Source organism: Actinorugispora endophytica, from assembly GCF_004363075.1.
GTDB lineage: Bacteria > Actinomycetota > Actinomycetes > Streptosporangiales > Streptosporangiaceae > Actinorugispora > Actinorugispora endophytica.
Genome location: NZ_SNYN01000005.1, coordinates 1 through 112,232, shown reverse-complemented (window position 1 = coordinate 112,232; position 112,232 = coordinate 1). Strand labels below are relative to the sequence as shown.

The following is a 112,232-nucleotide window of genomic DNA, read 5'->3' as shown; positions in this document are numbered from 1 at the left end:
GCGACCGCCCCGCTTCCTGCCAGACCCCCGCTTCCTGCACCCGCTCGAACCGCACCCCGTCACCGGGCGCTGGCCCACCCGCGACGACTTCCCCGCCCCCCGCGACGTCGTGGACTCCATCGCCCGCCTGCGCGCCATCGCCGCCGGAACCCACCGGCACGGCCAGTACTGGCCCCGCCACCCCAACGACCGGTTCCTCGCCCGCAAACGCCGACCCACCCGAATCCAGCGCTCCATCCGCGCCATCCGCGCCGTCCGCACGACCCACCGGAATCTCCTGGGCGCAGGCGCGCTGCTCGGCACCGCCATCATGGCCACCAGCCTCGCCGCCACCCTCCTGACAGCATGAGAGAACCAGTCCCGACCCGTAACGGGTCGGGACCAGCGCTCACCGCCCAGCGGACTACTCGTCCAAGACCTCGACCGTCTCGTCCCCCGACGGCTCAGCCGCTCGCGTGGTGTGATCACGGGAAAAGGAGCGGTCGCTCCGCGAAGCACCGCCGGAGGAAGGTCTGTGGTGTCTCCCGGGTGGGCGGCTCGAACCGCTCACAAACTGCTGCGTGACGTGGGAACACGCTGGCCGCACGTCAGACGCGCCGGGGAGCGGGCCCGGTCGGTCGCTTCCACGGTGCCGGAAGAGGACCAAGACCTTCTCGTCGCGGCGGGGAAGCGGGGACCGGGAACCTCCGGCGCGGGGGGCTCTGCGTCCACAGGAGGGGCCTGCCCGATGATCTTGGGCTTTCTGCCCGTTTCGGGGCCTGAAACGGGCAGAAAGCCCAAGATCGTCACGAGCGAGGGCAGGACCATTCCCCGAACCGCCGCGTCACAGACGCCCTGCGGGGACGCGCGGGCCTCCAGCCCCGCCCGCCGCAACAAGCCCCGAACGGACCCCGCCCCGACAGGGCCCCAACCACCCCCGCACCGGAGCTTCCCCGGCCGGTGATCTGGCCCTGTTCCCGCGTGAGGAGTCCTCGGTCGCCGACGCGCTGTGGTACGCCGATCTGACCAGCTCACCGACGGGCGATCAGGTCGATCCGTCCGATCGGCTCGACGTCCGTTCCGGATAACAGGCCGGGATCAACCCAGGTACGGATAGTCACCGGACAGGTAGTCGCCGATCTGCTGGCGCATGCTGGGGTGGATGTCGAACCGCTCCAGGTCCTCCGGGCGCACGATCTACGAAAACCGGTGGGTCTGTCTCGGCAAGGCCGATATCACCACGCCATCGGGGAGCCGGTTCGAACACCATACGGTCACGCTGCCGTCGGCGGCGATGATCGCGGTTCTGGACCACGGGGACGAGAACGTGCTCATGAGCTACCGACACCGCTTCGTTCCCGACGTGTGGGGGTGGGAGCTGCCGGGTGGTTTGCTGGAAACGGGCGAGGCCCCAGAGGACACAGCGGTGCGCGAAGCCGAGGAGGAGACCGGTTACCGAGTCGGTTCCGTGGAGCATGTCGTGACCTTCGAACCGATGATCGGCACTGTACGCAGCCCGCACCACGTGTTCGTCGGCCGAACTCCCGAACGTGTTGGTGATCCCAGCGAATTCGACGAGGGCCGCTTTGAGTGGGTCCCCATGGCCAAGGTCCCCGAACTCATCGCGGTCGGTCAGATCCAGAGTTCGGGCACGCTGATCGCGTTGCTGCACGTACTCACGAACCGATCCTCCTCACCCGCCGGGTAACTTGGCGATCCTCACGCGCTGCCGCACCGACCCGGTGGTTCTGGCCAGGTCAGCGGCGCGTTGGGCATGTCTTCGCGCCTCGGTTGTGTCTCCTCGTGCGGTCAGCGCGAACGCCAAGTCAACGTACATCAGGTACGAGCACCACATCACCCGCGCCAACGTCATCGCCGGGGAGCAGGTGAGGTAGCTGCCCTGCCGCCGGACGACCGGCATCGCGTTCCCCGGCAACGACTTCTGGCTCTTCGACGACCGGCTCGTCCGCGTCAACCACTTCAGCGGAGACGGAGTCCTGCTGGACCAGGAGGTGACCGACGACCCCTCCGTGGCCCGGGTCCTGGGGGAGGACGTCGCCTCCCTGTGGCCCCTGCTCAAGCCGGGCACCGGGAACGGTCCGGCTGTCCGTGAGGAGCTGGTGGCGGTCTACGCCCGGCGCGCGGCCGTGTGACAGGGCTCTTCACCGCCCACTCGGCGAGTTTCGACGCGGTGTGGGAGAGCGCCGACCCGATCCGGGAGTGACCACCGTGGCCCGTACCGAGTACTACGACGACCCCGCCGCGCCCGTGCCCAACAGCACGGTCGTGGCCGCCAGCGCGGCCGTGTTCGACACCCGGGGGCGGCTGCTGATGCAGCGGCGCGCCGACAGCGGCCTGTGGGCCCTGCCCGGCGGCGCCATGGAACCGACCGAGAGCCTGCCCGAGACCGCCGTGCGCGAGACCCGTGAGGAGACCGGGATCGACATCGAGATCACCGGCCTGGTGGGCACCTACACCGACCCCCGGCACGTCATCGCCTACACCGACGGCGAGGTCCGCCGCCAGTTCAACGTCTGCTTCCGGGGCCGCCCGCTCGGCGGCGCCCTGGCCGTCAGCGGCGAGTCCACCCTCGTGCGCTGGATCCCGCGCGGCGAACTCGACGCCCTGCCCATGCACCACACCCAGCGCCTCCGCGTCGGGCACGCCCTCGTCCCCGACCGGCTCCCCCACCTCGGCTGAGAGACCGGGTCCACGGCCCCCGGGACAGCCACCGGCAAGGGGCGTTCCGACGCGGCCAAGACGTCCGCGACCGTCCCTCAACGCGGTTCGGGGCTGACGGATCCGGTCACGGCGCCCCGCTTCCCCGGCCTTCCCGGTCGGCTCGTCCAACCAGCGCGAGCAGGCCGGGGAGGTTCGCCTCGGTGAACTCGGCGAGCCGGGGCGGGAGGAGGCGGACCGCCGAGAGGGCGTCGCGTGTGGCGGGAACACTGACCACCTCGTAGGAGCCGCGTCCGGGTTCGGTGAACTCGGCTCCCGTCCGGTCGGCCGGGTCCATGGAGGTCAACCGGGCGGCGAAGACGTGCTGGAGACCCAGGCCGCCGGGAAACCCGGAAGCCCTGATTCCCGGGGACGTCCGACCGTTCGGGCTTTTCGGGCGGCCTCCGGACCAGGGGCCTCCCGGCCGCGCCGGTCACGGGGGCGGCGGCTTCCGCAGGCCGGCGAGCGCCGCGAGCGCGTCCTCGGCGCGGTCCTCGGGGACGAGCAGGTGGTCGTGGTGGAAGCCCGCGAGCACGTTGCAGCTGATGCCCGCCCCGGCCAGCGCGGCGCTGAAGGCCGCCGTGAGTCCGACCGCCTCCAGCGCGGAGCGCACGTCGAGCGTGAGCCAGGCGGCGACGAAGTCGTAGGGCAGGCCCTCGGCGTCGGCGGCCTCGGCGGGGAGCACGAGTGTGGCGCCCTCGTCCTCGACGACGGACGCGGCGGCCTTCCCGCGCAGTCCGGCCGCCCGCTCCTCGTCCACGGTGACGAACACGTACCGTCCGGGCCGCCTCGTCACCGTGAGCGTGCGCAGCATGAGCGCCAGATCGGTCTCACCGGCCATGCCGTCAACACCCCGTCCGTCGTCGTGGTCAGCGCCGCCGACAGGCTAACCCGGTGCCGGCCCTGCCGGTCACCGCGCCCGGGCAGGGCACCGCACCGGTCGGGGCACCGCACCGGTCGGGGCGGGAACGGCGGCGAAGCGCCTGAACCGTTCAGGGCCTCCGAGGGACGGGGCTCCTCGCGGACGTGGGTGCCGTGCTCCCGGGTGCGCCCCGGCCTCCCGCCCCCGGCCGGACCGGAGCACGATTGGCCCCGGAGCAGAAAGGAGAACGCCATGACCGACGAACAGACCACCGCCGTCGCCGACCTCCACACCGACTGGGTGTTCGGATGGGACGTGGAGGAGGACGGTCCGCCGTTCGTCTTCCGCGAGCGGGCCGGGCGCTTCTACGACTGGGAGACCGACGACGCGGCGCTCTACGACGACTTCGACCCCGGGCACCGGATCGCCCGCGGTCCGGCCGAGTACGGCGACATCTGGCAGCCGGCCTTCCGGCGTATGCGGTCCGCCCGCCACGGCGTCGCGGACGGGCCGCGCGTGGTCGTGGACGGTTCCCTCGCCGCCTCGACACTCGTGTTCGTCGCCCGGCTGGAGATGCTCGACGGCACGGTGACGGGCGTCCGCACGAACAGCTCGCTGGTGTGGCGCCGACGCCCGGACGGGTGGCGGATCGTACGGGAGCACAACTCCTCGGTCGTGCTCGGAGCCGACGAGATCGAACCCGCCATGGCGGCGGCCCGACCGGGTCGCTGACGCGGGACCCGATCCGGCGGAACGCGGCGGCCTGACGGAACGCGACGGCCCGGCGGACCTGACAGAGGCGTCCTCTACGGTCTCCCCATGGAAACCACCGACTCCATGAAGACCGACACCCCGCCCTCCCCGTTCAAGAGGTTGTCGGAACGAGAACGGGCCCTGCTGGAGAGGGCCGGGGCCGAACTCGCCCCCGGGGCGTACGCGGTCCTGGCGGCCGTGGCCGAGGACGCTGCCGACCGGCTGCCGGGCCTGATCGCCGCGCTGTCGGAGAAGGAGCGGCGCTCCTGCGCGCGCTTCCTCAAGGCGTGGTCGGAGTGCGCGCGCCCCTGGACGCCGCGCAGGAAGGCGCTGCTGGTCGCGGGCGCGGGCTGCCACACGGGCGCGGCCGACGTCGCGCGGTGGATCACCGGCCGGAGCATGGCGGACGTCTTCGACACCGACAGCGGCGTCCGCGTCCTCCGGCTCCTGGCCGGGCGCCCCGGGGACTGGCTCGCCGACGTCGCGCACCGCGTCCTGGCCCGCTCGGGCAGGAGACCGGAGCACCACCACTTCAGCCTGGTCCGGTACCTGCTCCTGCTCTCCGGGGCTCCCACACCCGATGACGAGCGGTTCGTCCGGGGGTGGATGAGCGAGCGCTGGGACTGGGACGCCGACCGCTGGCCCCTCGTCGTCGACGGCTCCCTCGCCGACCGGCCCCAGGACGGGGGGAGGCCCCCGCTCGTCGAGCAGCTGCGGGCCGACCCCGGCCTGGACGAGATCCTGCCGCGCGTGTTCGAGACGGACGGCACCGGCCACCTGCTGGAGGCCGGCGACCCCCTGGCGACCGACTCCGGCAGGGACGTCTGGTACGACGCGCTGACCGCGCTGTGCCGGGAGGGCCGCCTCGACCGGGAGGCGCTTCTGGACGGCGCGCTGGCGCGGCTGCTGCGCCCGGGCCGCCCGGGCGACCTGCGCGGCTTCCGGAAGCTGCTCGACGCGCTGGAGCCCACCGAGGACGAGTACGCGGCGCGTACCGCCACGCTGCTGCGGCTGCTGCCCGACACGCCCTCTCCCGTGGCGGGCCACGCCCAGAAGGTCCTGGCCCGCTTGGACGAGGCGGGCCGCCTGGAGGACGAGCACCTCGTGGACGCGTCGGCGTCGGTGCTGTTCCGCACCGAGGCGACCCTCGTGCGCGCCCAGTTGTCGTGGCTGGACCGGGCGGCGCGCCGCGACCGGTCCCGGGCGGGGCTGGCGGCGCTGGCCGCCGCCGACGCGTTCGGCCATGGCGACCTGGCCGTGCAGGAGCGCGCGTTGAACCTGGTGGCCCGCCACCTGCCCGCCGCCGGGGACGCGGTGCGGCCCGGCCTGGTCGCGGCGGCGGCCGCGCTGACCCCGGCCCTGCGCGGCCGCGCCGCCGAGGTCCTGGGCGGGGCGGTCGCCGACGACCGTCCCGAGCCCGACGTCCTGCCCGCCGTCTCCGGCCCCCGGCCGATGGAGGCGCCGCCGGCCACCGCCGTCGAGGTCGCCGAGGAGGTCAACGCGATCACCTCCGCCATGCGGAGGAGGGACTGGGGCGGCGCCTCCGATGTCTCCTCCGACGTCCCCGCGTTCGAGCGGATCCTGGACGGGCTGGTGCGCCACGCCCACCGGGACCGGGACGGCCTCGTCCACGCCCTCCAGGCGGTCGCCCGCACCCACCCGTGGACGGGCCTCCACCCGTACTACGCCGGTTGGGACACGGGCGACGTCCGCTGCGTGGTGGCCGAGATCCTGGGCGAGACCACCGGAAGCCCCCTTTGGGAGACCGAGTACTGGGTCACGAAGCCCTCCGGCAACCGCCGGTCCAACACGTCGCCGTTGAACGCGGTGCTGCGGGAGCGGTTGCGGGAGGTCGCGCGCATGGTCGTCGGCGGGGCGCCGCCGTTCCTGCTGGCCACGCCCACGCTCACCGACGGCCGGATCGACCCGGCCGCGCTCGTGGAGCGGATCGCCGAGTACGAGCGGGTGGGCGCGGTCCCCGGGGAGGTCGACCTGTCCCAGGCGCTGCTGCGGGTGGACGCCGCCGCGTGCGGCGGGGACGTCCTGGCCCGTGCCCGGGGACTGGCCTCCGACGCGGGCCGCAGGCTCACCGCCTGGCTGGAGGCCGGGGGACTCCCCGAACCGGAACCGGAGCGGCTGGGGGACGTCTGCCGGTGCGGGAAGCGCGAGGCCGAGCACCTGCTGTTCGCCTGCGAGCGGGTGGACGCGCCGACGCCGCTGGCCGAGGTCTTCGGTCCCGTGCTGGAGGCCGGGTCCGAACCCCCGCCCGTCTTCTCCGACGACATCGGCCACTGGCCGTCCGTGGTCCCGGTCCGGCGCGAGCTGGTCGCCCTCCACCTGCAACCGACGTTCGCCGAGGCCGTCTACGAGGCGCCCGGAAGCCGGATGCTGCTGCTGCCCGCGCTGGCCGAGGGCTCCGGCGCGGCCGGGCCCGCCCTGCACCTGGGCCTGGCCTGCGGCCTGGGCGCGCGCAACACCGGGATCCGGACCGCCGCGGTGGACGCGCTGCTGGCCCTGGCCGCGCGCGGCGGCCTCGACCCCGCGCTCCTGGGCCGCGAACTGGCCGAGGCGACGCGCTACGGACACGTCGGCTCGGAGCCGCTGGCGGAGTCGGTCCGGGAGGCGGCCCGCTCCGGCGCCTCCGGCGCGGTGTGGACGGCGCTGTCCGCCGCGCTGCCCGCCCTGCTCGACCGCGACACCGAGAAGGCGCTGCGGTCCACCAAGGGCCTCTACGGGGAGGAGAGGGCGGAGGCCATGGAGGCGCGGAACCTGGCCCACCTCCTGGAGGCGGCCACCGAGATCGCCCACCACCACGCCTTTAGGGGCGCGGTTCCGCAGGTGAGCGCCTTGGCCGCCCACAAGGGCTCCACCCGCCTGCTCAAGGCGGCCCGCCACCTCCGCGACGCACTCTCGGACTGACCTCCCGGCGGGTGAGGGCCGGGGCCGGGGCCGGGGCCGCGCCCGCCATGGCCGTCGCGTGAGGGATTCCGTTGACGGTCGTGGGCTTTCCGCCCTTCCCGGCCCCGAAACGGGCGGAAAGCCCAAGATCATTCCGGGTGGGGGCGGAATCGGCCCTCTAATGTCCGGTGATCTTGCTGTTTTCCCCCGAAGTCAAGGTTCTCGAGGGGAAATAGCAAGATCATCAACGGAAACCACGCGAAACGGACGTCGTGGGCGCGGCCCCGACCGACACCCTCCGTCGCCGCCCGCCGTGACCCCGCGATCCGCGTGGCGTGAGGCCGAACGACCCACCCGAAGCACCGGCACGCGAATCACCCCCACCCCGGGGACTCCCTAGAACCCCCGGTCCGGGCCCGGGGCGGACTTCTCCGCCGGTCCTCCGCCGGCCCGCGCGGAGTCGGTCGCCGTCCTCAGGGGCGTGGGGTCGGACCAGGTCACGGCCTTCTGCCCGGTGACCGCGCCGATGAGCTCCTCCAGGCCCCGCTCGGGCAGCGCGCCCATCTGGGTGTGCACGACGGCGCCGTCGCGGATCACCATCAGGGTGGGGATGCCGGTGACCTGGAAGGCGTCCGCGAGCTCGGGCTGGGCGTCGATGTCGACCTTGCCGAAGACGACGTCCCCGTTCCGGTGCTTCTCCGCGACCCGCTCGAAGACCGGGGCGAACGCGCGGCACGGTCCGCACCAGTCGGCCCAGAAGTCGACGAGCAGCACCTTCGAGCCGGCCGCGGTCCTCTGGAAGTTGCTTCGGGTCAGTTCGGTGCTCGCCATCCGGATCTCCCTGTCTCTCCTGGACACTCCCTGCGGACCGCAGGCAACAGTGCGGCCCCTCAAGGACGGTGACGCGCATTCTCCCGGACGGTGGTGACCGTCCGCTCCCCCGCCGCCACCGCGCGGATGACCGGGTGTCCGGGTCCCGGCCGATTTCGTCATGATCATCGGGCGGCTATGGTGGACGAAGATGATCAACGCCGCGGTTTCGTCCGCCGTCCACCAGGGGTGTCGATGAACAGGCCCGATCGATGGGACACCGTCGACCCGTTGCTCTTCGAGGGGCGCGTCATCCAGGCCGCTCTCGCGGTCAAGGCCCAGTGCGACGCCACCCTGCCCGAGACGATCGCCCTGCTGGGGGAACGCGTCGAGGAGCTGCGCAAGGTCTCCCCGGAGAAGTTCACCGTGAGCCTCGACGACTACTGGCGGGGCATCCACACGTAGTGTCCCGAGCCCGTCCTCCTCGGCGATCGTGACCTTTCCGGGGTCACGGTCGGCGAGGAGAACGGGTCAGCCCGCGCAGGCGTCGGCCTGCTCGTCGGCCGCGGCGGTCATGGCGTTCATCTCGTCCACGACGGACGCCTCCCCGGTACCGGCGCCGTCGGAGTCCTCGCCCCCGGCCTGCCCACCGCTCTCCTCCTCGTCGCCGCCTGCCGTCGCTTCCGCCTCCTCCTCGGGCAGGACCTCGCCCTCGGCGATGGCGGCGAACAGCCGGTTCGCGGGCTCCTCGACCAGGACGACCTTGTCGGTGTCCGCCGGGTAGTCCGCCAGGGGCGGGGTCACGAAGGAGACCCGCTCCAGGTCCACGTCGCGCATCGTGACCGCCAGGTCGGCCATCGCGTCGACGGTCAGCCCGTCGTCGGTCGTCAGAGAGCCGGTGACCGCGTCCAGGAACGCGTACACGGCGGTGGGGCTGGACAGGATCTCGCCGCTGGTCACCTTGCGCGCGATGGCGCCCATCATCCGCTGCTGGTTCTCGATCCGGCCCAGGTCGCTGCCGAACTCGGTGCTGTCGCGGCTGCGCGCCAGGCCCAGCGCCTGCTCGCCGTCGAGGACCTGCTCGCCCGCTTCGAGCCGGAGTCTGGCCTTGGGATCGTCGACGGCCTGGGGGACGCACATCGGCACGCCGCCGACGGCGTCCACGATGTCCTTGAACCCGGCGAAGTCCATCATGGCGAAGTGGTCCAGGCGCACGCCGGTGATCTCCTCCACGGTCTTCCACTGGCATTCCACTCCGCCGTACGCCATCGCGTGGTTGAGCTGGTCGAAGACGCCCGGCGTCCCGGGGAACCCCTCTCCGGCCGGGTCGCACGGGGGGATGTCGGTCATCAGGTCCCGGGGCAGGTTCATCAGGGTCACCGCCCCCTTGTCCGCGTCGACGCTCGCGACGATCATCACGTCGGGCCGGATGCCCTCGGTCGAGCCGTACTCGGCGTTCTCGCCCGTGCGCACGTCCGAGCCCATCACCAGGATGTTGTGGACCCCCTCGACACGCTCGGGCCGCTCCTCCCACGAACCGGTGTCCACGTGGGCGGTCGCGATGTTGCCCGAGACGCCGTAGTACCCGGCGTAGGCGGTCAGGCTCGCCGTGATGACCAGGCCGGTCGCCGCGCACGCGACCCAACCGCCGACGGACAGCCTCCACACCGCGCGGAGCAGTCCGGGGGAACGCCTGACCGCGGCGCGGCCTCCGCCGGCGCGTCTTCTTCTGGACAAGGGAAGCCCTCGATTCGGGTAAGGGGAAGTCGGATCGTCCGGACGCGTCGCACGGCTCCGGTGACGCGCCCTCGGCCGCGTTCCGGGCGCCCCTGGGGAAGCGGGGCGCCCGGAACGGAGCCGGTCTCTCGGGAGAAGGGTCAGGAGCCCGTCTCCCAGGCCTCGACGGGAACCACCGGTTCCCCGGCCTCGGGGACGGGGCCCATCTCCTCGTAGGCGGTCCACGTCATGGGGTCGGCCTCGGGGACGCCCTCCTCGTCGGTCAGGTGGACCTCCCGCGCGAGCAGGACGCCCGTCCCGTCCTCGATGATCCAGCGCCGGAGCAGGGGGACGTCGGCGGACGGGGCGACCTCGAGCGCGATCCCCTTCCTCCCGAGCGGGTCGGCCGTCTCCCCGGCCATCCGGATGTCCGGGATCCCGGCCAGGACCTCGTAGAAGGCGGCGCGGGTGTCGGCCCTGACCGGGCTCTCGAAGAAGTCGAGCGCGACGTCCAGGACGAAGGCGTCGAACGGCTGCTCGCCGGGAGCGGTCTCCCAGACCGAGCGCAGCTCCCGCTCCAGCGCGCCGCGGGTGCCCGGCAGGGCGAACAGCTCCTGCGCGGTCAGGCCCAGCACGCCGTAGCGCTGGTCCCCGCCGTAGTACTCGGTGGACACGGGTTCCGCGTACGACAGCTCGGGCGAGCCCTCGCGCTCCCACAGCTTCCGGTCGGCCTCGGAGGCGAACACGACCTCGCTGTCCGTCTGCAGGTTGTTCAGGATGCGGTGGTCGCCGCCGATCCTGGTCCACCGTTCGCTGGTGAACTCCACGGTGACGTCCAGTCCGGCCAGTTCGGGGGCGTCCGCCCCCGGCTCCCTCAGGTACGCCTGCGCGCCCAGGACACCGGTCGGCCGGTGCTCGCGCGTCTTGACGTGCCAGTACCCGCCCTCCTCCGGATCGGCCACCGCCATCGCGTCCGCGTTGGCGAGCAGGAACTCGCTCGCGTCGGCGTAGGGCGGCGGGGCCTCGCCCCCGGCCTGGCCGGACTGCGGACCGGCCGGGAGCCCGATCGGGCCGGCGACCGCGGCGTAGACCGCTCCGCCCGCGAGGACCGCCGCCGCGGTGACACCGGCGATCAGCGTGAACGGGCGCGGAAGAGCGCGCCGGACCGCCCGCGCGGCGGCGGGCCGACCGGACATCGCGCGACTCAGCACCGCCTCGCGGCCGGCCCGGTGCAGCCGCTCGGCCTCGGCGCGCGCCGCCGCGGGTTCGAGGTCGGCGATGATCCGCACGGGATCGGACTCGGGGGTCATCGTGCCTCCTGGGTGGCGGGAGCGGGCTGGGGGCGGCGCCCGGACGCGCGCACGAGGCCGTCCCGGGCCGCGTGTCCGTGCTCCTGGCGGAGAAGACGGCGCAGCGCGCGGCGCGCGCGGTGCAGCCGCACGGTGAAGGCCGGGGTCGAGCAGCCGACGGTCCTGGCGGCCTCCGCCGCGCTCAGCCCGTTCCAGGTGACCAGCGTCAGCGCCTCGGCGTAGCGCTCGGGGAGCGCGCCGAGGGCCTCCAGCGCGCTCTGCCGTCCGACGACGTGCTCGGCGACGTCCCACTCGAGCACGTCGTCCTCGCTGCTGAGCGCCGTCACGCGTTCGACCAGCAGGCGCTGCCGCCGCTGCGCGTCGTAGTGCTTGTGCAGCAGGTTGCGCGCCACGCCCAGGAGCCAGGGCAGGGGCGAGCGCGGCACGGTGTCCAGCCGCTGCCAGGCGACCACGAACGTCTCGCTCGCGACCTCCTCGGCCACCTCGGGCTCGGCGCGCAGAAGGGCGTAGCCGAGCACTCTCCGGTGGAACTGGTCGTACAGCGCTGTCAGTCGATCGGCCGGGGATTCCACGGCATCCGTCCTCACAGTCGCGGGGGTGTCACCAGTAGTCCCGCCCAGGACGCCGCTTATTACACCCGGGAGGCGTGATCCTCCGGTCTCTCCGGTTCCGCCCCGGTACCTCCCGGACCGTCCGGCGGACGTCTGCGGACAGAACACCAGATCACGGCGGAGGGCCTGCGAAGTAATTCATTTGCCCCCTTCCCGTAACAAAGTCTGTGAAATACGGTCAAGGCGAGCATTACTCCGTTGGTGTACTCCCCCGGGAAACCCCCACCGCGCCGCAGAGGAGACCTATGCATCCCCCGAAGCACGAGACCCGCGCGCTCGGACGAACACTGCTCCTGGGCGCCGCCGTGTGGCTGGCGGGCTCCGCCGGTCTCGTGGCCCTGGCGGTCTCCATGGACGGCTCCTGGCCGTCGTATCTCTTCGGCCCCCTCTGCCTGGCCGCTCTGTTCGCGGTCCTGCCCTACCCCGACCGCCCCGGCCCCCGCCGCGTCTTCGCGTCGAGCGAGGACGAGCAGTAGGGAAGCCCCGGCGCGGGGACTCCATAGCGACCGTCCCCCCTTTCCGGGCACACCGGGAAAACCATTGGCCACCGGACGCGCTTCCCCCCTACCGTCGTGCTCGCACTGTCGTCCGGTCGAGGGAGGCCCGTACTCATGGCTCTGGTGAAGAAGGGGTCGCGGTTGATCACCGTGGACGGAACGGCCTACCGCTGGCGCACCCGCGGCCGTCCGACGTACGACCAGGCGCGCTTCGAGGCGCCGGCGACCTTCGCCGTCGAACTGGCCGAGGCCCCCGGAAGCGTCCTCGTCGTCACCACGCCGCACCCGCACACGCGCGGCGCCACCGGCCCGGTCGTGCCGATCACCCCGGCGGCGGTCGCCTCCGGGGTGCGCTCGGGCCTCGCGGACGGCTGGCGCCCCGAGAAGCCGGGCACGCCGCACCTTCTCCGCGTCGGGGACGCCGAGGCCGTCCCGTCCTGATCCGGTGGAATCGGGAGGGCCGGCCGGCCCTCCCGACCACCGAGGACCACCCGACCGGGCCGCATGACGCCGGGGCCCCGCTTCGCGACGACCGCGAGGCGGGGCCCCGGCGTCAGCGTGTTCCCGGTCCGGGCTGTCCGGCACCTCACATCCGCGGGAGCCGTTTTTTGCATGACTGCACGCTTGCACACGCGTAAGATTGCAGTCGTGCAATATTTCGACCACGGAAGGCCGCCCCCGTGACGAGCGGAACCGGCGAGACCCTTCGGACGCGCAAGCAGCGGCAGACCCGGGAGGCCATCCACCACGCGGCGCTGCGGCGCGTCCTCGACGAGGGGATCGACAACGTGACCGTCGCCGAGATCAGCGCCGAGGCCAACGTCTCCACCAGGACGTTCTTCAACTACTTCCCGACGAAGGAGGACGCGGTCCTCGGCCTCCCCGAGGAGATCGCCGACGACGACGCGATCGAGGCGTTCATCGACCGGGAGTGCTCCAGCGGGGACCTCGTGACCGACGTTTCGCACCTGGTCCGCTCGGTCTTCGCGGTGACGCCGAACGGCGAGACGTTCGAGCGGATCCGGGAGGCCATGACCCGCCACCCGCAGCTCAGGCGCCGCCAGCTCCAACGGGTCACCGCCATCGAGCAGCGGCTCTCGCGGACCGTCGCCGGACACCTGCGGACCGACCACCGGTTCTCCGACGGGGACGTCGACGTCGACGACGCCGCGCGCGTGATCGTCATGGTCTGCTCCAGCGCGATGCGCCTCGCCATCCAGAACGCCACCCGGAACGACGCGGAAGCGGGCTCCGCCGAGACGGCCGAGCACGCGTTCGACCAGGCAGTGGAACTACTGCGGAAGGTAATACGGAAGCTTCAATGACCACCACCGCCGTCCCCGAGGCATCGGGAAAGCAGTCGACGGACTCCCGCAGGGGGATCGTCCTCATCTTCGTCGCGCTCATGCTGGCGATGCTCCTGGCGTCGCTGAGCCAGACGGTCCTGAGCGCGGCCCTGCCCACCATGGTCGGCGAGCTCAACGGCGTCGACCAGATGCTGTGGGTGATGACCGCCTTCATCCTCGCGTCGACCATCACCATGCCGGTCTACGGCAAGCTCGGCGACCTCATCGGCCGCAAGGGCCTGTTCCTGGCCGCCATCGGGCTCTTCACCGCGGGCTCCGTCCTCGGCGGCCTCGCCCCCGACATGAACTGGCTGATCGTCGCGCGGGTCGTCCAGGGCCTCGGCGGCGGCGGCCTCATGATCCTGTCCCAGGCCATCATCGCCGACGTCATCCCCGCCCGCGAGCGCGGCAGGTACATGGGGATCATGGGCGGCGTGTTCGCCGTCTCCTCCGTCGCCGGGCCGCTGCTGGGCGGCTGGTTCACCGAGGGCATCGGATGGCGGTGGGCCTTCTGGATCAACATCCCCCTCGGCGTCCTCGCGTTCCTCGCCGTCCTCTTCCTGCTGCGCCTGCCCAAGGGCGTCTCGCGGCCGCGCCTCGACATCGCGGGCATGGCGCTGATGGCCGTCGCGACCACCAGCCTCATCCTGACCTCCAGCTGGGGCGGTTCGCAGTACGACTGGGACTCCCCGGTGATCCTCGGCCTCATCGCCACGACCGTCGTCACCGCGGTCCTGTTCGTCCTCGTCGAGCGCCGCGCGGCCGAACCGGTCATCCCGCTGCACCTGTTCCGCGACCGCAACTTCAACCTGACCACCGTCGCGGGCCTGTTCACCGGTGTGGCGATGTTCGGCACCCTCGGCTACATGCCCACCTACCTGCAGATGGTCACCGGCGCCAGCGCCACCAGGGCCGGGCTCCTCATGATCCCCATGATGGCCGCGCTCCTGGTCACCTCGACCGTCTCGGGTCAGATGGTGAGCAGGTCCGGCCGCTACAAGTGGCTGCCCGTCGCCGGGTCCGTGGTCCTCGCGGGCGGCCTCGCCCTGCTGTCCACCCTGGCCGTCTCCACCCCGGTGTGGCTGACCTGCGTCTACCTCGGCGTCATGGGCGTCGGCCTGGGGACGAGCATGCAGATCCTGGTGCTCATCGTGCAGAACTCCTTCCCGGTCAGCCAGGTGGGCACGGCGACCGCCGCCAACAACTTCTTCCGCCAGATCGGCGCGTCGCTGGGGTCCGCGGTCGTGGGCAGCCTGTTCACCGCCCGCCTCATCGACCAGCTGACCAGGAGCCTGCCCGCCGGAGCCGAGATGCCCGGCGGGGGCGGGACGCGCTCGCTCACCCCCGAGCTGGTCAACGGCCTGCCCGACGCCATCCGGGAGCCGATCGTCACCGCCTACAACGACGCGCTCGTCCCGCTCTTCCTGGCCATGACCCCGCTGGCGCTCGCGGCGGCCGTCCTGCTGCTCTTCGTGGTCGAGAAGCCGCTGGCCACCACTATCGAGCGCGAACCCGCGCCGGAGCCCGCCGCCGTGTGACCCCGGCGGTACGCGGACGAGCCCGCCCCGTCGCCCCGGGGCGGGCTCGTCCGCGTTCCGGGGTCAGCCCTCCCAGCCCCTGCGGACCACGCGCTCGGACCGGTTCGGGTGCTGGTCGCGGGTGCGGTACACCACGTAGGGGCGGAACGGGTACTGCACCGGGGCGCTGAACGCGTGCACCAGGCGGGTGAACGGGAAGAGCATGAACAGCGTCAGCCCCACCATCACGTGCAGCTTGAACGCGAAGGTCGAGGCGGCCATCGCCGCGACGTCGGGCCGCAGGATCCAGATGCTGCGGAACCACACCGAGACGGTCTCCCGGTAGTCGTGCCCGTGCCCGCCGGTCAGGTCCGCGCCCGCCGACAGCAGCGTCGTGGCCAGGCCCGCCAGGATCGCCATCACCAGGACGAGGTACATGACCTTGTCGTTGACGGTGGTCGCGCTGAACACCGGCCCGTTGGTGCGCCGCCGCCAGATCAGCAGGACGATCCCGCCGAGCGTGCACACCCCCGCGACGGTGCCCAGGGACAGCGCCATGAAGTGGTACATGTCCTCGGTGACGCCCATCGCCTCGGTCCAGCTCTTGGGGATCAGCAGGCCCGCGACGTGGCCGATGATCACCACCAGCAGGCCGAAGTGGAACATCGGGCTGGCGATGCGCAGCAGCCGCGACTCGTACAGCTGCGAGGACCGGGTGGTCCAGCCGAACTTGTCGTAGCGGTAGCGCCAGACGAGGCCGCCGACCAGCACCGCCAGGACCACGTAGGGGAACACCCCCCACAGGATGTGGTCGAGCGCGGTCGGGGCGACCGCGTCCACCGCGTGCCCCGCGTCCGTCGGGGTCATCGGGATCATCTCCGTCCTCCCGCTGTCGCGGCGGGCGCGCCCACTCCGGGCATGCCCAGGTCGACCGGCTTTCCGTACGCGTCGAGTCCCACGTCCTCGGCGGGCGGCCCCAGCTCGGCCAGGCGCAGCGCGGCCTCCCGCTCCTCCTTGCCGGGCGGCGGCAGCGTGTCGCCGATCGCGTCGAGCACGTCCGCGTACGGGGTGCCGGTCTCGTGCAGCCCGGCCCGCAGGAGCTCCAGCCCCGGCTGGAACCGGACCAGCAGCGCCTCGCCCCACTCGGCGTCGCCGATGGCCGCGAACTCCAGGACCACCGCGAGGTGGTCGGGGAGCTCGCCCGGGTCGAGCTCCCAGCCGCACCCGGCGTAGATCTCCTTGACCCGGGCGAGCGCGTGGCCGCGCCGCCGGGTGTCGCCGTCGGTGTAGTAGGTCATGTGCAGCGCCCGGCGGCGGCGCGTGTCGAACGTGTGGACGTAGTGCGCGCCGAGGTCGAGGGCGGGCTCGGCCTCCGCGTGCGCGCAGAAGGCGAGCAGCGCGTCGCGGGGCCCGCTTTCGGGCAGGTCGGCCAGCGCCTGCCGGACGATCGGCAGGTGCTCGTAGAACCGGGCGTCCGGGTAGCCGATCAGCAGCGAGGCCGCGCGGCGCAGGACGGCCCGCGTGCGCGGGTCCGGCCCGCTGTCCTCGGCGCGGGACGCGCGTCTGCGGAGTCTCACGGCTTCTCCTTCTCGTCGGGGGCGGCCCCGTTGTCGGACGGAGGGAACAGACCGTCGGGCTTCCCGTTCCCGTCCCAGTTCAGGAGGTTGACCCTGCCCTTCAGGTCGCTGCGCCCGTCGCTGGTCTGCCGCGTCTTGAGGGCGTGGAAGGTCTCCACGCTCGCGGCGTCGGGGCGGCCGGACGCCTCGCCGAACGGCACCGGGCCGCCCATCCCGCCCATGCCCGGGCCGCCCTCGAAGTCGAGGCTGCACCCGATCTCCTCGATCACGCCGCGATCGGCGTCGTCCACCCCGTAGGCGGTGGGGATGACGTAGCGCTCGTCGTACTTGGCGATCGCCAGGAGCCGGTACATGTCCTCGATGTCGGTCCCGCTCATCCCCACGGCCTCGGCCAGGGACTCGTCGCGCTCCTCGCCGAGGTTGATCCGGCGCATGTACGAGCGCATCGCCGCCAGCTTCCTGAGCACGGAGTCCACCGGCGCGGTGTCCCCGGCCGTGAACAGCTCGGCCAGGTACTCGACGGGGATGCGCAGCGCGTCGATCGCGCCGAACAGGTTCCCCGCGTCCTCGCCGTCGTGCCCCGTCTTGGTGAGGGTGTCCACCACCGGGGACAGCGGCGGGATGTACCAGACCATCGGCATCGTGCGGTATTCGGGGTGCAGCGGCAGCGCGACCTTGTACTTCTTGGCCAGGGCGTAGACCGGGGAGCGCTTGGCCGAGTCGATCCAGCGGTCCGGGATGCCGTCGCGCCGGGCCGCCTCCTGCACCTCGGGGTCGTTCGGGTCGAGGAACACGTCCAGCTGCGCGGGGTACAGGTCGTGCTCGTCCTCCACGGTGGCGGCCTCGCCCACCCGGTCCACGTCGTACAGGATGACGCCGAGGTAGCGCAGCCTGCCCACGCAGGTCTCCGAGCACACCGTCGGCATGCCGACCTCGATGCGCGGGTAGCACAGCGTGCACTTCTCGGCCTTGCCGGTCTTGTGGTTGAAGTAGACCTTCTTGTACGGGCAGCCGGTGACGCACATGCGCCAGCCCCGGCACTTGTCCTGGTCGACCAGCACGATGCCGTCCTCGGCGCGCTTGTACATCGCGCCGCTGGGGCAGCTCGCCACGCACGAGGGGTTGAGGCAGTGCTCGCAGATCCTCGGCAGGTAGAACATGAAGGTCTCCTCGAAGGAGAACCTCACCTGCTCGCCGAGCTTCTGCACGATCGGGTCCTGCCTGCCCAGCTCCTCGCCGCCGCCGAGGTCGTCGTCCCAGTTCGCGCTCCACGTGACGTTCATCGGCTCGCCGCTGATCAGCGACCGGGGCCGGGCGACCGGCATGTCGTCGCTCAGCGGCGCCTTGATCAGGTTCTCGTAGTCGTAGGTCCAGGGCTCGTAGTAGTCCTGGATGGCGGGCATCTTGGGGTTGGCGAAGATCGTGGCGAGCTTCTTGAGCCGCCCGCCCGCCTTCAGCTTCAACTTCCCGCCGGGGGTGCGGACCCAGCCGCCCTCCCACTTCTCCTGGTCCTCGTAGCGGCGCGGGTAGCCCTGGCCGGGACGGGTCTCCACGTTGTTGAACCAGACGTACTCCATGCCGCTGCGGTTGGTCCACGCCTGCTTGCAGGTCACCGAGCAGGTGTGGCACCCGATGCACTTGTCGAGGTTCATCACCATGGCGACCTGGGCCATGACCTTGCCGATGCGCCGCCCGGACGCCGATGGGGTCGCCATCAGTACGTCACCTCCGCCTGTCGCTTGCGCACGACCGTGACCTCGTCGCGCTGGTTGCCCGTGGGGCCGATGTAGTTGAACGCGTAGGCGAACTGGGCGTAGCCGCCGATCAGGTGCGTCGGCTTGACCAGCACGCGGGTCAGCGAGTTGTGGATGCCGCCGCGCTTGCCCGTCGTCTCCGTCTTGGGGACGGCGATCACGCGCTCCTGGGCGTGGTACATGTACACCGTCCCGGCGGGCATCCGGTGGGAGACGATGAGGCGCGCCGCGACCACGCCGTTGCGGTTGACCGCCTCGACCCAGTCGTTGTCGCGCGCCCCGATCACCTCGGCGTCGCTCGGGCTCATCCAGATCGCGGGGCCGCCCCGCGAGAGGGTGAGCATCAGCAGGTTGTCCTGGTACTCGGAGTGGATGGACCACTTGGAGTGCGGGGTGAGGTAGCGCACCGTCACCTCCCGCTCGCCCGTCGGGCCGAACGCGGGCTCGCCGAACAGCTTCTGGATGTTCAGCGGCGGCCGGTACACCGGCAGCGACTCCCCGAACTCGTGCATCCAGTCGTGGTCGAGGTAGAAGTGCTGGCGGCCGGTGAGCGTGTGCCAGGGCTTGTCGTGCTCCAGGTTGATGGTGAACGGGGAGTAGCGCCGTTCGGGCGCCTCCTTGCCGGACCACTCGGGGCTCGCGCCGACGGGGGTGGGCCGGGTCTGGGTGTCCTTGAACACCACGCGCCGCTCGTGCCCGCCGTGGATGAGCTCGTCCATGTCGGTGCCGGTCCGCTCGGCCAGCAGCTCGAAGCCCTGCGCGGCCAGCCGCCCGTTGCTGGTGCCCGACAGCGCGAGGATCATCTCGCACGCCTTGATGTCGGTGTCGATCAGGGGGCGGCCGTCGGCGACGCCGCCGCGCGCGGTGCCGTTGCGCCGGGCCAGCCACTCCATCTCCTCGTCGGGGGTGAACGTGACCCCCTTGACCGGCAGCTTCTTCTCCACCGCGAGCGGGCCGACCGCCCTCATCTGCTCGGCGACGGCCGCGTAGTCGCGCTCGACCTCGATCAGGTTGGGCATGGTCACGCCCGGGACCGGGACCTCGCCCAGGGCCTTCCAGTCGGGGACGCCGCCGCCCGGCTGGGCGAGCTCGCCCGGCGTGTCGTGCTGGTGCGGCGCGGCGACCAGGTCGGTGACCGTGCCCAGGTGCGTGGCCGCCAGTTCGCTGAACCGCCGCGCGAGGGCGTGGAAGGCGTCGAAGTCGCTGCGCGCCTGCCACGGCGGGTCGATGGCCGGGGTGAAGGCGTGCACGAACGGGTGCATGTCGGTGGTCGACAGGTCGTGCTTCTCGTACCAGGTGGCGGCCGGGAACACGATGTCGGACAGCAGCGTGGTGCTGGTCATCCGGAAGTCGATCGACAGCAGCAGGTCGAGCTTGCCCTCGGGGGCCTCCTCGCGCCACACGACCTCGGTGGGCCGGTGCTCGGGCGCGGCCTGCTCCCCCTGCACGCCGGACTGGGCGCCCAGCAGGTGGCGGTGGAAGTACTCGCTGCCCTTGGCCGAGGAGCCGAACAGGTTGGACCGCCACACGGTGAGCACGCGCGGCCAGTTGCGGGGGTCGTCGGGGTCCTCGGCGGCGAAGCGGATCTCCCCCGACGCGAGCCGCTCGGCGACGTAGTCGGCGGTCTTCTGCCCGGCGGCCCTCGCCTCCTCGACGAGGTCGAGCGGGTTGCGGTCGAAGGTCGGGTACGACGGCATCCAGCCCATGCGCGCCGAGGCCGCCACCATGTCGGCGGTGTGCTTGCCCGCGAGGCGGCCGGGGCCGGTCGGCGCGGTGAGCGCGTCGGCGTCGTAGGTGTCGTAGCGCCACTGGTCGGTGTGCAGGTACCAGTAGGGGGTCCCCGCCATGAAGCGCGGCGGGCGGCACCAGTCCATGGCCGAGGCGAACGTCGCCCAGCCCGTCTGGGTGCGGCACTTCTCCTGGCCGACGTAGTGCGCCCAGCCGCCGCCGTTCACGCCCTGGCAGCCGGTGAGCAGCAGCATCGTGAAGAACGCGCGGTACATCGTGTCGCCGTGGAACCACTGGTTGACGCCGGCGCCCAGGATGATCATGGAGCGGCCGCCGGTCTTGTCCGCGGTGTCGGCGAACTCGCGGGCGATACGGATCGCCCGCTCGGCCGGGACCGAGGTGACGGCCTCCTGCCAGGCCGGCGTGTAGGGCTCGTCCGCGTCGTCGTAGCCGGTGGGCCAGGTGCCGGGGAGGCCGGGGCGGCCCACCCCGTACTGGGCGAGCAGCAGGTCGTAGACGGTGGTGACGAGCCTGCCGCCCACCCGCCGCACCGGCACGCCGCGCACCAGGGACTCGCCCGCCCCCGCAGGGGAGTCGAAGCGGGCCAGCTCGACCTCGACCGTCTCCGCGTCGTCGCCGTACAGGCTCAGCCGCGGCTCGACGCCCTCCAGGTCGAGGTTCCACCTCCCCTTGCCCGCCTCGCCCCAGCGGTGGCCGAGGGTGCCGTTGGGGGTGACGATCCCGTCGGTCCGCCCGTCGACGACGACCGGCTTCCAGTTCCCGTTCTCCACGGGGGCGCCGTCCCCTGCTCCGGGCAGGTCGTCGGCCATGAGGAACTTGCCGGGGGTGTAGCGGCCGCCGCGCTCGTCCAGGCTGATCAGGAAGGGGAGGTCGGTGTACTTCTTGACGTACCGGTCGAAGTTCTCGGTGCGCCCGTCGACGAAGTACTCCTTGAGCATCACGTGCCCCATGGCCATGGCCAGCGCCCCGTCGGTGCCGGGGTGCGGGGCGAGCCACTCGTCGGCGAACTTGGTCGCGTCGCTGTAGTCGGGGGACACCACGACGACCTTCTGGCCCCGGTAACGGGCCTCGGTCATCCAGTGGGCGTCGGGCGTGCGGGTGACCGGGACGTTGGAGCCCCACAGCACCAGGTAGGCGGCGTCCCACCAGTCCCCGGACTCGGGCACGTCGGTCTGGTCGCCGAACACCTGCGGGGAGGCGACGGGGAGGTCGGCGTACCAGTCGTAGAACGACAGCATCGAGCCGCCGACCAGGTTCACGAACCGCGCCCCGACGCCGTGCGACACCTGCGACATCGCGGGGATCGGCGAGAACCCGGCGACGCGGTCGGGGCCGTACTCCTTGATGGTGTGCACGTGCGCGGCCGCGGCGATCTCCACGGCCTCCTCCCACGTGATCCGCACCAGGCCGCCCTTGCCGCGCGCCGACTGGTAGGTGCGGCGCTTGACCGGGTCGGTGGTGATCTCGGCCCACGCCGCGACCGGGTCGCCCAGGCGGGCCTTGGCCTCGCGGTACATCTCGATCAGCACCCCGCGCCCGTAGGGGTAGCGGACCCGGGTGGGCGAGTAGGTGTACCAGGAGAACGCCGCGCCGCGCGGGCAGCCGCGCGGCTCGTACTCGGGGCGGTCGGGGCCGACCGAGGGGTAGTCCGTGGCCTGGGTCTCCCAGGTGATTATGCCGTCTTTCACATAGACGTTCCAAGAGCACGAACCGGTGCAGTTAACACCGTGAGTCGACCTTACGACTTTGTCGTGGCTCCATCGGTCCCGATAAAACACGTCCCCTTCGCGACCTCCGTCCTTAAAGACGGTACGAAGGTCCCTTGACGCTTTCGAACGCGTCAGATAAACACCCGCCCGCAGCAGAAGATCAGCGGAATTGCCCTTCTGAGCTGCGGTTTCACCGCCTTTAGTCATGATCAGCCAACCCTCTGTTTACTGTCTGTGCTGTCGGGTAGAGCACAGCGCGGACTTTTCCGGGACCGAAATCCCACCCAATCACAAATTACCCCTCCAGCAGACTCACGCAACACCGGGGTTTAATTTGGTTCGCCGTTGGCCTGTCTTATGGTGAGCTCGTCGGAAGGTGGGAAAAATGGACGGTGGCACGGGCGCGACGAACGCGCCGGCGGTCCGCGGAGGGACCGCAGGAGGAAATCTCTTTCTCGGGACGGCCGCGTTCGTCCTGACGTTCTGGGCGTGGAACCTCATCGGCCCCCTGGCCAGGACGTACACCGAGGCGCTGGGCCTGTCCCCGACGCAGACGTCGCTCCTGGTGGCCTTCCCCGTGATGGTCGGCTCCCTGGGCCGGATCCCGGTGGGAGCCCTGACCGACCGCTACGGCGGACGGGTGATGATGGCGGCCGTCTGCTTCGTCTCGATCATCCCGGTCGCGCTGGTGGGCCTGTCGAGCGACTCGTTCGCGATGCTGCTGCTGTGGGGCTTCTTCCTCGGGGTGGCGGGCACGTCGTTCGCGGTCGGCATCCCGTTCGTGAGCGCCTGGCACGAGCCCCGGCGGCGCGGCTTCGCCACCGGCGTGTTCGGCGCCGGGATGGGCGGCACCGCGCTGTCGGCGTTCCTGACCCCGCGGCTGGTCGAGGCGCTCGGCCTGCTCAACACGCACCTGGTGATGTGCGCCGCCCTGGCCGCGATGGGCGTGGTCATGCTCCTGTTCAGCCGCGACGCGCCCGGGTGGAAGCCGAACACCGCCCCGGTCGCCCCCCGGTTGAAGGACGCGCTCAGGCTCAAGGCGACGTGGCAGAACATGCTGCTCTACGCGGTCGCGTTCGGCGGGTTCGTGGCGTTCTCCACCTACCTGCCGACCCTGTTGCAGACCGCCTACGACTTCGCGCAGACCGAGGCCGGGATGCGCACCGCCGGGTTCTCCCTCGCCGCGGTCGCCGCCCGCCCCGTCGGCGGAATCCTGGCCGACCGGATCGGCCCGGTGAAGGTCTGCCTGGCCTCCTTCGTCGGCACCACCGCCATGGCCGTCGTCCTGGCCTTCCACCCCCCGGCCGAGCTGCCCGCCGGCGTGTCCTTCGTCCTCATGGCGGTCGTGCTGGGGTTCGGCACCGGCGGCGTCTTCGCGCTGGTCGCCACGGTGGTCGAACCCGCCCGGGTGGGCACCGCCACCGGCCTGGTCGGCGCCGCCGGCGGCCTCGGCGGCTACTTCCCGCCGCTGGTGATGGGCGCCGTCTACCAGGCCACCGGCGCGTACACCATCGGGTTCGCGCTGCTGGCCGCGGTGGCCCTGGCCGTCGCGGTCTACACGGCCCTGGCCTTCCGCGGCGTCGGCACCGCGTCCCCGGCGGCCCGGAGCTGACCCGGACCGGGTCCCGCCGCCGGTACTCCGGCGGCGGGACCCTGCGGGTTTCCGCCTCCTCCGGGCGGGGCAGCAGAGGCTCGACGCCGCCGCCCGGGGGACCCGGCACTCCCGCGCTCCGGACGGACGGCGGGACACGTCGGATGGAGGAGCGGAGGTCCGTGATGACCGCCTCCCGTCGGATGGCGCGGTACCGCGCGTGGGCGGCGCTGGCGCTGCTGGGCGTCGTACTGCTCGGCTCGTGGCTGGCCGACGCCCACGAGGCCAACACCGCGCTGAGCGCCCTGATGGCCCTGACCTGGGTCATGCTGGTCTTCCGGGAAAAGGGGCAGGACCCGCCCCCCGCCGCGCCGCGGCCACCGGACCCGTCGCCGGAGGGGCCGCCCGGCGAAGGCCCCTGAGCGGACCCGCTGCCCGACCGGCCCTCCGGCGGCGGGTGTGGCGAGGACGGATCGAGGCCGCGCCCACATCACCGGGCAAGTGGCCTGTGGGGTCCGCGCGTGCCCGCCGGATGTCCGTGACGCGGCGGTTCGAGGGCCGGTCCCGCTCTCACCCGGAATGATCACGGGCTTTCCGCCCTTCCCGGCCCCGAAACGGGCAGAAAGCCCAAGGCCGTCAACGGAACCCTCACGCAACGGACATCACGGGCGCGGCCCCGGCCCCCGCCCGCCGTGGCCCCGCGATCCGCACGGCAGGAGGCCGAAAGACCCCCCGAAGCACCGGCACGCGAACCACCCCCGCGCCGGAGGCTCCCCGGAAGCCGATCCGAAGTTTTTCCGAAGAGGGCCCTGGAAGAGTCTCCGACGTGCGCCGCACCGGGCGGTGCCGCGAGAACGCTCGGGGACAGTCGTGAAGATCCTGAAGAAGGCGGCCGCCGCCGCCCTGGTTGCCGGGACCGTCGTGGCCGGAGGCGTGGCCACCGCCGCTCCCGCGTCCGCCGCCACCTACGGCGGCGAGTGCGGCTCCGGCTACAGCGTCGTCAACTCCAAGAGCATCGGCTCCTCCGGAACGGTGTTCCTGACCTACAACAGCTCCAACGGCTACAACTGCGCCGTCGCCAAGCGCAACACCGCCGGGTCGGCGATCCTGATCGAGGTCGGCCTCTCCATCAGCCCCAAGGGCAACCACTGGGACGCCTACGAGGGCGACTACTTCACCAGCTACGCCGGCCCGGTGTACCTGTCCGCCGCGGGCAGCTGCGTCGACTGGGCGGGCCGCTTCAACGGCGGCACCTGGTACGGCAAGGACGGCACCAACTGCGGGTGACGCGCGGAGACGGGCGCCGCCCGCGGAACCGGGGCTCCGCGGGCGGCGCCCGTCCTCCTCCGGACGCTAGGGCCTGCGGCCGGGATCGTTCGACCGCGTCGTGTCGGCCATCTGGCGGCCCGACTCGCGCGCCTGCTCCGAGACCTGGCGGGCCTGGTCCTGCGCGCTCTCGCGCGTGGCCTGCCCCGCTTCGGCCGCGGTCTCCCTGACCTGGCCCACGGCCCGCTGCGCGGAGTCCTGCGCGCCCTCCCTGAGGTGCTGCGCCGACTCGGTGAAGGACTGCTTGACGGGTTCGACCGCGTCGCCGAACTCGTCCTTGAGCCGCCGGGCCGCCTGGCGCTCGGCCTGGCTCTCGGAGATCACGGACGCCGCCAGCAGGCCGGCGCCGAACGCGATGAGCCCGGCCGCCAGGGGGTTGCCCTGGGTCCGCTCCGCCGCCTGCCCCGGAACCGACCGCACCGTCCGGCCCGCCTGGGACGCGGTGTCCCTGACGTTGTCCTTGACCATGTGCGCGGTGTCCTGGGCCCGGTGGCCCGCGTCGCGGAAGGTGCTCTTGTCGGGAGCCGCACCCATAACCCGCTCCTTCCAGTGGTGGGCCCTGCCGCGAACCTGGTCGCCGCGGCGCCGGGCCATGTGGCGGACCTGGTCGGTGCGACGCCGGGCGATCCGCCTCGGGCTCGTCCGATCGGCGATCCGGTCGACGTCGTCCCGCAGGTCGGCCCGCGTCACCTCGATCTCGTTCCTTATCTCGTCGGGTGTCTGGCCCATTGCGCGTCCTCCTTCAGGGTCTCGATGGTCTGCTCGGGCTTGGGGTCCACCTCTCGCATGCGGTTGCGTCCGAGCACGAACAGCACCGCGCCCGCGACCGCCCACAGCGCGGCCACGATCAGCGCCGCCCATCCGGCGTCCATCACGTTCGCCAGTGCGTACACCAGGGCGAAGCTGGCCAGGACGATGACCATGAGACCCGCCAGGGCGGCCGCGCCGAGCATCGCGGCGGCCTTGCCCGCCTTGGCGCCCTCCTCGCGGAGCTCGGCCTTGGCGAGGCTCACCTCCTGCCGGAACAGCTTCTGCAGGTCGCTCGTCGCCTCGCTGATGAGCTCGCCGAGCGACTCCCGGTCATGCCCCCGTTCCTGCTCCAGTTCCCTCCCCCTCGCCGTTCCCGGCTCGACGCTGGGCAGGGGGACCTGCGGTGTGGACATCTGGGTCAGCTCCCCTCCTGGTAACGGGGCCGGTCGTACGGGGAGTCGTGCGGCGGCACGCCGTACCGGGGGGCCTCCCCCGCCTCGGGCGAGAGCGGCACGCCCGGAACGGCCGTGCCCTCCTCCCGCGGCCGGGGGGTGCCCGCCGCCAGCGGCTCCCCGCCGGACGGGGCCGCGAGCGCGTCCGGCTCCCGCCTGGACTCCTGCGTCACCGCCTTGGCCAGGCGCCCGACGGCGAACCCGGCCAGGGCCGCGCCCGCGAGGAACATCCCGGGGCGCCGCCGCGCGAACGCGCGCACCTCCTCCGCCATGCCCTCGACACCGCGCTCGTCCAGGAAGTCGGCCGCTCCCCGCCCGCTCTGGGCGACCCGGCTCACCACTCCGCGCACCGGGGAGTCGGTCTCCGCCCGGTCCGCCATCGAGGCCAGGTCGTCCGACCAGTGCCGCAGCGCCTCCGAGGCCCGCTGGGTCTGGGTGCGCGTCTCCGCGCCGAGCCGTTCGCGCATCTCCGCGGTGACGTTCTGGAGCTGCGCGCGCGACTCGTCGACGACGCCCCGCGCCTGCTCCTTCGCGGTCGTGGCGACCTCGCCCGCGGACTCCCGCGCCTTCCCCATCGTCTCGGAGGCCCGTTCCCTGGCCTCCTGCCCGGTTCGCCCCGATCCGGGGGTTGCGGTCTCGTACCCCATTACCGCCACCTCTTCATCCTGGGTCTCGTCCTGGATCCGTCCTGGCTTGGTATCGGTTCCGTGCGGTTGGTGAGACTCGCAGCTACCCACGGCTTCTCCCGGTATTCCTCACCCCTCCCCGGACTTCGCCCGAACGGCCGCTCAGCGCGCGGTCCGGCGCCTGAAGAGGACGACCGCCAGGGTCTGCGCGAGGACCAGGAGCCCGCCGAACCAGGCCACCGCCGGCACCGCGTCGCCGCCGGCCGGGCCTCCCCCCACCAGCAGGGCGCGGACGGTCTCGATGACCGGGGTGACGGGCTGGTTCTCGGCGAACCAGCGCAGCCACCCGGGCATCGTGTCGGTCGGGACGAAGGCGCTGCTCGCGTAGGGCAGGAAGAGGACGAAGAAGGGGAAGGCCCCGGCGCTCTCGGGGGTCTTGGCCACCAGGCCGAAGACGGCCGCGAGGGCGGAGACCGCCAGCATGAACAGCACCAGGACGCCGGCCGCCCCCAGCCACTCGAGCGGTCCCGCGGTGGGGCGGAAGCCCATGAGCAGCGCGACGCCGATGACGATGACCATGGACACGACGTTGCGCACCGTGCTGGCCACGACATGGCCGGTGAGCATCGCCGAGCTGAGGATCGGCATGGAGCGGAAGCGGTCCACGATCCCCTCGGCCAGGTCGGTGGCGACGGCGACCGAGGTGGACGCCGCCCCGTACCCGGCGCACACCAGGATGATGCCGGGGACCACGTAGTCGAGGTATCCGGTGCCGGGGTCGATCGCGCCGCCGAACACGTAGACGAACATCAGCAGCAGTACGACCGGCAGGATCACGCCGAGCAGCAGCGAGTCGACGTCGCGGACCATGTGCCGCAGGCTCCGCTCGACCATGGTGAGCGAGTCGGCGGCCGCGTGCCGGAGCCGAGTGCGCGTCTTCACCCGTTCTCCCCTTCGTTCCTGGTGGAGTGCCCGGTCAGGGCCAGGAAGACATCGTCCAGAGTGGGCTTGCGCAGGAGCAGCTGGCCGACGGCCGCGCCCGCCGCGTCCATCCGGTCCAGGAGCTCCTTGACCTGGGCGGGGGCGCCGTCGCCGGGTATCCGCACGGTCAGGTCCGCGATGTCGCTGTCCGCGGGGCGGTCAAGGGCGTCCACGGCGCGGCGGAAGTCCTCCTCCCCGGCGAACCGCAGCTCCACGCTCGCCCCGGGGACGCTCGCCTTGAGCTCCTCGACGGTTCCCTCGGCGATCACGGAGCCGCCGTCGATCACGGCGACGCGGTCCGCCAGCCGGTCGGCCTCCTCCAGGTACTGGGTGGTGAGGAAGACCGTCACCCCCTCCTTCGAGAGCTCCTGGACCGCCTCCCACATCGTCTGGCGGCTGCGCGGGTCCAGCCCGGTGGTCGGCTCGTCCAGGAAGAGCAGCGGCGGCCGGGAGATCAGGCCGACCGCCAGGTCGAGCCGGCGGCGCATCCCGCCGGAGTAGGTCTTGACCAGCCGGCCGCGGGCGTCGGCGAGGTCGAACCGCTCCAGTAGCTCCGCGCCGCGGCGGCGGGCGGCGGCCCGGCCCAGATGGTGGAGTCTGCCCATCATCACCATGTTCTCCTCGCCGGTGAGCCGCTCGTCGACCCCCGCGTACTGCCCGGTGAGGCTGATCACGCCGCGGACCCGGTCCGCCTGGCGCACGACGTCGAACCCGGCGACCACCACCCGCCCGGCGTCCGGCCTGACGAGCGTGGAGAGGATCCGGACCGTGGTCGTCTTGCCCGCGCCGTTCGGCCCGAGCAGGCCGAACACGGTGCCGGTCGGGACGCTGAGGTCGATCCCGTCGAGGACCCGCGTGCGTCCGAACGACTTCTCGAGGCCGCTGACCTGGATGGCCGCGTGGTCGCTCATACCCACCCCCTTTTTAACTGTGTATGCAATATACTCATGTTTACGTTATACACAGAGGTAGGATTTCGCGTCAAGGCACCGAGACGAACGCAGGGTGGCGATGGGCGAGGACAGCGAGACCGGCCTGCCGCGGTCCCTGGAGCGGCTGTGGGGCGTGGGCGAGACGGCCAGGAAGGGCCCCCGGCCCAGCCTGTCCCTGGAGGCGATCATCCGCGCGGCCATCGAAGTCGCCGACACCGAAGGGCTCGGCGCGGTGTCCATGAGCCGCGTCGCCAAGCAGGTGGGTTTCACCACCATGGCCCTGTACCGGCACGTCGGCGGCAAGGACGAGCTGCTGATGCTCATGGCGGACACCGCCGGCGGCTCCCCGCCCGAGCCCGCGGGGACCGGAGCCGAGTGGCGCGCCGGACTCGAACACTGGGCGCGCGAGCACATGAGGACCACGCTCCTGCACCCCTGGGTCCTGGACGTCCCCATCACCGGGCCGCCGGTCGGCCCGGTGACGCTCGCCTGGCTGGACAGCGGGTTGCGGTCCCTCGCCGGAACCGGCCTGGCCGAGGACGAGAAGGTCGCCGTGATCCTGCTCCTCACCAACTACGTGCGCGGTGAGGCGCTGCTGGCCCGGGGCCTGCCCCGGGAGGCCCCGGACGGCGGCGCCGGGGGCCCCGCCGCCGGGGCGTACGAGCGGATCGTGAGCGGCCTGGTCGACGCCGGGAAGTACCCGGCGCTGCGGACCGCCATCGAGGCGGGTGTGTTCGGGGACTCCGCCGAGTCCACCGACGCCGACTTCTCGTTCGGCCTGCGCTGCGTGCTCGACGGGGTCGAGAGCCTCGTCGCCCGCCGCGCGGCGGAGGGACAGGGCTAGGGAGGCTCCGGCGCGGGGGTGATTCGGCGTGCCGGTGCTTCGGGTGGGTCTTTCGACCTCCTGTCACGCGGATCGCGGGGTCACGGCGGGCGGCGACGGCGGGTGGGGGTCGGGGCCGCGCCCACGGTGTCCGTTGCGTGAGGGTTCCGTTGACGGCCTTGGGCTTTCCGCCCTTCCCGGCCCCGAAACGGGTGGAAAGCCCGTGATCATTCCGAGCGAGGGCGGAACCCGAAAAGGTCAAGACCAGCGGGAAAGGGTCACCCCAGCGGCGGGACCCGCTCGTCCTGCGGGGGCGGGCCGGGCGGGGTGCCGTCGCCGAAGGGGCTGCCGCCCAGCGCCTCGCGGCCGTGCGGGGCGGTCCAGCCCGACAGGTCCGGACCGGCCGGGACGATCCCCGACGGGTTGACCTCGGCGTGGACCACGTAGTAGTGCCGCTTGACGTGGTCGAAGTCGACGGTGTCGCCGAATCCCGGCGTCTGGAACAGGTCCCGGGCGTAGGCCCACAGCACCGGCATCTCGGTGAGCTTGCTCCTGTTGCACTTGAAGTGGCCGTGGTAGACGGCGTCGAAGCGCACCAGGGTGACGAACAGGGCGATGTCCGCGACCGTGACGCTGTCGCCGACCAGGTACCGCCGGGTCGCGAGGCGCTCCGAGAGCGCGTCGAGCCGGTCGAACAGCGCGGTGAAGGCCCGGTCGTACGTCGCCTGCCTGCGGGCGAACCCGCACATGTACACCCCGTTGTTGACGTCGCGGAAGACCGCGTCCGAGACCTCCTCGATCTCCGCGCGCAGCGGCGCGGGGTACAGGTCGGGCGCGCCCTCGCGGTGCAGGCCCGCCCACTCGGTGGCCAGCTCCGCCGGGAGGCGCAGGTAGTCGTTGGTGACCAGCTTCCCGCTGGGCACGTCCACGACGGCGGGGACGCTCACCCCGCCCGTGTACCCGGGCTCGCGCGCCGCGTACGCCTCGGCCAGGTAGCGGATGCCCAGCACCGGGTCGCGCCCGTCCGGATCGAGGGTGAACCGCCAGCTCCTCTCGTCCTGGATCGGGTCGGCCACGGCCAGCGACAGCGCGGACTCCAGCCCCAGCAGGCGGCGCGCGATCATCGACCGGTTGGCCCACGGGCAGGCCCGGCTCACCACGAGCCGGTACCGGCCCGGTTCGACCGGCCACCCCCCGCTCCCGTCTGCGGTGATCCGGTCGCCGAAGTGGCTGGGCGACCGCTCGAACTCGGTCTTGTCGGTCTTCTCGGCGCTCATTCGCGCACCTCCTGGTGTCCGGTTCCCGTGATCCTACGCACCCCGGCCCTACCCGGGACCGCGCCTCGGCCCCCTCCGGCGGTCCGCCCAGACAGCCCCCGGCCGCACGGTATTCCGCGCGCGGCCGGGGTAGGGGCCGGGACATCGGGGGTAATCATGAAGCTCAACCAGAACCGGCCGGTGGACCACCGGCTCAGCAACGTCTACCGCTACAGCGCCGGACTCATCGGCGCCGGACTCGTCGTCTTCGGCCTGGTCGGCGTGATCGCCCTGGAGGGCGGGCCGGCCCTCTTCACCACCGAGGGCCGGGTGATCGCGGGGCTGTCCACGAACGCGGCGCTCGGCTTCCTCTCGGTGGCGTTCGGGTCACTCCTGATCGGCGGCGCGATCCTCGGCGGGGCCTTCGCCTCCACGCTCAACATCGTGATCGGGGTGGGCTTCCTCCTCAGCGGCCTGGTGAACCTCGCCCTGCTGGACACCGCGTACAACCTGCTCGCCTTCCGGATGTCGAACGTGATCTTCAGCTTCGTCGTGGGCGTGCTGCTGATGACCTTCGGCATGTACGGGCGCTTCAGCGGCGGCCTGCCGCACGACAACCCGTACTGGCTGGCCCGCCACCCGGAGGGCGAGCGCGCGGAGAGGCCGGACGAGGACCTCGCGGGCGAGGAGGTCCACACCTCCGGAGCCGCTCCGCGGCGGCGCTGACCCGTGCGGGTGCTCGTCACGGGGGCGACCGGCTACATCGGCGGCCGGCTCGTCCCCGAACTCCTGCGCTCGGGGCACCGGGTCCGCTGCCTGGCCCGCTCCCCCGAGAAGCTCCGCGACCACCCGTGGCGCGCCGACGTGGAGGCCGTCCGGGGCGACGTGCTCGACCGGGCGAGCCTGGACGCGGCGCTGGAGGGCGTGGAGACGGCCTACTACCTGGTGCACGCGATGGGCGGCGGCGCGCGCTTCGCCGGCCGGGACCAGGAGGGCGCGCGGAACTTCGCGGACGCCGCGCGCGCCGCCGGGGTGGGACGCGTCGTGTACCTGGGCGGGCTCTCCCCCGAGGGGGAGCGCCTGTCGCCGCACCTGCGCTCGCGCGCCGAGGTCGGCGGGATCTTCCTCGACTCGCCGGTCCCGGCGATTGTCCTGCGCGCCGCGATCATCCTCGGCTCGGGCTCGGCGTCGTTCGAGATGCTGCGCCACCTCACCGAGCGCCTTCCGGCGATGACCACCCCGCGCTGGGTGTCCAACCGGGTCCAGCCCATCGCGGTGCGCGACGTGCTGCGGCTGCTGGTCGGGTGCGCGCGGCTGCCCGCCGACGTCGACCGGGCCTTCGACATCGGCGGTGACGAGGTCCTCACCTACGCCGAGATGATCCAGCGCTTCGCCCGCGTGGCGGGAATCCGCAGACGGCTGATCATCCCGGTGCCGGTGCTGTCCCCGGGGCTGTCGAGCCTGTGGGTGGGCGTCGTCACCCCCGTCCCCGCCGCCATCGCCCGCCCGCTGGTGGAGTCGCTGCGGCACGAGGTGGTCTGCCACGAGGACGACCTCGCCGACCTGCTCGACGACCACGAGCGCCTGGGGTTCGACCAGGCCGTGCGCCTGGCGCTGTGCCGCGTCAGGGAGGCGCGGGTGGACACGCGCTGGTCGTCGGCGTCCTGGCCGGCCGCGCCGTCGGAGCCGCTGCCCACCGACCCGGACTGGGCGGGCGGGTCCCTGTACGTGGACGAGCGCTCCCTCCCGGCGAGGGCCCCGCGCGAGGCCCTGTGGCGGGTCATCGAGGGGATCGGCGGCGACCGGGGCTGGTACTCGTGGCCGCTGGCGTGGGCCGCGCGGGGATGGCTGGACCGGATGAGCGGCGGGGTCGGTTTACGCAGGGGGCGGCGCGACCCCGAGCGGCTGCGGGTCGGCGACTCCCTCGACTTCTGGCGGGTCGAGGAGGTCGAGCGCGGCTCGCTGCTGCGGCTGCGCGCCGAGATGCGCCTGCCCGGCCTGGCCTGGCTGGAGCTGCGCGCGGACACCGGGAACGGGGCCGCCGTGTACCGGCAGCGGGCGCTGTTCCACCCGCGCGGCCTCGGCGGACACCTGTACTGGCACGGTGTCAGCGCCTTCCACGGGATCGTCTTCGGATCGATGGCCGGGAACATCGTCGCCGCCGCCGAACGCGAGGCCGCGCGCGACCGGACGTGACCCCGCCACGGGGCGGGGCAGGCCCCGGCGGCCCGCGCCTCGCCGGACCGCCGGAATCCCGTGAGAAGAGAACGAGCCCGACGAGCCACCGGAGAGGAACCCCTGTGAGCGAGACCGAGACCAGGCCCCCGGCGGGCGGCGCCGAGGGCACCGGCGAGGCGGAGAGCACCGGGACCGTGCTGCGCCGCCACCGCCTGTGGGGCCGCGTGGCGTCGGGCGTGGGCGCGCGCCCGCGCGCCTACTGGCTGGTGACGGCGGCGCTCCTGCTCGTCCTCACCACGGTGGTGTCGTCCGGAGCCGCCCTCGGCGCGGGCGCGCTCGTCTTCGACCCCCTGCTGTTCCTGTTCCAGCTGGCGTTTCTGGTCGCGTTCGGAGTGCTGCTGGACGCGCTGATCGTCCGCTCCCTCCTGGTCCCCGCCCTCAGCCTCGACGTGGGCCGCGCCATGTGGTGGCCCAGCCACCTGAGCCGCGCCGGAAAGCCCTGAGGAAGGACCGGCTGTTCACGGCCGCGCCGGTGCGGGGATCAGAGGGCGTCGCCCTTGGCGGCGGTGAGAAAGGCCCGCCACTCGGCGGAGTCGAAGAGAAGCGCGCCGAGGTGGCGGTTCTGCGTATCGCGCACGGCGGACACCCGAGGGGTGTCGGCGACCTCGACGCAGTTCTGCTGCGCGCTGCTGTAGCTGCTCTTGCGGAACTTCAGCTCATTCACGGTCATCACTCTCTAGACCAGCCATGATGTCTCTGATGTAGACGGGCGACTCTGCGGCTGACAGGGCATGCCCCTGCAACCTTCCAAAAATCAGGCTATACCGCTCGATCTCATCCGGTTTTTCAAGAAAACGGACATCGCTTGCCGTGTCCACGTAAACGATGGACTGGTCCAGCGGGTCCTGGAACTCCAGGAGAGTGAAATCTCCCGAGAGAGCAGGGTGCGAGCCGCTGGAGAAGGGCAGGACCTGAAGATCCACGTTGTGATGCCCCGCCATGTTGACCAGATGCTGTAGCTGGTCACGCATGACTTCCCGACCGCCGATCACCCGACGGAGAGCCGCCTCGTCGATGACCGCCCAAAGGTGTGGAGCAGGCGGCCGGAAGAGGATGTGCTGCCGCTCCATCCGGGCTTGGACGAGACGTCGGATGGACACTGCGTCGTCGGTGAGGCCAGCTCCTTTGAAGACGGCTTCCGCGTACTCGGGAGTCTGGAGGAGACCGGGAACGACAAGTGCCTCATAGGTCCGGATGGCCGAAGCCTCGGTCTCAAAATCAGGCAAGGCACGAGAGCCGAAAGCGTCACGGTAGTTCGCCCACCAACCCTGGACAGTTGCTTCTTTGGCAAGCCTGTGCAGGGCCTCACGCTCTCCCCGTTCTTCAACTCCGTAGAGGTTGAGGAGTTTGTCCAGGTCGTCGGCTGAGAGCCGACGCGATTCCCCGTTTTCGATCTTACTTACCTTCGGAGACCTCCAACCAAGCCTGCCAGCGGTCTCAGAGACAGACCATCCGTTTGCCTCACGGTGCCTACGGAGCTCTGCTGCCAGCCGTCGCAGACGCACGGTCGGACTATGAAGGCGTGATCGCATGCTTCGCACTCTAGACCCTCTCTCTACTAGAAATTTCTTGCAGAACAGTTGACTGCTAGAAATTTCTAGCTGATCATGTCTTCACGGGGAGTTTCCAGTCCTTCATCTCTGAGCCAGAGACTTCTTGAGGTAGACGCTACGCACCCGAAACTTTCCCTGTCTGGAAAATCGCTGGCCACAGAGGCTCCGGCTGCTGTCGGGGCTCTTTTCATCCTTGGGGGTATCTGTGTCATCCGTGGTGTCATCGGGGGCGTTTTCGCCGGTGCGGTGGGAGCCGCGCATCTACGAGGGGTCGCTGAAGCAAGCCGCTGTCGTGCGTTCGCACGTGCGCAAGGACCTGGGCGGGTTCGCTCCGGGGCTGGTGGACGACGTGGAGTTGTGCGTCTCGGAGCTGTTCGCCAACGCGGTGGAGTACACCGCCTCCGGAGGCGAGGGCGGGGAGGTGGTACGGCGACTCTCCCTGCCCGAGGCGGGGCTGCTGCGGGTGGAGGTCGCCGACGGCGGCTTCACCGACACCCGGCCCACCATCCCGGAACTGGCCGGCGACGACTGGTTCACCTCCGAACGCCACCGGGGCCTGCTCATGGTGTCGGCGCTCGCCAAAGGCTGGGGCTTCTACCCGGTGTACGCCCACCCCACCCTGAACCTGGGCCTGGTCGTGTGGGCCGGCCTGCCCGTGGACCCCGCACAGGTCCCCGCCGGCCTCCCCCGGTTCGTGCACACCGCCTGACCACCGTCCCCTCCTCGGTGATCTTGACCTTTCCGGGGTCTCAACCGCGTCCGAGACCCCGAAAAGGTCAAGATCACCGGGAAAACCAGAACCACGGAAAGGACCCCGACACCCATGACCAGCACCGCCACGCACGGCGACATCCTCGCCACCCTCGGCACTCCCGGCGCCGAACGGCAGGACGCGCAGCTCGCCGCGCTCATCCGCCGACTCGCCGACCTCCGCCCCGAGATCGCCATCGGGTGGACACCCCCGTGCTCCGCCACCGCGCCGCGACCGCCCCGGTTCCTGCCCGCCCCCCGCTTCCTGCACCCGCTCGAACCCCACCCCGTCACCGGGCGGTGGCCCACCCGCGACGACTTCCCCGCCGACCGCGACGTCGTGGACTCCATCGCCCGCCTGCGCGCCGAAGCCGCAGGCGGCCGCGCCCCCCGCAAGCCCCGCCGGTACTGGCCCGTACACGCCCGCACCCGCGTCCCCCTGTGGCGGCGCGCGCTCCGCCTGTTCACCGGCGCGCGGTGAAGGCGGCGCGGGGATCAGGCCGGGGCCGGGGCGGTCCGCTCGGCGGCGCGGGTGGTCTCCAGGACGACGGAGGCGACCAGCTCCGGGCGGTCCGCCATCGGCACGTGACCGCAGTCCATCAGGGTGACCAGGCGGGCGCGGCCGACGTGCTCGGCCGCGCGCCGGGCGGCGCGCGGCGGCAGGATCCGGTCCCGGTTGCCCCAGCCGATGGTGACCGGGCAGGTCGGAGCACTCGTCCCGAAGGAGTAGGCCGCGACCTCGGGGGCCAGGCGGGCGAAGGGCGAGCCCGCCGAGATCACCGTGGCGTCGAAGCGCAGGTCCCGGCTGCCCTGCCCCTTCGGGTCCCCGCGCAGCACCCGCCGCGCCACGGCCCGCGCGGGCGGGCTGGACGCCATCGCCACCCGGACGTGCTCGGGGACCCGCGCGGCCGCGCCCATCCCGAGGGTGAGCAGCCGGTTGCCCAGGTTCTCGCGCGCGGTGGTGAAGCCGATCGGTGAGAAGGCCGCGACCGAGGCCGCGAACCCGCGCGCGGCCAGCTCCAGGGCGATCGCCCCGCCGAGCGAGTTGCCCGCCAGGTGCGGGCGCTCCAGGCCGAGCCGCTCGCAGAACAGCGCCACCGTGTCGACCAGCCAGGCGATGTCGTACCGCTCCCGCGCCCCGGGCGCGGCGGACCCGCCGAACCCCGGCAGGTCCGGCGCCACCACGTCGTGCTCGGCGGCCAGCGCCCCCAGCACCGGCCGCCACGCCTGCCTGCGGTGCCCCAGCCCGTGCAGCAGCACCAGAGGGCTCCCGCTCCCCCGACGGTCATAAACGATGCGCGACATCCCCATGAACCACAGGTGTACCCGACGCGGGGAGCATCGGGGACACGTCATAACCCGGGGCTCCGGGAATCCGACATGCGACTGGGTACGTTTTCCACTAGCTTCTCACCCCGAACCCGTCACACACCGATACCAGGGGTGAGCCGAACGTGTCGACCCAGTTGAAGGAGCCGACGTTGTTCGCTGAGCCGCTGCCCGACTGGTTCTTCCCGCCTCCCGGGGGCTGGACCGCCGACGACCTCGACCGTCTTCCCCCCGAGGCTCCACAGCACATCGAACTGATCGACGGAGCGCTCATTGTGACGTCCCCCCAGCGGTCCTTCCACGCCAGAGTCATGCTGCGGCTGGGCAGCGCCCTGGACCTCGCCGCGCCGGAAGGAATCGGCGTCGAGATCGAGATGACGGTCAAACTCGGCGAGCGGCAGCGGCCCGAACCCGACATCCTGGCCTTCCACCAGTCCGAACCGGACAACGACAGGACCTGCTACCTGCCGGAGGAGGTCCTGCTCGTCGTCGAGATCGTGTCCGAGGAGTCCGAGGTCCGCGATCGGGAGACGAAACCCCTGAAATACGCCAAGGCCGGAATCCGGCACTTCTGGCGTGTCGAAGAGGAGAAGGGGCTTCCCGTCGTCTACGTCTACGAACTCGACCCGGCGACGGAGACGTACGTTCCGACGGCGATCGCACGCGACCGCCCCAAGGTGAGCGCGCCCTTCGACATCGACGTGGACCTCAGGCAGCTCGTCGGTTGACCGGGCGCCGCGCGGGCCCGCTCACCGGATCCGCCTCGCCAGGTGCTCGTAGTCGATGACCAGGCCGTCCCTGTCGACGGTCAGGTCGAAGGCCCCGAACCCGGGGTCGCGGTACTCGTACCGGTCCAGGCCCCCGGAGGGGGTCAGGCGGGTGTACCGCTGCTTCATCCGCCGCACCTTCAGAGCGGGCACGTCCACCCACGCGACGTGGATGTCCCGGTACTGCCCCGGCGCCAGGCCCAGGCGGCGGATCGGGAGGGTGTTGGTGAGCGGCGCCGCCGCCACGTCCACGTCCACGCAGCCCTCCAGTTCGGGCGCGCGCTCGCCGTTGACCGTCCACTGCCCGGCCGCGCGCACCAGTTCCAGGACGCGCGTCCCTCCCGCGTCGATCGTGTCCACCCGCGCCCTGCGCGTCGCCCACGCCAGGTCGGTGTCCACGGTGAAGCGGCAGGAGTAGCGCTCCCGCTCGTCCACCACGACCTCCCCGGCCTCCAGCCGGAACCCCGAGGGCCCGGTGGCGAGCGCGCCGACGCAGAGCCCTTCGGAGACGTCGAGCCGGGACCAGGCGACGGGAAGCTCATTGCTGGGGCTCATGCCGACCGTTCTACCGGTTCGCCCCGTTACCGCGCCACACCCGGTGACCGGTCCGCTGCGCGGCGGACGGGGCGGTCCGACCGGCCGGACCGCCCCTCCGCCCCGGTGGCGCCCGTCAGGCACTCGCCCTGACCTCGTCGTCGACCTTCCGGAAGTCGGCCGCCATCTGCTCGCTGGGCTTCGGGCCGAGCGGGTTGAGCGCGAAGACCGCGGCCACGGAGGCGGCGACGGCCGGGACCATCGCGTACAGGCCGATCGGGTCGACGTTGGGCCAGACCAGCGCGACCGCGCCGCCCGCGACCATTCCCGCCAGGGCGCCCACCCAGTTCATCCCGCGCCAGTACAGCGCCAGCACGATGACCGGGCCGAAGGCCGCGCCGAACCCGGCCCAGGCGTAGCCGACCAGCTCCAGGACGCCGTCCTCGCTGGTCAGCGCGAGCACCCCGGCCGCGACCGCGACCCCGACCACGGCGAAGCGGCTGACCCACACGAGCACGCGGGGCGAGGCGTCGCGCCGGACGAACGCGCGGTAGCCGTCCTCGGTCAGCGCGGCGGCGGCCACCAGGAGCTGCGAGTCGGCGGTGCTCATCACCGCGGCCAGGACCGCGGCGAGCAGGAGTCCGGCGACCCAGGGGTTCATGATCGCCTGGATCAGGGACAGGAAGACGCTCTCGGGGTTGGCCAGCGGCTCGTCGAAGTAGGCGATGCCGACGAAGCCGACCATGATGGCCAGCGCCATCGCGCTGACCGCCCACGCCACGCTGACCACGCGGGCCTTCGCGATGTGCGCCACAGAGCGGATGCCCATGAAGCGGGCCAGGATGTGCGGCTGGCCGAGGTAGCCGATGCCCCAGGCCAGGCCGGAGACGATCACGACCGCGCCGAGGGCCTCGGTGGGCCGCCAGGCCCCGTCGGACAGGGCGACCCCGCCCATGACCGACAGCAGGTTCTCGCCGCGCCCGTTGACGCCGTCCGCCAGGCCGCCGAGTCCGCCGACCGCGACGATCCCGACCACCGGGACGACCAGCACCGCCAGCCACATCATGACCGCCTGGACGACGTCGGTGTAGCTGACCGCGAGGAAGCCGCCGAGGAAGGTGTAGAGCACGATGATCGAGGCGCCCAGGGCGACCGCCGCGGCGGCGGGCATGTCGAAGACCTGGTCGAACAGCACGCCCATGGCCACCAGGCCCGAGGCCACGTAGAACAGGTAGAACACCAGGATCAGGACCGCGGAGACCCCGCGCAGCAGCCCCCGGTGCTCGCCGAACCGGTTCTCCAGGAAGGACGAGATGGTCAGGGAGTCCGCCTCCCCGCCGACCCGGGCGTCGGCGGCCCGCTCGGTGTACACGCGCAGCCGGGGCGCGACGACGCGCCAGCTCGCGTAGAAGCCGACCGCCAGGCCCACCGCGATCCACGCCTCGCCCAGACCGGAGAGGTAGATCGCGCCGGGCAGCCCCAGCAGCAGCCAGCCGCTGAAGTCGCTGGCGTTGGCGCTGAGCCCGGACACCCAGCTGTTGAGCTGGCGGCCGCCGAGGACGAAGTCCGACAGGGACGTCGTCCGCTTGTACACCCAGAGGCCGATCGCCACCATCACCACGAAGTAGACGGCGAAGGTGGTTATCGACGCGATGACGGAATCGGTCATGGAGGCTCCCCACTGTCGGTGATCGAACGGGTACGACCCTCGACGCATCCTGGCTTCCCCGGCCTCCCCGATCAATGGCCGATACCGATCTGCCCACCGAGTCGAGACCGCGCCGTCTCCCGCGCCGGACCCCCTTGTCCCGCGCGACCAGCGCGCCGGACCGGCGTTGTCCGATCGGCCATTGCCCCGGGCCCCACACACGACGGCGGCCCGGACCGCGCACCAGCCGGTCCGGGCCGTCCCTCACGTGTGATCGAAGAGTCGCCCGGACAGGGCCTCGGTGGTGCCGACGCAGATGAAGTGGGCGTCGGCGAGTGCGGCGGCCCCACCGTAGTCGGTGGTGAAGCGCAGCCGCCCCGCTTCGATGTTGCGGGCCAGGAGGTCGTCCAGGCCGGGTTCGTGGAACGGGGAGCGGCCGACTGACAGGGTGTCGATCTTGCCCTGGTCGACATCAATGCCGATCACCTCGAAGCCGGTTTCGGCCAGGCAGGAGGCATGGACGGCTCCGAGGTGGCCACAACCGATGACACTGATACGCATGTGTTTCCTTTCCGGGGCCGCCGCCCCGGAAAAGAGCACGGTCAGGGACGGTCGGCCAGGTAGCGGTGGATGGCGGTACGGATGAAGGGCGGGATCAGCAGGGTGTCGAGAAGGTCGGGGGTGACCCAGCCGAGACTGGTTCCCTCGCTCAGCGGCAGGGCGGCGGCCTCTCCTTCCCAGGACCCGGCGTAGACGGTGATGAGTTGGCCGGAGCCGTGGACGTCGGGGACCTCGAACAGTTCGGCCAGGTCGTCGGCGGCCAGGCCGGCCTCCTCTTCCAGTTCGCGCACGATCGCCTGGCGTGGGCTCTCACCCGGGTCACACCCGCCGCCCAGCACCGACCAATGGCCTGGCCAGGCGATATGGGGGACGTCGTCGCGCAGGTGCAACAGGAGGTCGCCGCGGGCATTGGCGATGATGGCCACCGCGCCACGGGGCTGGTCGTCAACTCGCATGCGGCCACAGTAGGCGCCTCCTGGTGCTGGTAAGTCCTGTCGGGTTCAGGCGGCGTGGCGCTGGGGTCCGGCGACCCAGAAGGCGGTGAGCAGGGCTTGGGCGCGGGTGCGATCGAAGCGACCGGTCGGTCTGAGCCCGGCCCGCAACAGCGGAAGCAGGGCCGGCGGAGCGGTGGGGAGGGCTGCGTGAATCCGCTCCTCGCACCAGGGGGACAGCAGGCCCGGGTCGTTCAGCCAGGCGGGGACCGGGGAGGCGAAGCCGCGCTTGTCGGTGGACGCCCACACCTCCTCGGCCACACCCAGTTCTCGGGCGGCGTCCCGCTCTCGCTCGGAATGATCACGGGCTTTCCGCCCTTCCAGGCCCCGAAACGGGCAGAAAGCCCAAGACCGTCAACGTAACCCGCACGCAACGCACACGGTGGGCGCGACCTCGCCCCGCACACGACGGCGGCCCGGACCGCGCACCAGCCGGTCCGGGCCGTCCCTCACGTGTGATCGAAGATCAGTCCCAGTCCAGGCCGCCACCCGTCTGGTACTCGATCACCCGGGTCTCGAAGAAGTTCTTCTCCTTCTTCAGGTCCATCATCTCCGACATCCACGGGAAGGGGTTCTCGGCCTGGCCGAAGATCGGGGCCAGGCCGATCTGCTCGGCGCGGCGGTCGGTGATGAAGCGCATGTACTGCTCGCACAGCTCGGAGTTGAGCCCGAGGATGCCCCGTGGCATGGTCTCCCTGCCGTAGGCGACCTCGAGCGCGCACGCGTCGGTGAGCATGGCGCGCACCTCGTCCTGGAACTCCTGGGTCCACAGGTGCGGGTTCTCGATCTTGATCTGGTTGATCACGTCGATGCCGAAGTTCAGGTGGATGCTCTCGTCCCGCAGGATGTACTGGTACTGCTCGGCGATGCCCACCATCTTGTTGCGGCGGCCGAGCGAGAGGATCTGCGCGAAGCCGGTGTAGAACCACATGCCCTCGAACACCACGTAGAACGCGACGAGGTCGCGCAGGAACGCCTGGTCCGCCTCCGGCGTTCCGGTGGCGAAGTCCGGGTCCTCCAGGTTCCGGGTGTACTCGAGCGCCCACGCGTCCTTCTCGGTGATCGAGGGGACCTCGCGGTACATGTTGAACAGCTCGCCCTCGTCCAGGCCGAGGCTCTCGCAGATGTACTGGAAGGTGTGCGTGTGCACGGCCTCCTCGAACGCCTGGCGCAGCAGGTACTGGCGGCACTCGGGGTTGGTGAGGTGCCGGTAGACGGCGAGCACCACGTTGTTGGCCACCAGGGACTCCGCCGTGGCGAAGAAGCCGAGGTTGCGCTTGAGCATGAGCCGCTCGTCCTCGGTGAGGCCGTCGCGGGACTTCCACAGCGCGATGTCGGCCTGCATGGCGACCTCGGTGGGCATCCAGTGGTTGTTGCACCCGGCCAGGTACTTCTCCCACGCCCAGCGGTACTTGAGCGGCAGCAGCTGGTTGACGTCGGCGCGGGAGTTGATCATCCGCTTGTCCGCGACGTCGACGCGCGCGGCGCCGCTCTGGATCGCACCGAGACCGGTGGAGTCGGCGGTCGTGGTCATGGTCTCCTCGTTCCTTCGTCGCGTCCGGGGATCACTGGCAGGCTTCGCAGTCGGGGTCGTCCAGCGAGCAGAACGCGGCGGCGTCCGGGTCGATGTCCGGGACGGAGGCCGCCTCCGGGGCGACCGGGGCGACCGGGGTCGCCGGGGACGGCGACGGGCTCGGCGCGGGGGCGGGGACGGCGGCCGGGGCGGGCGCCGGGGCGGCGGCCGGGACCGCCGAGACGGCGTTGAGCTTGCCGTCGGTGCCCTTGAGCGTGCTCTTCTCCACGTGCGTGGCGCTCTGCGAGCGCAGGTAGTACGTGGTCTTGAGGCCCTTACGCCAGGCGCGCCGGTACAGCTCGTCGAGCTTGCGGCCGCTGGGGGCGGCCATGTACAGGTTCAGCGACTGCGCCTGGTCGATCCACTTCTGCCGCCGGGACCCGGCGTCCACCAGCCAGGACGGGTCGATCTCGAAGGCGGTGGCGTACAGCTCGCGCAGGTCGGCCGGGACCCGGTCGATCCCGCCGAGGCTGCCGTCGTGGTACTTCAGCGCCGACACCATCTCCTCGTCCCACAGGCCGCGCTCCTTGAGGTCGCGGACCAGGGAGGGGTTGACGACGGTGAAGTCGCCGGACATGTTCGACTTGACGTACAGGTTGCGGTAGATCGGCTCGATGGACTGGCCGACGCCGGTGATGTTGGCGATGGTCGCGGTCGGCGCGATCGCCATCACGTTGGAGTTGCGCATCCCCACGGCGCGCACCCGCTCGCGCAGCGCGTCCCAGTCCAGGCGCTGCGTGGCGTCCACCTCCAGGTCGCCGCGGCGCGCGTCGTCCAGCAGGCGCAGCGAGTCGACGGGCAGGACCCCCTTGCTCCACAGCGAGCCGTCGAAGGAGGCGTAGGCGCCGCGCTCGGCGGCCAGGTCCGCCGAGGCCGCGATCGCGTGGTAGCTGATCAGCTCCATGCTCTCGTCGGCGAACTCCACGGCCGCGTCCGAGGCCATGGGCAGGCGCAGCTCGAACAGCGCGTCCTGGAAGCCCATCAGGCCCAGGCCCACCGGGCGGTGCCGCGTGTTGGCGCGCTCGGCCTCGGGGATCGTGTAGAAGTTCACGTCGATCACGTTGTCGAGCATGCGCACGGCGGTGCGCACGGTCCCGCGCAGCCGCTCGGCGTCCAGGCCGTCCGGGCCGACGTGGTTGGCCAGGTTCACCGAGCCCAGGTTGCACACGGCGACCTCGTCGGCGCTGGTGTTCAGGGTGATCTCGGTGCACAGGTTGGAGGAGTGCACGACACCGGTGTGCTGCTGCGGGGAGCGCAGGTTGCACGGGTCCTTGAAGGTGATCCACGGGTGGCCGGTCTCGAACAGCATGGTCAGCATGCGCCGCCACAGGTCCACCGCGCGCACCCGGCGGAACACCGTGACCTCGCCGCGGTCGGCGGCCCGCTCGTAGGCGGCGTAGCGCCGGGCGAACGCCTCGCCGTAGAGGTCGTGCAGGTCGGGGACCTCGTCGGGGGAGAACAGCGTCCACTGGGCGTCGCTCTCGACCCGTTGCAGGAACAGGTCCGGCACCCAGTTCGCGGTGTTCATGTCGTGGGTGCGGCGGCGCTCGTCACCGGTGTTCTTGCGCAGGTCGAGGAACTCCTCGACGTCGATGTGCCACGTCTCCAGGTACGCGCACACCGCGCCCTTCCGCTTCCCGCCGTTGTGCGCGAGCCCGGCCGTCGTCATGTACGACTCGTCCGTCTCGACCTTGAGGTCGAACACGGTGGGAACAGCTTCGGTGGGAGCCACGTCACGGATCCGGGTGAAGACCATTCCGCCGTACTCGAACCAGTTCCGCTTGGTGAGCGGCCTGCATCCGAGGAGTTCGGCGATGCCGGAGACCGCCGGGACCCGGATGTCGAACGCCTTCACCGTGCCGGAGAAGGCGGTCTCGGTTCCATCGGACCGGCGCCCGGTGTGCGACTGCTCCCGCTCCCGGTACTGGCCGGCGGCGGGAACGCCGAGTCGCAGCAACTGGTAGCGGATCCCCGTCGCGAGCGGTCGGGACGTGGTCGTGAAGTAGATCTCGACGCCTCGGGACACTCCGCCGTCGGTCTCCAGCAGTCCCTGGAGCATCGCGCGCGTCTGCGCGTGGGGAAGGTGGCTGAACCTGCGCGCGACGCGCTTGTTCTTCTGCCCGTCGTAGAGGTCGTCGCGGGTGAAGGGAAGAGTCGGCTCGCCCGCGCCGGTGATGCGGCCGGTCGCGGGGTCGCGGAGGACTCCCAACCCCGAGGCCCAGCGGATCTGCCGGTACGTGTCACCCTGCCCGGCCTCCCAGAAGTGGATGCCGCGTTCGGTGAGGTAGTCCCGCACGAAGTCGAGGTGGGTGTCCAGTTCGGGATTCCCCGACACACCCCACTCCATGCCGTCCTTCGCGAGGTGTCCGTCACCCAGCAGGATCCCGTAGAGCCGGGCGTCCTCCTCGGTGAGCCCAGGGACCGGAACGATCTCCTTCGGCACGACCTGGCCGACGTAGTCGCCCTTGGACAGCTGCCCGGCCTCCACCCACTCGGCCCGGACCTTGTCGTTCTCCAGCCACTTCAGGGTCCTGCTGTTGGACTGCTCCAGCGGGACTCCCTGGATCGCGTAGAAGGGGTGCCCCGCGGTGACCCTCAGCTTCTCGACCGAGTGCTTGACGTCGATCTCGACCATCGGATCGGTCTGGTCGTAGAGCATGACATCGGTGACCTCGCGGTATATGCCGCTCTGCCCCAGTACCAGATCGCCGATCCGGATCTCGGAGATCGCCTTGGCGCCGTCGGCGGTGTAGACGGGGGTGTCGGGCGCGAAGCACTGGTTCACCGCCACCGCCGTGTCGTTGGCGATCTTGAGGAACGGGACGACGCCCTGGCTCTCGCCGTTGGTGCCCTTGATGTGCGCGCCCATGCCGCGCACCGGCGTCCAGTCGTTGCCCAGGCCGCCGGAGTACTTGGAGAGCAGGGCGTTGTTGCTGATGCCGTGGAAGATCTCGCCCAGGTCGTCGCCGACGGTGGTGAGGAAGCAGGAGGACAGCTGCGCGCGCCGGGTCCCGGAGTTGAACAGGGTGGGGGTGGAGCACATGAAGTCGAACGAGGACAGCAGCCCGTAGAACTCGATGGCGCGGGCCTCGCGGTCGTCCTCCTTCAACGCCAGGCCCATGGCCACGCGCATGAAGAACGCCTGCGGCAGCTCGTAGCGGGTGCCCCCGCTGTGCAGGAAGTACCGGTCGTACAGGGTCTGCAGGCCGAGGAAGGTGAAGTCGAGGTCGCGCTCGGGGCGCAGCGCCGCGCCGAGGCGGTCCAGGTCGAAGGCGGCCAGTTCCGGGTCGAGCTGCTCCAGTTCGACGCCGCGCGCGACGTACGCCTTCAGGTAGTCGGCGTAGCGGCCGGTCATGGCGGCCTGGGTGGCCTCGTCGAAGCCTCCGGCGAGGAAGGTCAGCGCCTCGCGGCGGAGCTTGTCCAGCAGCAGCCGGGCGCTGACGTAGGAGTAGTCCGGGTCGGCCTCGACGTAGGTGCGCGCGGCCATGACCAGCGCGAGCTCGACCTCGGCGGCGGTGATCCCCGGGTACAGGCCGCGCCGGGCCTCCGCGACGACCGTCTCCGCCGAGGCGCCCGCGAGGCCCGCGCACGCCTCGGCGACCACCACGCGGATCCGCTCCATGGGGTCCGCGGAGGCGGCCGCTGCGGGCTCGACGTCCGTGTCGATGGTCAAGGTTGGCTCCAACCAGGTAGACGAAACCGGTCGGGGTCCCGAGGGGAGAAGCGCACGCGGACGGGGCATGCGGCGCACCACCGCAGACCTGGATCCCCCGACTACGCGGCGGCTCCCCCTCGGAGCCCCGTTCTCAGCGCTCTGGGCGCACGCCGGTGGACAGGTCTGTCGGCTTCGCGGGCACGGGGGGCTCTCCGCCGCCCCTCTCCTACCGGCCGCCGCTTCCCGGACCTTCCCGGCCCGGTACCTGATGACGGCTTTCGTTCCCGCTCACCGCTGGGGCGACCCCGGAATCCCACCGGGTCCCCTCGCGCTTCGCCTTGGCCGCAGGGCCTCGGCGAACCACCAGCGGGTCAAGACTCTACATCCACGGCGGAGGAGAAGCCACATCATCTGGGGGTCACCGGAGGGACGGCCACAACATGATGGTGTGTCGGCCCCTGGCCTCCACGGAACGAACGATTCCCCGGGACGGGGTCCGCTCCTCCCGGTGATCTTGACCTTTTCGGGGTCTCAACCGCCTCCGAGACCCCGAAAAGGTCAAGATCACCGGAGAGAGCGCCAAGAACGCGCCGCCCGGCTTGATCCCCGTGGGGAGGTCCACTCCCGCAACCCGTCGACCAACGTGTGGCGGCTCGTGGCCGGGGTCCGCCGGACGGACTGACCAGAACCACGGCATGGGGCCGCGTGTCCGTTTCCTTCAAGACCCGGGCGGGGACCGGCGCCTACGGTGGCGGCATGGCTATCACCTTCAACGCGATCGGCATCGCGGTCTCGGACATGGCGCGCTCACTGGCCTTCTACCGGCGGCTCGGGCTCGACATCCCCGCCGGGGCCGACTCCGAGCCGCACGTCGAGGTCCGGCTCGACGGCGGGACGCGGCTCCTCTTCGACACCGACGACGTCATCCGCTCCTTCGACCCCGGCCACGACCCCGAGGCGCTCACCCCGGGCGGTGGACGGCTCGGGCTGGCCTTCGCCTGCGACACCCCGGCGGCCGTGGACTCCGCCTACGCGGACCTGGTCGCCTCGGGCTGCAAGAGCCACCTGGAGCCCTGGGACGCCTTCTGGGGGCAGCGCTACGCGGTCGTGTACGACCCCGACGGCAACTCCGTGGACCTGTACGCGCCGCTAGCCGACTAGGGAACCCGGCGGCACGCCGGCCAGGGAGCGGACCTCGCGGGTGAGGTGGGCCTGGTCCGCGTAGCCCGCCACCGCCGCCGCCTCGGCCAGCGCCGTGCCCGCGCGGACGAGGTCCAGGGCGCGGTTCATCCGCAGGACCCGGTCCAGGGTCTTGGGGCCGTACCCGAACGCGGTCAGGCACCGCCGGCGCAGCTGGCGCTCGCTCAGGCCGATCTCCCGGGCCGCGTCGCGCACCCGCGGACCCGGTGCTCCGCCGGGACCGGCTTCGAGGCGGGCCAGGACGGCGGCGGCCACCGGGTCGGCCAGGTCCTCGCGCACCGGCAGCTCCGCGACGCCCGCCTCCAGCTCCGCGGCGGGGTCGTCGGCGGCCTCCAGCCGTTCGGCGAGACGCCGCACCAGACGCCCGGGCCAGAGCGCGTCCAGCGGCGTCCTGCTGTCGCGCAGCTCCACGGCCGGAACCCCGATGACCGCGGGCCCTCGTCCCGGCGCGAAGCGCAGTCCGATGTGGACGTCACCCGGCTCGTCCCGCACCAGCTGCGCCGTGGTGTCCGGTCCGGCGACGAGCAGGCCGCCCCGGACCCAGAGGATGTCCATGCAGCCGTCGGGCAGGACCCGGCGCTCCCCCGCGTCCTCGGGCTCCCGGTCCCACCACAGCACCGCGTCCGGCACCCGGGACGGCCTCTCCTGGTACACGCGCGCTCCTCTCCCGGCCGGAGCGCGCACGTGCCCCGGCTGCTACCGTGCCCGCTCCGCCACGGGCCGGCGCGGCCCGTAGGTGAGGCGGCGCAGCAGCGTCTCGGCGGGGCCCCTGCGGCCCGCCCTGCGGCCGGCCTCGGCGACGACCACGGTGGCGAGCCACACCGCGACGCCCACCGCGACCGCGCCGGCCACCCCGACGTGGGAGTTCAGGGACAGCGTATAGGGCAGGAACAGCACGACCCAGGCCACCGACTGGAGCAGGTAGCCGGTCATCGACCACTGGCCGCACGCGGCCAGCGCGGTCACGACCGGCCCCCGGCGCCCGCCCAGGCGGACGGCGACCAGGGCGACGAGCGCGGCGTAGCCGAACCCGCCCGCGTACCCGGTGACCGTGTGCAGGTGGAAGAACGCCCACGCCACCGCGCTCGACGGGACCTCGACGAGGCCGGTGGCCACGAGCATCTGCGGCACGCCGCCCAGGACCGCGACGGGGATTCCGACCAGCGCGGTGCGGCGCAGCAGCGCCAGGTTCCGCTCGGGGCGCTCCAGCACCTTCCGCCGCGCTGCCCAGACGCCCACCAGGAACGGTCCGGCCGAGGCGATGACCAGGAGCACGGTGAGGACCGGCCAGACCGAGACGCGGATGAAGGCGTCGGTCAGCGGGCCGATCGGAGCCGCCTCCGCGCCCGGGTCCGGGGCGGTGAGGCCGGTCAGGGCGAACATCGCCGCCGTGTAGAGGAGCGACCCCAGGACGAGCCAGGCGCCCGCGCGCACCGGGAGCCGATCGGGGGCCAGACGCAGCACACCCGCGAAGAGCAGCGCGATCAGTCCGTAGGCTCCCAGGATGTCGCCGGAGTACAGCAGCAGGGCGTGCAGGAAGCCGAACAGCAGGAGCCACCAGCCGCGCCTGCGCACGACGGCGCGCGCTCCGCGCCATCCCCGTCCCGCGGCCTCCTGCCGGGTGGCGACCATGACGAGCCCGTAGCCGAACAGGGCCGCGAACATCGGGTAGCCGCGCCCTTCGGCGAACAGGGTGACGGCGCCGGTCACGACGGCGTCCAGCGGGGTCAGCGACCCGGAGTGGGCGCCGCCCGCGTAGTAGGGGGCCACGAAGAGGTAGGCGTGCACGACGGCGATGACCAGCAGCATCGCGCCGCGGGCGAGGTCGGGGGCGAGTGAGCGCTCGGTGATGCCGGTGGCGCCCACTGCGGGCGCCCGAGCTGCGGAGGAGGGTGCGGGCATCGGTGTTCCCATCATCTCGAACCTGGTGGAATGGCGAAGGCGGGGATGTGGGGGACCCCACGTCCTCTAGATACGGAAGCGTATCCAATAATGGCAGAAGAAGATACGGGAACGTATCTAATTGTGTGGAGAAGTCATGGCTGAAGAGAAGAAGCCGCACCGCCCGGGGCGGTCCCGGCGGCGCGGCGCGGAGCTCGTCGAGGCCATCCACCACGCGGTGATCGAGGAGGTCCTCCAGGTCGGCGTGGGCGGACTGACCATGGAGGGCGTGGCCAAGCGCGCGGCCACCGCCAAGACGGTGCTCTACCGGCGCTGGTCCTCTCCCCAGGACGTCCTCCTGGACGCCCTCTACGAGACGTTCCCCCAGGAGACCCCGTCCCCCGACGCCGACGACCTGCGCGGCGACCTGCTCCGCAGCCTGCGGCAGCTCACCGACTGGATGCGGCGGCCGACCGGGCGCGCCGTGGCCGAGGTGATCGTCGAGCGGCACCGGCACCCCGAACTCGCCGAGGCCATGTACAAGCGGGTGTTCGACCCGCGCGGCGGCCGGTTCACCCTCACCGTCATGCGGCACTACGCGGAGCGCGGCGTCATCGACCCCGCCCGCGTGACCCCGGTCGTGGCCGACATCGGCGAGGCGATGCTCGGGAAGTTCGTGACCGACACCGGCCTGTTCCCCGACGAGGAGTGGATCGCCGCGGTCGTGGACCAGGCGATCCTCCCCGCCCTGGGCGTCCGGTAGTCCCCCGCCGACCCCGACCGTTCCGGGCTCTCAGAGGCGGTCGAGCCCCCGGAAGGGTCGAGATCAGCGGGAATCTACTCGTCCAGCATGCGGTCGAGGGAGTCCTCGTCCAGGCCCAGGTCCACCCGGATGCGGAAGCGGATCCGCAGGAGCTCCATCAGGAGGTCGTGCATGTACGGGGAGACGTCCTGGTGCCGGAAGCGCTCGACTCCCAGGGTGGCCCAGGTGTGGGCGCTCTCCAGGTCGGAGTGCGCCAGCAGGGTCTCGGCGATGTGGATGTACGTGGGCAGGTTGCGCGCGCCCAGGGCGTTGAGGCGCTCCAACTGGGCGTAGGCGTCGTCGACGCGGTCGAGCTCCAGCAGCGCCCCGGCCAGCAGGGCGCGGGCGTCGATGATGGTCGTCCCGCCGTCGTCGATCGCGCGCTGGTAGGCGGCGGCCGCCCGCTCGGCCTCCTGGGCCATCTCCCACTGCTCGCCCGCCCGCACGAACAGCTCCGCGCGGCAGATCTCGCTGTCCGCCTCCACCTGGTTGGCGAGGTCGACCAGCTGCCTGGCCACCGCGTCGTGGTCTCCGGACCGCACGGCCTGGAACTCCAACCGGTCGAGGTCCGCCGTCGTCACGCGGGTCATCGCAGTCCTCCTGCTCCACACCGGTCCGACACCGGTGATCACGTGCGGGAACGCTCCAGGGCGTCCCAGAAGCCCTGCCGCAGGGCGTGCCTGACCTCGTCGCGCAGGAGGAAGTCGATGGGCAGCGCGGATCCCTGCAGCAGTCGCGCCTCCAGGTCGGACGGCATCCGGGGCTTGCGCGCCAGTACCGCCTCCAGCCACAGCGCGGGGGCGTCCCGGGCTATGGACTCGGCGAAGTCGCCGCCCTCACGCCGGGCGACGTCGACGGCCTCGTCCACGGACCGGTTCACGGCCTGGCCGCCCGGCGGGGTGTACCCGATCCGCGGTGTGGCGTCGGTGTAGGGCCCGTGCTGGACCCGGTTGTCCTGCGGGCTGGGGCCAGTAGCGGTCTCGAAGCCCCTGCGGGCTCGGCGAGCGCTCCGGTAGCGGGGGTCAACCCCCGTACTGGCCCCAAAAGTAGGGTTTGGTCCGGTGCCACCTCCGAACCCGGGGTTCTCCCCCGTGCCGCCTCCGAAGCGCGGGTCCGGTGGAGCGCCCCGCGACGGTGGTGGGGCCTCCCTGTCGTAGCCGCCGTTGCCCGTCATCGGGTCGTGGTGCGCGCCCGCCTGGTGGGACGGGTTCGGCTGCCCCTGCCCGGGGGGCGGGTAACCCCCCTGCTGGACGCCGCGCATGCTCTGGTGCGCGCCGGTGGGCTGCGCGGCGTGGCCGGGCTGGGGGCCGGTCGGGGGACCGGCGGCCATGCCGGGGTGCGCGCCGGTGTGCGACGGCGGCTGCCCCGGGTACCCCCCGGCGTCCGCGGCCGGCTGCCCTCCGGTGCGCGGCTCCATGCCGGACGTGCCCTGCGGGGCCAGCTGGTCGCCGTTCCCGCGCTGCTGGGCCAGGCTCTGGCGCATGGCGCGCAGCTGGTCCATCGCGTTGCCCGAGGCCGCCTGCTGGGCTCCCGTGACGGCGAACATCGCCTCCAGCGAGGCCGTGGACGGCTCCACGCGGGGCGCGCCCGCGTGCGCCGTGGCGGGCTGGCGGGTGACCGGTCCCGTGCCGGGGCGGGAGCGGCCGTTGGAGACCGGTCCGCCCTGCTTGGCCGGGATGGTGTCATCGGCCGGTCCGACGCCCGCGTCGAGCAGGCTGACGTGCGGCCGCAGGTGTCCCGCGCCGATCTCGATGAGGTCGTCGCACTCTCGGCGCAGTGCGCGCGAGATGGTCCAGTTCCCCTCGACCGAGATGTTCACCACGGTGACCCGGACCCCGAGTTCCTGGACCTCGGCGACGACCGGGGCCATGTCCTCGTCCCCGCTGATGAGCACGGCGTCGCAGATCGCGCTGCTCCTGGCCAGGGCGACCAGGTCCCGTTGCACATAGCTTTCGACGCCTTCTCGCCGACCGGGGCGGATGCGGGCGGCGCGGAACTTGACGCCCGGGATGTCCGCGATGCCGTCCTGCTCCTGGGAGCGGCGGCCGTCGGCCACCGCCTCGTACCAGTAGCAGCGCAGCGGGGGCAGTCCCGTGCGGTCCCGCGCGACCTCGTTGAGCAGTTGCACGAGAGCCGCGTAGTCCCACGACACGGAGTCGCGGTTGCGTGTCCCGTGCACGGCCATCGCGCCATCGGCCAGGAGGTAGCCGGCGTCTACGAACAGCGCGCAGCGATCCACGCGACACCGCCCCCTTCCTTGGTTCTGGCGGGTCCGGGAGCGAAACGCGACCGGAGCCGTCCAGTGGTTCGGTACTCGGCCAATTGAAGGCCGGGCCACAGCCTAGCCAAGTCTGTGCCGGTTTGGAGGGCGAGCCGCACACCGGGGTCCGCCTCCGCCGGAACCGGTCCGCGTCGACTCGGGGAAGCCCCGCCTCGCGAAGGGTCCCGCACCGGTGACTCAGAGTTCGGCGATCAGTCCCACCAGTTCCTCCGCGAGCGGGCGTCCGCCCGCCTCGCGGACCGGCCACGACCGCATCCCCGCCAGGCGGGCGGCGTGGGCGTAGCCGTCGCCGGTGCGCAGGTAGCCGCAGGGCGCGTCGGGCCAGTCGGCGCCCGGGGGGAGGGGTTCGGTGAAGAACTCCGGGGGGCGGACGGGCGGGTCGAGGTGGTGCTGGGCCGCCGCGAGCTCGGCGCGGGTGGGGGTGCCCGGCTGCGGGAGGAGCGCGTCCACCAGGACGTATCCGGCGACCGCGCGGTGGGCGGCGCGCTGGGCGGCCCCGATGGCGGGGAGCAGCGGCCCCGCCGCCCCGGCCGCCACCGGCAGGATCGGCCCGGCCGGAGCGGCGGCGGCGATCTCCAGGGCGGCGCGCGCCACGTAGCGGGCGGCGAAGGGCGGGCGGTCGTCGTCGGCGACCTCCGCGACGAGCACCTCGGCCCCGAGGCCGGCGAGCGCGCGCGGCAGGCTCCCCCAGTCCGCGGCCGAGCCCAGGGGGCTGTGCAGCAGCACCAGGCAGGGGAGGCCCTCTCCGGGCGTCACGGCCGGGGCCGGGTGGACTCGGTGACCCATTCGAGGTACTCGGGGTGGCCGCCCTCGACGGGGACGGCCACGATCTCGGGGACGTCGTAGGGGTGCCGGTCGGCGATGTGCGCGGTCAGCTCGGCCAGGCGGTCTCCCGCCGTCTTGAGCACGAGCCGCCACTCCTCGTCGGTGCGGACCTCGCCCGCCCACCGGTACACGCTCGTGACGGGGCCGCTGACCTGGGCGCACGCGGCCAACCCGGCCCGGACCGCCCCGTCCCCCAGCTCCAGGGCCGAGGCTCGGCCGTCCGTCGCGACCTCCACCCGCACGTGCTCGGCGCCGCCGTCGGCGTACGTCATACAGCCCCCTTCGACCGGGTCCGGAGAACGCCCCCAGCTGCTCGTATGGCTAGGCTCGGACGTCATGAGCGACCGTGACGATCTCCTCCGACAGATCAACGATAAAGCCGTCGTGCGCGGCAAGGTGACCCTTTCCTCGGGTATCGAGGCCGACTACTACGTGGACCTGCGCCGGATCACCCTTGACGGCGGGAGCGCCCCGCTGGTGGGGCGCGTGATGCTGGACGCGACCGCCGACCTGGGGTACGACGCCGTCGGCGGGCTCACCCTGGGCGCGGACCCGGTGGCCGCCGCCATGCTGCACGCCGCAGCGGGGCGCGGGCGCCGGCTGGACGCCTTCGTGGTGCGCAAGGAGGGCAAGGCGCACGGCCTCCAGCGCCGCATCGAGGGTCCTGACGTGAAGGGCCGCCGCGTGCTCGCGGTCGAGGACACCTCGACGACCGGCGGGTCGGTGCTGACCGCCGTCGAGGCGCTGCGCGAGGCCGGGGCCGAGGTCGTCGGGGTGGCCGTCATCGTGGACCGCGGGGCGCGGGACAAGGTCGTCGGCGAGGGCCTCGAGTACCGGGCCGCCTACACGCTGGCCGACCTGGCCGTCTGACCGGTCGACCGCTCTTCTCCGCCGTGGCGTCCGGGACGCGCCCGCCGCCTACTCCGCCGCCACGGCGGTGAAGGTGTATCCCGGCGCCTCCTCCTTCACGTTCTTGGGTTCGCCGTTCACGTACACCTCGACCGCGGCCGGGTCACCCAACGTGACGTCCATGCGCGGCTGGGCGTATGTGACGTACTGCCCCTGGGCCATGGTCGTGTCTATGAGCACCTCTCCTCCGGGCACCCGCACGAGCACGTCGCTGGACTCGCCCGTCACCCGGATGTACAGCACCTTCATGTCACTGGCGACTGTTTCGGGGGAGGCGAGGGCACCGGACTCGTCAGGCACCACGAGGTCGCTGTTGCCGGGGAGGGAGCGGTAGAAGAAGTACCCGCCCAGCACGACGAGGATGACCAGTAGCACGACTGCTCCGGCGATGGCCAGTGCCTGGCCAACGCCTCTCGGATCATTGCGATGTCGTCCCACGCTGCTGAATGTAGCGCCAATCACCCATAACAATCGACATTGGTACGACTCCTTCTTTTCCAGCACCCGATCTCCCACGGAGAGCACCCGCCCGGCCACGGACGGTTCGCGGAATCGGCGCCGTGACGCGTGCCGCCCGGTTGCGACCCGGTGCAGATCAGGGCATTTTGGTCTAGACCTTTCGCGGATGGCCCGTGTTCGCGATACTTGCTCGGGTAACCCCACGAAAATCCGCCGTGGAAGACTTGGCCTCAGGGACCACCGAGGCCAGGTCCCTCAACACTCCAGGCCAACCAGGGAGTCATCACCATGCCTATCGCAACGCCAGAGGTCTACACCGAGATGCTGGGCCGCGCGAAGTCCCAGGGCTTCGCCTACCCGGCGATCAACGTGTCGTCGAGCCAGACCCTGCACGCGGCGCTGCGCGGCTTCGCCGAGGCCGAGAGCGACGGCATCATCCAGATCTCCACCGGCGGGGCCGACTACCTGTCCGGCTCGACCGTCAAGGACATGGTCACCGGTTCGGTCGCGTTCGCCGAGTTCGCCCGCGTCGTCGCCGCCAAGTACCCGGTCAACATCGCGCTGCACACCGACCACTGCCCCAAGAACAAGCTCGACGGGTTCGTGCGCCCGCTCCTGGAGATCTCCAAGGAGCGCGTGGCCAAGGGCCAGGAGCCTCTGTTCCAGTCCCACATGTGGGACGGCTCCGCGGTCGAGCTCGAGGAGAACCTGCAGATCGCCGAGGAGCTGCTGGCCGCCTCCAAGGCCGCCCGCACGATCCTGGAGATCGAGGTCGGCGTCGTGGGCGGCGAGGAGGACGGCATCGTCGGCGAGATCAACGAGAAGCTCTACACCTCCCCGGCCGACGCCCTTCGCACCGCCGAGGTCCTCGGCCTGGGCGAGAAGGGCTACTACATGACCGCCCTGACCTTCGGCAACGTGCACGGCGCGTACAAGCCCGGCTTCGTCAAGCTGCGCCCGTCGGTCCTCAAGGAGGCCCAGGACGCGGTCAGCGCGAAGTACGGCAAGGACCGCCCCTTCGACTTCGTCTTCCACGGCGGCTCCGGCTCCACCCACGAAGAGGTCACCGAGGCCGTCAGCTACGGCGTCGTGAAGATGAACGTGGACACCGACACCCAGTACGCGTTCACCCGCCCGATCGTCGACCACGTCATGAAGAACTACGACGGCGTGCTCAAGACCGACGGCGAGATCGGCAACAAGAAGGTCTACGACCCCCGCTCCTACGGCAAGGCCGCCGAGGCGGGCATGGCCGCGCGCGTCGGCGAGGCCGCCCAGTGGCTCGGCTCCGCGGGCAACCGGATGAAGTAGGTCCGCGCGGACCCCGCGACGACGCGGACCCCCGGCCGACCGGCCGGGGGTTCCGCTTCTTCGGGCAGGATGGGGGCATGGATCTGCGTCAGAATCTGCTCGGCGGCCCGCCGCCCACCGAACTCCCCGACCACCCCGCCGCCCGGGAGGCCCTGGCCGCGGCCGCCGACCCCTCCGAGGTCGCCGCGCGCTTCCCCGGGTACTCCGCGGCCTGGGCCGCGCTCGCCGAGCGCGCCTACGAGGCGGGGCAGGACGTCGCCGCGTACGCGTACGCGCGCACCGGCTACCACCGGGGCCTGGACCAGCTGCGCCGCTCCGGGTGGAAGGGGCACGGCCCGGTCCCGTGGGAGCACGAGCCCAACCGCGGCTTCCTGCGGTCGCTGTACTACCTCGGCAAGGCCGCCGAGTCGATCGAGGAGACCGAGGAGGCCCAGCGGTGCGCCGCCTTCCTGCGCGACAGCAGCGAGGAGGCCGCCAGGGCCCTCGGAGGCTGACCGGCGCCGCCGGCCCCCGGCCCGGCCCCGTCGTTCACACGGCGTTCGCGCAGGAGAAAGGCCCCGGAACCGGTGGGCCGCGGCCCGTCGTCGGGGCCACCTGCGCGTTCGCCCCTTAACGCGCGACGACCCGTCGTGTAGCCTCTATACGCAAGAGCCCCTGTCGCTTCTTGCGCCAGGGGCTTCGGCATGTCCGGGGCACACGGAACGACCGCTCCCGGTCTGACGCGAAGAATGAAGAGGTAGACGGCGATGCCGGCGATCACGCTCGTTGGAGCCCAGTGGGGGGACGAGGGCAAGGGGAAGGCCACCGACCTTGTCGGAGGCCGCGTTGACTACGTGGTTCGCTATCAGGGCGGCAACAACGCGGGGCACACCGTCGTCATCGGCGACCAGAAGTACGCGCTGCACCTGCTGCCGTCGGGCATTCTCTCCCCCGACGTCGTGCCGGTCATCGCCAACGGCGTCGTCATCGACCCGGGGGTGCTGTTCGAGGAGCTGAACGGCCTCAACAAGCGCGGCGTGGACACCTCCCGCCTGCTGATCTCGGCGAACGCGCACCTGATCATGCCCTACCACCGGGCCCTGGACAAGGTCAGCGAGCGCTTCCTCGGCAAGGGCCGGATCGGCACCACCGGCCGCGGCATCGGCCCCACCTACGCCGACAAGATCTCCCGCGCGGGTGTGCGCGTGCAGGACATGTTCGACACCGGGATCCTGCGCAAGAAGCTCGAACTGGCGCTCAACGACAAGAACCAGGTCCTCACCAAGGTGTACAACCGCCGCGGCCTGGAGCTGGAGCCCATCCTCGAGGAGTACCTGGGATACGCCGAGCTCCTGCGCCCGTTCGTGGCCGACACCTCCCTGGTCCTGAACCGGGCCCTGGACGAGGGCAAGACCGTGTACCTGGAGGGCTCCCAGGGCACCCTCCTGGACATCGACCACGGCACCTACCCGTTCGTCACCTCCTCCTCCCCCACCTCGGGCGGCGCGTGCGCGGGCTCGGGCATCGGCCCCACCCGCATCACCAAGGTCGTGGGCATCCTCAAGGCGTACACCACCCGCGTCGGCTCGGGCCCGTTCCCGACCGAGCTCCACGACGAGTGGGGCGAGTGGCTGCGCACCCAGGGGCACGAGTACGGCGTCACCACCGGGCGCAACCGCCGGTGCGGCTGGTTCGACGCGCCGATCGCCCGCTACGCCACCCGGGTCAACGGCATCACCGACTTCTTCCTCACCAAGCTCGACGTGCTGTCGGGGCTGGAGCGCGTCCCGGTCTGCGTCGGCTACGACGTGGACGGCACCCGGCACGACGAGATCCCGATGACGCAGACCGACTTCCACCACGCGGTGCCGGTCTACGAGCACTTCGACGGCTGGGACGACGACATCACCGGCGCGCGCTCGTTCGAGGACCTGCCCAAGAACGCGCAGGCGTACGTGCGCGCGCTGGAGGAGCTGTCCGGCGCCCCGATCTCGGCCATCGGCGTCGGCCCGGGCCGCGACCAGACCCTGGAACTGCGCTCCCTGGTCTAGCGGGACGGGCTTCCCCGCGGGGCCCGGGGTTCCTCCCGGGCCCTCCCGGGCAGATACCGGGGAGACCGCAGACCACCGCGGGGCCGGGCTCCGGTCCGCGTCCCCCTCGATTTCTCCCGGCCCGGGGCCGACACGCCCCGGGTTCCCCATCCATCCCTGCGAACCAATAGGGTCCCTCCTGTGAAAGCCCTCGTGATCGGCGGCGGCGGCCGCGAGCACGCGCTCGTCCGCGCGTTGTCCCTCGACCCCGGCGTGACCAGCCTGCACTGCGCCCCCGGCAACCCCGGGACCTCGGAGCTGGCGGAGAACCACGTCATCAACGTCACCGACGGCCTGGCCGTCACCCAGCTGGCCGCGCGCATCGGCGCGGAGCTGGTGGCCATCGGCCCCGAGGCCCCGCTGGTGGCCGGGCTCGCCGACGAGCTGCGGCGGCGCGGCATCCCCGTGTTCGGCCCGGACCGGGAGGCCGCCCGGATCGAGGGCTCCAAGGCGTTCGCCAAGGAGGTCATGGAGGCGGCGGGCGTCCCCACCGCCAAGGCCAGGGTGTGCCGCACGGCCGCGCAGGTCAGCGAGGCGCTGGACACCTTCGGCCCGCCGTACGTGGTGAAGGACGACGGCCTCGCCGCGGGCAAGGGCGTCGTCGTCACCAACGACCGGAAGGCCGCCGAGCAGCACGCCCGCGAGTGCGGCCGGGTGGTGATCGAGGAGTACCTGGACGGTCCCGAGGTGTCGCTGTTCGTGCTCAGCGACGGCCGCCACGCCGTCCCGCTGCTGCCCGCCCAGGACTTCAAGCGCGCCTACGACGGCGACGAGGGCCCCAACACCGGCGGCATGGGCGCCTACGCCCCGCTGCCGTGGGCCCCGCCGGGCCTGGTCGAGGAGGTCATGGCGAGCGTGGTGCGGCCCACCATCGCCGAGATGGACCGGCGCGGCACCCCCTACCAGGGCCTGCTGTACGTGGGGCTGGCCCTGACCTCCAACGGCACGCGCGTCGTGGAGTTCAACGCCCGCTTCGGCGACCCCGAGACGCAGGTCGTGCTGGACCGCCTCGCCACCCCGCTGGGCGTGCTGCTGCAGGCCACCGACACCGGCGGCCTCGGCGGGGTGTCCGCCCTGGACTGGCGCCCGGGCGCGGCCGTCACCGTGGTCGTGGCCGCCGAGAACTACCCGGGCGACCCGGTCAAGGGCGACCTGGTCGGCGGCCTGGCCGAGGCCGACGCCGTGGAGGGCGCCTACGTCCTGCACGCGGGCACCGCCTGGAGCGGCGCGCGCGACGTCAAGGCCAACGGCGGCCGGGTGCTGAGCGTCGTGGGCTCGGGCGCGGACCTGGCCCAGGCCCGCGAGCGCGCCTACGCGGCGGTGGACCGGATCGACCTGCGGGGGTCGTTCCACCGCGCCGACATCGCGGAGAAGGCGGCGCTGGGAGAGGACTGAGGACCTGTGGACAGTGCCAGCGCACGAAACCCCTTTTCGCTACATTGGGGAACGTGAAGAACGCGGAACGAATCCGGGGGAGACAGACATGACCACACCGGTGAGGCGTCCCAAACGGGCCCGGGTCCACCACAGCCGAGACGAGGTGACCGTCGCCTTCTCGAGGGAAGACCTCCAAGCGGCGGGGGTCGAACTTGACGAAACCGTCGATTTCGACCTGACTCCCACCGGTGAAATCACTCTGCACTCCCACCAGCGGCCTCGTCGAAGCATCACCGAGTTCGCGGGCACTATTCCGGGATTCTCCGTCGATGTCGACGCGCTCCGAGACGAGTGGAGCGACCGGGAACGTGAGATGCGGGAACGTCACAGTGGCGGAAACCGGTGACCATCGCCCTGCTCGACACCAACATCGTCGTCAGCCTGCTCAACAGCAACGACGCCATGCACGAATCGGCACTGAAGACGGTACGCGTGTGGGAGGATCGGTCGGCCGTTTTCCCGCTGTCCGTCATCGTGTGGTCGGAGCTGTTGACCGGAGCATTCCGCCAGCCGGAAAGCACCTTCGCGTTCTCACGGCTGAAAGCGATGCGGGACGGTTATTTCTCCGACGTCGTTCCCGTGTGCGAGGAGGTCGCGGACCACGCCGCGCGCCTGCGGGCGGTCGACGCCGCGCTCCGGCTGCCGGACGCTCTTGTCATCGCCTCAGGCATCCACGTCGGCGCTGACGCCGTCCTCACCGCGGACAAAAAACTCAAGAAAGTCGCCCCCGGACTCGTCGAGCTCGTCACCGTCTGACCGACCGCCGCGCACACCTGCCAAAATGGTGGTGTGATCGAGCGCTACACCCTTCCGGAAATGGGCCGCGTCTTCAGCGACGCCCACAAGTACGAGCTCTGGTGCCAGGTGGAGACCCTGGTCCTGGAGGCCCACGCGGTGGCTGGAACCGTGCCCACCGAGGCGGTGGAACCCGTGCGGCAGGCGCCGCCGCCGACGCCCGAGCGGGTGGCCGAGATCGAGGCGGTGACCCAGCACGACGTCATCGCGTTCCTCACCGCCTGGGCCGACAACACCGAACCGCGCGACGCCGCCAAGTGGGTCCACTTCGGCATGACCTCCTCCGACCTGCTGGACACCGCGCTGGCGGCGCAGCTGGTCGAGGCCACCGACATCCTCCTGGCCAAGGCCGACGACCTCGTGGCGGTGCTGCGCGACCACGCGCTGGAGCACCAGGGCACGCTGCGGGTCGGCCGCACGCACGGCATCCACGGCGAACCCGACGTGTGGGGCCACCGGGTCGCGGACTTCGCGTTCGCCATGGCGCGCTCGCGGGACCGGCTGCACCGCGCCCGCGAGGCCGTCGGCGTGATGGCGATCTCCGGCCCTGTCGGGACCTACTCCAACATCGACCCCCGCGTCGAGGGCTACGTCGCCGAGAAGCTGGGGCTGCGCGCCGCGGACGTGTCCACCCAGGTGGTGCTGCGCGACGGCATCTCCGAGTGGGTGAGCGCGCTGGCGATCGTCGCCACCGTCTGCGAGGCGATCGCCCTGGAGGTCCGGCACGGCCAGCGCACGGAGGTGCGGGAGCTGTGGGAGCCGTTCGGCAAGGGGCAGAAGGGCTCCAGCGCCATGCCCCACAAGAAGAACCCGATCATGTCCGAGCGCATCTGCGGCATGGCGCGCAACGTGCGCGCCCAGATCGTGCCGGTCATGGAGGGCATCCCGCTGTGGCACGAGCGTGACATCTCCCACTCCTCCACCGAGCGCATCTCGCTGCCCGACGCCGCCGTCGCGACCGACTACCTGCTGAACCTGACCACCCGGCTGATGCGGGGACTGGTCGTGGACGCGGACCGGATGCGGCACAATCTGGAGTCCACGCACGGGCTCATCTACTCCTCGACGGTGGTCTCCGAACTCATCGAGACCGGCATGTCGCGCGAGGACGTCTACGCGCTCGTGCAGACCGCGGCCATGCGCACCTGGGAGACGGGGACGGACTTCCGCCAGACCCTGCGCGAGCGGGCCGCGGCGGACGGGGTCGGACTCGACGAGGCGCGGCTGGACGAGGTCTGCCGCCCCGAGCGGTTCGTCCGCCGCCTGGACCGCGTCTTCGACCGGTTGAAGGGCCTGAGCTGATCCGATGCTGACTCCCGACCAGTACACCGAGGCGGTCCGACGGCGCCTGCACGGCACGCGCGCGCGTGTCATGGAGGACCAGCAGGTCGGCCCCGGCCGGGTCCTGGTCGGGATCCGCTCGGAGAACGTGATGCTGACCCCGGTCAGCACGTACGTCGTGGTGGCGCGCACCGAGTTCGCCACCGGGGCGATGCTGCGCGACTTCTGCCGGCACGCCGACGCCTACGCCAGGCGCCTGGCCGGCGGCGGGGTGGGCTGGGTCAGCGGGGCGTGCACCATCGCCGCGGTGGTCGCGGGCGGCGCCGACCACGACGCCCAGCAGTTCGCCGGGCAGCAGGCGCAGGTCGGCTGGGGCACCACCCTGCGGCCGGTGGTCGTGGACCTGGGCAGCGGGAACGTCGTCACCAACCTGTCCACGGGGTTCGTGGGCGCGCTGGCGGTCAACAGCGTCAACGAGAACGTGCGCCGCTACTTCCCGCTGCCCGCCGAGGCGTACGCCGAACTCGGCCACGCCCGGGGCGGGGCGCCGGGTCGCGGCCCCTCGGCTCCGCACCCGCACCAGACGCCGCACCAGACGCGTCCGCCGCACGGCGCCCCGCCGCCGCACGCGCCCCAACCGCCGCCCCCGCCGCCCGACGGCTACCGGCGCTACTGACCCTTCCTTCTTCCCGGCCTTCTCACCTGCGAGGACAGTCATGAGCGGTTTCGTCGAAAAGCCCGCGCCCGCGGTGGTCCCGGGCCTCACCCACCTGCACACCGGCAAGGTGCGCGACCTCTACGCCACGGAGTCCGGCCAGCTGGTGATGGTCGCCAGCGACCGGATCTCGGCGTACGACTGGGTGCTGCCCACAGGGATCCCCGGGAAGGGCCGGCTGCTCACCCAGTTGTCGCTGTGGTGGTTCGAGCAGCTCGCGGACCTGGTGGACAACCACGTCGTCTCGGACGTCCCGCCTGCGGGCGCGCCCGCCGACTGGGCGGGCCGCACGCTGGTGTGCCGCAGGCTCGACATGGTCCCGGTGGAATGCGTGGCGCGCGGCTACCTGGCCGGGTCGGGGCTGAGCGAGTACGTCGCGAGCGGTTCGGTGTGCGGCGTCGAACTCCCCGAGGGCCTCCTGGACGGCTCCCGGCTGAACGAGCCGATCTTCACCCCGGCCACGAAGGCCGAGGTCGGCGAGCACGACGAGAACGTCTCGTTCTCGGTCGTGGCCGAGCGGCACGGCGCCGCGCTCGCCGGGGAGCTGCGCGACCTGACCCTGGCGCTGTACTCGCGGGGCCGCGAGCTCGCGGAGGCGCGCGGCATCCTGCTGGCCGACACCAAGTTCGAGTTCGGGCACGGCCCCGAGGGCGGGCTGGTACTCGCCGACGAGGTGTTCACCCCCGACTCCTCACGCTTCTGGCCCAAGGAGTGCTGGGTGCCCGGCCGGGCCCAGCCGTCGCTCGACAAGCAGTTCATCCGCGACTGGCTGACCTCCCCGGCCTCGGGCTGGGACCGCGCCGCCGACACACCGCCCCCGGCGCTCCCCGACGAGGTGGTGGAGCACACCCAGGCCAAATACGCCGACGTGTTCGAGCGGTTGACCGGCCGAAAGGCCGATCTCGACGGGTAGGGGCCGCTACCGGCCGCGCGATGTCATCGGTTTGGACCGGTAGGACGTAAAGTGGGGGTCGGTGTCCCGAACATCCCGACGCGAAGCGGCCGCAGGTGTGCGGGGTGTCACAGGACGAACCGCACGGCCGTGCGAACTCTCCACGGTGCGGACGTGTCACACCGGACGGGAGCCCCGCATGGTTCGCGGCAGCGGAAGCGCGTTGCTATAAAGACATCGCTGATCGGCCACCGACCGAACTCTCCTCGTCGGAACTCTTCACCTGTTCGCCGCATCTGACCACCAACAGGTCGCACCGACGAGACCACCCTTGAATTTCTGCCTCACGAAGGAGCCAAAGCGCATGGGCCAGGAGGTTCGCTACCGCGTCCGCGGCGGTCGTCCCCTCAACGGGACCGCATTCATCCAGGGCGCGAAGAACGCCGTCCTCCCGATGATCGGCGCGGCCCTGCTCGCGTCCAAGGGCCGTACCGTTCTGCGGAACGTGCCCATCATCCAGGACGTCCGGCGCGCGCTGGAACTCGCCGAATACGTGGGCGCCAAGGTCGAGTTCCACGAGTCCGAGCGCACCATCGTCATCGACGCCTCCCAGCTCGACGACCCCGAGCGGGCTGTCCTCCCCGCCGACATCGCGGCCCGCTTCCGCGGCTCCGTGCTGTTCGTCCCGGCGCTCATGCACCGCATGGGCCGCGCCCGCATCGAGGGCGTGGGCGGCTGCAACCTCGGCAGCCGGAACCTCGACTTCCACTACCGGGGCTTCGCCCGCCTGGGCGCCGAGGTGACCGAGGACGCCGAGCGCAACCACATCAACGTGGAGGCCGGCAACCTCCGGGGCGGCCGCCTCTACCTCGACACCCCGTCGCACACCGGTACCGAGAACCTGCTCATGGCCGCGGTGCTCACCCCGGGCACCACCGTCATCGAGCACGCCGCGCTGGAGCCCGAGGTCCTCGACGTCATCGAGTTCCTGAGCAACATGGGCGCCAAGATCAGCGGCGGCGGCACCGGCCTCATCACGGTCGAGGGCGTCAAGGAGCTCACCGCGGTCGAGCACCGCATCATGTCGGACCGCATCGACTCGGGCGTCTTCGCGATGATGGCCGCGGCCACCGGCGGCGACGTCAGCCTCGTCGGCGCGCACCTGGACCACCTGGGGGTGGCCCGCTGGAAGCTCGAGCAGATGGGCGTCCAGTTCTCCCAGCAGGGCGCGGTCCTGCACGTCCGCCGCGACCCGTCCGCCCCGCTGCGCCCGATCAACGCCGTGACCTCGCCCTACCCGGGCTTCGCCACGGACCTGCAGTCGCCGCTGATGGCGCTGGCCACGCTGGCCGAGGGTGAGAGCTACATCCACGAGGCCATCTACGACGGCCGCTTCGCGCTGGCCGACGAGCTCAACAAGATGGGCGCCAAGATCGAGGTCGACGGCACCCGCGCCATCGTGCACGGCCCCACCGCCCTGCGCGGCACCGAGGTCGTCGCACACGACCTGCGCAGCGGCGCGGCCGTGGTCCTGGCCGGCCTGGTCGCCGAGGGCGAGACGATCGTGTCCCCGGGCTACCCGGTGGACCGCGGTCACTCCCAGTTCGCCACCCGGCTGGCCGCCCTGGGCGCGGACGTCATTCGCGAAGAACTCGGCTAGTACGGAATTACCAGTTAGCGCCGGGGCGGGAGGGTGTGCTCCCGCCCGGGCGTTTTGACGTTCTACGGCAAACGATCTTCACTGACACTCAACAATGGGTACGATCGCGGCAATGCCGTGACGGAAAAAATATGGGTCGGAACCGGTGGGCGCACAGAGTGAAGAGCGTGGAATGGTAGCGGGGAGCATCCCGAGGTGAGTGCGCAGCGTACTGGCGATTTGACTATTGGTGTCATCGGGCCGCACGAAGTCGTCGAACGCGTCATGCTGATGGGGCCGGGGTCGACCGGCCCGCTCAACGCCAGGCTCATCGCCGCCGCTTATCGAGACGAGCAGGAGGCCACCGACAAGGTGCTCCGGCTGGGGTCCGCGATCGACGCGTACCTGTTCGCGAGCCCCGTGCCGTATGAGTTCGCCCGCAAGGCCGGGGTCCTGACGATGCCGGCCACCTTCGTCCCGCTCGGCGGGGCGAGCCTGCACGAGGCCCTGCTGCGCGCCACCCTGGACGAGCGGTTCGACCCCACTCGCGCCAGTCTGGACGTGCTCAGCCGGACCGACGTGGTCGAGGCCTACTCCGAGGTGGACCTCCCGGTCGACGGCATCCACGTGCACGAGGAGCTCGTGGGCACCGCCGCGCTCACGTCCTTCCACGAGGGGCTGTGGCGGCGCAAGGTCACCAAGATGGCCATCACCTGCGTGCGGGGCGTCGCCGAGCGGCTGGACGCGATCGGCGTGCCCACCCTGCGCCTGCGCCCCACCAACGCCGGGGTGCGCAGCGCCCTGCAGACGGCGGGGCTGCTCGGCGCCCACCACCGCCTGGAGGAGGCCCAGCTGGGCGTGGTGGTCGTGGACGTGCCCACGCTGCGCGACTCCAGCCGCCGCTCCACCCCGCGGTACTGGCGCGACGAGCTGCGCCTGGCGCTGCACCGGCTGCTGCTCCAGGAGGCGCACCGGATCAACGCCACGGCGCACCAGGTGGACGACCACACCTTCATGGTGACGGCCACCCGGGGCTCCCTGGTCTCGGCGACCGAGGGATTCCGCCAGCCGCCGTTCGTCGAGCGCGTCAAGACCGAGCTCGGCATCGCCATCGAGGTCGGCATCGGCATGGGCCGCACCACCCAGGACGCCGAGGCGCACGCCAGAGCGGCCCTGAGCCGCGCCCAGGCCACCCGGCAGAGCTTCGCGGTGGACAGGGAGGGCCGCTCCCTGGTCCCCGCTCAGCGCGCCCCGCAGCGCCAGGCGAGCGAGCAGCTGCGCACCAAGGGCCGCGAGACCCTGCTGCGCCTGTCGGAGAAGATCGCGGAGGAGGACGCGCCCCTCGTGGTGGACGCCGAGGGCGCGGGCCGGATGCTGGGCGTGACCCCGCGCACCGCCCGCCGCCTGCTGCGCACCCTGGTCGAGGAGGGCCTGGCCTGGCCGCTCCCGCCCAACCGCACCCTCCAGCCGGGCCGTCCCCGCCAGCTGTACCGCCTCATCATCGAGAAGGTCGACAAGGACAAGGCGGGCAAGTAGCCCGGCGCCTGTCGACGGTCCCGGCGTCCGCGTTCGGGAGCCGGGGACTCCGGGACGCCGACGCCGAGGCCCCCGACGGGGCCCCGCGCCGGAGGCGCGCTACCGGTTCCGCGTCGGGTGCGCCCTGGCGACCTCCAGGAAGGCGTCGTTCTCCTGCGGGGTCCCGATGCTGACGCGGGCGCCCTCGCCCGCGAAGGGGCGGACCGAGACCCCGGCCGCCTCGCAGGCCGCGGCGAAGGCGAGGGTGTCCCCGTCCAGGCGCAGCCAGACGAAGTTCGCCTCGGTCGCCGGAACCGTCCAGCCGTCGGCCAGGAGCGCCCCGCGCACGCGGCCGCGCTCCCCGACGGTCGCCTCGACCCGCTCCATCAACTCCGCCTCCGCGGCCAGTGACGCCACCCCGGCGGCCTGGGCGAGGTGGTTCACCGCGAAGGGGACCATCGTCTTGCGCACGGCCTCGGCCACGTGCGGGTGGCCGATCAGGAAGCCCACCCGCAGCGCGGCCAGCCCATAGGCCTTGGAGAAGGTCCGCAGCACCGCGACGTTGGGGCGGTCCCGGTACAGCTCCACGCCGTCGGGGACGCCGGGGTCGCGGACGTACTCGCGGTACGCCTCGTCCAGGACCACCAGCACGTGGTCGGGGACGGCGTCCAGGAAGGCGGTCAGGTCGGTCTCGCGCACGGCGGTGCCGGTCGGGTTGTTCGGGTTGCACACGAGGACCAGGCGGGTGCGGTCGGTGACGGCGGCGGCGATCGCGTCCAGGTCGTGCGTCTCCCCGCGCAGCGGGACCTCCACGGGGGTCGCCCCGGAGAGGCCGACGAGCAGCGGGTACGCCTCGAAGGAGCGCCACGCGTAGACGACCTCCGCGCCCGGCTCGGCGGTCGCCTCCAGCAGCTGCTGGAGGATGCCCACGGAACCGGCGCCCAGCGCCACGTGCTCCTCGGGGACCCCGAAGCGGCGGGCGACCGCGGCGGTCAGCTCCGCCGCGGCGGGGTCCGGGTAGCGGTTGGCCTCCGCGGCGGCCGCGGCGATCGCCTCGCGCACCGGGGCCAGCGGCCCGAACGGGCTCTCGTTGGAGGAGAGCTTGACCGACCGCCCGCCAGGGCCCACGACCTTGCGGCCCGGCCGGTAGGACGGGACAGAGTCAAGTACCGCTCGCAAATATGGCGTATTCCGCTCCGACACCGTCGCCCTTTCTCGATACTCTGTGCAAGGAAAAGATTACTCACGGCAACGACTGCCGCGTCCGGCCCCGCCTCCGTCGGCCGCCCCACCGGGGGCGCCCCCGTCGCGCGGCGCGGGGAGAGCTCCCCGGGCCGTGGTCGCGGCCGCCGCCGGACCCGCGCGTCTCCCGCGCACCCCGCCGGCGGCCACCCGTTGCCTCCCGTCGAAATATCGCACAGAACAGGAAACACCACCATGCGCACCCTCAGGACGACACTCCCCGCCGCCTCCGCGTCACTCGGAGCGTTCGCGCTCCTGTTCTGCCTGGCCGGCTGCGTGGGCGCGGAGGAGCCCGAGGCCGCGTCCGAGGCCGCGCCGGAGGAGGACTCCGCGCCCGCGCCCCGGTCCGCGGGCCGGCTGAACGAGGCGCAGATGGTCGAGTTCGAGGACGTCACGCTGCTGGCCGACAAGAGCGAGGCGGGCGCCTACGGCGAACTCGAGTCGGTGCTCCAGATGGACCAGCTGCGCGAGAGCACCGAGCTCGACAAGCCCCAGTGCCTGGACGCCGTGAACCAGTGGGGCCGGCTGCCGGAGGTGCGCGAGGCGCCCGCCTCCCTGGCCACCTTCGGCAACGGGGAGGAGACCATCACGCACATGCTCATCGAACTGCCGGAGAAGGCGGCCGAGGAGGCCATCGACACCGTGCCGCCCGCCGAGTGCGGCACCTACCAGGCGACGGCGGTGGACGGCACCGCGACCACGTACACCGTGCGCGACCTCGGCATCAAGACGATCGGCGAGGAGTCCCGGGCCTTCGTCGTCGAGACCGAGGTGGACGGCGAGCAGGTCCTGCTCTACAGCCTCCTCTACCGCAACGGCGGCTACCTGGGCACCACGTCCCTGCTCGGCGGGGACGACGGCGAGCAGCGCCTCGTCGACTTCACCACCGCGGCCCTGGAACGCGAGAACAAGGTGCTGGGCTAGGAAAGCGCGGCCTCTCCCGACGGCCCCGGCGCCGGTGCCCCCGAGTCCTCGACTCCGGGGCACCGGCCCGCTGCGCTCCCCCGGTGATCTTGGCCTTTCCGGGGTCTCAGCCGCCTCCGAGGCCCCGAAAAGGTCAAGATCACCGGGGAGAGACGCCCGCCCCTAGGCCAGGAGCTTGTAGAAGTACGTGGTGGAGCGCAGGACCCCGGCGGGGTCCGCCGCGTAGTCGGGGATCACTCCGACCCGGGTCCAGCCGTCCGCGCGGTAGAGCCGTTCGGCCGGACTCCCCGTCTCGGTGTCCAGGACCAGCAGGGTGACACCGGCCTCCCCCGCGGCCCGCTCCGCCGCGGCCAGCAGCGCGCGGCCCAGCCCCGCGCCCCTCGCGCGGCGGCGCACCATCAGCTTGGCGACCTCGGCGCGGTGCGAGCCGTTGGGCATGTCGTTCAGCCGCAGCTGGACGGTGCCCTCGATCCGCCCGTCCCGCCGGGCCGCCCATACGAGCACCCGCCCGCCCGCGACGGCGGGCTCCAGCCCCTTCCACCACTCCTCGGCCGCGCCGGGGTCCAGCGGCGCGAGGAAGCCCACCGAGTTGCCGCCCTCGACCACGTCCGACAGCACCCCGGCGAGCTCCGCCGCGACCGCCGCCAGGTCCTCGGACGAGAGCCGTACGATCTCCGCCATCCTTCCTCCGTCCCTCCCGGTGTCCGGGCTCTTCTCCCCCGGACGCACCGGGTCACATCCTGGACGACGGAGGGCCGCGCGCGCCCCGCCCGCGCGGTGACCTCCATGACATCCGTCATGCGCGGGACGCGCGAACCTCACGGACAGGTGGTGACAGCCGCTTCTACAGCGCACCGGAGCCGCTCCATAGCCTCGCTCCATGGACATCCGGCAGCAGGTTCCGACGGAGACCGCCCCCGATCCCTCCCCGGGGCGCGCGCCCCGGGCCCCGGGGAGGGCGTGGGCCGCCGCGTCGGTCGCGGGGGCCGCGGCGGCCGCGCTCGCGTTCTGGGTGATGCCGGTGGACCCGCCGCCGTCGACCGTTGTCGAAGGGGACCCCGCGCTCGCGGCCCGGACGGGCGAGGCGATCGCGGGCCGGGAGAACCACGTGCAGGCGTTCTCGGTGGCCGAGGCCACCCCCGACGGGCTCGCCGTCGCGGCGGCGGGCGCGGCCGGCGGGGAGCCGGTCGGCGCCGACACCCCCTTCGAGACCGGTTCGGTCTTCAAGCTGTTCACCGCCATGACGCTGGCCGACATGGTCGAGCACGGCGAAGCCGACCTCGACACCACGCTCGGCGAGGTCTTCACCGACCTGGACTTCGCCGACCCCGACACCGCCGGGATCACCCTGGAGGAGCTGGCCACCCACCGCTCCGGCCTGCCCACGGCCCCGGCCGGGCACGAGACCGCGGTCCTGCTGTCCGGCCTCTCCGCCCTCGACCCGTTCTCCGGGCTGCCGTCCGTCCCCGACTCCCTGGCCGTGGCCTCCCCCAGCCCGCGGCGCGGGGAGTGGTCCTACTCCAACTTCGGCTACGCGGCACTCGGCGAGGCTCTGGCCCGGGTGGACGGCACCCCCTATCCCGAGCTCGTGCGCGAACGGGTCCTGGACCCGCTGGGCATGGACGACACCGTCATCGTCGGCGCGGACACCGGCCCCGGGGAGGCCCCCGAGGGCGCCGCGCTCCCCCACTACGAGGCCGGTTCGCGCGCCCAGACCTGGGACGGTCCGGCGTACGCCCCCGCCGGGGTGGGCACCTGGACGACCACCGCGGACCTGGTCCGCTTCGCCCAGGCGGTCATGGCCGGCACCGCGCCCGGCATGTCCGCGCTGGAACCGCGCCACGACGTGGACGGGCTGGGCCGGATCGGCCTGGGCTGGTACCTGGCCGAACTCGACGGCGGGGGCACCAGGGCGCTGCACGACGGCGGGACCTACGGCTCCACGGCCTTCCTCGCCGTGGAGGAGGAGCGCGCCGTGGTCATGCTGTCCAACACCCGGGCCGGGGTGGCCCCGCAGCTGACGAGCGCGCTGCTGGACGACCCCTCGGCGGTCGAGCCCCCGTCGATGGCGCTGGGGCGTGGGACCGGCCTGGCCGTGACGCTGCCGTTCCTGGTGCTCCCGGTGCTGCTCTCGCTCGCGCTGGCCGTCGGCCGCGTCACCCTCGCCGGACGCCGCCCGCTGGACCGGCTCCGGCTGCTCTCGATGCCGCTGGGCGCGTTCGCGGTCCTGCTGGCGGGGCTGCGGTGGGGCAGCTGGGCGACCACCCCGCCGCTGCTGTGGCCGGTCGCGGTCGGCCTGGTCGCCACCGCCGCCGCGGTCGGCGCCTGGTACTGGACGCGGGTGCCCGCGATCCGGGCGCGGTGGCGTCCGCTGCGGCTCGCGGCCTTCGCCCTGTCGGTGACCGCCTCCGCGGCCCTCGTCGCTCTCAGCGTCTGGACGCTGGCCCTGAGCAACGGATGAGAACCGCCGCGACACGCCCCCGTGTCGGGTGGCGTGCCCCGGACCGATCCACTACAGTGAAACTCGTTCGAACACGCGTTCGACACAGAGTGGAGGGAAGGGGAGCATGACCACGGCAGCGCCCACGCGGGGCCGCACGGCGATCCGGTCCGGCGTGGCGGGACAGCACCCTTCCCTCCACTCCTTCCACCCGAACGAGCGTCGGGCCCTCCAGCGGATCGACTGGGGGGCGCGCTCGTCCGCGGCCTTCTACCGCTCCCTCGAGGCCGCACTGGACCGGGGCTCCGAGAGCGGCTCGGTGGACCCCGTGCGCAACCCGTACACCCCCGGCGCCGGCCAGCACCCGCCCGAGCTCGCCGGCCGCGAACGCGAGATCCAGCGGTTCGGGGTCCTGCTCGAACGGGTGGCGCACGGACGCCCCGAGCGCGGCGTGATCCTCACCGGGCCGCGCGGGTCGGGCAAGACCGTCCTGCTCAACACCTTCCGGTCGATGGCGGTCCAGCGAACGTGGGGCACCGGCAGGATCGAGGCCCGCCCCGGCCGCTCCGTCCGGCAGCCCATCGCGGCCGCCGTGCGCACGGCGCTGCGCGCGCTCGCCCCACGGCACCGGGCCCCCGAGCGGATCGAGCACGCGCTGGGCGTCCTCGCGTCGTTCGCGCGGGCCGGGACCGGCGACGGATCCGACCGGGCGGCCCAGGCGGGGCCGCGCCGAGGTCCGGGGACCGACGCGGCGGCCGTGCCCGGCCGCGCGGACTCCGGCGACCTCGAGACCGACCTGTCGGAGCTGCTCCTGGACGCCGCGTCGGTGGCCGCGGACCTCGGCGCGGGCATCGCGCTGTTCGTCGACGAACTCCAGGACGTGCCAGCGGCGGACGTCTCCGCGCTCTGCGCGGCCTGCCACGAGCTCGCCCAGAACGGCGGCCCGCTGGTCCTGGTGGGCGCGGGGCTTCCGCACCTCCCGGCGGTGCTCTCGGCGGGCAAGGGGTACTCCGAGCGGCTCTTCCGGTACGCCCGCGTCGACCGGCTCAGCCGGTCCGCCGCCGACCACGCGCTCACCGCCCCCGCGCTCGCCGAGGGCGCGCGGTTCGACGCCGACGCCCTGGAGGCGCTGTACGAGGCGTCCGGCGGCCACCCGTTCCTTGTGCAGGCCTACGGAAAAGCCGTGTGGGACCTCGCGCTGCGCAGTCCGATCACCGCCGACGACGTGCGCTCCGCCGTGTCCGAGGCCGACGAGGAGCTCGCGGTGCCGCCGGCCTCCCCGGAACACCGAGACAGGCGGCCGCGCGGCCCCGTCGCGTTTCCACCGGACCGGGAAGTCCCCGGGTCACCGTGACGCGTCGGAGGGCGCGTTCGGGCACGCGGCCCCTGTGCCGACCGGCGGGGCGTCCTCCGATCCGGCGCGCGGGGCGTCCTCGTACGCGTCGGTGACCGCCGCGCGCACGGCGGGACGCAGGCCGCCCACCTCCACCGCGAACACCACGTCGACCGCGCGCCCCTCGCGTTCACCCGCGAACCGCGCGAACCACCAGCAGCCGTGCCGCCACATGTCGACCGGCTCGGTCGAGGCCAGCAGCGGGCGGTGGGCGCTCCACGAAGGGCTGAGGCGCAGTCGCCGCAGCGACCGCCGCGGCGGGGCCTCGCGCAGCTCGCACGGGACCGGGTGCCGCAGCCTCGTCGCGATCTCCCCGAGTTCGGGCGAGAGCACCGCGATCACGGCGGCCTCCGCGAGCAGTGCGACGCCGTGCCAGGGGGTGGGGTCCGACAGCGCCGCGAGTCCGGAACCGGGCAGCCCGACGGCTCCCGCCGCGGCGGCGGTGAACAGCCCGCACCGGGTCATGCTGCGCCAGCCGACCGGCTCGGTGCTCAGACCCCCGAAGCAGCCGCACCCCATCTCCGGGTCGCGCTTGCGCAGCTGGTAGAGGGTCGCCAGTCCGACGGCGAACAGGACCGCCGTGGCCCCCCGGGCGAGGTCGTTGAACGGCCCTGCGAGCACCAGGAGCGCCACCGCCAGGGCCGCCTCGACGCCCGCGTGCGCCAGCGAGAACGGCCGCCGGACCCGGGCGGGCAGCAGCGCGGCGGGGCCCTGCGCCGTACGGTCCACGGCCTTGGCGAGCGCGCCGAGCAGCAGCACGGCGGCCAGGAGCGGCGCCTGGATCTCACGGATGGTCTCGATCACGGTTCAGCCCGCCGTCAGGGTCGCGTTGAAGCATCCGGCCTCGGGCTGTCCGCCCAGGGCCACGAAGGAGGCCAGCGTCAGCTGGGCGACGCGTCCGCGCTCCTGGGAGTCGCAGGCGACGCAGCGGTCGCAGAAGTGGCTGGCGGCCGCACCGCAGGCGACGACCGGCAGGGCCGCCGCCCCACCGGTGCAGTCGTTGGTCAGCCGCACCGTCGCGCCGAGGGACAGCAGCGGCAGCGGCGCGCACGCGGTGGCCCGGTCGCACCCGGGACCGCAGTCGGCGCCCCGGTCCAGCGCGGGGTAGGCGAGGCCCGTGCGCATGGCGAGCGGGTTCCCGCCGGTGGCGCGGCCGAGCGCCGGGTCGTACCAGGAGACCATGCCCGACACCCGCATGGAGCCGCGGCGCACGGCGGGCCGCCGGGGCGCCTCGGCCGCCGGATAGGGCGGCTGCGAGGTGGCGGGCAGGAGCGCGCGGACGGTGTCGCCGTCCCAGACCCCGATGGCGTCGAACAGGTAGCCCGGCTCCAGCCGCGGGTGCCGCACCTGCATCCGGCCGGACGCCCGGTAGGGGATGACGACGGCTGCGGGGGCGCGGTCGTGCCCGGTGGCGACCTCCAGGGCGTCGCCGTCCACGGCGGTGATCACCCCGGTGACGCGGGCGAGACCGGCCCAGACCCGCTCGGCGACCCAGTGGGAGCCGAGGGCGCAGCGCACGATCACGTCCTCTCCGGGCCGCAGCTCGTGGAACGCCGAACCGCCGCCGCGCCAGAAGGCGGTCTCCTCGGTGAGGACGAAGCGCCGCTCCCCGTCCGGGGTGGCGAGGGTGAGCAGGTGCGGGCCGACGTCGACCAGCGCGCCCCGGAAGACGTTGGCGGGCGGCCCGTCCGGGACCGGCGCCGCGTCGGGGCCCAGCAGCGCGGCGGTGAGCCTGCGGCGGTCCTGTGTCTCCGCTGTCATGGGCGCCCCCCGGTCGATGTGCCCGAACTTGTCCGGTGTCGGTCCTTTGGCCCGCGCACAGCGGGAATCGTCCCCATTTTCCCTCAACGGAGCGGCCGGTGCCCGCCCGACGGGCGGACGCGGGGCCGCGCCCATTCCACCACCCCCCGACCGCGTCGGCCGGTCCTCCGCTGTTGGACCGGGGGATCGAGGACACGCCCGGCGCGCGGGGACGGCACGGCGGCGCCCCCGGTCCGGAACGGCCGCGCCGCCCGCGTTCCGTTCCCACGGGGAAGTCCGGTTTGTCGGAAGATGGCGTTGGCCAGAGCAAACGGTTACACGGCCCGTGCCAGAGTGAGGACCGTGGAAGTGTGATCGAGAGCACGTGCCGGAACGCGAGTCGCCGGTACGCGAACCGGGTCGGTGGTCGTGTGGACGAGGCAACGCGGCAAACCAGATACGAGGAGTTCTCCGATTACGTGCAGCGCCGCGGCCCCGCGTTGCAGCGCATGGCGTTGTCACTGACCGGCAACCACGCCGACGCCGAGGACCTGCTGCAGGCAGCGCTGGTCAAGACCTTCTTCGCCTGGGAGCGCATTTCCAGCCCGCACGCCCGGGACGGCTACGTGCGCCGCGCGATGGTCAACACCCAGATCTCCGAGTGGCGGCGCAAGCACCTGGACGTCTACCCCACCGACGAGATCCCCGAGCAGCGGATGGACGACCCGACCTGGCGCACCGACCTGGCCGACGCCGTCGGCCGCGCCATCCGACGCCTGCCCGACCGCCAGCGCCTCGCCGTCGTGCTGCGCTACTACGAGGACATGTCCGAGGCCGAGATCGCCTCCGCTCTGGGGGTGAGCGTGGGAACCGTCAAGAGCACCGTCTCGCGCGCCGTCGCCAAGCTCCGCCACGACGCCGACCTGATCATCGAACGCACCGCTCCCTGACCCCGCGCGCCGCCCCGTTCCCGCTTTCGTTTTGCACCTTGCGCACTTCTCTCTGTAGGCTGGTCCCAGCCAGGAGGATTCGCCTAGTCAGGTCGATGGCGCCGCACTGCTAATGCGGTTGGGGTTCACGCCCCTCCGGGGTTCAAATCCCCGATCCTCCGCGCTCCGACCTGGGGTTTCTCGCATCGTGAAAGATCGAGAAGCCCCAGGTTTTGTCGTTTTCGTCCGATTCACTCCCGTCGGCAGTCACAAGGCAGTCACAAGGCCGCCTCGCCAGCCCCCCGCCGACCCCGGAAACCGGACACCCCGCGAACGCCCCCACCGTGACCTCTGTCACGACAACTGGCCACAGAGGGTAATCGCCGCTGCTTTCCCGCCTTCTGCTCGCGGACAAGGCACGGCGACGAGCGCCCATCATGTCCGTCGCGTGAGGGTTTCGTTGACGGTCTTGGGCTTTCTGCCTGTTTCGGGGCCTGGAAGGGCAGAAAGCCCATGATCATTCCGGGTCAGAGCAGAACCGGCCCTCGGACCGCCGCGTCACGGACACCCGGCGGACACGCGCGGCCCTCCGGCCCCCTCTCCGATGTCCGTGGTGTCCGTTCCTCCCGGTGATCTTGACCTTTTCGGGGCCTCAACCGTCTCTGAGACCCCGAAAAGGTCAAGATCACCGGAGGGAGCGCCGAACACCCCCGCGGGGCGGTGGGGAGAGCCGGGCACGTCACGGACGGATCGCATCACAGCGCGCTCGCGTAGCTTCCGCGACGGCCCTGCTGCTTGAACTCGGCCCACAGCACGGTCGCGTTCTGGCACCCTTCGGTGAAGCGCCTACACAGGTAGGGATCGAAGGGACCTACGGCGGTGGGGGGCGTGCCGGTCCCCTCGCGTCCGAACAGCTCCTCGGGGTTGGCGACGCGAACGAAGCGGCGCACGATGTTGCGTGCCTGGTCCAGCTGGCAGGTGATCTCCATCCCTGCCTTTCCTTGCTGACGCGGGTGGCGCACCTGGGCGTGGCGGGCACGGGCGCACTCGACGATCCGCCCCCGGCGTTGGGGCGAGGGCACCCCGACCGGTTCCGGTCCGGGGTCGGCCTTTCGCGCCGTGGCGGGTCCTGGCAGGCGAGGGGTGTCGGCCGAGTGGCGTTCGTAGCGGCTGTGGACTCGCCTTGAAGGGGTCACGCAGGTCGGACAGGTGGCCGCACGCGAGGTGGCGGCGATGATGCGCACGGAGCGGCCGCTGCGGCAGGCCCGGATGATCCGGAGCCCGGCCAGGTGGGGAAAGAACAGGCCGGATAGGAAAGAGAGGGACGCCTCGCATCATCGCGGGCGCAGCCCCGTTAGCGTAGAAGCTTCACCGAATCCGCGCCAGAACCAGTATTCACGTGTCGCCGGCAAGGACCATCCCCGCGTGCGCGGGGAGCACCCGATCCCGTCCCAGCCCCGCCCCTCATAGGCGGGACCATCCCCGCATGCGCGGGGAGCACCGCTCCTCCCACGACCCTAGGAGCGCCCACACGGGACCATCCCCGCGTGCGCGGGGAGCACCCAGTGCCGGGAAATGGAGATGAAGTCTACTGCGGACCATCCCCGCGTGCGCGGGGAGCACTATCCGAGCCCCTGCTGAAGCTGGATCTGCTGGGGACCATCCCCGCGTGCGCGGGGAGCACTGGTGGCGGCCCCGTTGGACAGGTCGATGACGGGGACCATCCCCGCGTGCGCGGGGAGCACTCGGCCGCGACCTCGAACGCCTCATGCGACCGGGGACCATCCCCGCGTGCGCGGGGAGCACCCGGTGCGTCTACCGCCTCTGGGGGCTCCCGAGGGACCATCCCCGCGTGCGCGGGGAGCACCCACCCGCGACGCTCACCAACGGGTTCATCCAGGGACCATCCCCGCGTGCGCGGGGAGCACTCCTCGCCCCGCTGAGCTTCGTCACGTGCCGCGGGACCATCCCCGCGTGCGCGGGGAGCACCACCCACAAGGCCGGGTCCTACGTCCAGGCGTCGGGACCATCCCCGCGTGCGCGGGGAGCACCGAGCCGGTTCGTCCGAAAGCGATCACCGCCGGGGACCATCCCCGCGTGCGCGGGGAGCACGCACCGGCGCCCGGTTCGTCGGTCGCGCGCGCGGGACCATCCCCGCGTGCGCGGGGAGCACCGGCGCGTCACCAGCCCGACCGGAGAGCCACCGGGACCATCCCCGCGTGCGCGGGGAGCACCAGCGTTCGATATCTGACCAGGGCGAAGAGCGCCGGGACCATCCCCGCGTGCGCGGGGAGCACGACCACGCGGCGGAGATCGCGCCCCGGATGCCGGGACCATCCCCGCGTGCGCAGGGAGCACAGCACGATCGCGGCCGCCGGGTCGCTGCTGCTGGGACCATCCCCGCGTGCGCGGGGAGCACCGGATCGCCGCCCTGGAGGAGCGCGCTGCCGGGGGACCATCCCCGCGTGCGCGGGGAGCACCGACGAGGACGTCGGCGAGCATCGTCAGCACGGGGACCATCCCCGCGTGCGCGGGGAGCACGGCCGGGGGGGGAGGTTGGTCATTGGTTCTCCTGGGACCATCCCCGCGTGCGCGGGGAGCACGTCCCCGCCTGGCCTCGCAGCGGGGAGTGTGGGGGACCATCCCCGCGTGCGCGGGGAGCACTCGAAGCCGCCGAGGACGACTGCTGGACCCAGTGGACCATCCCCGCGTGCGCGGGGAGCACGGGGTCGCCCACTACATGGGCGCCGACGAGGCGGACCATCCCCGCGTGCGCGGGGAGCACGAACCGGTTGCGGAGGGCCTTCTCACGCGATAGGGACCATCCCCGCGTGCGCGGGGAGCACCCTGAATGACCTGGGAATCTACCAGGTCTCAGCCCTTATTTCATTCACTTTCCAAAAATCAGTCAAAACACCCAAAAGTGCACAAATTTCAAACACGGCTCTCGGGGAGATCCGAGATCTCCTTTCCCCGCACTTGCCAGGTTGGTGGAACCACCCACATCGCCATAACTATGAGGTCTCCGGCATGGGGAGTGATGCGGCGACCGGCCAGGAAAGAATGACCGGATTTTTTCTTCATCGAACAGCTCTCCTCGATGACGGATCGGGCCCAGCGGCGTGGTCTGCCGGACATCTCCGCGAGTCTCCTTTCGGAGAGACGTTCCCCGGCCTCGACGCTTTCGCGGTGGGCGGCCGGAGCCCGCTGGTCCAGATCCACCCCGGACCGGCCCACCGGCCTCTTGGCGTCAGCCCTCACCAGCCACATCAGCATCTCGTAGCAGCCGACCAGGACGGCGGCGGGCCAGGCGGCCACCACGGCGCAGATCGGGCCGTGCTGGACACCGTGGGCGACGTTGGCCGCGAGGGCGGCGGTGATCCCCCACCCCAGCAGCAGCCACGCCAGGACCGGGGTCGGCACCTTGTTGCGCGCGGCGTCGAGCAGGACCATCGACGAGGCGTACACCCGTCCGTCGATCGTCAAAGGGATCACGAACGCGGTAATCCCGTCCCCGCCGTACGAGCTGACCACCGCGAACGCGTGGCGGTAGGACACCACCGCGGCGACCACGGCCACTCCCAGGACCACGACCTTGGTCGTCCCGCGAACGAGCCGGTCCGCACGCGGATTCCGCGCGTCCCGCTTTCCAGAGTCCGACACAACACTCCTCTTCTCGACGAGAGGAAGAAGCAGGAAGCGGCCAGCTTGTGACCGGAGAACCGGAGACAACCCCGGAGATCTCCGGGGGGGCGGACACCTCTGGCAACAGGAAGTGACAGCCCGGGGTTCGGCGGCATCAACCACGGGGATCGGCCCCGCCTGGTCTCCAGCGGGCACAGGGCAGTCACCAGGCCGCCTCGCCGCGCCCTCCCCGCCGCCGGAAACCCGAGGGCCGGTTCCGCCCTCGCTCGGGATGGTCTTGAGCTTTCCGCCCTTCCAGGCCCCGAAACGGGCAGAAAGCCCAAGACCATCAACAGAAGCCTCACTTCGAGCCCTGAACAGGCCCGCCAGGACATGGACGCGGAGGAGGCCGTGGACGTGGCGGCGCTGCGGGCCGCCCAACGCCGGCCTCCCCCTAGACCGGGTCAGGGTCCTGGACACGCCGCACACGCGGACTCCCGGAGTCCCACAGTCCCTTTCCCCCGCCCGACCGGCTACGTCGGAACCACCGACCGGGGCGGACCGTTGGTCGGAGTGCACGACACGGCGTGACCCGGCCCGCCCGCTCCGTGGCGGAACGGCGGGCCGCCCGTGCTCCGCCACCCCCTGACAAGAAGGACGGCATGGTCTTCAAGCGTTTGCTCATGGCTTTCGGCGTCGGCGGCCCCAGCGTCGACACCGTACTGACCTCCCCGCACACCCGCCCCGGCGCGGCGATCGAGGGGCGCGTCGAACTCTCCGGCGGCGACAGCGACGTGCTGATCGAGGAGATCGCGCTGTGCCTGGCCGCCAACGTCGAGGCCGAGTCGGACGGCGGGGAGCACGAGGTCGGCGCGGAGTTCGCCCGGGTCCCCGTTGCCGGCGCGTTCCGGCTCGCCGCCGGGGAACACCGCGCCATCCCGTTCTCCTATCCCGTGCCCTGGGACGCGCCCCTCACCGACGCGGGCGGCGGCCTCCTGCCCGGGAGCGGGCTCGGGCTGCGCACCGAGGTCGTCATCGACCGGGCCGCGGACAAGGGCGACCTGGACCGCGTCCACGTCCACCCGCTGCCCGCCCAGGACCGGGTCCTGGAGGCGTTCGCCCGCCTGGGGTTCGGCCTCAAGCACACCGACATCGAGATCGGCCACCTGGCCGGGACCGCGCAGCAGTCCCCGTTCTTCCAGGAGATCGAGTTCCACCCGGCGCCCCACTACGCCCACGAGATCGGGGAGGTCGAACTCAGCTTCGTCGCCGACCCCCACGGCGTGGACGTGGTCATCGAGTTCGACAAGCGCGGGGGCATGTTCACCGAGGGGCAGGACCTGTACGGCCGCTTCCGCGTCGAGCACGCCCACACCGACCACGTGGACTGGGCCGCCCAGGTCGACGCGTGGATCACCGAGGCCCTGGAACGGCACCGCGGGCTCTTCGGCGGATACGGCCGGGGCCACGACGAGCAGCCGGACCACGGATACGACGGCTACCACCAGGCGGAGGAGCGCGGCGGGGCGCTCGGCGGCCTGGGCGGCGTCGCCCTGGGGGTCGCGGGAGGACTGGCGGCCGGATACGTCGCCGCCGAGGTCGTCGACGAGATCGGGGACATGTTCGAAGGCGAGGAGGCCGAGGAGGAAGAGGAGGAGTAGCCCTCGCCCGGGGCCCGGCAGTGCCGCGCCGGGCGGGTGCGGCCGCCGCCCTCACCCGCCCGGCGCCGCCACCGGAGGCGTGAAAGCGCGCGGTGACACGTGGTGCCGGTGTTTTGCCCGCTCGCTCCTCTGGGTACGTGCCCTGGTACCGACGTCCGAAGAGGTCTCATGGAGAGCTACGGGGTCCAGATCGGCCTCGTCCTGGTCCTGGTCGTGTTGAACGCGGCCTTCGCGGGCAGCGAGATCGCGTTGATCACGCTGCGCGAGAGCCAGTTGAAGAGACTGGAGACGCGCGGAGCCGGAGGACAGCTGGTGGCACGGCTGGCACGCGACCCCAACCGGTTCCTGGCCACCATCCAGATCGGCATCACCCTGGCGGGGTTCCTCGCCTCGGCGACCGCGGCGGTGGCCTTGGCCGACCCCCTCATCCCCCCGTTGAGTCCCCTCTTGGGCGCCGCGGCCGGGCCGGTCGCGATCGTGCTGGTCACCGTTGCGCTCACCTTCGTCACGCTGGTCTTCGGCGAACTCGCCCCCAAGCGCGTCGCCATGCAGCGCGCCGAGGCGTGGGCGCTGCTGGTGGCACGCCCGCTGAACCTGGTCGCGGTGCTCTCCCGCCCGGCGGTGTGGCTGCTCAGCGCGTCCACCGACCTCGTGGTACGCCTGAGCGGCGGCGATCCCGACGCGGGCAAGGAGGAGGTCTCCGAGGAGGAGCTGCGCGACATCATCTCCACCCAGCCGGGCATGACACCCGAGCAGCGCACCATCCTGGCCGGCGCGTTCGAGATCAACGACCGTCGGCTGCGCCAGGTCCTGGTGCCGCGCCGCGAGGTCGACGTCGTCTCCGCGGGCCTGTCGGCCCAGGACGCCGTCCTCCTCCTCGCCGAGCACGGACACTCGCGCGCGCCGGTCGTGGAGGACGACGACCTCGACGACATCGTGGGGGTCGTGCACTGGTCGGACCTGCTGCGCGGCCGGGGCACCGCCGGGGAGTTGGCCCGGACCCCGCTGCTGCTGCCCGACTCCCTTCCCGTCTCACTGGCGTTGGAGCACATGACGGCCGGACGCCAGCAGCTCGCGTTCGTCATCGACGAGACGGGTTCGGTCGACGGCATCGTGAGTCTGGAGGACCTGCTGGAGGAGATCGTCGGCGACATCTACGACGAGACCGACTCCGACATCCGCACCGCGACCCACCGGGACGACGGCTCCATCCGGATACCCGGAACGTTCCCCGTGCACGACCTGCCCGACCTCGACGTGCGCGTCGAAGCCCTGCCCGAGGGCAACTACGTCACCGTGGCGGGGCTGCTCATCACCCTGCTCGGCCGCATCCCCGGCGAACCGGGCGCGGAGATCGACCTGGGCTCCTGGACGGCCGCGGTCACGGCCGCCGATGGCCGGGCCATCACCGAAATCGTCCTGTCCCCCCGGTCCCCGGTCGGAGTCCCGCCCAACGGCATCAGGACCCCCGAGCAGAAGTAGACGGTCCCGCCCGGAGGCGCCGTGTCCGGACACGAGCCGCAAGGGCGGGTGGAGCCACCGCACGGGGCCGTGGAAACCGGGGCGGTCCGGTCCGGTGCGGGCGGCGGGCCGGGGCCCACGCGTCCCGGCCCGCCGTCCTGTCCCGCCGGGGCCTCAGGCCCTGGCCTCGTGGGTGTCGACCGTCCACTCGCGCGCCCGGTCGCTCAGGGTCACGCCCAGGCCGGGGCGGTCCGAGAGGTGCATGCGGCCGTCCGAGATCTCCAGGTGCTCGTTGAAGAGGGGGTCGAGCCACTCGAAGTGCTCCACCCAGGACTCGTGCCGGTAGGCCGCCGCCAGGTGGATGTGGACCTCCATGGCGAAGTGCGGGGCCAACTGGAGGTTGCGCCGCTCCGCCATCGCCATGACCTGGAGGAACTGTGTGATCCCGCCGATCCGGGGCGCGTCCGGCTGGATGATGTCCGCTCCCCCGTGCCGGATCAGCTCCGCGTGCTCGGCGACGCCGGCGAGCATCTCGCCGGTGGCGATCGGCGTGTCGAACGTGGCGGCCAGGCGCCCGTGCCCCTCGAAGTCGTAGGCGTCGAGGGGCTCCTCGATCCAGACCAGTCCGAACTCCTCGAAGGCCCGGCACATGCGCTGGGCGTCGGCGCGCGTCCACTGCTGGTTGGCGTCGACCATCAGCGGGACCCCGTCCCCCAGGTGCTCGCGCACCGCCCTGACCCGGGCGAGGTCCGTGGCGCTGTCGGGCTGGCCGACCTTGATCTTGATGCCGCCGATGCCGTTGGCCACGGACTCGGCCGACTTCTCCAGGACCTCCTCGATGGGCGCGTGCAGGAAGCCGCCCGAGGTGTTGTAGCAGCGCACCGAGTCCCGGTAGCTGCCGAGGAGCTTGGCCAGGGGCAGGCCCGCCCGCTTGGCCTTGAGGTCCCACAGGGCGATGTCGAAGGGCGCGATGGCCTGGGTGGACAGCCCGCTGCGGCCCACCGACGCCCCGGCCCAGACGAGCTTGTCCCAGATCTTCCCGATGTCGCTGGGGTCCTCGCCCAGCAGGACGGAGGCCACCTCCCGGGCGTGGGCGAACTGCCCCCGGCCCCCGGCCCGCTTGGAGTAGCCGAACCCGACGCCCTCGTGGCCGGCCTCCGTGGTGATCTCGGCGAAGAGCATCGCGACCTCGGTCATCGGGCGCTGGCGCCCCGTGAGGACCTTGGCGTCGCTGATGGGCGTGGCCAGGGGGAGGGTGACCGAGGAGATCGTGACGCTGGTGATGCGGTCCTGCGTGGCCGCTCCGGCAGGGGAGGTCATGGACGTCCTCATGTTTCGTTTTCGTCGGTCGGGCGGCGTGCGGGCCGCCCCGGCTGTCGGGTTCGATGCCCGCTGTCCTCCTGCGCGGTCCCGGCGCGGGGGAAGGGAGTCCCCGCACCGGGACCGCGTCGGGGAGAGGGGATCAGGGGTTTCCGATGGCCGCCTCGACCTCGGTCATGAACTGCTCGGCGGCCTCCGCCGGGGTGATCTCGCCGAACGCGAGCCTGTCGCTGACGCGGCTGCTGATCTCCACGACCTGGCTGGCGCCGATCGGGGCGGGCGGGTTGCCGTCCACGATCGAGGGCTCGATCTCGCTCATGAAGTCGGCCATCCGCGCGTCGCCCTCGGGCAGGTCGTCGAGGATGCTCTCGCGCACCTCGGTGTTGGCGGGCAGCCCCAGGTCGGCCAGGAGCAGATCGGCCGCGGCCGGGTCGTTGAGCATGTAGTCGACGAAGCGGGCGGCCTCCTCAGGGTGCTCGGTCCCCGAGAAGATCGTGTAGAACATGGCCGGCTTGAAGAACATGCCGGTCCGCTCGGACTCGGTCTCGCCCGGGTAGCGCAGCAGCTGGATGTCGCGGCCGGCCGACTCGGACACGTTGCCGAGCTGGTTGCTCCAGAAGTGCGCCATGGCGCCCTCGTTGGTGGCCACGACCGACTGGTCGATGCCGCCCGCCTGGATCTCCACGCTCCGGGAGGCGTCGGGCTGGCCGCCGTTGTCCAGCAGGTCCTGGGTGACCTGGAACCACGCCTCCACCGTCTCCTCGGAGAGGCCGAGGCCGCCGTCCTCGGTGTAGAGGTTCTCCCCGCGCTGGCGGGCGAAGACCTGGAGCCCGGTCTCGTTGTAGCTCATGCTCTGGGCGCCGGCGTACTCGCCGTCGCTGCCCTCGGAGATCTGCCCGGCGGTCTCGACGTAGTCGGCCCAGGTCCACGTGTCGTCGTCGGGCATCTCGACTCCGGCGGCCTCGAACGCCTCGGGGTCGGCGAGGATGGAGTAGGCGTTGACGCCGGTGGCCGCGCCGAAGGTCTGCCCGTCCAGGTCGCCGCTCTCGGCGACCAGCGGGTCGATCTTCGACAGGTCCAGGCCCTCGGCCTCGTCGAGGTTCATGAGCGCGCCTCGGTCCGCGTACTCGCGCAGGTAGCGCTCCTCCTGCATGAGGATGTCGGGCGCGTCGCTGGCCGCGGTGCTGGTGGCCAGGCGGTCCCAGTACGACGACCAGTCGGTGCTCTCCCCCATGATCCGGATGTCGGGGTTGTCCGCCTCGAAGTTCTCGATGACCTTCAGCATGGTGGCCTGGCGCTCGTCGGAGCCCCACCAGGAGAAGCGGAGTTCGACCGTGCCGTCGTCACCACCCGATCCCGAGCAGGCGGAGGCGGCCATGACCAGTGCCGCGACCGCGGACGCGGTGGTCAGGAGGGTTCTGCGACGGCCGGCTCGGCGGCCTCCGCCGGAGTGTACGCGCATGCTGGTGTTTCCCTTCGGCTGTGCGGTGCCTTCGACGAGGCGCCTCCGCCGTGCGGGGGGAGGCAGCGGGCCGGGAGGCCCGGTCACCGGGGCCGCGGAGGTGTGCGGTGCGGTCCGGTGCGCTCTCGTCATGGGTTGTGGAGAGGGTCAGCTGAACTTCGGCGTGGTCGAGGACACAGGGATGGACGGCTCGAATCGTCTCGGTAAGCGCTATCCAGACGATATGATTATCAGTTTTTAACACCGCTTCACAGCGGTGTCAATGCCCTATTTGTGACCGGCGCCTCTCCCTCCCCCGGCGAAGTCACCGAAAGCGGTGAACACTGCGCTATCCGTCACGGAATCCGGCCTCGGGGAAACCGCCGCCGCACACCCGCGCCCACGGGCGGCTTTCTCCCGCCACCCCTTCCGCCGCTAACGGAAAGCGTTTACCATTCTCGGCGTGGGCCACGAGCCCCACCGCGCGGCCGCGCGGCCGCCCGATCCGAACGGAGCCGGGCCGGCCCGGGGCACCACCGCGTTTCCGAAGCGTTCGACGAGGCCCCTGAGACCCGTACCTCGCGGTGGCCTCCCGGGGCCCGACTCCGCCACGGACCACCCCGCAGCCGGGCTCCCGGACGACCGCCTCCACCGCCCGCTCCGGGCGGGAGGTGCGGACGGTGTGCTCCTCCGGGAGAATGGCCATAGCCTCGATCCCACCACAGCGCCGTACCGGCGGCCGGGGGCGGGCCCCCGGAGCCGGGTGAGGAGGACCGGGATGGAGCCGCTGCTGCCGCGTCCCCGCGCCGAGATCGCCCCCGGGGCCGTGCACGTCCCCGGCTGGCTGGACCCGGACCGCCGACGCGAGATCGTCGCGGCCTGCCGGGCCTGGGCGACGGCGCCGGTGCCGATCCGCGCCGCGAGACTGCCCAACGGGCGCCGGATGTCGGTGCGCACCGTGTGCCTGGGCTGGCACTGGCAGCCCTACCGGTACACCCGCACCGCCGACGACGCGGGAGGGCGCCGGGTCGCGCCGCTCCCCGGCTGGCTGGCGGAGCTCGGCCGCCGGGCCGTGGCCGACGCCTACGGCGACGCCGAGGCCGCCCGCGCCTACGCGCCCGACGTCGCGCTGGTCAACCACTACGACGACCAGGCGCGTCTGGGCATGCACCAGGACAAGGACGAGCGGGCCGACGATCCGGTGGTGTCACTGAGCATCGGCGACACCTGCGTCTTCCGCTTCGGCAACACCGAGAGCCGGAACCGGCCCCACACCGACGTCGAACTCGCCTCGGGCGACCTCTTCGTCTTCGGCGGCCCGTCCCGGTTCGCCTACCACGGCGTCCTCCGGGTCCTGCCGGGCACCGCCGACCCGGCCAGCGGGTTGGCGACGGGCCGCCTGAACATCACCATGCGGGTCACCGGCATGGCCTGACCGCCCGCCGCCGAACCGCGTCCCACCGACCAGGAGACGAACGAGTCCATGGCAACGAGCACCACCGCGTCCCCCGCCGCGCCCTCCGACGGGTCGGCGGTCGTCGGAGAGGACGGTCTCGGACGCTGTCCGTGGGCCGCCGCCCACCCGCTGAACCGGGCCTACCACGACACCGAGTGGGGCCTGCCGGTCCGCGGCGAGCAGGCGCTGTTCGAGCGGATCAGCCTGGAGGCGTTCCAGTCGGGCCTGAGCTGGCTGACGATCCTGGCCAAGCGCCCCGCCTTCCGCGCCGTCTTCGCCGACTTCGCCCCCGAAGCCGTCGCGGCCTACACCGACGCCGACGTCGAACGGCTCATGGGCGACGCGGGGATCGTGCGCAACCGCGCCAAGATCACCGCGGCCCGCGCCAACGCCCGCGCCGTCCTGGCCCTGCGCGAGCAGGGCGGACTCGACGCCCTGATCTGGTCGCACAAGCCCGAGCGGACCCCCGAGCCGCGCACCGCCGCCGAGGTGCCCGCGCACACGCCCGCCTCGCACGCCCTCGCCAAGGACCTGCGCTCACGCGGCTTCCGGTTCGTCGGCCCCACCACCGCGCACGCCCTGATGGAGGCGATCGGCATGATCGACACCCACCTTCTGGGCTGCCACCGCCGCGGCTCCTCCGGACTGCACCCCGCCGCCGCGCCGGAGAGGCCGTAACCCCGGCTCTCGCCCTCCTCCGCAGGCCGTGGTTTCGACGCGGAAAAGGCCGGTATGCGGCCTTTCCCCCTCCTCCGCTGCCGATTCCAGACGGATTCCGGGTGAACTCCCGGGTTCGCCGTCCGCGTCCGGGGGCAGTCGTACCCGCTGACCTGGCGAGTACGGACCTGGGAGAGACAATGACCGTGCCCAAGCAGAACCCGGACCTCATCGACGTGATCATCTCCGACCACCGCGACGTCGAGCGGGTCTTCACCGAGCTGGAGACGGGCTCGATGGCGCCCGACCACCGCAAGAAGCTCGTGGACCACGTGATCGCCGAGCTGGTCCGCCACTCGGTCGCCGAGGAGCAGCACATGTACCCGGCGGCGCGCAGGATGCTGCCCGACGGCGACCGGATCGCCGACCACGAGCTCGAGGAGCACGCCGAGGCCGAGCGCGTGATGAAGGAGCTGGACGGCCTCGACCCCTCCGAGCCCCGGTTCGAGGCGCTCCTGCGGACGCTGATGGCCGACATCCGCCACCACATCCAGGACGAGGAGGCGGACCTGCTGCCGCGGCTGCGCGAGGCGTGCACCCCGCAGGAGCTCCAGCAGCTGGGGGAGAAGGTCATGCAGGCCAAGCGGAAGGCGCCGACCCGGCCGCACCCCGGCGCCCCCGACACCCCGCCCCTGAACCGCCTGCTCGACCCCGGGGCCGGACTGGTCGACCGGATGCGCGACGCCCTGACCGGCCGGCACGCCTGACCGGCACTGACCGGCACCCTCCGGCGCGGCCCGGCCGGGCCGCGCCGGACAGGCGTGTTTTGCGAACTCGTTGCCCTTTCGGGACGAACCCTCTCCCCGGCCCGGGGGAGGCTCCCAACAGGAGCGGGGGACCCCGGGGCCTCGGATCCCGTTCCACCCGTTCCCGACGCCGGCGGTGACGGCCGGAAGACGCGGCCGCCACCGGTTCCCGGTGCCGTCAAGGCCGTGATGGGAAGGGACGACAATGAACCGCACTCAGAACGGATGGGTGATCTTCGCGGCGACCATGCTGCTGATGGTGGGCGCGATCAACCTCATCCAGGGCGTCATCACCATGTTCATGCCCACCTACCTCCTCGCAGCGGAAGGCGACGTCCTCTTCTTCGGCTTCACCCTGTGGGGCATCGGCCTGGTGGTGTGGGGGCTGCTCCTCCTGGCCACGGGGTTCTCCCTGGCCAGCAGGCAGAACTGGGCGCGCGTCCTCGGCATCGTGTTCGCCGCCGTCAACGCCATCACCCAGCTGGCCTTCATCGCCGCCTACCCGTGGTGGTCCCTGGCGGTCATCGCCATCGACCTGCTGGTCATCTACGGTCTGACCGTCGGCTGGTCGTCCGAGCCCGAGCCGTCCTACGCGTCGGGCCGCGCCGACGCCCAGGAGGGGCTGCGCGCCCCGAAGCAGGGAACCCGGGGACGGCAGGAGTCCCGGGGAGAGCACGCGCTCTGAGGAGGGGCACTCCGAGGGTCAGCCCGGCCGGGGCGTCTCGAACACCACGTCCCGGGTCCCGGCTCCCGGTTCGAGGAAGGCCAGCAGGCGGGCGCCCTCGGCGTGCAGCTCCTCCTTCTCCGCGGTCGTCAGCGCGCGGAACGGGCGGACGGTCAGTGCCGCCGTCCCGCGCGCGGCGGCCGCCTTCCATGTCGCGGCGACGACGCCGTCGACGAGCACCGCGTGCGGCGGCTGGCCGTTCCTGATCTCGAAGCCCTGGTCGGCGAAGTCCACGGTCATGACGCGGCGGCGGTCCGCGTGCGAGCGCAGCAGGTTGTCGAAGTCGTACAGGAAGCGCGCCGGCGCGGGCGTGTCCGGGTCGGGGCGGGGCGCGTCGGGCAGGTCGAACAGCTCGCGCCCGTCCTCGTCGCGGAAGACCGCGAGCCGGGGCCGGAGCCCGTCGAAGACCTCCGCCAGCCGGGTCAGCCCGCTCCAGGTCTGCGCGTCGCGGACCGTGGCGGGACCGAACGCGGCCAGATAGCGCAGGACCAGCTCCTCGCGCGTGGCGGCGGCGTCCACCGGCCGCCCGAGCCACGCCTCCACCGACGTGTGGGCGACGCTCCCGCTCCGGCCCCACACCCCGCGCGGCGGGACCTGCGCCAGCGGCACCAGCGCGCGGACCGCCTGGGTCATGGCGGCGGGGTCGCCGTCCGGCCACCGCTCGGCGAGCGCGCGGCCCAGCTCCTTGAAGGTCAGCGGCCTCTCCTCGACCAGCGCCCGGCCCGCCTCGGCCAGGGCGCCGAGGTCCGGACCGGTCAGCCCGCGCTCGATCACCGGCCCCAGGACCGGTCGCAGCCGCAGGGCGTCGGCCGCGGTGACCATGTGGATGGTCGAGCGCATCAGCGCCGTCCGCACCGCGCCCCGGTCGGTCAGCAGCCGCCCGGTGGCGTGGGGGTCGTAGTCCGCCAGCCTGCTCCACAGCCCGATGTACCACGTGTGCGGGGTCTGGGCCTGGAGGCCGACCAGGTGCTCCAGTGCCCGGGGGACGGACAGCCCCGAGCGGCGCAGCAGCAGCTGACGGTCGAGGGTGGCCCGGTTGAGGGCCCTGCGTCCGAGCACGGTGTGGTTTCCCATGACCGCGATCATGCCCGCTATTGCGGCCGGTTCCCGTCCGCTTTCCCGTCACCGGTCCCGGCCGTTCCGGGGTTCCGGCCGCGCCTGGGGCCCCGGAGAGGCCGGGACCGGCGGTCAGGCCCGGGGCTCGCGGTGGACCTTGTGCTGGGCGGCCTGGGCGCGGGGGCGCACCACCAGGAGGTCGATGTTGACGTGGGAGGGCCTGGTCACGGACCAGACCACGGTGTCGGCCACGTCCTCGGCGGTGAGCGGTTCGGCCACGCCCTCGTACACGGCCGCCGCCCGGTCCGCGTCGCCGTGGAAGCGGTTGAGCGAGAACTCCTCGGTGCGGACCATGCCGGGGGCGATCTCGATCACCCGGACGGGCTCGCCGCACAGCTCCAGCCGCAGCGTCGCGGCGATCACGTGCGCGCCGTGCTTGGCCGCGACGTACCCGCCGCCGCCCTCGTAGGGGGTGAACCCGGCGGTGGAGGAGAGCACGAGGACGGTCCCGTCCCCGGACGCGCGCAGGCCGGGCAGCAGCGCCTGCGTCACGCGCAGCACCCCCAGCACGTTGACGTCGTACATCGCCTGCCAGTCGGCGGGGTCGCCCGCCTCCACCGTGTCGCCCCCGACCGCGCCCCCGGCGTTGTTCACCAGCACGTCCACCCGCTCCAGGGAGGCGGCGAACTCCCGGACCGCGTCCGCGTCGGTGACGTCCAGCGCGTGCGCCCGCGCGTCGAGCCCCCGCTCGACCAGCTCCCGTTCGAGCTCCGCGATCCGGTCCTTCCTGCGGGCCGCCAGCACCACCCGGTAGCCCGCCTCGGCGAGCCCCCGGGCGGTGGCGGCGCCGATGCCGCTGCTGGCCCCGGTGACCACGGCCACCTTCGGTTCTCTCCCGGCCTGGGACATCCGCGCCTCCTCCAAAACGGTCGGAACCGGTGCCGCCCGTCCCCGGGCCCGTCGCCGCACCGGACGTTCGGCGTCCCATCATCCCGCGACGCGTCCCCGGGGCCGCCCCCGGGTCACGCTCCCAGGACCGCGCGCACCTCCTCCGCGATCCGGAGGTCCTCGCGGGCGGCCAGGACGAGGACGCGCGCCCGCGCGCCCTCGGCGGTGACGTCGGCGTCGGGCCGGGCCTCCGCGTTGGCCGCCTCGTCCAGGCGGACGCCCAGGAAGGCCAGCCCCTCGACGGCGCGCGAGCGCACCAGGGCGTTGTGCTCGCCGACGCCCCCGGTGAAGACGAGGGTGTCCAGGCCGCCCAGGGCCGCGGCCATCGCGGCGATCCCGGCGCGCAGGCGGTGCAGGTAGACGTCCAGCGCCAGTCGCGCGTCGGCGTCGCCCGCCCCGACGCGCGCGACGACCTCGCGCATGTCGCCGGTGCCCGCCAGCCCGGCCAGCCCGCTGCGGTGCTCCAGCCCGTCCCTGAGCTCGTCGTACCCCAGGCGCCCCTCTCCCAGCAGCCACAGGACCAGCCCCGGGTCGATGTCGCCGCCCCGGGTCGCCATCACCAGCCCCTCCATCGGGGTGAAGCCCATGGTGGTGTCCGCGCAGAGGCCGTCGCGCACCGCGGCCAGGGAGGCCCCCGCGCCCAGGTGCGCGGTGACGACCCGGCCGGGGTCGATCCCGGTCAGCTCGCCCGCGCGGCGGGCCGCGTAGGCGTGCGAGAGCCCGTGGAAGCCGTAGCGGCGCGGCGCGAAGCGGGCGCGCCAGGCGGCGGGCAGCGCGTAGGTGGCGGCGGCGGGGGGCAGGGCGCTGTGGAACGCGGTGTCGAAGCAGGCCACCTGCGGGACGTCGGGCAGCAGGTCGCGCAGCATGTCGATCCCCGCCAGCGCCCTGGGCTGGTGCAGCGGGGCGAGTTCGGTGAGCGCGCGGAGCCGTTCGAGGACCCGGTCGTCGACGCGCACGGGCGCGTCGTGGTGGGGCCCGCCGTGGACGACGCGGTGCCCGACCGCGTCGAAGGGCCCGAACCCGGCCAGCGCGCGGGCCGTCTCCCCGGTGGGCGCCTCCTCCCCGGTGGCCTCGATGTCGCGCTGCTCCAGCAGTTCGTCGTCCGGGCCCAGCAGCCGGAGCTTGACGCTGGTGGACCCGGTGTTGACCACGAGTACGCGCATCGGCCTCAGCGCTCCCAGGTCCAGTCGCGGATGTCGGGGGCGTCCTCGCCGTGCTCGCGGGTGTGGGCGCGGCAGCGCAGCCGCTCGTCCAGCATGCGCTGGCGCAGTCCCGCGGCGCGGACCCCCAGTCCGGGCACCCGGTCGATGACGTCCATCACCAGGTGGAAGCGGTCCAGGTCGTTGAGCATCACCATGTCGAAGGGGGTGGTCGTGGTGCCCTCCTCCTTGTATCCGCGCACGTGCAGGTTGGCGTGGCCGGTGCGGCGGTAGGTGAGCCGGTGGACGAGCCACGGGTAGCCGTGGAAGGCGAAGACCACCGGCTTGTCGGGGGTGAACAGCGCGTCGTACTGGCGGTCGCTCATGCCGTGCGGGTGCTCGCCCTCGTTGGTCAGCCGCATCAGGTCGACGACGTTGACCAGGCGCACCCGGAGGTCGGGCAGGTGGCGCCGGAGCAGGTCGGCCGCCGCCAGCGCCTCCAGGGTGGGGACGTCCCCGGCGCAGGCGAGCACCACGTCGGGGTCGGCGCCGCCGTCGGTCCCGGCCCACTCCCAGATCCCGGCGCCGCGGGCGCAGTGGGCGACCGCCTCGTCCATCGGCAGGTAGTCGAGCCCGGGCTGCTTGCCCGCGACGACCACGTTGACGTAGTCCCGCGAGCGCAGGCAGTGGTCCGTGACGGACAGCAGCGTGTTGGCGTCCGGCGGCAGGTAGACCCGGACGATCTCGGGCTTCTTGTTGACGACGTGGTCGATGAAGCCGGGGTCCTGGTGGCTGAACCCGTTGTGGTCCTGGCGCCACACGTGCGAGCTGAGCAGGTAGTTGAGGGAGGCGACGGGGCGCCGCCACGGCAGGCCCCGGGAGACCTTGAGCCATTTGGCGTGCTGGTTCAGCATCGAGTCCACGATGTGCGCGAACGCCTCGTAGGAGTTGAACAGGCCGTGCCGCCCCGTCAGCAGGTACCCCTCCAGCCAGCCCTGGCACAGGTGCTCGCTGAGGACCTCCATGACCCGCCCGTCCGGGGCGAGCTCCCGGTCGGTGGGCAGCCGGCCGGTGCTCCACGCGCGGTCGGTGGCCTCGAAGACCGCGCCGAGCCGGTTGGACCGGGTCTCGTCGGGGCCCATGATCCGGAAGTTGTCCGGGTTCGCGGCCACGACGTCGCGCAGGTAGCCGCCCAGGACCCGGGTCGCCTCCGAGGTGGCGGTCCCGGGGGCGGCCACCTCCACGGCGTGGTCGCGGATGTCGGGCAGGACGAGGTCCCGGAGCAGCAGCCCGCCGTTGGCGCGCGGGTTGGCGCTGATCCGGCGCTCCGGGCGGGGCACGACGGCGACCGTCTCCGGGCGGGGCACGCCGTCCGCGTCGAACAGCTCGTCCGGCCGGTAGCCCTCCAGCCACTCCCGGAGCAGGCGCAGGTGGCCGGGGTCGTCCCGGACCCCGGTCAGCGGCACCTGGTGGGAGCGCCAGGTTCCCTCCACCTGGTCGCCGTCCACGCTGCCGGGGCCGGTCCAGCCCTTGGGGGTGCGCATGACGATCATCGGCCAGCGCGCGTCCGCGACCTCCTCTCCGGCGCGGGCGCGGGCCTGGATCGCGTCGAGCCCGTCCAGGCAGGCCCCCAGGGCCGCGGCCATCTCCTGGTGCACGGCCGCGGGGTCGTCCCCGGAGACCACGCGCGGCTCGTAGCCGTGGCCGCGCATCTGGGCCAGCAGGTCGGCTTCGGGGATGCGGGCCAGGACCGTCGGACCGGCGATCTTGTAGCCGTTGAGATGCAGGATCGGCAGGACCGCGCCGTCGCGCGCGGGGTCGAGGAAGCGGCCGGACTGCCAGCTCCCGGCGAGCGGGCCGGTCTCCGCCTCCCCGTCGCCGACGACGGCCGCGACCACCAGGCCGGGGTTGTCGAAGGCCGCGCCGAAGGCGTGCGAGAGGGCGTACCCGAGCTCACCGCCCTCGTGGATGGAGCCGGGCGTCTCGGGCGCGACGTGGCTGGGCACCCCGCCGGGGAAGGAGAACCGCCGGAACAGCGCGGCCATGCCGTCGGCGTCCCGGGTGACCGAGGGGTAGGTCTCGGTGTAGGTGCCGTCCAGCCACGCCGTCGCCACGGCCGCCGGACCGCCGTGCCCGGGGCCGACGATCCACATGACGTCGGTGTCGCGCCGGCGGATCTGGTGGTTCAGGTGGGCGTGGACGAGGTTGAGGCCGGGCGTGGTGCCCCAGTGCCCGAGCAGCCTCGGCTTGATCTGCGCGGGCGCCAGCGGCTCGCGCAGCAGCGGGTTGCCGAGCAGGTAGATCTGCCCGACGGACAGGTAGTTCGCGGCCCTCCAGTAGAGGTCGATCCCGCGCAGCTCCTCGGGGCTCAGCACGCCCGTGGAGACGACGGGTCCGGTCCCGGTGCTCGCCATGGCCCTCCTTCACGTCGACGGGTGACACCGGCCCCCTACCCGGGGTCGCGGGAACCCCACGCGGGACCTTCGTCGGGAACGGCCCGGCCCCCGCCCCGGAAAACGGGGTGCGCGTCCCGGGGCTCTCTGCGATGGTTCCCGGCATGGAACGAGACGATCCGGTCCCCGTCGAGCACCCCTCCGTCGACGGGCTGGCACGCGACCCGCTCCCGCTGCGCGGGCGGACGGCGCTGGTCACCGGGGTGAGCCGGCGTGAGGGGATCGGGTTCGCGGTGGCGCGGCGGCTGGCCGCGTACGGCGCGAACGTGTTCTGCCACCACTACAGGCCGCACGACGAGGAGCAGCCCTGGGGCCCCGACGACGTGGCGGCGGTGCTGGACGGGGTGCGCGAGGCGCTCGCGGACCCGGCCGCGCGGGTGTCGGGCCTCAGCGCGGACCTGGCCGACCCCGACGCGCCGCGACGTGTCGTGGCCGCCGCGGCGGCCGAGTTCGGCCGCGTGGACGTGCTCGTGGCCAACCACGCGCGCAGCGGCGGGGACGGCCGCCTCCCCGAGGTCGACGCGGCGATGCTCGACGGGCACTGGGTCGTGAACACCCGCTCCGCGCTGCTGCTGGCCAAGGAGTTCGCCGCCCGACACGACGGCCGCGAGGGCGGGCGCGTGGTGTTCATGACCTCCGGGCAGGTGCGGGGCCCGATGCCGGGGGAGATCTGCTACGCGGCGGCCAAGGGCGCGCTCGCGGCGATCACCCCGAGCGTCGCCTCGGAGCTGGCCCGTCAGAACATCACCGTCAACACGGTCAACCCCGGGCCGGTGCAGACGGGCTACCTGACCCGGGACGCGCTGGACCCGCTGATGCCGATGCTCCCGTTCGGCCGGTACGGGTTCCCGGACGACCCGGCGCGCCTCGTCTCCTGGCTGGCCACCGACGAGGCCCGCTGGATCACCGGCCAGGTCGTCAGCAGCGAGGGCGGTTTCACCCTGTGACGTCCGGCGTGCGGGAGCTTCGTCGACGGTCCTGACGCCGGCGTTCCTCAGAACGGACTCGTCAGAACACCGGCGCCGAGACCATCGCGGTTGCGGTCTCCCGGGCTGCTACCCGGCCGGGTTCCGGGGGCGGTCGTCGAGCGCGTCGCGCATCCGGTCGGCGAGGCCCGAACGGGTGAACGCGGACGGCTCGCCCGCCTCGGCCCGGGGCAGCCCCTCGCACGTGGAGGCGCTGTCCGGCAGGACGCCGTTGATCAGGTAGTCGTTGACCTTCTCGGTGACGCAGTCGTACCCGGGGATCCCGAAGAAGCCGTGTCCGCCCTCGTCCTCCACGATGACCAGGCTGTCGCGCAGCCGCCGCGCCATCGCGGGGCCGCCGTCGTAGACGGTCTGCGGGTCGTACTCGGCCTGGACGACGACCCCGGCGGGGTAGCCGTCCCGTTCGATCTCGACAGGAGGCTCGGGCAGGGGGTAGGAGCGGAACGTGCAGTTGCTGGGCGCGGCGGTGTACACGCCGGTGCCGTAGGGGTGGTCCACGCGGTACTCGCGCATGTCGCGGTAGTAGGAGCCGAGCCTCTGGGGGTAGTCGGCCTCGCAGGCCACGGCGTAGTAGACGCCCGGCATGAGCTCCTCCCGGGCGCCGCCGACCGACAGCGTCACGGCCTGGGCCGCGTCCACGGACTCACCCCCTCCGCCCGCGCTCAGGGTGACCAGGATGTCCGCGAACAGGTCCCACTCGTTCTGGTACCGGCCCTGGACCCCGACGAACTGGTCGAAGACCGTGCGGTCCACGCCCTCGACGGGCTCCTCGTGCAGCCGCCCGGCGATCTCCTCGATCGCGGCGCGGACCTCCTCCGGGCTGTCGCCCAGGCCCGCCCCCTCCTCCGCCGCCCAGTCGGCGAAGCGCTCCACGTTCTCGGTGTAGGCGGGCGACATGGCCAGCCAGGTCTCGTGCCAGATGCGGTCGGGGTGCACCGACGAGTCGAGCACGCTGCGGTTCAGCCGCTCGGGGAAGAGCGTTCCGTAGACCGCGCCGAGGTAGGTGCCGTAGGAGTATCCGACGTAGTTGATCTTCTCCTCGCCCAGCACCGCGCGGACCACGTCCATGTCGCGGGCCGTGTTGGGGGTGTTGACGTGCGGCCGCATCGCTCCGGCCGTGCGGTCGCAGCCCTCTTCGACGGCCCGGGCCTCCCGGGTGAAGAGGCGGAGCTCCGCGTCGGTCGGCCGGGACGGCAGGGCTTCGCCGTAGCCCTCGGGGACCGAGCAGTTGAGCTGGGTGGAGTCGCCCACCCCCCGGGGGTCGAAGCCGATCAGGTCGTAGGACTCGGATATGGGCTGCCCCTCGTAGAGGGAGGGCATCCACAGCCCGTCCCCGCCGGGGCCGCCGGGGTTGAACAGGATGGCGCCGCGCCTGGAGTCGGGATCGGTCGCGACGCTGCGGCTCAGCGCGATCCGGATCCGGTCGCCGCCGGGATCGCCGTAGTCGAGGGGGACCACGACGTCCGCGCACTCGAGCCCTTCGAGCAGCTCGTCGCCCTCGTCGTCCTGGGGGCAGGGCGCCCAGTCGACGTCCTGCCCGTGGAACTCCGCCAGGCCGTCCCCGGCGGGCGCGTCGTCCGCCGCCGCCGCGGGCGCCGCCGCCACCGCGAACGCGCTCAGCAGCAGCGTCGTCCCGAGCGCGCCGCAGGCCGTCCGGGTCCGTCTCATGCCATCGGTTCTGATCACGTTCCGCCTTCCCTGCCCGTCCGGGAGGGTCGCTCCCGGGGCGAGCGCTGACCGACATGACGTGCCGACCCTAGGCAGGGCGAAACGATCGGGGGAACTGACAAAAGTCATAACCCAGTCGGATTGACCGATAGCGGTCAGTCACTGGACTGTCCCATCTGATACCGATATAGGCACACATCGGGCGGATGGGACTTGACAACCGGCCACGCCTGGCGAATGCTCGCGGGCAGCCCGACCCGGCTCCCCCCTTCACCCCGGAGACCACACCATGAACGACCTTCTGCTCGTCCTGGCGGGCGGCGCCACCAGCCTGGTGACCAGTGCCGTCGTCACCTGGTCGCAGGGGCGCTTCGCCCGCAGGGCCGAGGTGCGCTCAGCGGTGCGCGACTCCACCCGCCAGCTGACCGGCCTGCTCATCGCCGAACGGGACGCGCCCGAGAGCGCGTCCTCCTCCACCCTGGCCGAGGCCGAGATCCTCTCGGTGACCCTCATGGACCGCCGCACCCGCGAGTCCGTCAGGGACGTGATCCGGCTGCTCCGGGAGTGCGAGCTGCCCGAGCTCGAGGAGCTGAGCGGGGTGCGCTCGGCGCGGGCCCGGCAGATCCTGTGCGACCACGGGCTGGAGGTCCTCGGCGCGCACCTGCGCGGGGACAAGCTTCCCGCGGCCCCCGACGGCGTGCGCAGGCTGCTCGCCGTCGAGACCGAGGCGCTGAACATCCACGCGGGCGCCGCGCCCACGACCACCGCGCCCTCTCCCGCGCCCGCTCCCGCACCCGCTCCGGAGCCCGCCCCGGCCGGCGACACGGGGACCTCCCCCGCGAGCCGCAAGGTGCGCCGCCGCCCGCAGTCCGCCCGCACGAGCGCGAACAAGGAGTCGGACGCCGGGACCGACCCCCTGGACTGAGCGGCCACGCCGCTCCAGGCGGCTTCCCGAGAGGCGCGGACCGCCGCGGCGGCCGGTCGGCGGCGCCTTCCGCGTGCGCGGGAGCGCGTGTACTCGGTTGGATCGGGTCTCTTCTAGACTCGTGTGGAGGTCCGGAAGCGTGGCCTGCATTTCGGTGACCCTTCGAACATCTCCTCGGGCATCGTGCCACCTGTGAAAAGACGGGTCGGGGCACGGCTCGCGTCTGCTCGGTCCACGACCACCTCATCGGATACGCGGTGAGGCGGTCGGTGTGCGTCCGGCAGGCGTCGATCCGGCCGATGCCCTGTCAGAGTCCGAGAAGGACACCGGAAGCGGTCACCTGTGCCACGCGTTCGCGCGGCACCCGCACAAGCGCCTCGGCGCCGTGGAGACATTCCGGACCCGATGAGAAACAGTCGAGCGATCACCCCCTCAGCCGTCCCCGACGGCACCCCCGTCCCCGTGGACGATCCAGTCGGCCTCGCCAGGCACCTGGTCTCGCTCACCGAGGCCGTCACCACCAGCGCCGACGTCGAGGACGCGACCCAGCGCGTGGCCGCGATGCTCACCGCGGACCCGTGGCCGTGCGATCACGTCCACGTCACCGTCCGGACCGCGAAGAACGCCCCACCGGTCATCGCCTACAGCGACGACGTGGCCCGGCTGCTCGGTGACTGCGCGGGCTTCCTCGGTGACGAGCCGGTGCTGGCGGTCACGCTCCCGAGCCCCGACGAGGCGACGGAGACCCGGCACACCGACGGCCGCTGGCAGCGGTTCCTCGAGAGGGCCGCCGAGCACGGAGTGCGGGCGATCCACGCGGCCCGGATGATCACGTCCCAGCGCGCGATCGGGGTCATCACGCTCTACTCCACGGACGTCGAGACGCTCGAACGGGTGGGAGCCTCCCGGATCTCCACCGTCATCGACACCATCGCCCTGGCCCTGGAGCACAGGATCGAGGTGGCCAACCTCACCCGGGCGCTCGACACCCGCAGCCTCATCGGCACCGCGATCGGCATCCTGATGGAGCGGCACCGCATCGGGGAGACCGACGCCTGGCAGATGCTCAGCCGGACGTCCCAGCAGCTCAACATCAGGCTGGTGGACATCTCGCGGCGGATCGTCGACGACACCCGGTTCGACGGCGTGGGCCGCCCCGACCGGGAGCCCCACGTCCGCCAGGCCGCCGACGGGGAGGGGTGAGGCGGTCTCGCCGAGGGGACGGGGGCGGCCTCCGCGCGCCCTCCCCTTTCCCCGGCCCCGGGCGGCACCGCCTCTTACCGTGCTCTGACCCCGCGTGACTACGCTTGCGCGATCACCGTCCCTTTCCCGTATTGGTGTTCGCCATGCCGGATCATCGCCAACCGTCCGCGGCCGTGCTCATCGTCGAGGACGAGCCCAACATCCTCGAACTGCTGACCGCCTCCCTCCGACTGAGCGGTTTCACCACGCGCGGCGCGGCCTGCGGGGACGCCGCCGCGCACGCCCTGGACTCCTTCACCCCCGACATCGCGCTGCTGGACGTCATGCTCCCCGACCGCGACGGCTTCGCGGTCGCCGGCGAACTGCGCGCGGCCGTCCCCGGGCTGCCCGTGCTGTTCCTCACCGCGCGCGCCGGCGTCGCCGACCGGGTCGCCGGGCTGCGGGCCGGCGCCGACGACTACGTCACCAAGCCGTTCAGCCTGGAGGAGGTGGTCCTGCGCATCAACGCGATCCTGCGGCGGACCGGGACCTCCGCCGGGGGCGGGCCGGGGCGCGGGGAACCGCTGCGCTACGCCGACCTGGAGCTGGACGAGGACCTGCACGAGGTGCGCCGCGCCGGACGCGCCATCCGGCTCTCCCCCACCGAGTTCAACCTGCTGCGCTACCTGATGGCCAACGCCGAGAGCGTGCTCAGCAAACCCCAGATCATGGACCGGGTGTGGGGCCAGGACGCGGGGGACAGCAGGGTGGTGGAGTCCTACATCAGCTACCTGCGCCGCAAGATCGACGCGGCGGGCGAACCGCTCATCCACACCGTCTGGGGGGTGGGCTACAGCCTGCGCCTGGCCGGGGCGCGGACGGCGGTCGGATGAGGCGCCTGCCGGGGCGGCCGCGCCCGCGCACCCTGCGCGGGCGGCTCGTGGCGGTCGTGCTGTGCCTGACCGCCGTGTGCCTGGTCGCGTTCAGCGTCACCGGGGCGGTGCTGCTGCGCGGCTCGCTCCTCGGCGACCTCGACTCCCGGCTGCTCGAACTCGCGCGCCCCATCGCCATGGGCCCTCCCCCCGACGCCCCGGTCCACGGTCCCGACCCCGGGCCGATGACGCCCACCGACTACCGGGTCCTGGCCCTGGACGCCGACGGCGGGGTCGAGTGGAGCACCGGGCGGGACGGCGAGGGCGGCCCCGACACCTCCGGGGCCGATCCGGCTGCCCTCGCCGCGAACGAGCCGTTCACCCTGCCCGACGCGTCCGACGGCGCCGACTGGCGCGCCGTGGCCGTGCGCGCCTCCGACGGCGGGGTGGTGCTGGTCGCCCGGTCGCTCGCCGAGATCGACTACACCCTCACCCGGCTGGCGGCCATCGAGGCCGCGATCGGGACCGCGCTGCTGCTGGTGCTGGGCGCGGGCGCGGTCAGCGCCGTCCGGTTCCAGCTGCGCCCCCTGGACCGGATCGGGCGCACCGCCGAGGCGATCGCGGGCGGCGCCCTCGACGCGAGGGTCTCCGACCCCGATCCGCGTACCGAGACCGGCCGGCTCGCGATCTCCCTCAACACGATGCTGGCCGAACTGGCCAAGGCGATGGACGAGCGCGCCCGCTCGGAGGAGCAGATGCGCCAGTTCGTCGCCGACGCCTCGCACGAGCTGCGCACCCCGCTGGCCTCGGTGCGCGGCTTCGCCGAACTGCACCGCCAGAGCCGGGAGCGGGGGACTCCGGCGCCGCCCGAGAGCGTGGACCGGTGGATGGAGCGGATCGAGTGCGAGGCAGCCCGGATGGGGCTCCTCGTGGAGGACCTGCTGATGCTGGCCCGCTTCGACGTCGAACCCGAGCTGGAGTCGTGCGACGTGGACCTGGCGCGGCTCGCCCGGGACGCGGCCGCCGACGCCCGCGCCCGCGCCCCGCTGACCCCCGTCGAGGTGGCCGCCGACGACTCCGTCCGGATCGTGGGCGACGAGCGCCGGCTCCGCCAGGTGCTGGCCAACCTCATCGGCAACAGCCTCGTCCACACCCCCGAGGGGACCCCGGTGCGCGTGGTCGTCGAGCGGACCACCGACGTCGGGCCGCGCCCGGGCGCGGCGGTCTCGGGCGCCCTGCCCGACGGGGTGCGCGCGGCCGTGTCCGTCACCGTCCACGACGAGGGCCCGGGGGTCGGGCGGGCCCAGGTCGCGCGGGTCTTCGACCGCTTCTACCGGGTGGACCCGGGCCGCTCCCGCGACAAGGGCGGGAGCGGCCTGGGCCTGGCCATCTCCGCGGCGATCGTGGCGGCGCACCAGGGCCGCATCGAGATGGCGAGCCTCCCCGGCCGCGGCACCGACGTCACGGTGCTGCTGCCGCTGGAGTACTGACCGGCGGCCGCGACGCCGGCGCTCCCCGGAACGGACCCGTCGGAACGCCGGTGTCGCGGTCGTCATGGTCCCGTGCTCGCGGTGACCGCCTCGTCCGCCGCCAGGGCCTCGGTGCGCCGGGCCACCAGGGCGCGCAGCTCGTCGGCGTCGGCGGCGAGCGCCCCGGCGTCCACCCCGTCCACCAGCGCGAGCGCCTCGACCTCGGCGTCGACCAGATCCAGCGCGGTGCCGTCGGCGTAGACCTCCTGGTACAGCCCGGCGTAGGCCCGCTCGTACAGCTCCACGAACTCCGGGGTCGCCATGAAGCGCTCCTTGAGCGCGTTCCCGCCGCCCGGACCGCCGCCCTGGTCGTCCCCTGCCGCGCCCGGCGCCTGCCCGGCGTCGAAGCCCTCTGGGAGTTCGACCCCCTCGGGGAGCTGCGGCGCGCCGCCCTGCGCGTCCTGTCCTCCGGGGCCGCCCATCCCGCCGAGCGTGGCCTCGTCGCCGGAGCCCTGGTCGGCGCTGCCGCTGAAGGAGAGGTTGAGGTCCCAGCTGACCACGGTGAACCTCTCCTCGTCCAGGTCGTACCAGAGGTAGTAGTTGACGCCGGGGCCGTCGATGGCGTCGCCGTTGAGGATCAGGTTCTGCACGGCCAGGTAGCGGGCGAAGGAGTCCACGTCGAGCCGGTCCGGCAGTCCGGCGGCGAACTCCTCGTCGTCGGCGTCGGCGACGAACCGGACGAGGTCGATGACCGGTTGGAGGTCCTGGCTGCCCTTGAGGTTGACCTGTTTGAACGAGGACTCGTAGTCGGTGGGGTCGTCCCCCTGGTCGGAGAAGCTCCCGCCGCTCAGCGCCTTGTAGAGCACGCCCTCGCCGTCGAGACTCTCGTCGGTGTAGTACTCGTCCGGGTGCTCCAGGAGCAGCCGGACGGCGGCCTCGCCGCCGTTGACGGTGAAGGAGGAGTAGGCGTGGTCCTGCGTGGGGACGTCCGCCGCGGCCGTCACCTCCAGTGCGAGCGCCTCGTTCAGGGCGTACTCGGAGGACCCCGTCGCGGGGCGCACCGCCAGTTCGCGGTGCCCCTGGTACACGCGTCCCTCGACGAACTCGTCGAAGCGGATGAGCCACGGCAGGTCCTCGGGCGACTCGGTGGACAGGGTCACCATGCCGCCCATGCCGCCGCCGGGCCCCTGCCGCTGCCCGTCCTCCTGCTCCTCCTGCCCGGCCTGGACGTCCGTGTCCGCGGGGGCCTGCTGCCCTCCGGGCGCCTGCATCCCCTGAGGGGGCTCCATCCCCTCGGGCGGCTCCATCCCCTCGGGCGCGCCGCCCATGCCGTCCTCTGCTCCCAGGGAGCGCGTCTCCCCGTCGGCGTTCGTCAGGCCCTGGAGCGTGGAGTTGCCCTTGAGCCGGATCCCCACGCTGGGAACCAGCGTGCCGTCGATGGTGACGTCGGCCTCGATGTACTCCTTCTCGCCCTCCTCGAAGAACGCCTCGACCATGCGGTCGTAGTCGGCCTGGCCGTAGCTCAGCTCGACGGTGTGCGCGGTGGAGGCGTCGAACACGTCGACGGTCCCCTGGACGTCCTCGGTGACCACCGTCTCCGAGGTCCGGTCCTCGCTGGTCACGTAGGCGTGCACCCGCACCGACCCCGCCACGGCGGTCAGCGTGAGCAGGACCACGGCGGTCAGCGCCAGGAGCCTCCAGTTGTGGCGTACCCGGACCGGGACGCGGTACCTGAGCCGCTTGGGCGGCCCCGGCCGCGCGGCCGGGGCGTCGTGCTGCGTCGGTTCGCTCATGGCGGTCACATGTCCGTCTGGTCGTAACCCGTCAGGACGCTCACGCGCTGTCCGGCGTTCAGGCCGCGCAGCGCCGCGATCAGGTCACCGGGTTTGACGCCCCGCTTGAGCCGGGCCGTGTAGAACAGCTCCAGGAGAGAGCCGCCCCGGATGGACTCGGTGCTGACCAGCTCGAACTCGTCGGTGTGCCGGACCAGGACGTCCTCCACCGCCGGGGCGTGGTCCTCTCCGTCGGCGGGCACCTGGACCTTGACGATCTGGCGCTGCACGTCGAGGTGGAACCAGTTGAAGCGGTGCATCAGCACCGTCGCCAGCAGGATCGTCACGTCCGCGATGACCGCGAGCAGGTAGAAGCGGGTGCCGCAGGCCATCCCGATCCCCATCACCAGGAAGATGAACCCGACGTCGCGGGTCTCCTTGATGGCGTTCCGGAAGCGGACCACCGACAGCGCGCCGACGAGGGCGAACGCGCGTGCGATGTTGGAGCCGACCACCAGCATGATCAGCGTGATGATCATGCCGAGGACGATCAGCGTCTGCACGTAGCTCTGGCTGTAGGAGACGTTGCGGTGCGTCATCCGGTAGACCCAGGCGATCGAGCAGCTCAGCACGAACGCGAGGGACAGCGCGGCCGTGACGTCGAGGACGCTGAAGGTCCCCGAGAGGTCGGTCAGGTTCAGGTCGAGGTTCATGGGCGGGTGCCTTTCCCGGGCATGGCGGCGGCCGCCGCCTCGTGGGCGGGGTCGGGGACGTGGAAGACCGAGCGGGGCGCCCTGCCGTACGCCTCGATCGCCTGGCAGTACTTGGAGACGCGCTGGACCTGGAGGTTGTGGCGGGCGGTCAGGTCGGTGAGCCAGTAGGGGACGCGCTCGTTCGCCTTGACCTCCAGCACGGACCGGTCCGGCGGGATGATGAACCGGTTCTCGGACTCGGCCCCGAGGTCGAAGTCCCGGTCGCGGCCGCGCACCCGGTGGTCCATCGTGACCCGCAGGCCGATGTCGGCGTCGGAGCCGACGAACGCCTCCCTCTGGTAGCCCGTCATCGCGGAGGGGCGCAGGTCCAGCCGGATGAGCAGGTCGAGGATCTCCTCGACGAGCGCGCGGTCGCGCGGGTCGTGCTCGACCATGGTCCGCTGGTCGCACAGCTCGCGGGCGAGCCGGTAGGGAAGCGCGACGCGGCGCTTCTGGGTGACCCGGTTGACGCGCTGCTTGATCTCCACGAAGACCGGGGTGCCCTCGCCGACGCCGGAGCGGTCGCCGTAGTGGCGCACCCGCAGCTTCCGGCGGAACTTCAGCCCTTCGATCTTCTCCCAGTAGAACCGCAGGCGGGAGGTGTCGTAGTAGAGGCTCCAGACCCCGTAGGCGCCGCGGTCGCCGTTGCTGTCGGCGCTCATCCGGGCGGCGATCTCGTCGCGGAGCACCGGAACGGCGGCGGCGTCGACCAGGTACTTGATCTCGTAGCGGTTGAACGCGTGCAGCCTGCTCGGCGCCCGCAGCGCGTGCCCGGTCTCCCCCCTGCGGTCCGCGCCCGGCTCCGGCCCGGCCCGGTCCGGCGGCGCGCTCCCGGCGCGCCTGCTTCCTCGGAAGAACATCGGCGTCGTCCTCTCCTCTCTCGGGAAGTGATGACGAGGGAAAGGGAAGCGCACCGATGTCGGAACTCCGTGCCAGGAGTGTGTGAACTTCCTGGAAGCCCTCCCCCGTCCGGCGGCGGGGCTGCTTCCGCTGTCACCGCCGGGTGATAGTGGTCCGGGGACCGCCGGTGGAGCGCCCGCCGACCCGAAACCAGGAGGAACCATGATCAGTATCGCGGTGACCAGCGTTTTCGTCAGCGACCAGAGCAAGGCCCTGGCGTTCTACACGGACGTCCTGGGGTTCGTGAAGAAGACGGACGTCCCGGCCGGGGCGGACCGGTGGCTGACGGTGGCCCCGCCCGACCAGCCCGAGGGCGTGGAGCTGCTGCTCGAACCCAACGACACCGAGATCGCCCGGTCCTACCAGGAGGGGCTCTTCGCGGCCGGGATCCCCGCCACGACGTTCGCCACCGACGACATCCGGGCCGAGTACGCGCGGATGCGGGACCTGGGCGTGGTCTTCACCATGGAGCCGACCAGCACGGGCCCCGTCACCCAGGCCGTGTTCGACGACACCTGCGGCAACCTCATCGGCCTGTCCCAGGTGGGCTGACCGCCCCGGCGGGCCCGGGGCCCCGGAGGGGCCGGGTGTGGGGTCGGCGGCGGAAAGTTGGGAATCCTTCAGGAGGGGCGCGGCGCGCCGGGGCCCGTTGGCAACTCTCCCGAAGGAGCACGACGTTGGTCTACTACCGAAGACTGGGCCAGGTGCCGAAGACCCGGCACACCGCTTTCCGCGCCGACTCCGGCGCGCTGTACCACGAGGAGCTGATGGGCGAGGAGGGCTTCTCCTCCGACTCCTCGCTGCTCTACCACCGCCACATCCCGTCGGCGCTCGTCGGCGCCCGCGTGTGGGAGCTGCCCGACCAGGCCCTGACCCCCAACACCCCGCTGCTGCCCCGCCACCTGAGGCTGCACGGCCTGTTCACCGACGAGCAGGCCGCCGGCGCCGACGCCGTGCGGGGGCGCAGGCTCGTCCTGGGCAACGGCGACGTCCGGATCGGCTACGCCGTCGTCGGCGCCACCTCGCCGCTGTACCGCAACGCCGTCGGCGACGAGTGCGTCTACGTCGAGGACGGCTCCGCCGTCGTCGAGACGGTCTTCGGCGCCCTGCCCGTGTCCGGGGGCGACTACGTCGTCATCCCGCGCGCCACCACCCACCGCTGGGTGGTCGGGGAGGGCGCCCGGACGCGGCTGTACTTCATCGAGGCCAGCAGCCACATCGGGCCGCCCCGGCGCTACCTGTCCAGGTACGGCCAGCTGCTGGAGCACGCCCCCTACTGCGAGCGCGACCTGCGGGGGCCCGAGGAGCCGCTGCTCGCCGACGGGGCCGACGTCGACGTCTACGTCAAGCACCGCGGCGACGGCCCCAACGGGCTGTCCGGCAGCGTCCACACGGTTCCGCACCACCCCTTCGACGTGGTGGGGTGGGACGGCTGCCTCTACCCGTACGTGTTCGCCGTCGACGACTTCATGCCCGTCACCGGCAAGGTGCACCAGCCGCCGCCCGTGCACCAGGTGTTCGAGGGCGGGAACTTCGTCGTCTGCAACTTCGTGCCGCGCAAGGTGGACTACCACCCGTTGTCCATACCGGTGCCCTACTACCACTCCAACGTCGACTCCGACGAGGTCATGTTCTACGTCGGCGGCGACTACGAGGCCCGCAAGGGGTCGGGGATCGGCGTCGGCTCGGTCTCCCTGCACCCGGGCGGGCACGCCCACGGCCCGCAGCCGGGCGCCGCCGAGGCCAGCATCGGCAAGGACCGCTTCGACGAGCTGAGCGTCATGGTGGACACCTTCCGGCCGCTGCTGCTGGGCGAGGGCGGCCTGGCGGCCGACGACGGCGTCTACGCCTCCTCGTGGACCGGGGGGCGGTGGGTCAGCGGCGGCTGACGGGCGTCACCGGGCGGCCGGCGGGGCCCCGGCGACGTCGAACACCTTGTCCAGGAACATGTCCAGGTTCACCAGGGCGCGGGTGACCTGCTCGTCCATGGTGAGCGACTCCTCGTAGCGCTCGACCAGCGGCGACTTCTTCCGCCCGCGGACGTAGAGGGGGCAGGCGAGGTCGGCGCACATGTAGGCGCCGACCGTGTTCCCCTGCCTCCCGGCCGCGCCGACCTTGCGCGCGGTGAGCAGGGACACCCCCGTCCCGGCGTGCGCGGTCAGGCAGATCGAGCAGACGGTGGTCTTGGTCAGGCTCCGGCGGACCCCCGGCGGGACCCGCAGCGTGATCCCGGCGAGCCCGCCGTCCCGCTCGGCGACGATGTACCCCCGGTCCGGCGCCCCGGGGTCCTGCCACCCCAGGAAGTCCAGGTCGTCCCACGGCAGGTCCGCCAGCCCCTTGGGCAGGTTGGCCCTGCGCGCCTCCCCCTTGGAGCAGTTGACGAACGACCCTCGGATCTCTGACTCGGTAAGTGGACGCATAACGCCCGAAACTAACAGCTCACCGCCCCCCGAGTCGCCCGGTTTTCCCGTCCGTCACACCGGCCCCGGAAGCCCGCGCGACACTCACCCCGGTGATCTTGACGTTTTCGGGGTCTCGGAAGCGGTTGAGACCCCGAAAACGTCAAGATCGCCGAGGTGGGAGGCGGGTCAGAGGGTTTCGCGACGTGGACCTGTCGTCCCATCGGTGGACCGGCGTCACCCTGAACCGCTGCCGCTTCGTCGGCGCGCGGTTGACGGGGCTGGCCGTGTCCATGACGACCGGTTTTCAGCCGTGTCCCGAGCAGAGCTGGCGATGATCTTGAGCCTTCTGCCCGCTTCGGGGCCTGAAAGGGTTGAAAAGCCCGAGATCATCGCCAACTCCCCCACAAAAGATCACCGGTGAGGAAGGAGCACGCCCGAGAGTCGAGTCAGTACTTCACTCCCAACCAATCCGCGAAGTGGGCGACACTGGTGGAATTCCGGTGTTCGGCTGCTGCTATGGCACGGATGGTCTCGTGAACCTGGGGGTGGTAACGGGTCTGCTGAGGAGCAACTCTACGTGCGTTGTTCAAAGCTCTGAGGGCAGCTGTGTGATCGCCCGCCAAAGTCCACGCACGGGCGACGTCCTGCCAGTGGTGGCCTGTCCTGGTGGGTTTGACGTCTTCGGGTATACGTATCCGGGAGCCTAGCCGTGCGGCTTTCCCTGGATCCCCGGTTTCGAGTTCGACTGCCACCCGATGGATCTCGACATTGCCAGGGCCGAAGTTGGTGTCGTAGGCGGTGGACTCACGACCGACCACATGCCCGATCCTACGGGCCTCGGTGATGTGGTCTTCAGCCCGTTCCCTGTCCCGAGCGCGTGCGGCGAGAATCGCCCCGCGAAGGTGAGCCGAACCTTGCAGTGCCAAAGCGTCCTCATCACTGGCCCCGGCTGGGATGAGGTCGAGTGAGCGCTGGATGAGACGAAGCCCTGTGTCATAAGCGGCATGGGAAAGCAGAATGAGGGAGCGCTGCTGTATGGCGTGGGCGGTCAGCAGTGGTTCACCTGTTTTCTCGGCAGCCTGCTCCATACGGTCCAAAGCGCTTGAGGCCAGAGCAAGCCATCCAAACCGATAGGTGAGTTGTGCGGTGTTGCCGTAGGTGCGAGCTAACAACCGGTAGGCGTGCTCTCGTTCCTCCTCTGTGGCGGCGGACTCCACCGCCCCGGACAACTGCCGAAGCAGGACAGGGATGCGCGCCAACGCACGACGCCCATGGTCGCTTCGTCGGTCCTGTTGGATCGAAGTGAGAGCGGTCTTAAGTTCATCCAGTGATGGCGGTGCCACCGGTTCGACGAACGAGCCCTCGGCGAACAGGGTCTGAATTTCGGACATGCCCGGGATGCCGCCGTCTTCGTTGAGGAGGCCGCGGTAGGGCTGTCCGTAGAGTTCCGATGTCTCGATGCGCAGTGCCTTCGCGACTGCAGCCACCAGGCTGGGGGATGCGGGTTCGCGTCCCTGTTCGACCGCACGGATCATGCTCACGCTGTAACTCGCCCGCTGTGCGAGCGCCTGCTGGTTCAGACCGGTGACTTTGCGGGCTATGGCGATGCGCTCACCAACCGACACACCGGTAACAGACTTCGGCATGCGCACTCCCCAATGGCATCGACGACTCAAGCACCAAGCGTACGCAACCGGCTGACCTCGGGCAGTCTGACGGACTGTCACTTCGCTAACAGTTCGCGACCGTGTTCTTGCTTAACGTCAGACTCTCGTGCTGTTCAGAGCGTTTTCTTCGCTTCTTGCGAAGTCTCCCACCTCACAGCCCCGGAACAACGTTCTTTCACACCCCTTGCAGGAGGATAGAGAGTGGTGAACCGGCTGAGTCCCACGTTCCAAACGCTGGTCGTGCAGCCCACGACCCTTTGCAATCTGAACTGCTCCTACTGCTACATCAGTGAACTAGGCAGGAAGTCCCGTAGGGAGATGTCGCTTCCGGTCGCGCGAGCTCTTGCAGCGAGCGTCGAGGCGCAGAACAGCGACATGGTCGTCGATGTCGTGTGGCATGGCGGTGAACCGCTCACCACTCGTCGCGGGCATTTCCATGACCTTGTGGATGTGTTCGAACCACTCCGCCAAAAGGGATACATCCGGCACTATGTGCAGACCAACGCCACTCTGATTGATAGCGGATGGTGCGACTTCTTCTCCGAGTACGGCTTCCGTGTCGGGATCAGCGTGGACGGTCCCGCAATCGCCAACACAGACCGTGTCGACTGGTCTGGACGAGCTGCTTTCCCGCGTGTCATACGCGGTATTCAGGTACTGAAGGAGCGTGGAATCGAGTTCTCGGCGATCTGCGTGGTTACAGCGGAGACGATCACCGATCCTGATCCGCTGCTCGACTTCTTCGAGACCCTGGGGGCGGCCAGCGTCGGCTTCAACATCGAGGAGTCCGAGGGAGCCAACAACAACCGAGAAGTAGTGGCAGCGGGAGCCGTCCGGCGGTTCTGGGGGGCAATGTTCGATCGCGTGGCCGGTGGGAGTTCTCTGAACACCAGGGAGGCTGGGCGACTTCTGGGGTATCTCGCCGACGTGAAAGCCGGCCGCAAGAGGCGATGGACAAGCATGCCACATGATCCCATTCCGACCGTGGGGTGGAACGGCGACACAGTCCTGCTATCCCCGGAACTCCTCGGTGTCAAGGACGACAGGTACGGAGACTTCGTCATCGGCAACATCATCGACGAGTCCCTAGCCAGCATGATCGGCCGCGCCCACAAAGCCATCTACGTACGCGAATTCTTCCAGGGGGTTGAGGAATGCCAGGCGAGCTGCGCGTTCTTCGACTTCTGCCAGGGGGGGCAGGCAGGGAACCGCTACTTCGAAACGGGAGGTTTCGGAGGAACCGAGACGAACTACTGCCGAAACGCGAAGCAGGAACTGGTCATCGCCTTGAATGAGAGTCTGGGAGTCTGAATGTCACCGCTGGCAGCACTCGAAAGGTCCGAAACCGTTGTAGAACTGATCGAACAGGCCGGGACACCGGTTGCCCCGGTCAGCCAGTTCGACAACCGGGACACGTGGGACAACCGTGGAGGTGGCGGCTTCGACAACCGTTCGACGTGGGACAACTGGAAGAAGTAGGCGCATCATATGGAGACGAGAAGGGTTCGGGGGGCGAGGGTCCTCCTCCCCAGTGACGACGAGGCCCCTGTGACGGTCTGGCCCTTCGCCGACCTGCTGGAGCGCGAGAAGGTCGGCAACACCGGGTTTCGCGACGTGGACCTGTCGTCCCATCGGTGGACCGGCGTCACCCTGAACCGCTGCCGCTTCGTCGGCGCGCGGTTGACGGGGCTGGCCGTGTCCGGGGCGTCGCTCTCGGACGTGCTGTTCGAGGACTGCACGTTCGACTACGCGGTCCTGGACGGGGTGCGGGTCACGGGTGACGTCGCGTTCGTGAACTGCTCGTTCAGGGAGAGCGTGTTCTCCGGCAGCGACCTCGGCGGAGCGGTGTTCGACGGCTGCGCCCTCGGAGCCGAGTTCGACACGTCCCGTATGCGGGACGCCGACCTGCGCGGCAGCGACCTGTCGGGGCTCTCCGGACTCGCCTCCCTCAAGGGCGCCACGGTGGCGGAAGCGCAACTGCGGCAGCTGCTCGACGTGATGGTCGGAGAACTGCGCCTCACTGTGGCGGAGGCCGACGACTGAGGCCGGGACGCCCAACCCCTGCCCGGCAGCGCGGTCGCGGTGCCGGGCAGACGGGTCAAAGGACTTCGAGGCGGGTGGCGCCGGTTCCGCCCTCGCTCGGAATGATCATGGGCTTTCCGCCCTTCCCGGCCCCGAAACAGGCAGAAAGCCCAAGACCGTCAACGAAACCCCCACGCAACGGACGTCGTGGGCGCGGCCCCGGCCCCGGCCCGGGGGGGCGGGGGCGACCTCGAAACGGATTAGCGCGTAGTTCTCAGGGCCGCAGCGAGCAAGAACTTGTCCATGGGCCAGCGGTGGTCAGCCTCCCTAATCGCTTTCTGGACGTTCCTTCTGTCCTGCCCTGGTTCTTTTCCACTGAGCAGAAAGGCTTTCCGAAAGTGCGTGAATACGGTGGTGATCTGGGAGTCGTGTAGGTCAGTCGTTCGCCCGGATACAACCAGCGGCAGGAACCAACGGCGGAAGAGAGCACGTTGCCGGCCCTGGGGGTCGATATTCGTCATATCCACCGCTGCGGCAGGTATTCGGCCGTGCGGTCCGTAGAGCAGGCACCGTCCATCGGATTGCCTGAAAGGGATCCCGTAAGCCGCAATATTGGCGATGGCTTCGGACGTGGCCGTCATGACAACTCGTTTCGCGTCAAGACGCCGCATTTCGGCCATCGCGGTGACGTGTACGGCCGCGCGCGGGTCCAGGACCAGCCCTGGCAAACCGACCGAATCGAGATCGACTCCGTAATCCCTTTTCCGGGACAAGATGAGCCGTTCAGGGACGTCCGAAGCGATGCCACGCAGGTGCTTCGTGTTGTTCCCACCGTACAGATCAGCGGCATTGAGTACCGGTTTCCCTCCGAGGCGCGTGGCGATCAGATGCCGCTGGCTTTCAGCATGGAAACGACCACCACCGCAGCCCCCGCAGGCAGGCGGAGCGACAGCACCGGCCATATGCCCGCAGCGGGCACAGATTCGAATCTTCTCGCGTGCAATCTCCAGACTCCCGGTGGCCAGTCCTTCCCGGATCAGGTCCAACGCGAGTGAACAGACCGCGGGGTCCACGTCGGTAGCGGTCCTGACTGCCGTTCCAGCCCAAGGAGAGAACCGGTACTTACGTCGGATCTGGTCGGCCTCGAACTCAGCCCTGGTGATCGATCCCCGCAGTGGTCGATGGCGGAGGTCATTGGCAAGGAGGACGCAGTTCCACAGATGCCGTGCGGGTGGGTTCTCCAATAGGTCATTGAGAGCTTCAGCGATGAGCAGCCCGACGGCTTTACCGGGGGCGTTCTGAAAGGTGAAGGGGCCGTTTTGGATCGGACCGTTGACGAAGGCGAGGTCCATGCCGCTCCGGAGGAATCAGTCGATGAGGTTGGCGAGGTAATCGCCTTGCACACTCCACGGAGTAAGGGAAACACCGAAGCCGTCTCGGGTCCCTTCTCCGAAGTGCACCAGGCGGCCTGAAAGGTAGAGCCGGTCACCGACGCGGAACGCGCCCGTATGCGCACCGACCTGAGAAAACGCATGTGTGACGCGCGGAGCGAGCCGCTCGGGGTCGTCCACTGTCGCTCCCAGGACGTCACGCACACTGATGCCATAGACCGCCGGAGTCAACAGCCCTTGGGAGTGATCGGTAACCTCGGCGATGAGCTGGATCTCACCGATCTCCTTCATCGCACCGATACGCTGGGAGGCGGCGTCGGAGTCGGTGCGCAGTGGTTCGCAGTTGATGTGCGCTCCGGCCCCTGCGGTGATCCCTTGGAATTTGCGCTGCTCCTGCCGCATGAGAGCGCCGAATCCGCTTCCTACCAGATACTTGGCACGTCGCCGATACAGCTGTTGGGCTAGGGCTCCCTCGTAGGGAACAACGAGCGACTCGTCATCGAAGAGCCGTCGGGCGGCGCGGTAGCCGGCTTCCCCATAACAGACGAGGTCGATGTCGGAGGCCGCGGTGAAGCAGCCCACCAGGAACGACCCTGTGACACCGAAGAGGTCCTGGTCGCCGTTGGCCGTGATCGCCTTGATGATGGCGATGAGGTCTTCACCGACTGGTACGTGTGCTGCCTGGGCGGGAGCGGCGTGGAGCCGGGCCAGCGCCGCCCGACAGGAGTAGTGGCCGCGCACCCGCCCCTTGGGAACCCCGGTGATCACGCAACCCAGAGCGTCGGAGTAGACGTAGTGGTCGGCGTGATCAGCGAGGATACCGAAGGACTTGGGAACGACCGTGTTCTGTCGGTAGGTGCGTCCGAAGAGGCGCCGATCACCCAAAGGAGAAGGATGGTACTTGACGTAGCCGAGGTAGTGGGTGTCGGGATGAATGTCTCCGATGACCTTGAAGACCATGCCGTGGTCGGCCAGTAGGTAGTCGCGGTCTCGCACCAGCCCGATGTCGGTGAGTTCCGTGACCGTCATGTCCACTCCTGGGGGAGGTCTGCGCTGAACGCGCCTAGATCGTTGATGGGAAAATGTGTGCTGGTCAGTGGTCGTAAGCGATCAACGACCGCTTGACCGGGGCGCCGGTCAACCAGTTGTGCCAGATC

107 protein-coding genes, 1 tRNA gene, 2 pseudogenes and 1 CRISPR repeat array (1 of these 111 running past the window's edge) are annotated in these 112,232 nt (G+C 71.8%); of the genes and pseudogenes, 57 read left to right on the top strand and 53 right to left on the bottom strand.

What is annotated here, in order from left to right; translation table 11 throughout:
• From EV190_RS09415 to EV190_RS09395, 5 genes and pseudogenes are all read left to right on the top strand, one after another.
• Nucleotides 1-349, top strand: partial view of a hypothetical protein gene (locus tag EV190_RS09415; RefSeq protein WP_133741106.1) — the 3' portion only. It extends 224 nt beyond the left edge of the window; the window shows 349 of its 573 coding nt (coding positions 225-573); its start codon lies beyond the left edge, outside the window; the stop codon is at nt 347-349.
• Nucleotides 350-1,141: 792 nt separating this feature from the next.
• Nucleotides 1,142-1,687 carry an NUDIX hydrolase gene (locus EV190_RS09405; RefSeq protein WP_243742464.1) on the top strand — a complete coding sequence of 182 codons (546 nt, stop codon included), beginning with the start codon at nt 1,142-1,144 and terminating at the stop codon, nt 1,685-1,687.
• 187 nt (nt 1,688-1,874) lie between these two features.
• Nucleotides 1,875-1,988: pseudogene (locus EV190_RS24530) on the top strand (DUF6879 family protein); the annotation flags it as partial.
• A 3-nt stretch (nt 1,989-1,991) separates the two neighbouring features.
• Nucleotides 1,992-2,132 carry a hypothetical protein gene (locus EV190_RS24525; RefSeq protein WP_208113124.1) on the top strand — a complete coding sequence of 47 codons (141 nt, stop codon included), beginning with the start codon at nt 1,992-1,994 and terminating at the stop codon, nt 2,130-2,132.
• Nucleotides 2,133-2,208: 76 nt separating this feature from the next.
• Nucleotides 2,209-2,679 (top strand): NUDIX hydrolase, encoded by a 471-nt coding sequence (locus EV190_RS09395; RefSeq protein ID WP_133741104.1) that lies wholly within the window; start codon nt 2,209-2,211, stop codon nt 2,677-2,679.
• A 106-nt stretch (nt 2,680-2,785) separates the two neighbouring features.
• On the opposite strand, the gene EV190_RS09390 is transcribed toward EV190_RS09395, so the two are convergent.
• Nucleotides 2,786-2,995 carry a hypothetical protein gene (locus tag EV190_RS09390; protein WP_341770541.1) on the bottom strand — a complete coding sequence of 70 codons (210 nt, stop codon included), beginning with the start codon at nt 2,993-2,995 and terminating at the stop codon, nt 2,786-2,788.
• A 135-nt stretch (nt 2,996-3,130) separates the two neighbouring features.
• Nucleotides 3,131-3,538: an ACT domain-containing protein gene (locus EV190_RS09385; protein ID WP_133741103.1), complete on the bottom strand. Its 408-nt coding sequence runs from the start codon at nt 3,536-3,538 to the stop codon at nt 3,131-3,133.
• Between the two features lie 273 nt (nt 3,539-3,811).
• Here EV190_RS09385 and EV190_RS09380 point away from each other — a divergent pair, with 273 nt between their 5' ends.
• Both EV190_RS09380 and EV190_RS09375 read left to right on the top strand, forming a co-directional pair.
• Nucleotides 3,812-4,291: a YybH family protein gene (locus EV190_RS09380; protein ID WP_133741102.1), complete on the top strand. Its 480-nt coding sequence runs from the start codon at nt 3,812-3,814 to the stop codon at nt 4,289-4,291.
• Between the two features lie 87 nt (nt 4,292-4,378).
• Complete coding sequence (locus EV190_RS09375) at nt 4,379-7,231, top strand: DUF6493 family protein (protein ID WP_133741101.1); 2,853 nt, start codon at nt 4,379-4,381, stop codon at nt 7,229-7,231.
• 375 nt (nt 7,232-7,606) lie between these two features.
• On the opposite strand, the gene trxA is transcribed toward EV190_RS09375, so the two are convergent.
• Nucleotides 7,607-8,041 (bottom strand): thioredoxin, encoded by a 435-nt coding sequence (gene trxA / locus EV190_RS09370; RefSeq protein ID WP_133741100.1) that lies wholly within the window; start codon nt 8,039-8,041, stop codon nt 7,607-7,609.
• Between the two features lie 234 nt (nt 8,042-8,275).
• On the opposite strand from trxA, the gene EV190_RS09365 reads away from it, so the two are divergent.
• Nucleotides 8,276-8,485: a hypothetical protein gene (locus EV190_RS09365; RefSeq protein ID WP_133741099.1), complete on the top strand. Its 210-nt coding sequence runs from the start codon at nt 8,276-8,278 to the stop codon at nt 8,483-8,485.
• Nucleotides 8,486-8,551: 66 nt separating this feature from the next.
• Here EV190_RS09365 and EV190_RS09360 read toward each other — a convergent pair whose 3' ends face one another.
• The 3 genes from EV190_RS09360 to EV190_RS09350 form a co-directional block, all read right to left on the bottom strand.
• On the bottom strand, nt 8,552-9,757 hold the full coding sequence (locus EV190_RS09360) for an LCP family protein (protein ID WP_243742463.1): 1,206 nt from the start codon (nt 9,755-9,757) through the stop codon (nt 8,552-8,554).
• A 140-nt stretch (nt 9,758-9,897) separates the two neighbouring features.
• Nucleotides 9,898-11,046, bottom strand: a complete 1,149-nt coding sequence (locus EV190_RS09355; protein ID WP_133741098.1) for a hypothetical protein — start codon at nt 11,044-11,046, stop codon at nt 9,898-9,900.
• The gene (locus EV190_RS09350) at nt 11,043-11,618 is read right to left on the bottom strand and encodes an RNA polymerase sigma factor (RefSeq protein WP_133741097.1); all 576 of its coding nucleotides are present in this window, start codon (nt 11,616-11,618) and stop codon (nt 11,043-11,045) included. The genes EV190_RS09355 and EV190_RS09350 overlap by 4 nt, the downstream gene beginning before the upstream one ends.
• Nucleotides 11,619-11,902: 284 nt before the next feature.
• Here EV190_RS09350 and EV190_RS09345 point away from each other — a divergent pair, with 284 nt between their 5' ends.
• The 4 genes from EV190_RS09345 (at nt 11,903) to EV190_RS09330 (ending at nt 15,038) form a co-directional block, all read left to right on the top strand.
• Nucleotides 11,903-12,133, top strand: coding sequence for a hypothetical protein (locus EV190_RS09345; protein WP_133741096.1), 231 nt, complete (start codon nt 11,903-11,905; stop codon nt 12,131-12,133).
• A gap of 135 nt (nt 12,134-12,268) precedes the next feature.
• Entirely contained in the window at nt 12,269-12,595 is a 327-nt protein-coding gene (locus EV190_RS09340) for a hypothetical protein (protein WP_133741095.1), read from the top strand.
• Nucleotides 12,596-12,834: 239 nt separating this feature from the next.
• Nucleotides 12,835-13,479 carry a TetR/AcrR family transcriptional regulator gene (locus EV190_RS09335; protein WP_133741094.1) on the top strand — a complete coding sequence of 215 codons (645 nt, stop codon included), beginning with the start codon at nt 12,835-12,837 and terminating at the stop codon, nt 13,477-13,479.
• Complete coding sequence (locus EV190_RS09330) at nt 13,476-15,038, top strand: MDR family MFS transporter (RefSeq protein WP_133741093.1); 1,563 nt, start codon at nt 13,476-13,478, stop codon at nt 15,036-15,038. Before EV190_RS09335 ends, EV190_RS09330 begins: the two co-directional genes overlap by 4 nt.
• A 63-nt stretch (nt 15,039-15,101) precedes the next feature.
• On the opposite strand, the gene narI is transcribed toward EV190_RS09330, so the two are convergent.
• Genes narI through EV190_RS09310 form a run of 4 tightly spaced genes read right to left on the bottom strand, consistent with a single transcriptional unit; the run spans nt 15,102 to nt 22,013 of the window.
• Entirely contained in the window at nt 15,102-15,884 is a 783-nt protein-coding gene (gene narI, locus EV190_RS09325) for a respiratory nitrate reductase subunit gamma (protein WP_133741092.1), read from the bottom strand.
• Between the two features lie 5 nt (nt 15,885-15,889).
• Entirely contained in the window at nt 15,890-16,594 is a 705-nt protein-coding gene (narJ, locus tag EV190_RS09320) for a nitrate reductase molybdenum cofactor assembly chaperone (protein ID WP_133741091.1), read from the bottom strand.
• Nucleotides 16,591-18,309, bottom strand: a complete 1,719-nt coding sequence (narH, locus tag EV190_RS09315) for a nitrate reductase subunit beta (protein WP_133741090.1) — start codon at nt 18,307-18,309, stop codon at nt 16,591-16,593. The genes narJ and narH overlap by 4 nt, the downstream gene beginning before the upstream one ends.
• Nucleotides 18,309-22,013 carry a nitrate reductase subunit alpha gene (locus EV190_RS09310; protein WP_133741089.1) on the bottom strand — a complete coding sequence of 1,235 codons (3,705 nt, stop codon included), beginning with the start codon at nt 22,011-22,013 and terminating at the stop codon, nt 18,309-18,311. The genes narH and EV190_RS09310 overlap by 1 nt, the downstream gene beginning before the upstream one ends.
• Before the next feature lie 178 nt (nt 22,014-22,191).
• Between EV190_RS09310 and EV190_RS09305 the strand changes: the two genes are divergently transcribed.
• The 3 genes from EV190_RS09305 to EV190_RS09295 all read left to right on the top strand — a co-directional run bounded on the left by EV190_RS09305 (nt 22,192) and on the right by EV190_RS09295 (nt 24,684).
• Entirely contained in the window at nt 22,192-23,418 is a 1,227-nt protein-coding gene (locus EV190_RS09305) for an MFS transporter (protein ID WP_133741088.1), read from the top strand.
• A gap of 164 nt (nt 23,419-23,582) precedes the next feature.
• The gene (locus tag EV190_RS09300) at nt 23,583-23,819 is read left to right on the top strand and encodes a hypothetical protein (protein ID WP_133741087.1); all 237 of its coding nucleotides are present in this window, start codon (nt 23,583-23,585) and stop codon (nt 23,817-23,819) included.
• Nucleotides 23,820-24,273: 454 nt separating this feature from the next.
• A complete protein-coding gene (locus EV190_RS09295) occupies nt 24,274-24,684 on the top strand; it encodes a spore-associated protein A (RefSeq protein ID WP_133741260.1) in 411 nt (136 codons plus the stop codon).
• A gap of 66 nt (nt 24,685-24,750) precedes the next feature.
• Here EV190_RS09295 and EV190_RS09290 read toward each other — a convergent pair whose 3' ends face one another.
• The 5 genes from EV190_RS09290 to EV190_RS09270 all read right to left on the bottom strand — a co-directional run bounded on the left by EV190_RS09290 (nt 24,751) and on the right by EV190_RS09270 (nt 28,443).
• Nucleotides 24,751-25,452: a DUF3618 domain-containing protein gene (locus EV190_RS09290; protein ID WP_133741086.1), complete on the bottom strand. Its 702-nt coding sequence runs from the start codon at nt 25,450-25,452 to the stop codon at nt 24,751-24,753.
• Nucleotides 25,428-25,886, bottom strand: coding sequence for a phage holin family protein (locus EV190_RS09285; RefSeq protein WP_133741085.1), 459 nt, complete (start codon nt 25,884-25,886; stop codon nt 25,428-25,430). Before EV190_RS09285 ends, EV190_RS09290 begins: the two co-directional genes overlap by 25 nt.
• A gap of 5 nt (nt 25,887-25,891) precedes the next feature.
• Nucleotides 25,892-26,572, bottom strand: a complete 681-nt coding sequence (locus EV190_RS09280) for a hypothetical protein (RefSeq protein ID WP_208113123.1) — start codon at nt 26,570-26,572, stop codon at nt 25,892-25,894.
• Between the two features lie 141 nt (nt 26,573-26,713).
• Nucleotides 26,714-27,493, bottom strand: a complete 780-nt coding sequence (locus EV190_RS09275; RefSeq protein ID WP_279536610.1) for an ABC transporter permease — start codon at nt 27,491-27,493, stop codon at nt 26,714-26,716.
• On the bottom strand, nt 27,490-28,443 hold the full coding sequence (locus EV190_RS09270) for an ATP-binding cassette domain-containing protein (protein WP_133741084.1): 954 nt from the start codon (nt 28,441-28,443) through the stop codon (nt 27,490-27,492). Before EV190_RS09270 ends, EV190_RS09275 begins: the two co-directional genes overlap by 4 nt.
• A 100-nt stretch (nt 28,444-28,543) precedes the next feature.
• Between EV190_RS09270 and EV190_RS09265 the strand changes: the two genes are divergently transcribed.
• The gene (locus EV190_RS09265) at nt 28,544-29,308 is read left to right on the top strand and encodes a TetR/AcrR family transcriptional regulator (protein WP_133741083.1); all 765 of its coding nucleotides are present in this window, start codon (nt 28,544-28,546) and stop codon (nt 29,306-29,308) included.
• Between the two features lie 257 nt (nt 29,309-29,565).
• Here the strand turns inward: EV190_RS09265 and EV190_RS09260 are convergent, their stop codons facing one another.
• Entirely contained in the window at nt 29,566-30,564 is a 999-nt protein-coding gene (locus tag EV190_RS09260; RefSeq protein ID WP_133741082.1) for a glutathione S-transferase family protein, read from the bottom strand.
• 156 nt (nt 30,565-30,720) lie between these two features.
• On the opposite strand from EV190_RS09260, the gene EV190_RS09255 reads away from it, so the two are divergent.
• The 3 genes from EV190_RS09255 to EV190_RS24520 all read left to right on the top strand — a co-directional run bounded on the left by EV190_RS09255 (nt 30,721) and on the right by EV190_RS24520 (nt 33,224).
• Nucleotides 30,721-31,269 carry a DUF4383 domain-containing protein gene (locus tag EV190_RS09255; protein WP_133741081.1) on the top strand — a complete coding sequence of 183 codons (549 nt, stop codon included), beginning with the start codon at nt 30,721-30,723 and terminating at the stop codon, nt 31,267-31,269.
• 3 nt (nt 31,270-31,272) lie between these two features.
• Nucleotides 31,273-32,739 carry an SDR family oxidoreductase gene (locus tag EV190_RS09250; RefSeq protein WP_133741080.1) on the top strand — a complete coding sequence of 489 codons (1,467 nt, stop codon included), beginning with the start codon at nt 31,273-31,275 and terminating at the stop codon, nt 32,737-32,739.
• A 104-nt stretch (nt 32,740-32,843) separates the two neighbouring features.
• Nucleotides 32,844-33,224, top strand: a complete 381-nt coding sequence (locus EV190_RS24520; protein ID WP_394345508.1) for an MMPL family transporter — start codon at nt 32,844-32,846, stop codon at nt 33,222-33,224.
• 38 nt (nt 33,225-33,262) lie between these two features.
• On the opposite strand, the gene EV190_RS09240 is transcribed toward EV190_RS24520, so the two are convergent.
• Together EV190_RS09240 and EV190_RS09235 are read right to left on the bottom strand one after the other, a co-directional pair.
• Entirely contained in the window at nt 33,263-33,445 is a 183-nt protein-coding gene (locus tag EV190_RS09240) for a DUF397 domain-containing protein (RefSeq protein ID WP_394345507.1), read from the bottom strand.
• Nucleotides 33,438-34,286 (bottom strand): helix-turn-helix domain-containing protein, encoded by an 849-nt coding sequence (locus tag EV190_RS09235; protein WP_341770538.1) that lies wholly within the window; start codon nt 34,284-34,286, stop codon nt 33,438-33,440. The genes EV190_RS09240 and EV190_RS09235 overlap by 8 nt, the downstream gene beginning before the upstream one ends.
• A 289-nt stretch (nt 34,287-34,575) precedes the next feature.
• On the opposite strand from EV190_RS09235, the gene EV190_RS09230 reads away from it, so the two are divergent.
• Nucleotides 34,576-35,043 (top strand): ATP-binding protein, encoded by a 468-nt coding sequence (locus EV190_RS09230; RefSeq protein WP_133741077.1) that lies wholly within the window; start codon nt 34,576-34,578, stop codon nt 35,041-35,043.
• Nucleotides 35,044-35,157: 114 nt separating this feature from the next.
• Entirely contained in the window at nt 35,158-35,565 is a 408-nt protein-coding gene (locus EV190_RS09225; RefSeq protein WP_133741076.1) for a hypothetical protein, read from the top strand.
• 14 nt (nt 35,566-35,579) lie between these two features.
• On the opposite strand, the gene EV190_RS09220 is transcribed toward EV190_RS09225, so the two are convergent.
• On the bottom strand, nt 35,580-36,344 hold the full coding sequence (locus tag EV190_RS09220) for an alpha/beta fold hydrolase (protein WP_243742462.1): 765 nt from the start codon (nt 36,342-36,344) through the stop codon (nt 35,580-35,582).
• 221 nt (nt 36,345-36,565) lie between these two features.
• On the opposite strand from EV190_RS09220, the gene EV190_RS09215 reads away from it, so the two are divergent.
• The gene (locus EV190_RS09215; protein WP_133741074.1) at nt 36,566-37,141 is read left to right on the top strand and encodes a Uma2 family endonuclease; all 576 of its coding nucleotides are present in this window, start codon (nt 36,566-36,568) and stop codon (nt 37,139-37,141) included.
• Nucleotides 37,142-37,162: 21 nt separating this feature from the next.
• Here EV190_RS09215 and EV190_RS09210 read toward each other — a convergent pair whose 3' ends face one another.
• The 7 genes and pseudogenes from EV190_RS09210 to EV190_RS09180 form a co-directional block, all read right to left on the bottom strand.
• Entirely contained in the window at nt 37,163-37,735 is a 573-nt protein-coding gene (locus EV190_RS09210) for a putative glycolipid-binding domain-containing protein (protein WP_133741073.1), read from the bottom strand.
• Between the two features lie 115 nt (nt 37,736-37,850).
• Nucleotides 37,851-39,383: a sodium/proline symporter PutP gene (gene putP / locus EV190_RS09205; protein ID WP_133741072.1), complete on the bottom strand. Its 1,533-nt coding sequence runs from the start codon at nt 39,381-39,383 to the stop codon at nt 37,851-37,853.
• A 243-nt stretch (nt 39,384-39,626) separates the two neighbouring features.
• On the bottom strand, nt 39,627-39,923 hold the full coding sequence (locus tag EV190_RS09200) for a hypothetical protein (RefSeq protein ID WP_133741071.1): 297 nt from the start codon (nt 39,921-39,923) through the stop codon (nt 39,627-39,629).
• Between the two features lie 41 nt (nt 39,924-39,964).
• Nucleotides 39,965-40,378 carry an NUDIX domain-containing protein gene (locus tag EV190_RS09195; protein ID WP_133741070.1) on the bottom strand — a complete coding sequence of 138 codons (414 nt, stop codon included), beginning with the start codon at nt 40,376-40,378 and terminating at the stop codon, nt 39,965-39,967.
• 45 nt (nt 40,379-40,423) lie between these two features.
• Complete coding sequence (locus EV190_RS09190; protein WP_133741069.1) at nt 40,424-40,675, bottom strand: hypothetical protein; 252 nt, start codon at nt 40,673-40,675, stop codon at nt 40,424-40,426.
• 205 nt (nt 40,676-40,880) lie between these two features.
• Nucleotides 40,881-41,963 (bottom strand): annotated as a pseudogene (locus EV190_RS09185) (ribonucleotide-diphosphate reductase subunit beta); the annotation flags it as partial.
• A 16-nt stretch (nt 41,964-41,979) separates the two neighbouring features.
• Nucleotides 41,980-45,660 (bottom strand): ribonucleoside-diphosphate reductase subunit alpha, encoded by a 3,681-nt coding sequence (locus tag EV190_RS09180; RefSeq protein ID WP_394345506.1) that lies wholly within the window; start codon nt 45,658-45,660, stop codon nt 41,980-41,982.
• 738 nt (nt 45,661-46,398) lie between these two features.
• On the opposite strand from EV190_RS09180, the gene EV190_RS09175 reads away from it, so the two are divergent.
• Nucleotides 46,399-46,803, top strand: coding sequence for a VOC family protein (locus EV190_RS09175; protein ID WP_133741067.1), 405 nt, complete (start codon nt 46,399-46,401; stop codon nt 46,801-46,803).
• Here EV190_RS09175 and EV190_RS09170 read toward each other — a convergent pair.
• Both EV190_RS09170 and EV190_RS09165 read right to left on the bottom strand, forming a co-directional pair.
• Entirely contained in the window at nt 46,792-47,496 is a 705-nt protein-coding gene (locus EV190_RS09170; protein WP_208113122.1) for a helix-turn-helix domain-containing protein, read from the bottom strand. The two genes, EV190_RS09175 and EV190_RS09170, sit on opposite strands and share 12 nt — an antisense overlap.
• A 42-nt stretch (nt 47,497-47,538) precedes the next feature.
• Nucleotides 47,539-48,744 carry a DUF418 domain-containing protein gene (locus EV190_RS09165; RefSeq protein WP_133741066.1) on the bottom strand — a complete coding sequence of 402 codons (1,206 nt, stop codon included), beginning with the start codon at nt 48,742-48,744 and terminating at the stop codon, nt 47,539-47,541.
• Nucleotides 48,745-48,880: 136 nt separating this feature from the next.
• Between EV190_RS09165 and EV190_RS09160 the strand changes: the two genes are divergently transcribed.
• Nucleotides 48,881-49,486 carry a TetR/AcrR family transcriptional regulator gene (locus EV190_RS09160; protein WP_133741065.1) on the top strand — a complete coding sequence of 202 codons (606 nt, stop codon included), beginning with the start codon at nt 48,881-48,883 and terminating at the stop codon, nt 49,484-49,486.
• Nucleotides 49,487-49,560: 74 nt separating this feature from the next.
• Here the strand turns inward: EV190_RS09160 and EV190_RS09155 are convergent, their stop codons facing one another.
• From EV190_RS09155 to cutA, 4 genes are all read right to left on the bottom strand, one after another.
• Nucleotides 49,561-50,115, bottom strand: coding sequence for a hypothetical protein (locus EV190_RS09155; protein ID WP_133741064.1), 555 nt, complete (start codon nt 50,113-50,115; stop codon nt 49,561-49,563).
• A gap of 38 nt (nt 50,116-50,153) precedes the next feature.
• Nucleotides 50,154-51,764, bottom strand: coding sequence for an NYN domain-containing protein (locus EV190_RS09150; protein ID WP_133741063.1), 1,611 nt, complete (start codon nt 51,762-51,764; stop codon nt 50,154-50,156).
• A 219-nt stretch (nt 51,765-51,983) separates the two neighbouring features.
• Nucleotides 51,984-52,592 (bottom strand): hypothetical protein, encoded by a 609-nt coding sequence (locus EV190_RS09145; protein WP_133741062.1) that lies wholly within the window; start codon nt 52,590-52,592, stop codon nt 51,984-51,986.
• A complete protein-coding gene (gene cutA, locus EV190_RS09140) occupies nt 52,559-52,903 on the bottom strand; it encodes a divalent-cation tolerance protein CutA (RefSeq protein WP_133741061.1) in 345 nt (114 codons plus the stop codon). Before cutA ends, EV190_RS09145 begins: the two co-directional genes overlap by 34 nt.
• 64 nt (nt 52,904-52,967) lie before the next feature.
• Here cutA and pyrE point away from each other — a divergent pair, with 64 nt between their 5' ends.
• Complete coding sequence (pyrE, locus tag EV190_RS09135; protein WP_133741060.1) at nt 52,968-53,501, top strand: orotate phosphoribosyltransferase; 534 nt, start codon at nt 52,968-52,970, stop codon at nt 53,499-53,501.
• A 48-nt stretch (nt 53,502-53,549) separates the two neighbouring features.
• Here the strand turns inward: pyrE and EV190_RS09130 are convergent, their stop codons facing one another.
• Complete coding sequence (locus tag EV190_RS09130; protein WP_133741256.1) at nt 53,550-53,936, bottom strand: DUF4115 domain-containing protein; 387 nt, start codon at nt 53,934-53,936, stop codon at nt 53,550-53,552.
• Nucleotides 53,937-54,287: 351 nt separating this feature from the next.
• Here EV190_RS09130 and fbaA point away from each other — a divergent pair, with 351 nt between their 5' ends.
• The 11 genes from fbaA to EV190_RS09075 all read left to right on the top strand — a co-directional run bounded on the left by fbaA (nt 54,288) and on the right by EV190_RS09075 (nt 65,674).
• Complete coding sequence (fbaA, locus tag EV190_RS09125) at nt 54,288-55,310, top strand: class II fructose-bisphosphate aldolase (protein WP_133741059.1); 1,023 nt, start codon at nt 54,288-54,290, stop codon at nt 55,308-55,310.
• Nucleotides 55,311-55,387: 77 nt separating this feature from the next.
• Complete coding sequence (locus EV190_RS09120) at nt 55,388-55,804, top strand: DUF3151 domain-containing protein (RefSeq protein WP_133741058.1); 417 nt, start codon at nt 55,388-55,390, stop codon at nt 55,802-55,804.
• A 252-nt stretch (nt 55,805-56,056) separates the two neighbouring features.
• Nucleotides 56,057-57,340 (top strand): adenylosuccinate synthase, encoded by a 1,284-nt coding sequence (locus tag EV190_RS09115; protein ID WP_133741057.1) that lies wholly within the window; start codon nt 56,057-56,059, stop codon nt 57,338-57,340.
• A 180-nt stretch (nt 57,341-57,520) separates the two neighbouring features.
• Nucleotides 57,521-58,774: a phosphoribosylamine--glycine ligase gene (purD, locus tag EV190_RS09110; RefSeq protein WP_133741056.1), complete on the top strand. Its 1,254-nt coding sequence runs from the start codon at nt 57,521-57,523 to the stop codon at nt 58,772-58,774.
• Between the two features lie 88 nt (nt 58,775-58,862).
• On the top strand, nt 58,863-59,162 hold the full coding sequence (locus EV190_RS09105) for a hypothetical protein (RefSeq protein ID WP_133741055.1): 300 nt from the start codon (nt 58,863-58,865) through the stop codon (nt 59,160-59,162).
• The gene (locus EV190_RS09100) at nt 59,159-59,572 is read left to right on the top strand and encodes a type II toxin-antitoxin system VapC family toxin (protein ID WP_133741054.1); all 414 of its coding nucleotides are present in this window, start codon (nt 59,159-59,161) and stop codon (nt 59,570-59,572) included. Before EV190_RS09105 ends, EV190_RS09100 begins: the two co-directional genes overlap by 4 nt.
• Before the next feature lie 33 nt (nt 59,573-59,605).
• On the top strand, nt 59,606-60,913 hold the full coding sequence (purB, locus tag EV190_RS09095) for an adenylosuccinate lyase (RefSeq protein ID WP_133741053.1): 1,308 nt from the start codon (nt 59,606-59,608) through the stop codon (nt 60,911-60,913).
• 4 nt (nt 60,914-60,917) lie between these two features.
• Nucleotides 60,918-61,568, top strand: coding sequence for a hypothetical protein (locus EV190_RS09090; RefSeq protein WP_133741052.1), 651 nt, complete (start codon nt 60,918-60,920; stop codon nt 61,566-61,568).
• Nucleotides 61,569-61,608: 40 nt separating this feature from the next.
• On the top strand, nt 61,609-62,520 hold the full coding sequence (locus tag EV190_RS09085) for a phosphoribosylaminoimidazolesuccinocarboxamide synthase (RefSeq protein ID WP_133741051.1): 912 nt from the start codon (nt 61,609-61,611) through the stop codon (nt 62,518-62,520).
• A gap of 343 nt (nt 62,521-62,863) precedes the next feature.
• On the top strand, nt 62,864-64,159 hold the full coding sequence (murA, locus tag EV190_RS09080; protein WP_133741050.1) for a UDP-N-acetylglucosamine 1-carboxyvinyltransferase: 1,296 nt from the start codon (nt 62,864-62,866) through the stop codon (nt 64,157-64,159).
• Nucleotides 64,160-64,423: 264 nt separating this feature from the next.
• Complete coding sequence (locus EV190_RS09075; protein WP_133741255.1) at nt 64,424-65,674, top strand: transcriptional regulator; 1,251 nt, start codon at nt 64,424-64,426, stop codon at nt 65,672-65,674.
• Between the two features lie 99 nt (nt 65,675-65,773).
• Here the strand turns inward: EV190_RS09075 and hisC are convergent, their stop codons facing one another.
• Nucleotides 65,774-66,856, bottom strand: coding sequence for a histidinol-phosphate transaminase (hisC, locus tag EV190_RS09070; protein WP_133741049.1), 1,083 nt, complete (start codon nt 66,854-66,856; stop codon nt 65,774-65,776).
• 234 nt (nt 66,857-67,090) lie between these two features.
• Here hisC and EV190_RS09065 point away from each other — a divergent pair, with 234 nt between their 5' ends.
• A complete protein-coding gene (locus EV190_RS09065; protein WP_133741048.1) occupies nt 67,091-67,819 on the top strand; it encodes a hypothetical protein in 729 nt (242 codons plus the stop codon).
• A gap of 162 nt (nt 67,820-67,981) precedes the next feature.
• Here the strand turns inward: EV190_RS09065 and EV190_RS09060 are convergent, their stop codons facing one another.
• Entirely contained in the window at nt 67,982-68,500 is a 519-nt protein-coding gene (locus EV190_RS09060; protein WP_133741047.1) for a GNAT family N-acetyltransferase, read from the bottom strand.
• A 199-nt stretch (nt 68,501-68,699) separates the two neighbouring features.
• Here EV190_RS09060 and EV190_RS09055 point away from each other — a divergent pair, with 199 nt between their 5' ends.
• Entirely contained in the window at nt 68,700-70,280 is a 1,581-nt protein-coding gene (locus tag EV190_RS09055; protein ID WP_133741046.1) for a serine hydrolase domain-containing protein, read from the top strand.
• A 106-nt stretch (nt 70,281-70,386) separates the two neighbouring features.
• Nucleotides 70,387-71,613: an ATP-binding protein gene (locus tag EV190_RS09050; protein WP_133741045.1), complete on the top strand. Its 1,227-nt coding sequence runs from the start codon at nt 70,387-70,389 to the stop codon at nt 71,611-71,613.
• On the opposite strand, the gene EV190_RS09045 is transcribed toward EV190_RS09050, so the two are convergent.
• The gene (locus EV190_RS09045) at nt 71,605-72,456 is read right to left on the bottom strand and encodes a MauE/DoxX family redox-associated membrane protein (protein ID WP_133741044.1); all 852 of its coding nucleotides are present in this window, start codon (nt 72,454-72,456) and stop codon (nt 71,605-71,607) included. The genes EV190_RS09050 and EV190_RS09045 overlap by 9 nt on opposite strands.
• A gap of 3 nt (nt 72,457-72,459) precedes the next feature.
• A complete protein-coding gene (locus EV190_RS09040; protein ID WP_133741043.1) occupies nt 72,460-73,413 on the bottom strand; it encodes a hypothetical protein in 954 nt (317 codons plus the stop codon).
• A gap of 410 nt (nt 73,414-73,823) precedes the next feature.
• Here EV190_RS09040 and EV190_RS09035 point away from each other — a divergent pair, with 410 nt between their 5' ends.
• Nucleotides 73,824-74,342, top strand: coding sequence for a SigE family RNA polymerase sigma factor (locus tag EV190_RS09035; protein ID WP_133741042.1), 519 nt, complete (start codon nt 73,824-73,826; stop codon nt 74,340-74,342).
• Nucleotides 74,343-74,414: 72 nt separating this feature from the next.
• A tRNA-Ser gene (locus EV190_RS09030) sits at nt 74,415-74,503 on the top strand.
• A 573-nt stretch (nt 74,504-75,076) separates the two neighbouring features.
• On the opposite strand, the gene EV190_RS09025 is transcribed toward EV190_RS09030, so the two are convergent.
• Complete coding sequence (locus EV190_RS09025; protein WP_133741041.1) at nt 75,077-75,310, bottom strand: hypothetical protein; 234 nt, start codon at nt 75,308-75,310, stop codon at nt 75,077-75,079.
• Between the two features lie 422 nt (nt 75,311-75,732).
• Nucleotides 75,733-77,167: direct repeats of the CRISPR family, unit length 29 nt; unit sequence GGGACCATCCCCGCGTGCGCGGGGAGCAC.
• 88 nt (nt 77,168-77,255) lie between these two features.
• A complete protein-coding gene (locus tag EV190_RS09020) occupies nt 77,256-77,912 on the bottom strand; it encodes a DUF2637 domain-containing protein (RefSeq protein ID WP_133741254.1) in 657 nt (218 codons plus the stop codon).
• Between the two features lie 695 nt (nt 77,913-78,607).
• Here EV190_RS09020 and EV190_RS09015 point away from each other — a divergent pair.
• Complete coding sequence (locus tag EV190_RS09015; protein ID WP_133741040.1) at nt 78,608-79,606, top strand: sporulation protein; 999 nt, start codon at nt 78,608-78,610, stop codon at nt 79,604-79,606.
• Between the two features lie 168 nt (nt 79,607-79,774).
• The gene (locus EV190_RS09010; RefSeq protein WP_133741039.1) at nt 79,775-81,088 is read left to right on the top strand and encodes a hemolysin family protein; all 1,314 of its coding nucleotides are present in this window, start codon (nt 79,775-79,777) and stop codon (nt 81,086-81,088) included.
• A 153-nt stretch (nt 81,089-81,241) separates the two neighbouring features.
• Here the strand turns inward: EV190_RS09010 and EV190_RS09005 are convergent, their stop codons facing one another.
• Nucleotides 81,242-82,387 (bottom strand): L-talarate/galactarate dehydratase, encoded by a 1,146-nt coding sequence (locus EV190_RS09005; RefSeq protein WP_133741038.1) that lies wholly within the window; start codon nt 82,385-82,387, stop codon nt 81,242-81,244.
• Nucleotides 82,388-82,529: 142 nt separating this feature from the next.
• Nucleotides 82,530-83,849, bottom strand: a complete 1,320-nt coding sequence (locus EV190_RS09000) for an ABC transporter substrate-binding protein (RefSeq protein WP_133741037.1) — start codon at nt 83,847-83,849, stop codon at nt 82,530-82,532.
• Between the two features lie 757 nt (nt 83,850-84,606).
• On the opposite strand from EV190_RS09000, the gene EV190_RS08995 reads away from it, so the two are divergent.
• The 4 genes from EV190_RS08995 to EV190_RS08980 all read left to right on the top strand — a co-directional run bounded on the left by EV190_RS08995 (nt 84,607) and on the right by EV190_RS08980 (nt 87,432).
• Nucleotides 84,607-85,263 (top strand): alpha-ketoglutarate-dependent dioxygenase AlkB family protein, encoded by a 657-nt coding sequence (locus tag EV190_RS08995; protein ID WP_133741036.1) that lies wholly within the window; start codon nt 84,607-84,609, stop codon nt 85,261-85,263.
• A gap of 48 nt (nt 85,264-85,311) precedes the next feature.
• Nucleotides 85,312-85,962 (top strand): DNA-3-methyladenine glycosylase I, encoded by a 651-nt coding sequence (locus EV190_RS08990; RefSeq protein ID WP_133741035.1) that lies wholly within the window; start codon nt 85,312-85,314, stop codon nt 85,960-85,962.
• Between the two features lie 179 nt (nt 85,963-86,141).
• Nucleotides 86,142-86,708 carry a hemerythrin domain-containing protein gene (locus tag EV190_RS08985; protein ID WP_133741034.1) on the top strand — a complete coding sequence of 189 codons (567 nt, stop codon included), beginning with the start codon at nt 86,142-86,144 and terminating at the stop codon, nt 86,706-86,708.
• A gap of 244 nt (nt 86,709-86,952) precedes the next feature.
• Nucleotides 86,953-87,432 (top strand): DUF7144 family membrane protein, encoded by a 480-nt coding sequence (locus EV190_RS08980; RefSeq protein WP_133741033.1) that lies wholly within the window; start codon nt 86,953-86,955, stop codon nt 87,430-87,432.
• Nucleotides 87,433-87,450: 18 nt separating this feature from the next.
• Here the strand turns inward: EV190_RS08980 and EV190_RS08975 are convergent, their stop codons facing one another.
• From EV190_RS08975 to EV190_RS08960, 4 genes are all read right to left on the bottom strand, one after another.
• Nucleotides 87,451-88,545 (bottom strand): winged helix DNA-binding domain-containing protein, encoded by a 1,095-nt coding sequence (locus EV190_RS08975; RefSeq protein WP_208113121.1) that lies wholly within the window; start codon nt 88,543-88,545, stop codon nt 87,451-87,453.
• Nucleotides 88,546-88,659: 114 nt separating this feature from the next.
• Nucleotides 88,660-89,436, bottom strand: a complete 777-nt coding sequence (locus EV190_RS08970; protein ID WP_133741031.1) for an SDR family oxidoreductase — start codon at nt 89,434-89,436, stop codon at nt 88,660-88,662.
• Nucleotides 89,437-89,549: 113 nt separating this feature from the next.
• Nucleotides 89,550-90,638, bottom strand: a complete 1,089-nt coding sequence (locus EV190_RS08965) for an acetate/propionate family kinase (RefSeq protein ID WP_133741030.1) — start codon at nt 90,636-90,638, stop codon at nt 89,550-89,552.
• Between the two features lie 5 nt (nt 90,639-90,643).
• Nucleotides 90,644-93,028, bottom strand: coding sequence for a phosphoketolase family protein (locus EV190_RS08960; protein ID WP_133741029.1), 2,385 nt, complete (start codon nt 93,026-93,028; stop codon nt 90,644-90,646).
• Between the two features lie 143 nt (nt 93,029-93,171).
• Here EV190_RS08960 and EV190_RS08955 point away from each other — a divergent pair, with 143 nt between their 5' ends.
• Nucleotides 93,172-94,014: an SDR family oxidoreductase gene (locus EV190_RS08955; RefSeq protein WP_133741028.1), complete on the top strand. Its 843-nt coding sequence runs from the start codon at nt 93,172-93,174 to the stop codon at nt 94,012-94,014.
• Nucleotides 94,015-94,122: 108 nt separating this feature from the next.
• Here the strand turns inward: EV190_RS08955 and EV190_RS08950 are convergent, their stop codons facing one another.
• Nucleotides 94,123-95,721: an alpha/beta hydrolase gene (locus EV190_RS08950; protein ID WP_133741027.1), complete on the bottom strand. Its 1,599-nt coding sequence runs from the start codon at nt 95,719-95,721 to the stop codon at nt 94,123-94,125.
• Between the two features lie 289 nt (nt 95,722-96,010).
• Between EV190_RS08950 and EV190_RS08945 the strand changes: the two genes are divergently transcribed.
• The 4 genes from EV190_RS08945 (at nt 96,011) to EV190_RS08930 (ending at nt 100,190) form a co-directional block, all read left to right on the top strand.
• Entirely contained in the window at nt 96,011-96,646 is a 636-nt protein-coding gene (locus tag EV190_RS08945) for a hypothetical protein (protein ID WP_133741026.1), read from the top strand.
• Between the two features lie 405 nt (nt 96,647-97,051).
• Nucleotides 97,052-97,849 (top strand): ANTAR domain-containing response regulator, encoded by a 798-nt coding sequence (locus EV190_RS08940; RefSeq protein ID WP_133741025.1) that lies wholly within the window; start codon nt 97,052-97,054, stop codon nt 97,847-97,849.
• A 143-nt stretch (nt 97,850-97,992) separates the two neighbouring features.
• Nucleotides 97,993-98,721 carry a response regulator transcription factor gene (locus EV190_RS08935; protein ID WP_133741024.1) on the top strand — a complete coding sequence of 243 codons (729 nt, stop codon included), beginning with the start codon at nt 97,993-97,995 and terminating at the stop codon, nt 98,719-98,721.
• Nucleotides 98,718-100,190: a sensor histidine kinase gene (locus tag EV190_RS08930; RefSeq protein WP_133741023.1), complete on the top strand. Its 1,473-nt coding sequence runs from the start codon at nt 98,718-98,720 to the stop codon at nt 100,188-100,190. Before EV190_RS08935 ends, EV190_RS08930 begins: the two co-directional genes overlap by 4 nt.
• A 62-nt stretch (nt 100,191-100,252) precedes the next feature.
• Here EV190_RS08930 and EV190_RS08925 read toward each other — a convergent pair whose 3' ends face one another.
• Genes EV190_RS08925 through EV190_RS08915 form a run of 3 tightly spaced genes read right to left on the bottom strand, consistent with a single transcriptional unit; the run spans nt 100,253 to nt 103,553 of the window.
• Nucleotides 100,253-101,962 (bottom strand): CotH kinase family protein, encoded by a 1,710-nt coding sequence (locus EV190_RS08925; protein ID WP_133741022.1) that lies wholly within the window; start codon nt 101,960-101,962, stop codon nt 100,253-100,255.
• 5 nt (nt 101,963-101,967) lie between these two features.
• Nucleotides 101,968-102,654 (bottom strand): DUF4956 domain-containing protein, encoded by a 687-nt coding sequence (locus tag EV190_RS08920; RefSeq protein ID WP_133741021.1) that lies wholly within the window; start codon nt 102,652-102,654, stop codon nt 101,968-101,970.
• Nucleotides 102,651-103,553 (bottom strand): polyphosphate polymerase domain-containing protein, encoded by a 903-nt coding sequence (locus tag EV190_RS08915; protein ID WP_133741020.1) that lies wholly within the window; start codon nt 103,551-103,553, stop codon nt 102,651-102,653. Before EV190_RS08915 ends, EV190_RS08920 begins: the two co-directional genes overlap by 4 nt.
• Before the next feature lie 202 nt (nt 103,554-103,755).
• On the opposite strand from EV190_RS08915, the gene EV190_RS08910 reads away from it, so the two are divergent.
• Complete coding sequence (locus EV190_RS08910) at nt 103,756-104,145, top strand: VOC family protein (RefSeq protein ID WP_394345505.1); 390 nt, start codon at nt 103,756-103,758, stop codon at nt 104,143-104,145.
• Between the two features lie 125 nt (nt 104,146-104,270).
• Complete coding sequence (locus EV190_RS08905; RefSeq protein ID WP_133741019.1) at nt 104,271-105,482, top strand: homogentisate 1,2-dioxygenase; 1,212 nt, start codon at nt 104,271-104,273, stop codon at nt 105,480-105,482.
• Nucleotides 105,483-105,488: 6 nt separating this feature from the next.
• Here the strand turns inward: EV190_RS08905 and EV190_RS08900 are convergent, their stop codons facing one another.
• Nucleotides 105,489-106,013: an FBP domain-containing protein gene (locus tag EV190_RS08900; protein ID WP_133741018.1), complete on the bottom strand. Its 525-nt coding sequence runs from the start codon at nt 106,011-106,013 to the stop codon at nt 105,489-105,491.
• 428 nt (nt 106,014-106,441) lie between these two features.
• Nucleotides 106,442-107,641 (bottom strand): helix-turn-helix domain-containing protein, encoded by a 1,200-nt coding sequence (locus EV190_RS08895; RefSeq protein WP_133741017.1) that lies wholly within the window; start codon nt 107,639-107,641, stop codon nt 106,442-106,444.
• Between the two features lie 222 nt (nt 107,642-107,863).
• Here EV190_RS08895 and amcB point away from each other — a divergent pair, with 222 nt between their 5' ends.
• From amcB to EV190_RS08885, 3 genes are all read left to right on the top strand, one after another.
• Nucleotides 107,864-108,973, top strand: coding sequence for a cyclophane-forming radical SAM peptide maturase AmcB (gene amcB, locus EV190_RS08890; RefSeq protein ID WP_243742460.1), 1,110 nt, complete (start codon nt 107,864-107,866; stop codon nt 108,971-108,973).
• On the top strand, nt 108,974-109,141 hold the full coding sequence (gene amcA, locus EV190_RS23355) for a multiple cyclophane-containing RiPP AmcA (protein ID WP_166655422.1): 168 nt from the start codon (nt 108,974-108,976) through the stop codon (nt 109,139-109,141).
• Nucleotides 109,142-109,210: 69 nt separating this feature from the next.
• Complete coding sequence (locus EV190_RS08885) at nt 109,211-109,705, top strand: pentapeptide repeat-containing protein (protein WP_243742459.1); 495 nt, start codon at nt 109,211-109,213, stop codon at nt 109,703-109,705.
• A 239-nt stretch (nt 109,706-109,944) separates the two neighbouring features.
• On the opposite strand, the gene EV190_RS08880 is transcribed toward EV190_RS08885, so the two are convergent.
• Nucleotides 109,945-111,036, bottom strand: a complete 1,092-nt coding sequence (locus tag EV190_RS08880; RefSeq protein ID WP_133741015.1) for a hypothetical protein — start codon at nt 111,034-111,036, stop codon at nt 109,945-109,947.
• A 15-nt stretch (nt 111,037-111,051) separates the two neighbouring features.
• A complete protein-coding gene (locus EV190_RS08875) occupies nt 111,052-112,104 on the bottom strand; it encodes a hypothetical protein (RefSeq protein ID WP_243742458.1) in 1,053 nt (350 codons plus the stop codon).
• Between the last annotated feature and the right edge of the window lie 128 nt (nt 112,105-112,232).

Excerpts from the sequence above, each read along its gene's own strand:
- EV190_RS09210 (WP_133741073.1), bottom strand. The coding sequence starts at position 37,735 with ATGAGCCCCAGCAATGAGCTTCCCGTCGCCTGGTCCCGGCTCGACGTC.
- EV190_RS08965 (WP_133741030.1), bottom strand. The coding sequence starts at position 90,638 with ATGCGCGTACTCGTGGTCAACACCGGGTCCACCAGCGTCAAGCTCCGG.
- EV190_RS09330 (WP_133741093.1), top strand. The coding sequence starts at position 13,476 with ATGACCACCACCGCCGTCCCCGAGGCATCGGGAAAGCAGTCGACGGAC.
- EV190_RS08970 (WP_133741031.1), bottom strand. The coding sequence starts at position 89,436 with ATGTCCCAGGCCGGGAGAGAACCGAAGGTGGCCGTGGTCACCGGGGCC.
- EV190_RS09225 (WP_133741076.1), top strand. The coding sequence starts at position 35,158 with ATGACCAGCACCGCCACGCACGGCGACATCCTCGCCACCCTCGGCACT.
- EV190_RS09065 (WP_133741048.1), top strand. The coding sequence starts at position 67,091 with ATGCGCACCCTCAGGACGACACTCCCCGCCGCCTCCGCGTCACTCGGA.
- EV190_RS08920 (WP_133741021.1), bottom strand. The coding sequence starts at position 102,654 with ATGAACCTCGACCTGAACCTGACCGACCTCTCGGGGACCTTCAGCGTC.
- EV190_RS09145 (WP_133741062.1), bottom strand. The coding sequence starts at position 52,592 with ATGGGTCACCGAGTCCACCCGGCCCCGGCCGTGACGCCCGGAGAGGGC.
- EV190_RS08900 (WP_133741018.1), bottom strand. The coding sequence starts at position 106,013 with ATGCGTCCACTTACCGAGTCAGAGATCCGAGGGTCGTTCGTCAACTGC.
- EV190_RS09040 (WP_133741043.1), bottom strand. The coding sequence starts at position 73,413 with ATGACAGCGGAGACACAGGACCGCCGCAGGCTCACCGCCGCGCTGCTG.
- EV190_RS09260 (WP_133741082.1), bottom strand. The coding sequence starts at position 30,564 with ATGAGCGCCGAGAAGACCGACAAGACCGAGTTCGAGCGGTCGCCCAGC.
- EV190_RS09165 (WP_133741066.1), bottom strand. The coding sequence starts at position 48,744 with ATGCCCGCACCCTCCTCCGCAGCTCGGGCGCCCGCAGTGGGCGCCACC.
- EV190_RS09015 (WP_133741040.1), top strand. The coding sequence starts at position 78,608 with ATGGTCTTCAAGCGTTTGCTCATGGCTTTCGGCGTCGGCGGCCCCAGC.
- EV190_RS09120 (WP_133741058.1), top strand. The coding sequence starts at position 55,388 with ATGGATCTGCGTCAGAATCTGCTCGGCGGCCCGCCGCCCACCGAACTC.
- EV190_RS09195 (WP_133741070.1), bottom strand. The coding sequence starts at position 40,378 with ATGCGAGTTGACGACCAGCCCCGTGGCGCGGTGGCCATCATCGCCAAT.
- EV190_RS09060 (WP_133741047.1), bottom strand. The coding sequence starts at position 68,500 with ATGGCGGAGATCGTACGGCTCTCGTCCGAGGACCTGGCGGCGGTCGCG.
- EV190_RS09175 (WP_133741067.1), top strand. The coding sequence starts at position 46,399 with ATGGCTATCACCTTCAACGCGATCGGCATCGCGGTCTCGGACATGGCG.
- EV190_RS09280 (WP_208113123.1), bottom strand. The coding sequence starts at position 26,572 with ATGGGGTACGAGACCGCAACCCCCGGATCGGGGCGAACCGGGCAGGAG.
- EV190_RS09265 (WP_133741083.1), top strand. The coding sequence starts at position 28,544 with ATGGGCGAGGACAGCGAGACCGGCCTGCCGCGGTCCCTGGAGCGGCTG.
- EV190_RS09090 (WP_133741052.1), top strand. The coding sequence starts at position 60,918 with ATGCTGACTCCCGACCAGTACACCGAGGCGGTCCGACGGCGCCTGCAC.
- EV190_RS09050 (WP_133741045.1), top strand. The coding sequence starts at position 70,387 with ATGACCACGGCAGCGCCCACGCGGGGCCGCACGGCGATCCGGTCCGGC.
- EV190_RS09255 (WP_133741081.1), top strand. The coding sequence starts at position 30,721 with ATGAAGCTCAACCAGAACCGGCCGGTGGACCACCGGCTCAGCAACGTC.
- EV190_RS09405 (WP_243742464.1), top strand. The coding sequence starts at position 1,142 with ATGTCGAACCGCTCCAGGTCCTCCGGGCGCACGATCTACGAAAACCGG.
- EV190_RS09285 (WP_133741085.1), bottom strand. The coding sequence starts at position 25,886 with ATGTCCACACCGCAGGTCCCCCTGCCCAGCGTCGAGCCGGGAACGGCG.
- EV190_RS09055 (WP_133741046.1), top strand. The coding sequence starts at position 68,700 with ATGGACATCCGGCAGCAGGTTCCGACGGAGACCGCCCCCGATCCCTCC.
- EV190_RS09000 (WP_133741037.1), bottom strand. The coding sequence starts at position 83,849 with ATGCGCGTACACTCCGGCGGAGGCCGCCGAGCCGGCCGTCGCAGAACC.
- EV190_RS08995 (WP_133741036.1), top strand. The coding sequence starts at position 84,607 with ATGGAGCCGCTGCTGCCGCGTCCCCGCGCCGAGATCGCCCCCGGGGCC.
- EV190_RS09200 (WP_133741071.1), bottom strand. The coding sequence starts at position 39,923 with ATGCGTATCAGTGTCATCGGTTGTGGCCACCTCGGAGCCGTCCATGCC.
- EV190_RS09085 (WP_133741051.1), top strand. The coding sequence starts at position 61,609 with ATGAGCGGTTTCGTCGAAAAGCCCGCGCCCGCGGTGGTCCCGGGCCTC.
- EV190_RS08990 (WP_133741035.1), top strand. The coding sequence starts at position 85,312 with ATGGCAACGAGCACCACCGCGTCCCCCGCCGCGCCCTCCGACGGGTCG.
- EV190_RS09305 (WP_133741088.1), top strand. The coding sequence starts at position 22,192 with ATGGACGGTGGCACGGGCGCGACGAACGCGCCGGCGGTCCGCGGAGGG.
- EV190_RS09365 (WP_133741099.1), top strand. The coding sequence starts at position 8,276 with ATGAACAGGCCCGATCGATGGGACACCGTCGACCCGTTGCTCTTCGAG.
- fbaA (WP_133741059.1), top strand. The coding sequence starts at position 54,288 with ATGCCTATCGCAACGCCAGAGGTCTACACCGAGATGCTGGGCCGCGCG.
- EV190_RS09355 (WP_133741098.1), bottom strand. The coding sequence starts at position 11,046 with ATGACCCCCGAGTCCGATCCCGTGCGGATCATCGCCGACCTCGAACCC.
- trxA (WP_133741100.1), bottom strand. The coding sequence starts at position 8,041 with ATGGCGAGCACCGAACTGACCCGAAGCAACTTCCAGAGGACCGCGGCC.
- EV190_RS09390 (WP_341770541.1), bottom strand. The coding sequence starts at position 2,995 with ATGGACCCGGCCGACCGGACGGGAGCCGAGTTCACCGAACCCGGACGC.
- EV190_RS08880 (WP_133741015.1), bottom strand. The coding sequence starts at position 111,036 with ATGGACCTCGCCTTCGTCAACGGTCCGATCCAAAACGGCCCCTTCACC.
- EV190_RS09290 (WP_133741086.1), bottom strand. The coding sequence starts at position 25,452 with ATGGGCCAGACACCCGACGAGATAAGGAACGAGATCGAGGTGACGCGG.
- EV190_RS08940 (WP_133741025.1), top strand. The coding sequence starts at position 97,052 with ATGAGAAACAGTCGAGCGATCACCCCCTCAGCCGTCCCCGACGGCACC.
- EV190_RS08985 (WP_133741034.1), top strand. The coding sequence starts at position 86,142 with ATGACCGTGCCCAAGCAGAACCCGGACCTCATCGACGTGATCATCTCC.
- EV190_RS09075 (WP_133741255.1), top strand. The coding sequence starts at position 64,424 with ATGCTGATGGGGCCGGGGTCGACCGGCCCGCTCAACGCCAGGCTCATC.
- EV190_RS09025 (WP_133741041.1), bottom strand. The coding sequence starts at position 75,310 with ATGGAGATCACCTGCCAGCTGGACCAGGCACGCAACATCGTGCGCCGC.
- EV190_RS09345 (WP_133741096.1), top strand. The coding sequence starts at position 11,903 with ATGCATCCCCCGAAGCACGAGACCCGCGCGCTCGGACGAACACTGCTC.
- EV190_RS09270 (WP_133741084.1), bottom strand. The coding sequence starts at position 28,443 with ATGAGCGACCACGCGGCCATCCAGGTCAGCGGCCTCGAGAAGTCGTTC.
- EV190_RS09105 (WP_133741055.1), top strand. The coding sequence starts at position 58,863 with ATGACCACACCGGTGAGGCGTCCCAAACGGGCCCGGGTCCACCACAGC.
- EV190_RS08980 (WP_133741033.1), top strand. The coding sequence starts at position 86,953 with ATGAACCGCACTCAGAACGGATGGGTGATCTTCGCGGCGACCATGCTG.
- EV190_RS09010 (WP_133741039.1), top strand. The coding sequence starts at position 79,775 with ATGGAGAGCTACGGGGTCCAGATCGGCCTCGTCCTGGTCCTGGTCGTG.
- EV190_RS09340 (WP_133741095.1), top strand. The coding sequence starts at position 12,269 with ATGGCTCTGGTGAAGAAGGGGTCGCGGTTGATCACCGTGGACGGAACG.
- EV190_RS08955 (WP_133741028.1), top strand. The coding sequence starts at position 93,172 with ATGGAACGAGACGATCCGGTCCCCGTCGAGCACCCCTCCGTCGACGGG.
- EV190_RS09375 (WP_133741101.1), top strand. The coding sequence starts at position 4,379 with ATGGAAACCACCGACTCCATGAAGACCGACACCCCGCCCTCCCCGTTC.
- EV190_RS09300 (WP_133741087.1), top strand. The coding sequence starts at position 23,583 with ATGACCGCCTCCCGTCGGATGGCGCGGTACCGCGCGTGGGCGGCGCTG.
- EV190_RS08975 (WP_208113121.1), bottom strand. The coding sequence starts at position 88,545 with ATGGGAAACCACACCGTGCTCGGACGCAGGGCCCTCAACCGGGCCACC.
- murA (WP_133741050.1), top strand. The coding sequence starts at position 62,864 with ATGGGCCAGGAGGTTCGCTACCGCGTCCGCGGCGGTCGTCCCCTCAAC.
- narI (WP_133741092.1), bottom strand. The coding sequence starts at position 15,884 with ATGACCCCGACGGACGCGGGGCACGCGGTGGACGCGGTCGCCCCGACC.
- EV190_RS09160 (WP_133741065.1), top strand. The coding sequence starts at position 48,881 with ATGGCTGAAGAGAAGAAGCCGCACCGCCCGGGGCGGTCCCGGCGGCGC.
- EV190_RS09005 (WP_133741038.1), bottom strand. The coding sequence starts at position 82,387 with ATGACCTCCCCTGCCGGAGCGGCCACGCAGGACCGCATCACCAGCGTC.
- EV190_RS08935 (WP_133741024.1), top strand. The coding sequence starts at position 97,993 with ATGCCGGATCATCGCCAACCGTCCGCGGCCGTGCTCATCGTCGAGGAC.
- narH (WP_133741090.1), bottom strand. The coding sequence starts at position 18,309 with ATGGCGACCCCATCGGCGTCCGGGCGGCGCATCGGCAAGGTCATGGCC.
- EV190_RS08945 (WP_133741026.1), top strand. The coding sequence starts at position 96,011 with ATGAACGACCTTCTGCTCGTCCTGGCGGGCGGCGCCACCAGCCTGGTG.
- EV190_RS08960 (WP_133741029.1), bottom strand. The coding sequence starts at position 93,028 with ATGGCGAGCACCGGGACCGGACCCGTCGTCTCCACGGGCGTGCTGAGC.
- EV190_RS09380 (WP_133741102.1), top strand. The coding sequence starts at position 3,812 with ATGACCGACGAACAGACCACCGCCGTCGCCGACCTCCACACCGACTGG.
- EV190_RS08875 (WP_243742458.1), bottom strand. The coding sequence starts at position 112,104 with ATGACGGTCACGGAACTCACCGACATCGGGCTGGTGCGAGACCGCGAC.
- pyrE (WP_133741060.1), top strand. The coding sequence starts at position 52,968 with ATGAGCGACCGTGACGATCTCCTCCGACAGATCAACGATAAAGCCGTC.
- EV190_RS09155 (WP_133741064.1), bottom strand. The coding sequence starts at position 50,115 with ATGACCCGCGTGACGACGGCGGACCTCGACCGGTTGGAGTTCCAGGCC.
- EV190_RS09310 (WP_133741089.1), bottom strand. The coding sequence starts at position 22,013 with ATGACTAAAGGCGGTGAAACCGCAGCTCAGAAGGGCAATTCCGCTGAT.
- EV190_RS08950 (WP_133741027.1), bottom strand. The coding sequence starts at position 95,721 with ATGAGACGGACCCGGACGGCCTGCGGCGCGCTCGGGACGACGCTGCTG.
- EV190_RS08930 (WP_133741023.1), top strand. The coding sequence starts at position 98,718 with ATGAGGCGCCTGCCGGGGCGGCCGCGCCCGCGCACCCTGCGCGGGCGG.
- cutA (WP_133741061.1), bottom strand. The coding sequence starts at position 52,903 with ATGACGTACGCCGACGGCGGCGCCGAGCACGTGCGGGTGGAGGTCGCG.
- EV190_RS09115 (WP_133741057.1), top strand. The coding sequence starts at position 56,057 with ATGCCGGCGATCACGCTCGTTGGAGCCCAGTGGGGGGACGAGGGCAAG.
- EV190_RS08925 (WP_133741022.1), bottom strand. The coding sequence starts at position 101,962 with ATGAGCGAACCGACGCAGCACGACGCCCCGGCCGCGCGGCCGGGGCCG.
- amcA (WP_166655422.1), top strand. The coding sequence starts at position 108,974 with ATGTCACCGCTGGCAGCACTCGAAAGGTCCGAAACCGTTGTAGAACTG.
- putP (WP_133741072.1), bottom strand. The coding sequence starts at position 39,383 with ATGACCGATTCCGTCATCGCGTCGATAACCACCTTCGCCGTCTACTTC.
- EV190_RS08895 (WP_133741017.1), bottom strand. The coding sequence starts at position 107,641 with ATGCCGAAGTCTGTTACCGGTGTGTCGGTTGGTGAGCGCATCGCCATA.
- EV190_RS09385 (WP_133741103.1), bottom strand. The coding sequence starts at position 3,538 with ATGGCCGGTGAGACCGATCTGGCGCTCATGCTGCGCACGCTCACGGTG.
- EV190_RS08910 (WP_394345505.1), top strand. The coding sequence starts at position 103,756 with ATGATCAGTATCGCGGTGACCAGCGTTTTCGTCAGCGACCAGAGCAAG.
- EV190_RS08915 (WP_133741020.1), bottom strand. The coding sequence starts at position 103,553 with ATGTTCTTCCGAGGAAGCAGGCGCGCCGGGAGCGCGCCGCCGGACCGG.